The sequence below is a fragment of the Streptomyces tendae genome (genome assembly GCF_014650435.1).
GTDB lineage: Bacteria > Actinomycetota > Actinomycetes > Streptomycetales > Streptomycetaceae > Streptomyces > Streptomyces tendae.
In genome coordinates, this window is record NZ_BMUY01000015.1 from 56,137 (window position 1) to 167,982 (window position 111,846).

Genomic DNA, 111,846 nt, shown 5'->3' on the forward strand with positions numbered 1-111,846 from the left:
TGCCCCGCGCCATGGCCGGTGCCGCCGTCGACGCCGGGGCTGACCTGCGCCTCGGACGGGACGTCACCCGTCTGGAGCGCTCCGGCACCCGCGTCACCGCGGTCGTCACCGACCACGAGCGCATCCCGTGCGACGCCGTCGTCCTCACCCCCGAACTGCCCGTCGCCCACCGGCTGCTGGGCCGCCGCCCGCGCCGCCCCCTCGCCCTGCGGCACGCGCCCTCCGCCGTCGTCCTGCACGCCGGCACCACCCGTACCTGGCCGCACCTCGCCCACCACACGCTCTCCTTCGGCGCGGCGTGGCGCCGGACCTTCGACGAACTCACCAGGACCGGCACCCTCATGACCGACCCGTCCCTGCTGATCACCCGGCCCACCGCCCACGACCCCGCCCTCGCGCCCGAGGGCCGCCACCTGCACTACGTCCTCGCGCCCTGCCCCAACACCGACATCGGCCCCGGCGCCCATGCCTGGAGCGACCTCGCGCCGCGCTACCGCGACCGGCTGCTCGCCACCCTGGAACGCCGGGGGCTGACCGGCATCGCCGCCGCGGTCGAGCAGGAGTGCCTGGTGACACCGGCCGACTGGACGGCACAGGGGCACGCCGCCGGCACCCCGTTCTCGGTGGCCCACACCTTCGCCCAGACCGGGCCCTTCCGCCCCCGCAACCTGGTGCGCGGCACCGACAACGCCGTCCTCGCGGGCTGCGGCACCACCCCCGGCGTCGGCGTACCGACCGTCCTGGTCTCCGGGAAGCTGGCCGCCGCCCGCATCACCGGAACGCGGGCCCGCCCCGCGGCGGCCGGGGGCGGGCACCGATGACGAGCCGGGAACTCGACGCGGCCGGCATCACCGATCCGCGGCTGCGCGCCGCCTACACCCGCTGCCGGCTCCTCAACGCCCGCCACGGACGCACCTACTTCCTGGCCACCCGCCTCCTGCCCGCCGACCGCCGACCGGCCGTGCACGCCCTGTACGGGTTCGCGCGGTGGGTCGACGACATCGTCGACGACACCGGGGCCCAGGCAACGCCGGCCGAGCGGGCCGCCGCACTCACCCGCCTCGACCGACTGCTGCGGCGGGCGCTCACCGGCGGCGGACCGACCGAGGAGCCCGTGGTGCTCGCCCTGGCCGACACCGCCGACCGGTACGCCATCGAACCGGCGCACTTCACCGACTTCATGGCCTCGATGCGCGCCGACCTCACGGTCACCGACTACGCCACCTACGCCGACCTGCGCGCCTACATGCACGGCTCGGCCGCCGTCATCGGCCTCCAGATGCTGCCCGTCCTCGGCACGGTGACCGCCCGCGCCCTGGCCGCCCCGCACGCCGCCGCCCTGGGCGTCGCCTTCCAGCTGACCAACTTCCTGCGGGACGTCGGCGAGGACCTGGACCGCGGCCGGATCTACCTCCCGGCCGACCTGCTGGCCGCGCACGGCGTCCACCGGGACCTGCTGCTCTGGAGCAGGCACACCGGTCGCCGCGACCCGCGCATCCCGGCCGCACTGCGGGCCGCCGAGGACCTCACCCGGGCCGTCTACCGCGAGGCCGAGCCCGGCCTCGCCATGCTCGACCCCGTCGCACGGCCCTGCATCCGCACCGCGTTTGTGCTCTACCGGAACATCCTCGACGCCATCGCCGAGGGCGGGTACGCGGTCCTGCACCGGCGCGCGGTCGTGTCCCGCCGGCGCCGTGCGAGCGTCGCGGCCGACGGACTGGCACGGGTCGTGTCCGCCCGGCTCGGCGCCCGTCGTGCCCGCACACCCGCGCCGGCGCCCTGCGGTGCCCCCGACCCGAAGGAGCCCGGATGAGCACGCACCCCCGCCCGCGCCGGGGGCGCCTCCCCCTGCGGCTGCGGCGCCACGCGGTCCCCTGGCAGCACCAGCGTCCGACCTGGCGCCAGGCGCGCCCCGCCGTCATCGCGGGCGCCCTCGCACGTGCCCTGGCACGCCCCTCGGGCAACTGGTACGTCCTCGGTGCGAGCACCGACGTGGGCCCACAACGTCCGCTGTCCGGCACCGTCCGGGGCGTCGAGGTGGTCGTCTGGCGGGACGCGCGGGGACGCCTGGTGGGCGGCCCCGGCGCCTGCCCCCACCTCGGCGCCCCGCTGGCCGACAGCCGCCTGCGGTGCGGCACGCTGGTGTGCCACTGGCACGGACTCGCCCTGGACGGCGGCCCCTTCGCGGGCTGGGAACCCCTGCCGGTGCACGACGACGGCGTCCTGGTGTGGGTACGGCTGGACACCGTGGGGGACGAGCCCCCGACCGCGGCGCCCTTCGTACCCGCCCGGCCGCCCCGGGAGACGGCCCTGACGTCCGTGTGGCGCGGGGTCGGGGCCTGCGAGACCGAGGACGTCGTCGCCAACCGGCTCGACCCGTGGCACGGAGCCTGGTTCCACCCGTACTCCTTCGTGGACCTCACCGTCGTCGAGGCCCCCGGCGAGGCCCCGCACGACGAAGGGAGCGGCGACCGCTTCCTCGTGGACGTCTCCTTCCGGCTGACCGGACGTCTGGTAGTCCCCGTACGGGCCGAGTTCACCGCACCCGAACCCCGCACCGTGCTCATGCGCATCACCGACGGCGAGGGCACGGGGTCGGTCGTGGAGAGCCATGCCACGCCGCTCGGACCCGACGGGAGCGGCCGGCCGCGCACCGCGGTCGTCGAGGCGGTGCTCGCCACCTCGGACCGACCCGGCTTCCTGCTGGCCCGCCGGCTGGCACCGGTCCTGCGCCCGCTGATGCGCGCCGCCGCCGGCCGCCTGTGGCGCGACGACCTCGCCTACGCCGAACGGCGCGGAGACCTGCGCGCCCGCGGCCTCTTCCCCGGCTGAACGGAGCGGCACCGGCATGCAGACCTTCCTGCCCCATCCCGGCTTCCGGGACTCGGCCCTCGCCCTGGACCGCCGCCGCCTGGGCAAGCAGCGGGTGGAGGCGCTCCAGGTGCTGCGCGGCCTGACCGTCCCCGGCTACGGCTGGCGCCGCCATCCGGCGGTGCGGATGTGGGCGGGCTACGAGGAGGCACTGGTCCGCTACGGCCTGGACGTCTGCCGGGTCTGGCGCGAACAGGGCCACCAGGACAGTTGCGCGGCCTCACTCGTCGCCGGGCTCGCCGAGGTCCGTCCGGGCGAGCCGGTGCGCGACCAGCCCGAGCTGGCGGCCGCCGGGGAACTGCCGCCCTGGCTGGGCGACACGGCCTTCCACCGCAGCCACCGCTCGGCGTTGGTGCGCAAGGACCCCGCGGTGTACGCCGACCTGTTCCCCGGGGTCCCGGACGACCTGCCCTATGTGTGGCCGCGTTCGGACCGGGAGCGCGGGGAGGCGGGCGGTGACGACGCGTAGCCCGGTCAGGTCTGCTGTTCGCCGGCGAGTTCCTTCATGTCGACCGTCTCGTCGGCCGGCGGCTGCTGCGGGTTCACCGTCTCGCCGTAGTCGCTGAACGTGACACCCCCGGAGTTCCTGCCGCCCTCGGTGGTGGTCTTGAGGATGTACGGCTCGCCCTCAGTGGCGACGTAGAGGGTGAGCTTCTCGCCGCCGGAGGTCTCCTTGGTCAGCTTCAGGGCCTCCTCGCCGTTCACCTCCGTCGTGGAGTCTCGCTTCATGCCCTGGCGCTCGGACTCGTCCTCGTCCATGGCGGCGACGAAGCCCTGCTTGTCGCAGACCCCGGCGGTCGTGGCGTCGTTCGCCGGCATCTTCACCCACTTGTCCCGGAGCTTCGGCGCCATCTTCTCCGCCGCGCCGGGCTGCTGCTTCAGGGCGGTCCGCCAGTACTGCTCGTCGCCGCGCAGGTAGAGGGTCGCGTCGGTGTGCCGCACGTCCGCCCTGGTCTCGCCGGCGCCGATGCTGCCCTGGCAGTTCTTCTCCTGGTCGACCGAGACGTCGATGGTGACGGTGCTGCCGTCGTCCAACCGGGTGTCGCCCTTCACGTGCATGGACTTCGCCTGCCGGGTGGCCTCGACGGCCTTCGCGGCGATGTCGTCGGCGCTCTGCCCCTCGAACGGCTTGCCCTCGTCACCCGAATCACCCCCGCAGCCGGCCAGTAAGGCGACGGAGACGCTCGCGGTCGCCACGACGGTTGCCACTTTGCCGGTACGCACTGCAGTTCCCTCCACATGTCTGAACATTGCCGTCAAGTCCCTTGATCAGCCGATGTGTTGACACCGGGACCTTCCGACTACCCCCGATCGTTGTGACATGCACGTGATGGAGAAGTCGTGACGAGCCGGTGAGTGCGCCTGTCCCCGATTGGTCCCCTACAACGCACGCGCATTGGACCCCGTGGCGGGCCGCCGTGCTCTCTAGCGTCGTCGCCATGAACGCCACCACCACGCGCGGGTCCCTGCTCGCCGCGCTCGCCTGTGTCCTCGTCGGAGGGTCCTTCACCGCCAACAGCCTGCTCGGCGACTACCCGTACGCGGGCGGTCAGTTCCTGCGCTACGGCCTGGCCTTCCTGCTGCTCCTGCCGTTCGCCGCGCCCGGCGCGGCGGCCCGGTTGCGGGCGCTCGGCGCCGGGCGGTGGGTGCGCCTCGCGCTGCTCGCGGCCGTCGGCATGGTCGGCTTCAACCTGGCCGTCCTCGCCGCCGAACGCACGGCGGAGCCCGCGGTACCCGGCGTCTTCGTGGGCTGCGCTCCCGTGGTGGTCGCCGTCCTCGTCCCCCTCCTGGAGGGCCGCCGACCGCAACGGGCCGTTCTGTACGGGGCGCTGTTCGTGGCCGTGGGTGCCTTCACGGTCCAGGGCTGGGGGCGCACCGACGGAGCGGGCATCGCCTTCTCCGTGTGCGCGCTGGCCGGCGAGGTCGGCTTCGCGGTGCTGGCCGTGCCCGTACTGCGGCCCCTGGGCCCCCGGCTGCTGTCCACCGTGGTGTGCGGTATCGCGGCGGCCGAGTCGGCGGTGGTCGGCGTCCTGGCCGACGGGGCCGGGTGGCTGCGCCGGCCGGACGCGGTGGAGGCAGGCGCGCTGCTGTGGCAGGCGGTGGTGGTCACCGTCGTCGGCTTCGTGTGCTGGTACATGGGCATGCAGCGGATCGGGGCCGAGCGCGCCACCCTGTTCTCCGGGCTGATCCCGGTCGCCGCCGCCTGCACGGCACCGCTCGTCGGCACCGGCTCCTACGGCGCCGCCCAGGCCGTGGGCAGCGCCCTGGTCTTCGCCGGGGTCGCCGCGGGGTCGGGCGCGGCACTCCCGCTCGTGCGCGGACGGCGGCCCGCAGCGCGGCGTCAGCGGGCGCCCGAGCGGTCCTTGGAGAAGCTGTAGAGGTCCTTAGAGGTGGTGATCAGCTCGCGCTGCTCCTGCCGGGAGCCGACCATGGGCTGCGAGCCGCGCAGCGGCACCTGCGCGCTCTCGGGCAGGAACCGCACCGTCACCAGGCCGATGGCGCCCGCGACCATCAGGTAGTAGGCGGGCATCAACTCGTCGCCGCTGATGCTCACCAGCGCCTCCGCGACCAGTGGTGTGGTGCCGCCGAAGGCCGCCACGGCGAAGTTGAAGCCGATGGCCATGGCGGCGTAGCGCACCGCGGTCGGGAACAGCGCCGGCAGGGTCGCGGCGCTCGGCGCGGCGAAGCAGGCCAGCAGAGTGGACAGCAGCAGCACCCCGGCGACCGGCGCCCAGACGCCGTCCGACTTCAGCAGCAGGAACGCCGGGACGGCGAGGACGATCATCGCAGCGGCGCCGGTCGCGTACAGCGGGCGGCGGCCGACGTGGTCGCTGAGCCGGCCGAGGAAGGTGATCAGCAGCACGATCCACACCATGCCGATCAGTACCAGCACGTCCGCGAAGCCGCTGGAGCGGTCCAGGGTCTCCGTCTGGTACGTCGGCAGGTAGCCGGTGACCATGTAGTTGGTGACGTTGTAGAGCAGCACCAGGCCCATGCACACGAGCAGCGGCCGCCAGTGCTCGCGCACGATGGTCTTGAACTCGCTGCCCGCCGACTCCTGCGCCAGCCCCTTCTCGTGCTCGTCGAGCTGCTGCTGGAAGGCGGGCGACTCCTCCAGCTTGAGCCGCATGTACAGGCCGATGACGCCGAGCGGACCGGCGATCAGGAACGGCAGCCGCCAGCCCCAGTCGAGCATCTGGGCGTCGGTCAGCGACAGGTTGAGGACGGTGACCAGCGCCGAGCCCAGGGCGTAGCCGACGAAGGTGCCGAAGTCGAGCCAGCTGGAGAGGAAGCCCCGCCGCCGGTCGGGTGAGTACTCGGCGACGAAGGTGGTGGCACCGCCGTACTCGCCGCCCGTGGAGAAGCCCTGGACCATCCGGGCGAGCAGCAGCAGGATCGGGGCGGCGATACCGATGGTGGCGTAGCTGGGGATCAGACCGATGGAGAAGGTGCCGAGGGCCATCATGATCATGGTGGTGGCGAGCACCTTCTGGCGCCCGATCCGGTCCCCGAGCGGCCCGAAGACCAGGCCGCCGAGCGGGCGTACGACGAAGGCCGCGGCGAAGGTGGCGAAGGAGGAGATGACCTGGGCGGCCGGGGAGGCGCCCGGGAAGAAAATCTTCCCGATGGTGGCGGCCAGATAGCTGTAGACGCCGAAGTCGAACCACTCCATGCAGTTCCCGAGCGCCGAGGCCCCGACCGCGCGCCTGAGCAGCGGTGCCTCGACGACCTGGACGTCCTCTTCCCGAAAGGCCCGCCTGGTGCGGCGGAGCCGGCGGGCCAGCTCCTCGCGCACCTGCCGCGGCAGGTGCGCGACCGTACTCGGCATCTTCGCCCCGCGCGGGGGCCCGGACCCGCCGTCGGGCTTCGCGTCCACCACGCCGTCGCCTCTCCGTCGCTCCGCCACGATTCGCCTGAGCGAATTCTGTGCAGGAACCCGGGGTCGGCGCATGCCGGGGGCGGTGCTCAGGGCTGTACGGGCATGCTCCAGCAGTTGGATCCTGCGGGCTCGCCGGAGAGCCGGTCGGTGAGCCAGGAGATGGCGTTGCCCTGGTCGGTGAGCAACGGGGCGAAGTGGTTGAGCAGGCCGCTGCCCACGCCCGGCAGCAGCACGGGGACGTAGGTCACCTGCGCGCCCTTGCCGCACCAGTCGACGGCCAGTCGGCGGGCCTGCCCGTGGGGGACCAGGTCGTCGCTGGTGCCGGTGGCCACCCGGACCGGTCCCGCGGGCTTGAGCGAGCCTATGCGCTGCTCGGCGAGGAAGGTCTGCAGCATCGGCTCGGCGCGGATGACGTCGCTGATCGACTGCCCGGTCTTCGTCCAGTCCGTACTGCTGTCGCCGCCGTACCCGAAGAGCGCGTCGCCCACGCACATGGTCGACAGGTCCTTCAGCGCCTCCTGGCCCGCCTCGTTGATGTACCGGTCGGCGATGGGCCGCAGGGCCGGCTCGGTCTGCAGGAAGCCGTTGAGCGACCAGCCCAGGGCGCCCGCCAGGTCGCTGCCGTCTATCGCCTTCGTCACCTCGGTGAGGTCGGCGGGCGGGGCACCGGCATAGGTGCCGGCCAGCTGGACGTCCGGGGCGTAGGAGGGCTGCAGTTCGGCCGCGGCCGCCGTGGCACCGCCGCCCTGGCTGTACCCGAACAGACCCACCCGGGACTCGGAGGTGACGGACGCCGAGTCCAGGGCGCGCGCGGCGCGTACGGCGTCCAGTACGGCGTGTGCCCCGTCGACACGGTTGACGTAGGTGTGCAGCCGGTCGGTGGTGCCGAGGCCGACGTAGTCGGTGACGACGACGGCGACGCCGCGCAGTAGCAGCCGGTAGACCGACAGGTCCTCGTAACCGACCGAGACCGTCTGCCCGTTGAGCTGCAACGGGTGCTCCAGGGCCATCGAGGCGGCGCACTGGTCGCCCTGGCCCATGGTGCCGGGCGCGACGGCGACCAGCGGACGCGGCCCGTCGCCGCGCCACTTCGCGGCCGGTTCGATGTAGGCGCCGGTCACGGCGACCGCCTCGCCGTTCGCGTCGGTGGACTTGTACATGAGCCGGGTCGCCCGGCCGGGGAGCGGGCCGTCGATGCCCGGCAGGCTGAGCGCCAGGGGGAGCGGTTCATGGCGGATCAGGGTGCCGTCCGCGCCGGGGAGTTCGGACGGCGGGGTGTAGAAGGCGGGGATCTCGACGCCGCGGGACGTCGTGGTCGTCGAGTCGCCGGCCGGGCCGTCGGCCGCCGCGGCCGGGACGGCCTGGGCGCCGAGGGCGAGGGCGGCGACGATGGCCGCGGCGAGCGTGCGGGGACGTGGGGGCATGGCGAACCTCCTGGGGAAGGGCCGGATCCGGTCGTCCGCGGTCCCGTGGGGTCGAGGCCGTGGTCGCGCTGCTCCTGTGGGGTTACGGGACCGTAACCGGACAGGGGTTACCACGGGTAGCACCTGACTCATTACGGTTCAGTAACTTGACGTCGCGTCTAACAAGAGCCGGGCCAGGCACCCCGGTCGGCCAGCCGGAGCACCAGCGCCGCGATGTTCCAGGCGTCGTCCACGCCCCGGTGGTGCCGTCCCGCCAGGGGCAGTCCGGCGATCTCCAGGGCCTGCGCCATTCCCGGGCGCCGGCGCAGCCCGTGGGCCTCGGTGAAGACCGCCTTGGCGTTGGTGTGCGCGCGCTCGGCCGGGTGGCCGAACGGGTAGGGAACCCCGTCGGCCGCGCACTGGCGGACGAACTGCTTCCGGTCGTAGTCGCCCCAGCTCGCCCAGGGCCGGGCGCCCGCGCCGTGTTCACGCACCAGCGTGTCGCAGGCCCGGGCGAGACTCACGCCGCCGTCGGCCTCCGCCTGGGTGATGCCGGTCAGCTCCGTGCAGAAGGCGCTGACGCGGGAGCGGGCGGGCCGCACCAGGATCCGGTGCCGGCCCACCCGCTCCCGGGCGTCGAGGTCCACCACGGCGAGGCCGATCTCGATGATCTCGCTCATCTCGCCGGGCGGCGGCTGCCCGTCCCAGCAGGTGGCCTCCAGGTCGATGACGTTCAGCAGGCCCGCGTGGCCCCCGTCCGTGGCGCGCCGGTCCATGGCGGCACCGTACGGGGGCCACGGATCCCCGGGCACCCGGTTTTTCCCTGACCCGGGGAGTACCTAGCGACGGCTGCGGACCAGCAGGTACAGGAAGTACGGCGTTCCGATCACCGCCGTCATCAGCCCCGCGCCGAGCTGGGCCGGGGCGATGACCGTGCGGCCGAGCAGGTCGGCGGCGCAGACCAGCGTGGCGCCGAGGAGGATCGCGACCGGCACGACCCGCACGTGCCGTCGGCCCACCAGGGCGCGTGCGGCGTGCGGGGCCACCAGCCCGACGAACCCGATGGTGCCCGCGCAGGCCACCGCGGTCGCGCTGAGGACGACGCTCAGCACCAGGAACCCGAGACGTCCCGGGGCCACCCGCAGGCCGAGCAGCCGCGGTGTGTCCTCGTCCAGCGAGATCAGGTCCAGCTCCGTGCGCCGGGCGACCGCCACCCCGATCCCGACGACCAGCGCAAGGGCGACCGGCACGATGTCCGGCATGGTCCGCCCGTAGGTCGAACCCGACAGCCAGGTCAGCGCCTTGGTCGCGTTGAACGGGTCGGTGAGCACGATCAGCAGGCTGATCAGCGCCGCCGTACCGGAGGCCACGCCGATGCCGACGAGGACCAGCCGGTTCTGCCGGAAACCGCCCCGGGCGGCCAGCCCGAAGACGAGGACGGCGGTGACCGCGGACCCCGCGAACGCGGCGCCGGCCACGCCCCACGTCCCGGCGGCCGGGACGGTGGTCACCAGGATCACGGCGCCCAGCGCGCCGCCCCCGGTCACGCCGAGGACGTTCGGTTCGGCGAGCGGGTTGCGGGTCACGGCCTGCACGAGCGTGCCGGCCAGGGCGAGCGCCGCGCCCGCGCACAGCGCCGCGAGCACCCGGGGCACCCGGGTGTCCAGCACGAAGGAGACGGTCCGGCCGGCCCGCCCCTGGGCCCAGTTGACGACGTCGCCGAGCAGCAGCTTGCTGTCGCCCACCAGCACGGCGGCGATCACGAGTCCCACCAGCACCACGACCAGCACGGCGACCGTGGCCAGCAACACCGTGCGGCTCGGGATCCGCAGCCGGTCCGGCGCCCCGGCCCCGGCGGTGTCCCGCACCCGCAGCGCCATGGCGACCAGGAACACGGCGCCGACCAGGCTGGTGACGACGCCCGTGGGCACGGACACCGAGCGGTCGGCCGAGACCATGGCCCGCAGCAGCACGTCCGAACCGAGCACCAGGGCGGCGCCGGTCAGCGCCGCCGCGGGCATCGCCGCACGGGACCGGGTGAAGCCGCGGAACCGGCGGGTGAGCGGGCGCACCAGGGCGGGCGCGCACAGGCCGACGAAACCGATGGGCCCGGCGAGCGTGACCGCGGCGGCCGACAGCAGCGCCGCGAGCACGACGACCGTGACCCGGGTGGCCCGCACCGGAACGCCGAGACCGCGCGCGGCGTCGTCACCGAGGGCCAGCGCGTCCACCCGACGGGCCGTCAGCATCAGCCCGACCAGTCCGACCAGGGCGACCGGCAGCATCTGTACGACGCCGTCGAAGCCGTTCTGGGAGATGCTGCCCTGGTTCCACTGGTAGAGGCCCTCGGTCTGCTCCGGGAAGAGCAGCAGCAGGCCCTCGGTCATGGAGTTCAGGCCCAGCATCAGCGCGGTGCCCGCGAGCACCAGCCGGACGGTTCCGGTGCCGAGGCCGGACAGCCCGAGCACGACGGCGGCCGCCGCCAGGCCGCCCGCGAAGGCGACGCCGGAGGAGGCGAGCATCGGCAGCGAGACGCCGGTGGCGCCGGCCAGCCCGAGCGCCAGGTAGGAACCGGCGTTCACCGCCAGGGTGTCGGGCGAGGCCAGCACGTTGCGGCTGACCGCCTGGAGCACGGCGCCGGCCATGCCCAGGAGGGCGCCGACCAGGAGCCCCGCGGTCATCCGGGGCAGCCGGGAGGCGACGACGACGGACGCGTCGTCCGGATCGGCCTGCCCCGTCAGGGCCTTGAGGACCTCGGACGGTCCGACGGCGGCGGTGCCCTGGGTGATGTCGACGACGGCCAGGACGGCGACCAGCAGGACGATTCCGGCCGTCACCGCGGCCGCGCCCGACCGGGACGACGGGACCGTCGACGGACGGGCCGCGGTGGGCTCGGCGGTGGGTTCGGTTGCGGTGACGGCCATGGCCCCGCTACTTCGTCAGGGCGCCGACGACGGCGTCGACGTACGCCTCCATCGACCCGGGACCACCGAACATCCAGATGCCGTCGTCGAGGCGGTGCACGTCCCCGGCCTTCACGAACGGCAGGGACTTCCACACCGCGTTCTTGGCGAGTTCACCGGTGAACGGGGTGGCGCTCGGGTCCTCGTCGTTGCCGATGTAGGCGAAGTGGGTGTCCTTCGGCAGCTTGGTCAGACCCTCGACGTCGGTGGTGCCCAGACCGTAGGCCTCGTCGCCCTTCACCGTCCAGGCGTTCTTCAGACCGATGGCCTCGTTGACCTCACCGATGAGCGAGGTCGCCGTGTAGGGGCGGATCGAGACCTGGTTGGAGGCGACGTAGCCGTCGGCGAAGGCGAGGTCCTTGCCTGCCATCCCGGCGTCGGCCAGGGCCTTCTTGCCCTCGGCGACCTTGGCCTCGAAGCCCTCCCGCAGCGACTTCGCCTTGTCCGTGGTGCCGGTGGCCTTGGCGATGAGGTCGACGTTCTCCAGCATCTGGTCGATCTGGCCGGTGCCGTCGGCGGACGTCACCTCGATCACCGGGGCGACCTCGCGCAGCTGCTTCACGGCGGCGGGCGTGAGGTCCGTGGTGGCGACGATGAGGTCGGGAGCGAGGGAGGCGACGGTGTCCATGCTCGGCTCGCCGCGGGTGCCGATGTCCTTGGGCTCGTTCTTCAGCGGAACGGCGCTGTCCCAGGTCTTGTAGCCCTTGACGTCCGCGACGCCGACCGGGTCGACTCCGAGCGAGACGAGGCTCTCGACGACGTTCCACTCGGTGGCGACGACCTTGGTGGCCGGACCGTCGAGCTTCACCTCGGTGCCCTTGCCGTCCTTGAGCGTGATCGCCTCGGAGGCCTTCTTCTCCGTCTTGTCCGCGGCGGGTTCGGTGGTGCCGCAGGCGGCGAGGGTGAGCGCCGCGGCGGTGGTGGCGGCCGCGGTGAGCAGGAGGCGTCTCATGAGGTGGTGCCGAGCCTTTCGGGGGTTCGTATGTGGTGGCGGCCGATCGGGCGGGTGCGCAGCCGGCCGGTCAGGGGGTCGGTGTCGACGTCGATCCGGATGCCGTAGACGGCGGTCAGCCGCTGCGGCGTCAGTACGTCCTCGGGCGGGCCGTCGGCGACGATCCGGCCCGCTTCGAGGAGCGTGATCCGGTCGGCGACGGCCGCGGCCTGGTCGAGGTCGTGCAGGACGACTCCGACGGCGATGCCGTGGTCGTCCGCCAGGTCGCGGATCAGGTCGAGGAGTTCGACCTGGTAGCGCAGGTCGAGGTAGGTCGTGGGTTCGTCCAGCAGCAGCACGCCGGTCTCCTGGGCGAGGCAGCTCGCGAGCCACACCCGCTGCAACTGCCCGCCGGAGAGGTGGTCGGCGCCCCGGTCGGCGAGGTCGTCGACGCCGGTGAGCGCGAGCGCCCGGTCGACGGCGGCCGGGCCGTCCGGATCGGGCCTGCCCCAGCGGCCCCGGTAGGGGTAGCGGCCGAACTCGACGACGTCTCGTACGGTCAGTCCGCCGGGTGTGGGGCGTCCCTGTGTCAGCAGGGCGACGTACCGCGAGAACTCACGCGACGTCAGCGCCAGTCCGTCGGTGGAGCCGTCCAGGCTGAGCGTGGCACTGCGGGCCCGCTGCAGCCGGGCGACGGTCCGCAGCAGCGTCGACTTCCCACTGCCGTTGGGGCCCACGAGGACGGTCACTTCACCGGGCCTGAGCCGGACCGCGGCGTCGTGCACGACATCGACACCGTCGTACGCGACGGTCACGCCCGTCGCCGACAGCTCATGGCCGCGCAGGCTCCGGGTACCGGCCGCCTCTTCACGTGATCTCACGCTGCGAAGGTTAGCCTACCCTAATAAGTGCTGGTAGAGACGGGGCTCACACAGGCTCCGCGGCCGCCGCGCCGCCCGTCGCCTCCCGGCGCAGCGGGAACCTCAACTCGCTTGCGAGGAACGGGTGTTCCACAGCCCCGCCCGGTTCAGGGACATCGGGCAGTGGAGGTAGATCTCGTCGATCTCCAGGAGCAGGGCGAGGTCCGGGCGCCTTCCGTCCCGCGCCATCGCGTCGAAGAAGGGTGCCTCGGTGAGGACGCGGGCCCTGCCGTTGACGCGGAGCACCTCCTTGCCGCCGGGGACCAGATAGAGCAGACCGGCGTGCGGATTGTCGAGGATGTTGTGGAAGCTGTCCCCGCGCCGGTTGCCCGCCCGGTCCGGCAGGGCGAGCGTCCGCGAATCGAGGACGTGGGTGAATCCAGGGGCGTCGCCGCGCGGCGACACGTCGCAGTTGCCGTCCGCGTCGGAGGTCGCCAGGAGGCAGAAGGGGGAGCGGGACAGGATGTCCCGGTCGTCGTCCGTGAGCCGGTCGTGCACCTTGTCGATGACGACGGGCCAGGGGTCGCCCAGCAGCTCGCGCAGTTGCGCGCGCGAGCCGAGTTCGACCCAGCCCGCCTCGGAGGAGGCGGCGACGGCGGCGGTGGTGGCGGCGTCCGGCCGGTCTCCGGTCGTGTCGATCGTGTGCGGCAAGGCCGGCTCCCAAGTGTGCTCGCGGAACTGCCGGAAGCACTGCCTCCGGCGGTTGTTGCACACGCAACATTATCGGGGGCCGCTCTCAGAAGGCGTAGCGGATCCGCAGCCAGGGCGTGTGGTCGGCGACCAGCGCACGGAGCCGGGCGACCGCCCCGGCCTTGACGTCCGCCCGGTAACGCACGTTGAGCGCGCCGTTCTCCGAGCGCTTGGCCTGCTGGAGCTCCGGCCGCCACAACACCTCCTCGGCGCGCGGGTGCCAGCCCAGATTGACCTCGTGCAGGTCCCGGTTGTGCGTCAGCATGATCACCTCGGCGGCGGCCTGCCGCTTGACCCGGTCGGGCAGGACGTCGTCGAGGTGCCGCAGCAACTGGGCCCAGGCGTCCTCCCAGCCCGGCCGCACCACCACGGGGGAGAGGTTGAAGTGCACCTCGTAGCCGGCGTCCAGGAAGTCGCCGGCCGCGGCGATGCGCTCGGCGACGGGTGAGGTGCGCACGTCCAGCAGCCGGGAGTCGTCCGGCGGCATCAGGGAGAAGCGGATCCGGGTCCGGCCGCGCGGGTCCAGGGCGAGCAGGTCGGGGTTGACGAACTTCGTCGCGAAGGACGCCTTGGCCGTCGGCCACCGGCAAAAGGCGTGCACCAGGTCCGCGGTGTTGTCGCAGATCAGGGCGTCCACCGAGCAGTCGCCGTTCTCACCCACGTCGTAGACCCAGGCGTCGGCGTCGCACTGGTTCGGCTCGCGCTTGGGCCCCTGCCGGGCGATGTGCCGGCCGAGGTGGGCGATGATCCGGTCGATGTTGGTGAACACCGTGACGGGGTTGGCGTACCCCTTGCGGCGCGGCACGTAGCAGTAGGCGCAGGCCATGGCGCAGCCGTTGGAGGCGCCCGGCGCGATCCAGTCCGCGGAACGGCCGTTGGGGCGGGTGGCCAGTGTCTTCCGCTCGCCCAGGACCAGCGTCTCGCCCTTGACCCGCACCCAGCGCTCGACGTTGCCCTCGTTGCCGTGCAGTCCGGGGATGCCCCAGTGGGAGTCCACCTCGACCACACGGGCATCCGGGAACCGGGCGAGGACCTGCCGGCCGCGCGGGGAGGCGGCCGCGGCCGGCTCGGCGTGGATCTCCCGCACCGGCAGCAGCCGGCGCGCGGCGGCGGAGTCCCGGAAGAGCGGACCGGCGGCGGGCGGCGGATCCGGCGTGAGGGCGTCCAGGCCGAACAGTGTGCCGAAACCGTCGTCGTCCGGCGCGGTGGACGGGGCGTGCATGAGGGCTCCGGGACGGGTGTGGGCGAGTGACCGGGCGGCTCCACGGCGAGCCGCCTCCTCCACTGTACGAACACCGTACGAACCGCGCGGTGCCCTCCGTCGTGTCACGCGGCCCGTCGGGGGCATACGCGAGACACGGCACCGCTCCGGTGCCGCCGACCCGAAGGGATGTACACCGTGCTCGCCATCGTCGCGGCGGTCCTGTTCCTCATCGCCTGGCTGATCAACGCGGCGGAGGTGTCGACCAACGACGTCTTCACCTCCACCAACGTCATGCTCATCGGCCTCGCCCTGCTGGCCCTGCACGTCGCAGGCATCGGCAGCGGCTGGGCGACGCGGGGGCGCCGGCGCTAGCCACCCCCGCCCTCCTCGTCACCCGTCAGGGAATGCGCGCCACGCCCGCGTAGATACCGCTCTCCTCCCGCGCGGGCGGCTCCTGGCCCTCGCCGTACCACTCGGTGGCCGTGACCAGGCCGGGCGGCACCAGCTCCAGACCGTCGAAGAAGCGGGACACCTCCGCCCTGGTGCGGAAGCCGAGCCGGATGCCGCCCTTGGCGTACTGGGCGATCACCTGCTCCGCGAGCTCGGGGAAGAGGTCGATCGCGGCATGCGAGAGGACCAGATGGCTGCCCGCAGGGAGGGTCTCGACCAGTCCCCGCACGATGCCGTGGGCGTCCTGGTCGTCGGGAACGAAGTGCATCAGCGCGATCAGCGACAACGCGATCGGCCGGTCGAAGTCGAGGATCCCGCGGGCGTGCCGCACGATCTCCTCGGGCTCCCGGACGTCGGCCTGGATGTAGTCCGTGGCCCCCTCGGGGCTGCTGACCAGCAGCGCCTCCGCGTGCCGCAGCACGATCGGGTCGTTGTCGGCGTAGACGACGCGGGCCGTCGGCACCGTCCGCTGGACGATCTGGTGCAGGTTGGGCTCGGTCGGGATGCCGGTGCCGATGTCCAGGAACTGGTCGATGCCCTGTGCGGCGAGGTGCGCCACCGCGCGGTTCATGAACGCGCGGTTCTGCCGCGCCGCGTCCCGCGCCTCGGGCGGCAGGGTCTCGCCCACCGCCTCGTCGACCGGGTAGTTGTCCTTGCCGCCCAGCAGCCAGTCGTAGACCCGCGCGGGGTGGGCCCGGCCGGTGTCGATCTGGGGAGGCTGGGTGTGGTCGGTGGTCATGGCAGGCTCCGTGGTCCGGGGGTGACGCTCGCCGCAGTTTTCGATCATCGTACTGCGGTGCCGCCGTGCCATGTGCCGCACGGGCACCGGAAGTTGCCGAGCCCCAGGTTGCTCACCGCGACCCCGGCCCGGGCGCCAGGGTGCGGGGCGGACGGTAGGTCCACTCGCGGTCGGCGTCGGTGATCTCGCGCAGTACCCGGGCCGGCGTCCCGGCGACGACCGTCATCGGCGGCACATGGGCCGTCACCACACTGCCCGCCCCGACCACCGAGCCCCGGCCGACGGTCACCCCCGGCATGATCAGCGCGCCGGCCCCGATCCACACGTCGTCCTCGATGCGCACCGGCGCCGAGAACTGGGTGCCGTCCCGGCGCAGCTCGGGGTGGACGGGGTGCCCGGTGGTGCTGACGGTGACGTGCGGGGCGAACATCACCCGGTCCCCGACGAAGACCTCGACGTCGTCGACGAGGGTGAGGCCGAAGTTGGCGTACACGTCGTCGCCCAGGTGGACCCGGTTGCCGTAGGCCACGTGCAGCGGCGGCTCGATCCACACGCCCGTGCCCAGCGACGCGAGCAGCTCTTTCAGGAGCGCCCGGCGGCCCTCCTCGTCCCGCGCGCCGGTCCGGTTGTAGGCGTCGGCCAGTTCCTTGCCGCGCAGCCGCTCCTCCGCCAGGCCCTCCAGGCCCGGGGCGCCGTCCGCGTACAGCTCCCGGGCCGCCATCCTGCGGCGGACCTCGCGCTCACGGGGGTCGGTGGTCATGCGGTCTCCTCGTGTACGTACGGGGTGGGCCGGAGGTACGGCCCCCCGGAGCGGGGTGCGTCCGCTCCGAGGGGCCGCGGGACGGGGCGTTCGTGCGCTCAGTCGGTGGGCGTGCGGAGCACGGCGACGCCCCCGGGCGCGAGGGCGACGGCGCCGTCCTCGCCGGTGGACCCCACGAGGACCTCTCCGGTCAGGCCCGGGACGGTCACGGCCTCGTCGGTCCGGTTGACCAGGAACAGGAACCGTCCGCCGGGGCCCCGGCGCACCGTGGTCTCGACCCGTCCCCGCACCCCGGCGGGCAGCTCGCTCGCCACCCCGGCCGGGCCGAGCAGCCGTGGCAGCAGCGCGGCGAGCCCGTCGGCGCCGAGCCGGGTGGAGACGTAGGCGGCCGAACCGGTGCCCGTGGGACGCCGGGTGACGGCCGGGCGCCCCGCCTGGGCGCCGGTGCGGTAGTGGGCCAGGACCTCGGTCTCCGGCGCTGTCACGGTGATCCGGTCGGTCCACAGGCTCCCGCTGCCCGCGCCGTCCAGCTCCACACTCTGCCCGGCGGGCAGCGGGCCGAACTCCTCGACGCGGATGCCGAGCAGGTCCCGCAGCGCGCCCGGGTAGCCGCCCAGCCAGACGTGGTCGTTCTCGTCCACGATGCCGGAGAAGTAGGTGGTGACCAGGTGCCCGCCCTGCTCGGCGTAGCGCGTGAGGTCCTTGGCCAGCTCGGCCGGGACCAGGTGCAGCACCGGCGCGATCAGCACCCGGTGGCGGCCCAGGTCGGCGCCGGTGGTGACGACGTCGGCGCGGACGCCCAGGGCGAGCAGCGCCGAGTACCAGTCGAGCGCCTCCCGGTGGTAGTCGAGCAGTGAGGTGGGGTGCGAGTCCTGCTCGCTCGCCCACCACGACTCCCAGTCGAAGAGGATGCCCACCTCGGCGGGCTCCCGCTCGCTCCCGGCGATGGGCGCGAGCGCCTTGAGCGTGTCGCCGAGCGCGACGACCGAACGGAACAGATCGCTGTCCGCACCGGCGTGCGGGACCATCGCCGAGTGGTACTTCTCGGCGCCGGCCGCCGACTGGCGCCACTGGAAGAAGCAGACCGCGTCCGCGCCGTGCGCCACGTGCGTCAGCGAGTCCCGGGCCATCTCGCCCGGCCGCTTGGCCAGGTTGACGGGCTGCCAGTTCACGGCACTGGTGGAGTGCTCCATCAGGAACCAGGGGCGGCCGCCCGCGATGCCGCTGGTGAGGTTCGCCGAGAAGGACAGCTCGTCGCGGGCCTGCGGGTGCGGCACCACGTAGTGGTCGTTGGCGACGAAGTCCACCTCGTCCGCCCAGTCCGCGTAGTTCATGCCCTTGGTGCCGGGCATCACCATGAAGTTGGTGGTGACGGGGACGTCCGGGGTCAGCTCCCGCAGCAGGTCCCGCTCCGCGCGCAGGTGGTCCTTGAGCGCGTCCGAGGAGAAGCGCTTGAAGTCCAGCTGCTGGGTCGGATTCGGGTGGGACGCGGCCAGCCGGGGCGGCAGGACTTCCGCCCAGTCGCCGTAGCGCTGCGACCAGAACGCCGTGCCCCAGGCGTGGTTGAGGGCGTCCGTGGTGCCGTACCGGGCGCGCAGCCAGTCGCGGAAGGCACGGGCCGCGTCGTCGGAGTAGTCGTAGACGTTGTGACAGCCCAGCTCGTTGTTGACGTGCCAGGCGACCAGGGCCGGGTGGCCGGCGTAGCGGGTGGCCAGCTTCCGGACCAGGCGCAGCGCGTGCTCGCGGAAGACGGGCGAGGTCGGGCGCCAGTGCTGGCGTGCCCCCGGCGACAGCGTCTCGCCCCGCTCGGTGACCGGCAGGATCTCGGGGTGCGCCCTCGTCAGCCACGGCGGCGGGGAGGCGGTGGCGGTCGCCAGGTCGACGCCGACGCCGTGCTCGTGCAGCAGGTCCATCACCTCGTCGAGCCAGGCGAAGTCCCAGGTGTCCGGGCCGGGCTGGATGCGGGCCCAGGAGAAGATGCCGAGCGAGACGATGGTTACACCGGCCTCGCGCATCAGCCGTACGTCCTCCTGCCACACCTCCCGGGGCCACTGCTCGGGGTTGTAGTCGGCGCCGTAGCCGAGACGGGGGGCGGGCGCACCGTCCGCCCCGCGCTGCGGGCGGGAGTGGAGGGTGGAGATCATGGCGGTCCTTCCGGTGGGGGCGTGCGCTACTTCTCGACGGTGAAGCCCTGCTCCTCGCCGTACTTCACCGAGGCCTCCTGCCAGGACTCGAGGCCCTCGGCCAGCGTGGTGCCGGAGACGTAGGCCTTGCCGACGGTGTCGTTGAAGACCGAGTTCGCGTAGACCTGGTAGGGCAGGTACGACCAGTCGTCGGGGACGTCCGCGGCCGACTCGGCGAAGATCTTGTTGGCCTTCTGGCCGCCGAAGTACGGGAACGCGGTGTCCTGGAACTTCGTGGACTGCAGGTCGGCGGTGGTCGCCGGGAAGGCACCGTTCTTCAGCCGGGTCTGCACGCCGTCACCGGCGTTCGCGTACTCGACGAAGGCGTACGCCAGCGCCTCGTTCTTGCCGAGCTCCGGGAGCGCGAGCGCGCTGCCGCCGTTCTCGGCGCTGACCTTGCCGCCCGCGGTCCACTGGGGCATCGGGGCGACGCGCCAGTCGCCGGACGCCGCCTTCGCGCCGGACTCCAGGTTGGCGGGCATCCAGGCGCCGGTGGCCAGCGTCGCTATGGTGCCGTCGGCGAGGCCCTTGTACCACTCGTCGGTCCAGGCGGGGACGGTGGCGAGCAGCTTCTCGTCGATGAGCTGCTGCCAGGTGCCGGTGAAGGTCTTGGCGCCCTGGTCGGAGAAGTCGATCTTCACCTTGGTGCCGTTCACCGTGTAGGGGCGCGAACCGGCCTGCCAGAGCATGCTGGTGGCGAATCCGGCGTCGCCGTTGTCGGCGGTGATGTACGCCTTCGGGTCGGCCTTGTGCAGGTCGCGGGCGGCGTCCAGGTACTCGGCCCAGGTGGTCGGCACCTCGATGTGGTACTTGTCGAAGACCTTCTTGTTGTAGAACAGCGCCATCGGACCGGAGTCCATGGGCAGCGCGTAGACGCCGTCCGAACCGGCCTTCACCCCGTTCCACGGACCGGGGGAGAACTGGGCGGAGAGCTTGTCGGCGCCGAAGGACTTGAGGTCCGTGAGCTGCTCGGTCAGGGCGAACTGGCCCATCGCGTAGTACTCGACCTGGGCGACGTCCGGGACGCCCTTCTTCGCCGAGATCGCGTTCTGCAGCGCCGTGTACTGGTCCTTGTTGGTCCCGGCGTTGACGAGGTTCACCTTGACGCCCGGGTGTGCCTTCTCGAAGTCGGTGGCGACCTGCTTGAGCGTGGGCTCCCACGCCCAGACCGTTACGGTGCCGCCCTCCTTCAGGGCCGCCTGGACGTCCGCCTCGGAGACCGCCTTCTGGTTCGACCCCCCGTCGTCGGAGTCGCCGCAGGCACTCGCCCCCAGGGCGAGGGCGCAGAGGAGGGCCGTGCCGCGCAGGAGGCGACGCGAGTGCGTGGACAGATGTGTGGGCATGGGGTGCTTCCACTTCTTCGTGGCCGGGACCGGCACCGTTGAGGGTTGTCGGGGTTCTCGGTGAGGGACGGGAGCGGGGGAGGGAGAGGGCTGGGAAGGGTTACTCCTTGACGCTTCCGGCGGCGAGTCCGGACTGCCAGTACCTCTGGAGCAGCAGGAACGCGGCGATCAGCGGCAGGATGGTGAGGAGCGACCCGGTGACGACGAGGTTGAAGACGGGCTCGCCGCCCGCGGTCGCGGCCTGCTGGTTCCAGCTGTTGAGGCCGAGCGTCAGCGGATACCAGTCGGGGTCCTTGAGCATGACCAGCGGCAGGAAGTAGTTGTTCCAGGTCGCGACCATGGTGAACAGCAGGACCGTGACGATGCCGGGCGCCAGCAGCGGCAGGGCGACCCGGAAGAAGGTGCGCACCTCGCCCGCCCCGTCGATGCGGGCGGCCTCCATCAGCTCGGTCGGGATGGCCTCGGTGGCGAACACCCACATCAGATAGAGGCCGAACGGCGAGATCAGGGACGGGACGATCACCGCCCAGGGCGTGTTGGTGAGCCCCATCTCGCTGAACATCAGGAAGGTCGGCACCGCCAGCGCCGTCCCCGGCACCGCCACGGCGCCGATGACGACGGCGAAGACGGCACGCCGGCCGGGGAAGTCGAACTTGGCGAGGGCGTAGCCGCCGAGCACGGCGAGGAGGGTGGCGCCGCCCGCTCCGAGGCCCACGTACAGCAGGGTGTTGAGCAGCCAGCGGGTGAAGACGCCGTCGTCGTAGGTGAACGTCTCGGTGATGTTGTCCCACAGCGCGAAGTCGCCGTCGAACCAGAGGCCGGCGGAACGGGACAGCCCCTCCTGGGTCTTGGTGGCGCTGATGGCCAGCCAGACCAGCGGCACCAGGCTGTACAGCAGCACGAGTGAGGTGAGCGCGGTCAGCAGCACGCTGCGCCGGGGCTTGTCGGCGGAGTGCCGGCGCCGGGGCGTCCGCAGCCGGGGCACGGAGCCCGAGGTGCCGGACGGTGCGGGCGCGGAGCGGTCGGAAACGGTGGCGACGGGACTGGTCATCGCTGTCTCACACTCCCTTGCGCATGCCGCGCAGCTGCACGGCGTAGGCGACGACCATGGTGATCAGCCCCATGACGATGGCGACCGTCGCGGAGTAGTTGTGCTGCTGTCCGTTGAAGGACAGCGCGTAGGTGTAGTAGTTCGGCGTGTAGTCCGTGGTGATGGCGTTGCGCGCCAGGGGCTGCAGGATGCTGGGCTCGTTGAAGAGCTGGAAGCTGCCGATGATCGAGAAGATGGTGGCGATCACCAGGGCCCCGCGGATGGCCGGGAGCTTGATGGCGGTGATCACGCGGATCTGTCCGGCGCCGTCGATCTGGGCCGCCTCGTAGAGCGAGTGCGGGACCACGCGCAGCGCCGCGTAGAAGATCAGCATGTTGTAGCCGACGAACTCCCAGGTCACGATGTTGCCGATGGAGGCCAGCACCAGGTCGGGGGAGAGCGGGTCGGGCAGTGAGACGCCCAGCGCGCCGTTGATGTCACCGACCAGGCCGAAGCGGGTGCCGTACATGAAGCCCCACATCAGGGTGGCCACCACGGCGGGCACGGCGTACGGCAGGAAGATCGAGATGCGGAAGAAGTCCCGGCCGTAGAGGCGGCCGCTGTCCAGCGCCAGCGCCACGAGCAGGGCGATACCGAGCATGATCGGCACCTGTACGGCCAGGAAGAGCGAGACCCGGCCGAGCGAGGCCCAGAACCGTTCGTCCCCGAGCGCCTCGCCGTAGTTGTCGAGGCCGACGAAGGTGGTCCCGCCGATCAGCTGGTCGCGGAAGAGGCTGAGGTAGACCGAGTAGGCGATCGGCGCGAGGAAGACCAGGGCGAACACGGCCACGAAGGGACCGAGGAAGCCCCACCCCGTCCAGGAACGGCGGTCCCGCCGCACCGGGGGCGGGGCCGACCGCGGCTCGGCGGCGGCCGGCGGTTGCAGCGTCGTCATGTCGTCCTCGCTCGTCCACGTCCTCGAACTTCGCCGATGTTTGCGTAAACATCACGCTCCGCGAAGAGGCGGCGGGCTGTTATGTTTACGTAAACATCGGATGGCGGCATGTCTACACTGCCCCGATGACGACGGTCAAGGGTCCTTTCGCACCGGGACCCGACAGCGACGGAAGGGCGGCTGACGGCGAGTGAGCACGGCTGAGGAAGTCCCGACGAGCGCACCCGCGGGTGTCCGCCGCGGCCGGGACCGCACGGCCTCCATGGCGGACGTGGCCCGGCTGGCCGGAGTCTCCTCGCAGACCGTCTCCCGCGTCTCCAACGGCTACGCGGGCGTCACCGATGAGACCCGGGGGCAGGTGCTGGCGGCCATGAAGGAGCTGGGCTACCGGCCCAACAGCGCGGCCCGGGCCCTCAAACGCGGCGAGTTCCGCACCATCGGCATCATCACCTTCTCGCTGGCCACCACCGGCAATGTGCGCACCCTGGAGGCCATCGCGACCTCCGCGGCGAGCGAGGGGTACGCGGTGACGCTGCTGCCGGTCGCCGTCCCCACCCAGGACGAGGTGCGCGGCGCGTTCTCGCGTCTGGAGGAACTGGCCGTCGACGCGGTCATCGTCATCATGGAGGTCCACCTCCTGGACGCGGCATCCCTCACGCTGCCCCCGCACGTCCAGGTCGTCGTGGTCGACTCCGACGCCGGCGACACCTACACGGTCGTCGACACCGACCAGGCCGGCGGCAGCCGCGCCGCCGTGCGCCACCTGCTGGACCTCGGGCATGAGACGGTCTGGCACTTGGCCGGCCCCGAGGGGTCCTTCGCCGCCCAGCGCCGCACCGACGCATGGCGGCACACGCTCACCGAGGCCGGTCGCACCCCGCCACCCCTCGTCCGGGGCGACTGGTCGGCGGAGTCCGGCTACCGGGCGGGTCTGGAACTCGCCGCGCGCGAGGAGTGCACCGCCGTCTTCGCGGCCAACGACCAGATGGCCCTCGGCCTGCTGCGCGCCCTGCACGAACGCGGCCGGGGCGTGCCCGAGGACGTCAGCGTCATCGGCTTCGACGACATCGCCGAGGCCGGCTCCTTCCTGCCCCCGCTGACCACCGTCCACCAGGACTTCGCCGAGGTCGGACGGCAGTGCGTGCGGGCCGTGCTGCGCAAGATGCGCGCGGCCGGTCCGGAGCGGGGCACGACACTGGTGCCGACCCGGCTGGTGACCCGGGCGAGCACGGCACCGCCGCCGGCACAGCGGGCGGGGGCGAAAGCGGCAGCAGCGGACGGACGGCCGGATCGAGGAGCGTCCGGGGACGGCACGGCGGTTTAGAGGCGGCCGGGGAGGTAACCCCACAAGCCGACCGTTGTCCCCCCACGCCTGGGAGAGCTCCATGACCCAAGTCGCCGACTATGTGCTCCAGCGTCTGTCCGAGTGGGGCGTCCAGCGGGTCTACGGCTATCCGGGTGACGGCATCAACGGTCTGCTCGGCGCGTTCGACCGGGCCGACGGCGACCCGGAGTTCATCCAGGCCAGGCACGAGGAGATGGCCGCCTTCATGGCCTGCGGCCACGCCAAGTTCACCGGCGAGGTGGGCTGTTGCGTCGCCACCTCGGGCCCGGGCGCCGTGCACCTGCTCAACGGCCTGTACGACGCGAAGCTCGACCACCAGCCCGTGGTGGCGGTGGTGGGCCAGCAGAAGCGGCTGTCCCTGGGCACCCACTACCAGCAGGAGATCGCGCTCGACCAGCTCTTCGCGGACGTGTCCGAGTACTGCCAGATGGTCGTGCACCCGGGCCAGGCCCGGCACGTCATCGACCGGGCCTTCAAGACCGCGCTGACCACCCGGGGCGTCGCCACGATCATCATCCCCAACGACATCCAGGAGGAGGAGGCCCAGCCCTCCCCGCCCAGGGAGCACGGCTCCGTCTTCTCCAGCGTGGGCTGGAGCCGGCCGCGGGTGCTGCCCGACCTCGACGAACTGCGCAAGGCCGCCGACGTCCTCAACGCGGGGAACAAGGTCGCCATGCTCGTCGGCCAGGGCGCGGCGAACGCGGAGGCCGAGGTCATGGAGGTCGCCGAACTGCTCGGCGCCGGGGTCGCCAAGGCCCTGCTCGGCCGCGAGGTCCTGCCCGACGACCTGCCCTACGTCACCGGGCCCATCGGCCTGCTGGGCAGCAAGGCCAGCGACAACATGATCAAGGGCTGCGACACCCTGCTCATGGTCGGCAGCAGCTTCCCGTACTCGGAGTGGCTGCCCGAGGAGGGGCAGGCCCGGGGCGTGGAGATCGACATCGACGGCCGCATGATCGGCATCCGCTACCCCATGGACGCCCACCTCGTCGGCGACTCCAGGGAGACCCTGCGCGCCCTGATCCCGATGCTCCAGCGCAAGGAGGACCGCGGCTGGCGGGAGAAGATCGAGAAGGACGTCGGGGAGTGGCACGACCTGTGCGACCGCTGGGCGGGCGAGCACTTCGGCAAGACCATCAACCCCCAGGCCGTCGCCGCCGAACTCTCGCCGCGGCTGCCGGACGACGTCATCCTGACGGCCGACTCCGGCTCGGGTACCAACTGGTGGGCGCGCCACCTCCTGCTGCGCGACGGCATGCGGGCCTCGCTCTCCGGCACCCTGGCCACCATGGGCCCGGGGACGCCGTACGCCATCGCGGCGCGGTTCGCGTACCCCGAGCGGCCGGTGATCGCCTTCATCGGCGACGGCGCGTTCCAGATGAACGGCATGAACGAGATGATCACCGTCAAGCGCTATCTGGACCGCCTGTCCGGGTCGGCGCCGCTCATCTTCTGCGTGTTCAACAACCAGGACCTCAACCAGGTCACCTGGGAGCAGCGCGCCATGGCCGGCGACCCCAAGTACCCGGGCTCGCAGGACATCCCCGACGTCCCCTACGCCGCCTACGCCGAACTCCTCGGCCTCAAGGGCATCGTCTGCGCCGACCCCAAGAAGGTCGGCTCCGCCTGGGACGAGGCGCTCGCCGCCGACCGGCCCGTGGTCCTGGAGTTCAAGGTCGACGCGGAGATCGCGCCGATCCCGCCGCACATCATGAAGGACCAGGGCAAGAAGGCCATCAAGGCGGCGCTGCACGACCCGGAGCTGACCGGGATCGCCACCAAGGGCGTACGCCAGAAGCTCACCGAGTACGCCGAGCACCTCCCCGGCCGGGGCCGGAAGTGAGCGGCACCCGGGACCGGGGCGGGGACGGCCCCGAGGTCGTCGTCGTCACCGGCGCGACCGGCGGCGTCGGCAGGGCCACCGCCCGCGCCTTCGGCGCCCGGGGGGCCGCGGTGGCCCTGATCGCCCGGGGCGAGCACGCCCTCCAGCGTGCCGCCGAGGAGGTGGAGGCGGCCGGCGGGCGCGCGCTGCCGCTGGTCGTGGACGTCGCCGACGCGGAGGCCGTGGACGCCGCGGCCACCCGCGTCGAGGAGGAGTTCGGGCCGATCGACGTGTGGGTGAACGCCGCGTTCTCGACCGTCTTCGCGCCCGTGCCGGAGATCCGGCCCGAGGAGCTGAGGCGGGCCACCGAGGTGACCTACTTCGGCTTCGTCCACGGCACCCAGGCCGCCCTGCGGCGCATGACACCGCGCGACCGCGGCACCATCGTCCAGGTCGGATCGGCCCTGGCCGAACGCAGCGTCCCGCTCCAGGCCGTCTACTGCGGGGCCAAGCACGCCATCCAGGGGTTCACCGAGTCGCTGCGCTGCGAGCTGCTGCACGACCGCAGCGGGGTGCGGGTGACCATGGTGCAGATGCCCGGGCTCAACACGCCCCAGTTCAGTTGGGTCCTGACCCGGCTGCCCCGCCATCCGCGCCCGGTGGCCCCCGTCTACCAGCCGGAGGTGGCCGCGCGGGCCGTGCTGCACGCCGCGGACCACCCCGAGCGGCGCATGTACTGGGTCGGCGGCTCCACGGTCGCCACGCTGCTGGGCCAGAAGCTCGCCCCGGGGCTCCTCGACCGCTACCTGGCCCGCACCGGCTACGACGGGCAGCAGACGGACCGGCCGGTCGACCCGTCGCGGCCGGTCAACCTCTGGAAGCCGCCGGACGACACCGCCCCGGACGACTACGGCACACACGGGATCTTCGACGACGAGGCGCATCCGCGCAGCGTCCAGTTCTGGATCTCCCGCAACCGCCGCCCGCTGGCCCTGGCCACGGCCGCGACCGGGGCGGTGGCCGCGGCGCTGGCCGGCGGACTGCGCAGGCGCGCCGCCTGACCGTACGGCCGACGACCCCCGGATCAGTCAGTCGGGTCTGCGGTCGATGTTCCGCGCCCACCAGTGGTGCTCGCAGAACCAGTGCCCGACCATCGCGCCGCCGAAGACGACGAACCCGACCCCGATCAGCCAGGACTCCACCACCAGCACGATGCCGACCGCGCCGTAGCTGAACGCGTTGTCGAGGATGAGCGGCGTGAAGAAGAGGTACGAGAAGCCGCGCAGGCCGATCAGTCCCACCATCGTGGCGAACGCCCCCGGCAGCAGATCGCGCCAGCGGACCTGGCCGCCCAGCAGGAAGTGCTGGCCCCACCAGAAGAACAGCATGCCGCTGGCGGTCGACAGCGCGATCCGGGCCGTACCGTGCAGCGCGGTCCGTGTCTGCACCTCCTGGTAGAGGTACGCGGTCAGCAGGATCACCCAGGTCATCTGGCGCCAGATGCGGTGCCACGGGCCGGAGGGCAGTTCCCAGATGCGCTCGTAGCCGTTCTGGACGCTGGCCGCGAAGGACACGCCGAACACGCCGAGCAGGATGCCGCCCCACACGCTCGTCGTGCCGACGATTTTCGTCGGCGGGCTGATGATGTCGGTCAGCACCTTGGCCGACCGCCCGGACAGCCCCATGCCGTCGGCCAGCCACGAGGCGAAGCCCCCGCGCCCCAGCGGGTCGGCGGCGGCCACCACGATCAGCAGCGGTGCGAGCGTGACCAGGGCGAGGGTGGCGAAGCCCATGGCCCTGTGCATCAGCTCCAGGTCCCGGCCGCGCCGGACCAGGGCGGACGCGGCCAACCAGTCCCACGCACGGTGGAACGGCCGCCACAACCGGTTCACGGGGTGCTCCTCGGGCGTCCTTTCGATGGCTCGCGACGGGGAACTGAGTGACCCGGCCGGCGCCCGGACAAACGTCGGTTGACCCGGACGGCCCGCGCATGGACCGGACCGTGCGGGGAACCGGCCCCGGGTACGCGAAGGCGAGGGAGTGCGCGATGACGCCGCTGACCGGCCCGGAGACCGGGGCCCTGGACGAGTGCGTGGTCGACGCGGTCGACGTGCACGCCTTCGAGTTCCCCACCGACGGCCCCGGGGGCCGTGAGCAGGACGGCACCCTGGAGTGGGACGCCACGACCCTCGTCCTGGTGCGCGTGCACGCCGGCGGCCGTACCGGGCTCGGCTACACCTACGGGGACGTCTCGGTGGCGTCCTTCGTCCGCTCCGTGCTCGCGCCGGCCGTCGAGGGCCGCCCGGTCTCCTCGCCGCCGGCCCTGTGGGAGCGGATGGGCGCGCGGATGCGCAACGCCGGCCGCCCCGGCGTCGGGGCCATGGCCCGGTCCGCCGTGGACGTGGCGCTGTGGGACCTCAAGGCACGGCTGCTGGGGCTTGCGCTGGTCCAGCTCCTGCCGGCCCACCACGACCGGGTGCCGGTCTACGGCAGCGGCGGCTTCACCAACTACCCCCTGGACCGCCTCACCGACCAGCTCGCCGGATGGGTCGGGCAGGGCATCGGGCGCGTGAAGCTGAAGACCTCACGGGACCCGGACGCCGACCCTCGGCGCCTGACCGCCGTACGCCGGGCGGTGGGCGACGGGACGGAGCTGTTCACCGACGCCAACGGCGCGCTCGGCCGCAAGGAGGCCCTGCACTGGGCGCACCGGTTCCACGACGCGTGGGACGTGCGGTGGTTCGAGGAACCGGTCGGCTCCGCGGACCTGGAGGGACTGCGGATGCTGCGCGAGCGCGGCCCGGCACGGCTGGAGATCACCGCGGGGGAGTACGCCTTCACCGCCCAGGACTTCGCCAACCTGACCGAGCCGCCCGCGGTGGACTGCCTCCAGGCCGACGTCACCCGGTGCGGCGGCATCACCGCGGTGCTGGAGGTCGCCGGCCTGTCCGCGGTGCGGCACCTGGACCTGTCCGCGCACTGCGCGCCCGCGGTGTCCGCCCACGCCTTCTGCGCCGTGCGGCGGCTGCGGCACCTGGAGTACTTCCACGACCACGTGCGCGTCGAGCGGCTGCTGTTCGACGGTGCCCTGTCGCCCGAGGGCGGGGCGCTGCGCCCCGACACCTCCAGGCCGGGCCTCGGCCTGGAGGTGAGGTGGGCCGACGCGGAGCCCTACCGGGTGCACGGGGTCCGGCCGCCGCGCTGACCCGGGCCCCTCAGGGGTCGCTGCGCTCCTGCGCCTCCCGCATGCGCTCGTTGTGCCAGGCGACGGCCGCCCGTATCTGGGGCTCCTGGAGGCCCGTCCGGCACCCGAGCTGGTCCATGGAGAGGGCCGGCGGACCGGTGGTCAGGGCCCGGGTCAGCTTCGCCGCCCACAGCTCCTCGTCCACGAAGGGCCGGTGCGCGTACCCGTCCTTGATCACGTCGAAGTGGTCGTCGGAACACGTGGTGATGAGCCGCAGTCCGTCGAACCACTCGTTGGTCTCGTGCACCGCGGAGGAGTCCGGCACGTAGCCGCTCACCGCCTCGTCCTCGGGGAAGACCCTGGCGCACAGGTCGCACAGCTCCATGGGGACCGGCTTGGCGGTCCTGCGGTCCTTCCTGCCCTTGCGCTTCCACATGGCGACTCCCGGGGATCGGTGTCCGGAATGCCGGAGTTACCCGCGGGGCGGGAAGCAAACGCCCCGCGCCCGCCCAGGGCGGCGCGCCCCGCCCGCTCACGGCAGCGCCCTCCGTTCGCTCGGGGCGGCGCGCTCCGCCCGCTCACGGCAGCGCGCCCCGTTCGCAGACCCGTGCCGCCACGTCCCGGAGTTTGACGTTGTGGTCCTGCGAGTACCGGCGCAGCGTGGCGAAGGCCTGGTCCTCGGTGAGGCGGTGCCTGCCCATGAGGATGCCCATGGCCTCCCCGATGGTGTGCCGGGTGCCGATGGCCTCCTGCATCTGTGCGTGGGTGCGGGCGCTGGAGAAGGCGACCGCCGCGTGCGAGGCCAGCAGCCAGCCGGCCGTCTCGTCGGCCTCGGTGAAGGCGCCGGGCCGGTAGGAGTACATGTTCAGGGCGCCGAGGTCCTCGTCCTCGGTGAACAGCAGGAAGCCCATCATGCTGCCGAGGTTCAGCTTGCGCGCCTCCGGGACGTACTTGGGCCAGCGCACCGCCTCGTCGGTGAAGTCCACGATCCGGAACTGGCGCTCCCCCGTGGAGCTGCGGGCGGCGTCGAAACAGGGGCCCTCTCCGACGCGCCCCTGCAACTCGTCGCTGTCGATCACCACCTGCTCCGTGGGGGCCAGTGACTGCACCTTGCCGCCGCGCAGGATGAGGATGCCGGCGGCGTCGCAGTCCGCCACCAGCTCGGTGGCCGAAGCGGTGATCCGCCGCAGTGTGTCGTTCACCGATTCCTGGGCCAGCAGATCGCGTGCCAAGGCGGCCATCTGCTGAGCGAACCCGCGCCAGTCGTCCATGCCGCTTCCTCCCTAGCTCTCCTGACAATTGCCCCGAGGGCGGCCGGACGCAACGGGGGAGGCTGCCGCGACACATCTTGTTTCACGGTACACGTAAATGCATAATGCGCTTATGGACGCACCGGCGGAGGCTTCAGGTCCGAACGGTCCGCCCCCGGACGACCCGAATCCGGACGACCTGATCATCGCCGTGGAGCAGATGATCCGGTACGTGCGGCAGAGCGCCCGGACCGGCGGGCTGAGCACCGCCGCCTCCTCGGCGCTGGCCAGGCTGAGCCGCGAGGGCCCCGCGCGGCTGACCGAGCTGGCCAGGGCCGAGGGCGTCTCCCAGCCGAACATGACCCAGCTCGTCACCCGTCTGGAACGCGCGGACCTGGTCCGGCGCACCGCCGACGCGAGCGACGGGCGGGGCGTGCTCGTGGCGGTGACGCCCACCGGCCTCGAGGTCCTGGCCGCACGGCGCGCCGAGCGTGCCGGGGCCCTGCGGCAGCTCATGGAGGACATGACCGGACCGGAGCAGCAGGCCACCACCACCGCACTCCTGGCCCTGGCCCGGGTCATCCGCAACCGTCCGTACCCCCCGGAGGAAGACCGCGCATGAGTGCACCCCACGGAAAGGCCGCCAGCCCCTTCCGGCAGCCCAAGGCAGTCTGGGCCGTCGCCTTCGCCTGCGTCATCTCGTTCATGGGCATCGGCCTGGTCGACCCGATCCTGCCGGCCCTGGCCGAGAACCTCGACGCCACCCCCAGCCAGGTCTCCCTGCTGTTCAGCAGCTACCTGATCGTCACCGCCGTCGCCATGCTCTTCGTCGGCTGGGTCTCCAGCCGCATCGGCGCCAAGCGCACCCTGGTCACCGGCCTCGCCGTCATCGTCGTCTTCGCCGCACTGGCGGGCGCCACCGACTCCATCAACGGCATCGTCGGGTTCCGGGCCGGCTGGGGACTGGGCAACGCGCTGTTCATCGCCACGTCCCTCGCGGTCATCGTGGCCTCCGCCAGCGGCGGCTTCAGCGGCGCCATCATCCTCTACGAGACCGCCCTGGGCCTCGGCATCGCCGTCGGCCCCCTGCTCGGCGGTGAGCTGGGGGGCATCAGCTGGCGCGGCCCGTTCTTCGGCGTCGCCGCCCTGATGGCCGTCGCCCTGATCGCCACCCTCGCCTTCGTCCCCGACCTGCCGAGGCCCAAGAAGGTCACCTCACCGCTCGCCCCGCTCAAGGCGCTGCGCCATCGCGGCCTGCTCACCATGGGCATCATGGCCCTGCTGTACAACTGGGGCTTCTTCACCATGCTCGGCTACGCCCCGTACCCGATGGAGCTGGACGCCCACGAACTCGGCCTGGTCTTCACCGCCTGGGGCCTGCTGGTCGCCGCCTTCAGCGTCTTCTTCGCGCCCCGCCTGCAGGCCCGCTGGGGCACCGCGCCCGTCCTCTACGCCAACCTGCTCGGCCTCGGCATCGTCATGGCCGTCATAGCCGCCGGTGTCGCCGACCCCACCACCGTGATCGTCGCGGTCGTCGTCAGCGGCGCCTTCATCGGCATCAACAACACCCTCACCACCCAGGCCGTCATGCTCGTCTCCCCGGTCGAGCGTCCCGTGGCCTCCTCCGCGTACGGCTTTCTGCGCTTCATCGGCGGCGGACTGGCCCCGTACGTCGCCGGGAAGCTCGCCGACGCCACCGACCTGAGCGTCCCCTTCTACCTCGGAGCCGCCGCCTTCCTCCTCGCCATCCCCGTCCTGGCCAGCGGGCACCGGCTGCTCCGGCAGGCCGAGACGGACACCGGCGAGGGAGAACCCGTGCCGACGCTGACCCCCGTCGGCACCCCGGCCCCGACCGACGCGCCGCCCGTGGTCGTGGCCGTCGGCGCCCACCCCGAGGCCGCCGCCGTCGTGGACGCCGCGGCACGCCTCGCCCGCGACACCGGCAGCCCGCTCGAGGTCGTCCACGTACGGCAGACCGCCGTCGTCGAGGAACAGGCCGCCGACACCGAGACCGAGGCGGAGGCGAAGGCCGCCGTCACCGCGCACCTCGACCGGCTGGGCGGCCTCGGTGTGGCCGCCACCGGCCAGATCCTCACCGGCGTCGGCGACCACGCCGCCGCGGGCCGCGCCCTGGCCCGGCACGCCGCCGAGGCCGGCGCCCGCACGGTCGCGGTCGGCCGCTCCCCGCGCGGCCCGCTCGCCCAGTTCGCCGACGGCAGCTTCACCAGCGCCCTCACCCACGCCGCCACCTGCACGGTCGTCCTCGTCGACCCCGACGAGGAGCCGCGCCCCCTGACGACGCGCTCCCTCACGGAGCTGCGCGCCGAGGCACGGTGAGCGGTCCCGGTTCAGGATGCCCGCTCCAGGTCGGTGCTGCGGGTGAGGGCCTCGTTGGCGTCGATCTCGTGCCGCAGCCGTTCCAGGCGGGCGCGGGCGCCGGCGAGCGCGTCCGAACCGAGCAGGAGCCGCAGCGGCGGAGCCGCCGAGTCCACGGCGCTGGCGATCGCGGCGGCGGCACGGACGGGATCGCCGGGCTGGCGACCGGAGACCGCCAGGGTCGCCGCCCGGCGCCTGCCCGCGGTCTGCTCGTAGTCCTGGAGCCGTGTCGGCGACTGCCGCATCGACGTTCCGGCCCACTGCGTGCGCAGGCCCCCGGGCTCGACGATGGTGACCGCGATGCCGAGCGGCGCGACTTCCGCGGCCAGCGACTCGGACAGTCCCTCCAGGGCGAACTTGGTCGCGTGGTAGTGGCCCGTCGCAGCGAACGCCGCGAGACCGCCGAAGGACGAGATGTTCACGATCCGCCCCGAGCGGCGCTCGCGCATGCCGGGCAGCACGGCCTTCAGGACGGTGACCACGCCGTGCACGTTGGTGTCGTACAAGGTGCGCACCGCGTCGTCCTCACCTTCCTCGACGGCGGCGAGGTAGCCGTATCCGGCGTTGTTGACCAGGACGTCGATGCGTCCGAACGCCTGCTCGGCGCCCTCGACGGCGGCCGCGACCGAGGCGGGGTCGGTGACGTCCAGGCGGAGGGCGAGCGCGCGGTCCCCGTAGGCGTCCACGAGGGCGGCGACGCCCGCCGTGTCACGGGCGGTGACGGCGACCCGGTCGCCGCGCTCCAGTGCGTGCCGGGCAAGGGCGCGCCCCAGGCCGCCCGAGCATCCGGTGATCAGCCAGACCGGCGTCCCCGCGGACGTGCCGGGGGTGCGGGCCGGGTCGTCGTTCAGTGCGGTGGTTCGATTCCTCATGCCCCCATTGCAGCCGGAGGCGGGGTGACGGAGCCACACCTCCTCGAGGGTGGCCCCCGGAGGGTCAGTCGGCGGCGTCGTCGCGGGTGGTCGGGCACCCGGTAAAGTCGGGCCGATGTCCCGTGACGACCGCACCGACGGCAATCCGATCGGTTCCTTCCTGCGCAGCCGCCGCGAGCGGATCGACCCCGCCTCCGCGGGCGTCGTCGACAACACGCGGCGGCGGGTCAAGGGCCTGCGCCGCGAGGAGCTGGCGCTGCTCGCCGGGGTGAGCCCCTCCTACTACAGCCGTATCGAGCAGGGCCGGGACCGGCATCCCTCCCGCGAGATCCTCCAGGCCCTGGCCGACGTACTGCGCCTGGACGACACCGAGCGGACCTACCTCTGGTCCCTGGTCGCGCCGTCCCTCGCACCCGCGAACGGCAGGGCGACGGCTCCGGCCGACACCGTCCGGCCGGGCGTGCGGATTCTGCTGGACCGCTGGTGCGACCTGCCCGCCTTCGTCGTCGGACCGCACCGAGACGTCCTGGCCGCCACCGCTCTCGCGCACCGCGTCAACCCGGCGTGGAGCCCGGGACACAACCTCGTCGAGTTCACCTTCCTCGACCCGCGGGCCCGGCAGGTGTACCCGGACTGGGAGGAGATCGGCCTCCAGGCGGTCGCGGGCCTGCGCACCACCGCTGCCGCCAGGCCCGCGGAGCTCGCCGGCTTCGTGGCGGGCCTGCGCGAGCGCAGCGAGACGTTCCGGGCCCTGTGGGACTCCCACGACGTGTACGACCGCGTGACGGGCCGCAAGCGCCTCGCGGTCGACGGCGTCGGGATCCTCTCCCTCGACTTCGAGACGTTCACGCTCGCCGGCCCCGAAGGGCAGGTGCTGTACGTGTACTTCCCGAGGCCGGGCAGTGCGGACGACGCGGCGCTGCGGGCCCTGGCACGCGCGGAGACCGCCGGTCCGCCGATGTCGCCCGAGGTCTGATCAGGCGTCGCCGCCCCCGAGGGACCGCCTCAGCCGGGCGGCGGCCTCCGGGGGCTGGATGCGCATGCCGGGGCGCCGGCGGTGCACGGTCAGGTACGTCACCCCGTCCGGCCCGGCGAGGACGGCCCGGGTCGAGCCGTGCGGCAGCCAGGTCAGGACGCCCGCGCGCAGGGCGTGCCCGCCGTCGGCCGACTCCAGGCGGGCCGCTCCGTCGAGGACGAGGAGCAGGACGTCGAGGTCGGGCTCGGTGTGGGTGTCCACCCGGCCGCCGGCGGGGAGGCGGACGACGTTGGCGTCGAGCTGCCGTCCGGGTTCCGCCAGCCTCCACAGGGCGCCGGCCGGCGCGTCCCCGCCCGGGGACAGGAGCTGCGCCGTGTCGCACAGCACCCGGGGGAGGGGAGGGCCCGCAGTGTCCGGGGAGCCGCCGTCTTCCGCTGCCATCAGGTGCCGCCGTTCCGTGTGTCCAACCGTGCCCGTACGCCGCCCCGTTGGGCGGTCCGTGCCGGGGCGGCCGGTCCGGTGACGCACCGCACAGGCTCAGTGCCCCGGGTAAAGGCGAATCTAGCATGCGCATTTGATAGCGTCCTGGTGTGCGGCTGACGAAGTTCACCGACCTGGCGCTGCGTTCGGTCATGCGCCTGGCGGTCGTGAGAGACGGTGACGAACCACTGGCCACCCGAGAGGTGGCCGAGGTCGTGGGGGTGCCGTACACGCACGCGGCGAAGGCCATCACCCGCCTGCAGCACCTGGGCGTGGTGGAGGCGCGGCGCGGTCGCGGCGGCGGGCTGACCCTGACCGGCCTGGGGCGCAACGCCTCGGTGGGCTGGCTGGTGCGCGAGCTGGAGGGCGACGGCGAGGTGGTCGACTGCGAGGGCGACAACCCCTGCCCGTTGCGCGGGGCCTGCCGGCTGCGCCGTGCGCTCCGCGACGCCCAGGAGGCGTTCTACGCGGCGCTCGACCCGCTGACCGTGACCGACCTGGTGGCCTCACCGACCGGCCCGGTTCTTATCGGCCTGACGGACCGCCCCTCGGGGTGACGGGCGGCGGTCCCGGAAGGCCGTCGAGCCGTGACCTAAAACACGAATATCATCCACCAATTAAGGAGTCGCTGTGCTCTCCGAACAGTCCGTTCCCGTGGTCCGAGCCACGCTTCCCGCCGTCGGAGCGGCCATCGGCGACATCGCCGACCTGTTCTACCGCAAGCTCTTCGACGCCCACCCCGAGCTGCTGCGGGACCTGTTCAACCGCGGCAACCAGGCCAACGGCGAGCAGCAGCGGGCCCTGGCGGGCTCCGTCGCCGCGTTCGCCGGGATGCTGCTGGAGCACCCGGACGAGCGCGCCGACGTGATGCTCTCGCGCATAGCCCACAAGCACGTCTCGCTCGGCATCACCCCCGACCAGTACACGATCGTCCACCGGCACCTCATGGCCTCCGTGGTCGACGTGCTCGGCGACGCCGTCACCCCCGAGGTCGCCCGGGCCTGGGACGAGGTCTACTGGCTGATGGCCAACGCCCTCATCGCCCTGGAGGCGCGGCTCTACGCGCGGCAGGGCGTCGAGGAGGGGGACGTCTGGCGGTCCATGGAGGTCGTCGACCGCGTCGAGGAGAGCGCCGACGCGGTCTCCCTCGTACTGCGACCGGCCGACGACCGTCCCGCCGTTCCGTTCCGGCCGGGGCAGTACGTCAGCGTCCAGGTCGAACTGCCCGACGGCGCCCGGCAGATCCGCCAGTACAGCCTGTCCGCCGCGCCCGGCCGGTCCGACCGGCGCATCACCGTCAAGCGCGCCCGGGGCGACGGGCAGCCGGACGGCGAGGTCTCCTCCTGGCTGTACGCGAACGCCCGCAAGGGCGACGTGCTCAGCGTGTCACTGCCGGCCGGCGACCTGGCCCTGGCGGAGCACGACGGCCCGCTGCTGCTGGCCTCCGCCGGCATCGGCGTCACGCCGATCCTCTCCATGCTCGATCACCTGGCCGCCACCGGCGCCACCCGCCCGGTGACCGTCGTGCACGCCGACCGCACCCCCGACGGCCACGCACACCGGCAGGAGCAGCTCGACCTGGTGCGCGCGCTGCCCGACGCCCGGCTCCACCTGTGGTACGAGGAGCCCGGCGACCGGGCACCGGAGGCGTCCACCGGCCGCGCCGACCTCACCGGTCTCGACCTGCCCGAGCACCTCACGGCCTACCTGTGCGGCCCGGTGCCCTTCATGCGGGCGGTCCGCGGCCAGTTGCTGAGCCGCGGGGTGCCCGCCGAGGCCATCCACTACGAGGTCTTCGGCCCCGACCTCTGGCTCGGACGGCAGTAGCCGCGGCGACGGACGGCCCCCGCCGGCCGGCGCGGAACTGCGGTACGGGCGTTAGGCCGCCGCGGTGAACGCGGTGCTGATCGCGGTGTCGACGCGGGCGTGCACCACCAGGCGCGGCCCCGTGGTGTCGGCGTTGTCCTCCAGCAGCCGCCGGACCGGCGCGCTGTGGGTCACCACGGACATCAGGACGCCGAGCCGCCCGCACCACTGGTGCGCCCGGAGCACCGCGCTGACCGCGGCGTGGCCGCCCGCCGGCTCGGTCAGGACGATGACGACGGGGGTCGGCTGATGGGCGTCGACCAGGTTGGTGATGTACGTGGTCAGCGCGGCCCGCCCGTCGATTCCCGGGTCCTGATGCACCGTGATGACCAGGACCCCGCGCTCCAGGGAGTGGGACAGCATCGCGGCCTCCGATCCGTCGCCCGGCGGCGACGTTGTGTTCAGTGAAGGTGCCCGTGTCCGGGTCCGCAACGCGCCCCGCGACGGACCGGGCGGGCGGCCGCCCCGACACCGGCACTGAGTACGATCGTCCGGACCGCCCCCGGACCGCCGGGACCGCCCCCGGACCACCCCCGACCTCCGCCGATCGCCGCTGGGAGACCCCGACCCGTGCCCGCCCTCCTGCCGCCGCCCCGCACGGGGGCCGCCCGTCTGCTGGACCCGGAACACCTGACGCGGGTGGAGGACGGCGAACGGCTGCACGCGCTGCTGTGGCGCCCGGGGCCGGGCTGGCGCATGGTCAGCAGCGCGGTGCTGGGCGGCGGGATCGCCGAGCGCGCGTGGGTGCTCAACGCCCAGGTCGCCCACGGCTACCGGCGCACCGACCCCGCACGGCACCTGGCCGGCCTGGCCCGTGCCGCCGGTGCCCGCGGGCCCGGCGTGGGCCTGATGACCGCCGCCGACGTGTCCGCCCACGGCCGGGCGCGGGACGGCGGCGCGGAGGCCGTGGCGACCGCCGGCGTCTCGGTACGCGGCTGGGCGGCCGCGCCGCAGGAGTGCGCCACGGGGGCCGCGTCGCGAGAGTGCGGGGCCGCGCCGCCCGGCACCGTCAACATCGTCGTCGCGCTGCCCGTCGCGCTGAGCGACGCCGCCCTGGTCAACGCGGTGATGACGGCGACCGAGGCCAAGGTCCAGGCGCTGCTCGACGCCGGTCTCGACTGCTCCGGCACCCCCACCGACGCGGTGTGCGTGGCGGCGCGGGCCCCGCGCGACGGCGCCGCCGTGCATGCCTTCGCGGGGCCCCGGTCCGAGTGGGGTGCCCGGCTCGCCCGCGCCGTCCACCGGGCCGTGCGCGCCGCGCTTCCCGCCGTCGCGCACCCCTGAGCGGGGCGCGCCCGGGCACACGCGGGTGTGGGCGGCCCGGCCGGGCCGCCCACACGGTTGTCCGCAGCGGACGTCAGCGCTGGGAGGCCTTCTCCAGCGCCTTGTCGAGGGCGGCCTGGAAGCCGTTGGCCCACAGCTGGTTCACCCGGCTGCGCTCGGTGGAGTTCGGGTAGGGGTTGGTGCAGGACGGGCCGGGGCCGCCGCCCGACATCAGCTCGCTGCACGGCCCGGAGTAGTGGTCGGGAAGCCCGAGCACGTGTCCGGTCTCGTGGGCGGTCACCCGGGTCGAGTCGTACTGCTGGTTCTGCCGGTAGTCGAGGAAGATGTAGCCGCTGCCGTGCCCGTTGGTGGACGCGTACGAGCCGCGCGAGTCGTTGCCCTCGTAGTACGCGAAGTCCGCGCCCGAACTGGACTCCGCGAGCCGCACGTTGGACACCGAGCTGTTCCAGATCTGGGCCGAGCGGGATATCTGCGAACGGAAGCTCGGCGCGTTGGTGGCGCTGTAGTAGACGGTGACCGCCGCGGCGGCCGACGGGTTGGCGGCGCGCTTCTCGGCGACGGACTTGACGACCGCCTCGAAGAACGCGCGGTTGGCGGCCGCGTCCTCGCCCGAGGAGCCGGCCGAGGGCTGGTAGCCGAGCTGGGCCGCCCGGACCGGCTCCTGGGGTGCCGCGGCCGTCGCGGCGGGGCCGGTGCCGAGCACGGCCGCCGTCAGGCCGAGACCGACCGCGGTGGACAGCAGGGGCAGGCTGATACGCATCGATGACTCCTTGAGTGGGGGAGTGGGGAGAAGTCGTCATCGGTGAGTGTGGGGCGGCCATGAGCCCGCTGTGATGATGGCAACAGGTGATAGGGCCGGGCTATCACCCACCGTCCGGCCACCCGGGCCGGCCACTCGTTGCGGCTTTGACCAGTGTGCAGAACTCGCCCTGTTCCGCCGCGTTTTGTTCACCTGGCGCAACCAACTGTTCCGCTTTACGCTCCCTGCATGGAGCTCGAGGTGAGGCACCTACGCGCACTGTGCGCCATCGCCGACGCCGGCAGCCTGCACCGGGCGGCACGCCAACTGGGCGTCGCGCAGCCCACGTTGAGCACCCAGTTGACTCGCATCGAACAGACCCTGGGCGGCCCCCTGTTCACCCGCGAGCGCACCGGCTGCCGCCCCACCCCGCTCGGCCGGACGGTCCTCGGCCGGGCCAGGCCACTGCTGTCCGACATGAGCACCCTGGTCCGCGAGGCCCGCGCCGCGGCGGCCGGCGGCGACAGCAGGCTGCGGGTGGGCTCCACGGCCAGCCGCGCCCTGGCCGGCTGGCTGCGCCGGCTCAGACGCCCGGGTCTGGAACCGACCCTGCAGATGGACGTCTCCGCCAACGCGCTGTTGCGCCGAGTGACGGAAGGGCAGCTCGACGTCGCCTTCGTGCACGAGGTCGAGGGCAGTGCGCTGCACGTCCCCGAGGGTCTGCGGCTGCGGGTCCTGGTCGAGCGCGAACCGCAGTTCGTCATGCTGCCCGCCGACCACCCCGCGGCCGTCCGGCCCGTCGTCCGGCTCGCGGACCTGGCCGACGACCGGTGGATGGTCGACCCCACCGTCGACGGCGAATGGGACGGCGTGCACCGCATGCTGCGCGCCGTCGGCCTCAATCCCCGGGTGCTGCACGGCGATTACCACACCGCGGCCTCCCTGGTCGCCACCGGCGAGGTCGTCACGGTCTGCCAGCCCAGCTCGCAGTCCCGCCCCGACATGGCGGTACGACGCCTGTACGGCGACCCCCTCGGCGTACGCCTGCTGCTGGCGGCCCGCACCCGGGCCGAGCTGGACGCCGTCTTCCCGGCGCTGGAGGACGCGTACTGGGAGGTCGCCCGCCAGTCCACCGCCTACCGGGAGTGGCTGGAAGGAGGCGGCATCCGGACGCTGCCCCGATGCCCGGTGACCGCGGCGGGGACCGGCCGGGTGGAGTTCGTCCGGGCCCGCTGAAGCCAATAGGGTGATTTTCATACCGGGCCGGTGTGTCTGCGTGACGGAGCGGTTACGGACAGCATCATGAGCTCTGCACGACGACTTCCCACCTTGCGTTCGCTGGCCGTGACCGGTGCCCTGGGCGCCTCCGTCCTGCTGCTGACGGCCTGCACGAACGCCGACACGACCCGTTCCAGCGTCGCGGAGGCGGCCCAGACCGAGTCTCCCTCCCCGACCGGCACCGATACCCAGTCCCCGTCCCCCACCGGCTCTCCCTCGATGAACGAGGACCAGACCCAGCGCAAGGACCTCGTCTCCGCGACGAAGGTCACCTGGGACAAGGCCGCCGACACCGCCGTCAAGGAGGTCCCCGAGGGCAAGCTCGTGGACCTCGAACTCAAGCGCGTGGAGGCCGAGGCAACGGCGTCGCCGACGGGCTCGCCGACCGGCTCCCCGAGCCCCAGCATGCCGAACCCCGCGCCCAGTGAGGGTGCCCCCGAGTGGGAGGCCAAGGTCGCCCAGTCCGACGGCACCCTGCACCGCATCGACATCGACGCGGTGAGCGGCAAGGTCTTCCGCACCATGGTCGACCCGGACCAGGACCCCGACGACAAGACCCAGGTCACCGAGTGGCTGGACAAGGCCAAGCAGACCCCGCAGCAGGCGGTCAAGGCGGCCACCGCCAAGGCCAAGGGCACGGTCACCCACGTCGAACTCGGCGACAACGACAACCAGCAGGTCGTCTGGGGCGTCGACGTGGTCGACAAGGGCAACTGGAACAAGACCACCGTCGAGGTCGACGCGGCCAACGGCAAGGTGCTGAGCCAGAAGGTCGACAAGGACTGAGACACCACCCCCACCCGGACACCGACGGGAGCAGTGGGCCGCGCGGCCCACTGCTCCCGTTCCTCATGCCGTCAGGGCGTCACCCGGCCGGTGCGGCGGGCGCCGCGGGCGCCGTGGCCTCGGCCGGCTCGGCCCCGCCGCCGCGCGGCAGCGTCAGTACGGCCAGGAAGCCGAGGACCGCCACCGCGGCGAAGAAGTAGAAGCCCCACGGGTGCCCGACCCCCGACGCGACCAGCGCGCCGGTGATCGACGGGCCGACGATCGAGCCGATCCGGCCGATCCCGGACGCCGAGCCGAGCGCGGTGCCGCGCACGGACGCCGGGTAGTAGTGCGTCACGTACGCGTAGACGAGCACCATGGCCGAGAAGACGAACACGCCGGTGAAGAAGACCACGACGTTGAGCAGCAGGTCGCTCTCCATCTTGATGCTCAGACACCCCAGCATGAGCACCGAGACGGCGAACCAGACCATGGTGGTGCCCTTGATGCCCCGCCGGTCGGCGACGTACCCGCCCAGGACCAGGCCGACGACGCCGCCGATGTTGAGCACCAGGAGCTGGGTGACGGCCGTCGGCACGGGGTAGCCCGCGTCGTTCATCAGCTTGGGCAGCCAGGTGTTGAGGCCGTAGACCAGCAGCAGGCCCATGAACGAGGCGACCCAGATGCCGATGCCCGCACGCAGGTACGCCGGCTTGAGCAGCTCGGTGAACGGCACGCGGTGTGCGCCGTCCTGCTTGGCCCGCTCGAAGGCCGCCGACTCCGGCAGCTTGAACCACTGGATCGCGGCGATCACCAGGCCGACGACACCGAGCAGGTAGAAGAGGATCTCCCAGTTGTCGGTCACCTGGAGGGCCAGCAGCGAGGTGATCACCGCACCGGTGTGGTAGCCGGTCATCGTCAGGGTGCTGGCCCGCGCCCGGCGGCTGGCCGGCATGTGCTCGGCCATCATCGTGAGCGAGACCGGCATGCAGGCGCCCAGGCCCAGACCGGCGAGGAGGCGCAGCGCGGCGAACATCGCGACGGAGTTCGCCAGCGGCACGACGATGGTGAGGACCGAGAAGAGCACGACCGAGCCGATGAGCAGGCGACGGCGGCCCAGCCGGTCGGCCAGCGGGCCGACGCAGACCGCGCCGATGGCGACGCCCACCAGCGAGAGCGTCGCGATGGTGGTCGCGTCGCCCGCGGTCATGCCGAGGTGGTGGGTCTTGAGCAGGGTGGGGATGATGGCGCCGAGGACGACGAGGTCGTAGCCCTCCAGCAGGACGGTGATCCAGCACAGGATCACCGTCCAGGTGCCGCCGACGGCGCGGCCGGTCTGCGCGGGCGCGCCGGACGTGGTGGTGGAAGCCATGGTGACTCTCCCCCCGGGGGACGGGTGTGAGTGAGCGGAGCCGGACCGGCCGGGGCGGCCGGGCGGGACCGGTACGGGTGACCGGAGGGATCAGAACGGGTAGTCGGCGATGTCCGGGCGGACCGTGAGCCACTGGGTCTCGGTGAACGCCTCCACGTTGGCCGCGGCGCCGCCGAACCGGGAGCCGGTGCCCGACGCCTTGACCCCGCCGAAGGGCGCGTTGGGCTCGTCGCTGACCGTCTGCTCGTTGATGTGCACCTTGCCGGAGTCGATCCGGTCGGCGAGCTTCATCGCCGTACCGACGTCGCCGAGGATGCCGACCGACAGCCCGTACTCGCAGTCGTTGACGATCCGCGCGGCCTCCTCCGTGGTGGCGAAGGAGATGACGGGCGCGACCGGGCCGAAGATCTCCTCGCGCCAGGCCGGCATGTCCGTCGTCAGGCCGGTCAGGACGGTGGCGCGGTATCCGGCGCCGTCGATCTCGCCGCCCGCGGCGACCTTCGCGCCCGCCGCGACGCTGTCGGTGACGATGCCGTGCACCCGCTCCAGCTGCCGCCGGTCGATGATCGGGCCCAGCGCCACGTCCTGACGCGCCGGGTCGCCCACCGGCAGCGCCTCGGCCTTCGCGGCGAGCGCGGCGGTGTACTCCTCGACCAGCGACTCGTGCACGATGTGCCGGCCGGTCGTCATGCAGATCTGCCCCTGGTGCAGATACGAGCCGAACGCGCCCGCCGACGCCGCCTTCGCCACGTCCGCGCCGGGCAGCACGACCAGGGCGTTGTTGCCGCCCAGCTCCAGGTGCGCCCGCTTCAGCAGCCGCCCGGCCTGCTCGCCGATCGCCCGTCCGACCGGCGTGGAACCGGTGAACGAGATCACCCGCACCTCGGGCGCCTCCACGACCGCCCGGCCGACCGACCCGTCGCCCGGCAGCAGATGCAGGACACCGGCCGGAAGCCCCGCCTCCTCGAAGATCCGGGCGATGACGACCCCGCCGCTCACCGCGGTGCGCGGGTCCGGCTTCAGCAGCACGGCGTTGCCGAGCGCCAGCGCGGGAGCCACCGAACGCAGGCCGAGGATGAGCGGGAAGTTGAAGGGCGCGATCACGCTGACGACACCGGCGGGGCGGCGCCGGGCGAGCGACCACCGGGCGTCCTCCGACGTGAGCACCTCGCCCTGCGGATGCGTGGGCAGCCCGGCGCACTCGAAGCACTCGCCGATCGCCAGCCCCGCCTCGAAGCCCGCCTTCGACCGCACCGAGCCGGCCTCGCGCACCAGCCAGTCCTCGATCTCGGCGGCGTGCTCGGTGAACAGCTCACCCGCGCGCCGCAGCACGGCCGCCCGCCGCTGCGGCGAGGTCGCCGCCCACGCGCGCTGGGCCTCGGCGGCCCGCGCGGCGGCGCGGTTCACGTCCTCGGCCGAGGCCAGGCCCACCGTGCCGAGCCGGTCCCCGGTGGCGGGCTCGGTCACCGGCTGCTCGGCGGGGGAGTCCTGCCAGCCCTCGCTGTAGAACTTCCCGCCCCAGACGGCGCTGTCCAGGAGTGTCATCGTCTTCCCTCTCGTCGGAGTCTTCGGTGTGGTGTCGCGAGTCGGTTCAGGAGGGCGTGGTGAGCGCCGTGTCGACCTGGATCAGCCGGGGGTGCTCGGGTGTCTCGGCGAGCGCGGCGCGCAGCTCGGCCACCGAGCCGACGTGCTGGGCGCGGACGCCGTAGCCCTCCGCGATGCGGGTGAAGTCGAGGCCGGGGATGTCGAGTCCCGGCGCGTCGGGCACGCCGAGCAGCCCACCGAACCAGCGCAGCGCCCCGTACGTGCCGTTGCGCAGCAGGACGACGGTGAGCGGGACCCGGTGCTGCGCGGCCGTCCACAGCGCGGTGATGCCGTAGTTGGCCGAGCCGTCCCCGATCACGCCGACCACCGGGCGGTCGGGCTGGGCCATCGCGACGCCCACCGCGCCCGGCAGCCCGAAACCGAGGCCGCCGGCCGCCGGGAAGTAGTAGGAGCCCTGGCGGCGCAGGTCCATCTGACGCCACCACGCCGCGTTGGTCGACGTCGACTCGACGACGTACGCGGTGTCCTCGGGCATCTCCTCGCGCAGCGCGCCGAAGACCTGCTCCGGATGGAGCGCCGGGCCCTCGACGGTGAGCGGCTCGGGCACCGGCCGGTAGGGATCCGCGGGCCTGTCGGCGGCTTCGAGCGCCTCCAGGAGTACGTCGACGACGGCACCCGGGTCGGCCACCAGCGCCTCGCCCATCGGCGCCCGCGCGGCGGCGGAGGCGTCGTCGGTCACCTGGATCAGCCGGGTGCCCTCGGGCAGGTACCGGCCGGGCAGGTGCTCGTGGTAGCGGAAGACCGGCGCGCCCAGCACGAGCACCAGGTCATGGCCCTCGAACGCCTCGGAGACCGGTGCGATCCCGGCGGGCAGCACGCCCCGGAACTGCGGATGCCGGTTCGGGAACGGCAGCCGGAACTGCGAGGGCGCCGCCCACACCGGACCGCCCAGCCGCTCGGCCAGCCGCACCGCGTCGTCGAACCGGCCGGCCGAATCGATGTCGCCGCCCAGCACGAGCGCGGGGCGCCGGGCCGAGGCGACCTGCTCCACGAGCCACCGGCGCTGCTCGTCACCCGGCACCGAGCCCCGCACGACCCGCCGGTCGAGCACGGCCAGGGCGTTGTCGTCGACCTCGGCCGACCAGTCGTCGTACGGCACGGACAGGTAGGTGGGCCGGCGCTGCAGCCGTGCCTCGAAGACGGCCTGGGCCAGCGCGCGCGGCACGTCCCCGGCGCACGCCGGTTCCGCCGCCCAGCCGACCAGCGGCTTCATCAGGGCCGGGGCGTCGACGCTGGCCAGGTTGGCCTCGGGCCCGATGGCCGGGCGCACCTGCTGCCCGGCCACCACCACGAGCGGCGTACGGGAGGCGACGGCGTTCGTCAGGGCGCCCATCGCGTTGCCGGAACCGGAGGCGGCGTGCAGGTTGACCAGCACCGGGCGGCCGGTCGCCTGGGCGTACCCGTCCGCCATGCCGACGACGGCGCCCTCGTGCAGACCGAGGACGTAGCGGAAGCCGTCGGGCAGCTCGGCGAGGAAGGGCAGCTCGTTGGAGCCCGGATTGCCGAAGACGGTGGTGAGCCCCTGGCGCTCCAGGAGTTCGTGGGAGACACGACGCACGGATGGCACGGACGTTCCTTTCGAAGTGACGCGGGACACGCTAGGCACCCCGCGACATGGGCACCAATAGATGTTTCGGCACTCCGATATAGAGTTCTTCGATATGGGCACCTTCGATCTCAACCTGGCCCGCGTCTTCGTGCTGCTCTACGAGACCGGCAGCGTCACGGCCACCGCCGAGACGCTCCACGTCACGCAGCCCACCGTCAGCTACAGCCTGGGCAAGCTGCGCCGGCACTTCGACGACGAGCTGTTCCGCCGCAACGGACGCGGGCTGACCCCCACCGCCGGTGCGCGGCGGCTCTACCTGCCGCTCCAGCGTGCGCTGGCGGAGATCGACGGCACGGTCCGCCAGGGCGACCTGTTCGACGCCGGGACCATGACGGGCCGCTTCACCATCGCCCTGTCCGACCTCGGAGAGGCCACCCTGCTGCCGAGGCTCGTGGCCGCCGCGCGGGAGCGGGCCCCCGGGGTGTCGTTCACCGTCCGGCCCTTCGACGTGGAGGACGCCGAGGGGCAGCTGCGCCGCGGCGACCTCGACGCGTTCGTGGCCACCCCGGTGATCACCTCGCACCTCACCGTGCGCATCCCGCTCTTCCGCGAGCGCTACGTCCTGATGGTCGCCGCCGACCATCCGCGCGTGCGGGGCGACGCGGTCACCTCGGCGGACCTCGCCTCGGAGCACCACGCGACGGTGTTCGGGCCGAGCGGCCACGTCGCGCCCAGGGCCCTGCTGGGCGCCCACGGGCTCCTGGAGCGGGTGGCCGTGGACGCCACCCGCTTCTCGATGCTGCCCTACCTGCTGGAGCAGACCGACCTGGTGGCCATCGTCCCCGAGTACGTCGGCGAGGTCTTCACGGCCTCCCACCGAGTGCGCCTGGTACGGCTGCCGTTCGAGACCGAACCCATCGAGATCGCCCTGTACGCACGGCACGAGTCCTCGCGCAGCCCGGCCCAGCGCTGGCTCGTGCAGTTCCTGGCCGAGGTGCTGGGCGAGCAGGTGAGCGCGGCCCAGCTGCCGCCGTCGAGCCGTCGTTAGGATCACCGCATGACGGCACCGGAACCCACCATCCTCGCCACCTCGGGCGGCCACCGCGCGGGCGGCCGCACCATGGTGGCCTTCGACGCCCTGGTCCACCACGCGGTGGACCTCTCGGGCGCGCACGGCCGGCGCCCCCGCGTCCTGTACGTGGGCACCGCCATAGGGGACGCCGAGCACTTCACCGCCCGTATGACGGAGGCCGCCCGGGTCGCCGGTTTCGACCTGACACCGCTGCACCTGTTCCCCATGCCCAACGTCGAGGACGTCGAGGAGACCGTGCTCGACCAGGACGTCGTCTGGGTCATGGGCGGATCGGTGGCCAACCTGCTGGCCGTGTGGCGGGTGCACGGCCTGGACCGGATCATGCGCAGGGCCTGGGAGGCGGGCGTCGTGCTCAGCGGCGTGAGCGCGGGCTCCCTGTGCTGGTTCCGGGGCGGCGCCACCGACTCCTTCGGCCCCGAACTGCGCCCGGTCACCGACGCGTTGGACTTCCTGCCGTACGGCAACGGCGTCCACTACGACGTCGACCCCGGCCGCCGTCCCCTGATCCACCGCCTCGTCGCCGACGGCACCCTCCCGACCGCCCACTGCACGGACGACGGCGTCGGCCTCGTCTACCGCGGCACCGAACTGGTCGAGGCGGTCACGGAGATGCCCGGCAAGGGCGCGTACGTGGTCGTGCGCGACGGCGACACCGCGGTCGAGGAGAGGCTGGAGCCGCGCGAGCTGCCCGGCCCGTGGCGGTGAAGGGGCCGCGTCGGGGCACGGGACAACGCCCCGACGGACCAGCCCCGTTGAGCCTCCCGACCGGTCGTGGCGCACCGGTGCGGGACGTTCGCGTTTGCCGACGCGGTGAGGGGCAAGGCGGTGTCCATGAGCGATCCGAACAAGGACACCAACAAGAAGCCCGCCGGCACCAGGACCGTCGAGGCCAAGGCACATGACGCCGCGTCGGCGGCCAAGGCCGGTGCCCAGCGCTCCGCCGACGCCGCGAACGGCGCCGCCCACACGGCGGCCAAGGGCGTCGCGGCCGGCCGCCAGGCCGTCGTCACCACCTCGGGCCAGGTGGCGGCCACGGCGAAGACGGCGTGGACGGCCGTCGCCCACCGCAAACTCGTCGCCGCCGGCGTGGGTGCCGGCCTCACCGCGGTGACCGCCGCGTCGTACGCGATGGGCCGCCGCGCCGGACGTCACACGCACGGGCCCCTCACCCGGCTCACCGGCGGCCGGATCTGACACCGGCCGCCACGCACGGCGCCGCTCCCCGCACAGGGGCACCACTGGCCGGACAGGGGAAGATGGGACCCGCGAGCGAAGTCCCGACCTATGCGGAGGAGTGGGCGCATGCAGCACGACCGAGCCGGGAAGCCGGCCGGCCCCGAGGACCTGATCGACGTCGCCCGGCTGGTGACGGCGTACTACGCCCTGCACCCGGACCCGGCCGAGCCGGGGCAGCGCGTGGCCTTCGGGACGTCCGGGCACCGGGGTTCGTCCCTGGCGGCGGCGTTCAACGAGGACCACATCGCCGCCACCAGCCAGGCCATCTGCGAGTACCGCTCGGCACAGGGCACCGACGGCCCGCTCTTCCTGGGCGCCGACACGCACGCCCTGTCCGAGCCCGCGAGGGTCACCGCACTGGAGGTGTTCGCCGGCAACGACGTGACCGTCCTCGTCGACAGCGCGGACGGGTACACCCCCACCCCGGCGGTCTCCCACGCCATCCTCACCCACAACAGGGGCCGCGCCTCGGGCCTCGCCGACGGCGTGGTCGTCACCCCCTCGCACAATCCGCCCGCCGACGGCGGCTTCAAGTACAACCCGCCGAACGGCGGCCCCGCGGGCTCGGACGCCACCTCCTGGATCCAGGACCGGGCCAACGAGATCATCGCGGCCGGACTGAAGGACGTACGACGGCTCCCGTACGCGCGGGCCCTGGCCGCCCCCGGCACCGGCCGCCACGACTTCCTCGACGCCTACGTCCGCGACCTGCCGAGCGTCCTGGACCTCGACGCGATCCGCTCGGCGGGCGTCCGCATCGGCGCGGACCCGCTGGGCGGTGCCTCCGTGGCGTACTGGGGCCGGATCGCCGAGCAGCACCGCCTCGACCTGACGGTGGTCAACCCGCTCACCGACCCCACCTGGCGGTTCATGACGCTTGACTGGGACGGCAGGATCCGCATGGACTGCTCGTCGCCGCACGCGATGGCCTCCCTCATCGAGGGGCGCGACCGCTTCGACATCGCCACCGGCAACGACGCCGACGCCGACCGGCACGGCATCGTCACCCCGGACGCCGGCCTGATGAACCCCAACCACTACCTCGCCACTGCCATCGCCTACCTCTACGCCCATCGCACCGACTGGCCCGCCGACGCGGGCGTGGGCAAGACGCTGGTGTCCTCCGGAATGATCGACCGGGTCGCCGCCGACCTCGGCCGCCGCCTGGTCGAAGTACCCGTGGGCTTCAAGTGGTTCGTGGACGGACTGGTCGACGGCTCCCTCGGCTTCGGCGGCGAGGAGTCCGCCGGGGCGTCGTTCCTGCGCCGGGACGGCTCCGTGTGGACCACCGACAAGGACGGCATCATCCTCGCGCTGCTTGCCTCCGAGATCACCGCCATCACCGGCAGGACGCCCTCCGAGCACTACGCCGCGCTCACCGCCCGGTTCGGCGAACCCGCCTACGCCCGCATCGACGCCCCCGCCACCCGCGAGGAGAAGGCCCGCCTGGCCAAGCTGTCCCCGGCCCAGGTCACGGCCGACACCCTCGCCGGGGAGCCGGTCACCGCCGTCCTCACCGAGGCACCAGGCAACGGCGCCCCGATCGGCGGCATCAAGGTGGCCACCGAGAACGCCTGGTTCGCGGCCCGGCCCTCCGGCACCGAGGACGTCTACAAGATCTACGGCGAGTCCTTCCGCGGGGCGGACCACCTCCGGCAGGTGCAGGACGAGGCCAAGGAGGTCGTCCTCGCCGCCCTGGGCGGCTGACGCCGCGGCGCCGACGCCGTACGTCGGTCCCCGGGCCGGTCAGCCACGGCCGGCCCGGGGGAGCGCCACGGTCAGGCCGCGGATCTCGTAGCCGCCGATGGCCTCCTGGAAGGCGACGCGCGGCTCGCCGACCGTACGGACGCCGTCCAGGGCGAACAGCCGGCTGAGGAACACGTCGGTCTCCAGGAGGGCGATGTGCGCCCCGGGGCACCGGTGCGGCCCGTCCCCGAAGGAGAGCCCCGCACCGACCGCCCCGGCGCGCTCCGGGCGGACCAGCAGCGGATCGTCGCCCACGGCCTTCGGGTCCGCGTTGGCGTCGTCCAGGTGGACCTCGACGTACTCGCCGGGGCACACCGTCACCGGCCCCTCGGGGCAGTGCAGCTCGACCGGCTCCGTGGCCCGCCTGCGCAACCGCCCGATGACGGGCTCCAGCCGCAGCAGCTCCTGGAGGACGGCGAGGCGACCCGCCTCGTCCGCCGACCGGTAGTGAGCGCGCAACCCGGCGTCCGAGAACAGGTGCCAGGCGGCCAGGCACACGAACTCGCGCGTGGTGACCATGCCGGCCGCGGCGAACGTCAGGCACTCACCGAGGATCTCGACGTCCGAGCAGCCCTCCGCGATCAGGTGGGAGATCAGGTCGTCGTGCGCGCGGCGCCGGTGCGCGCGGACGGCGGGGCGCACGTCGGCCAGGTGGATGCGGAGCCAGTTGGTGTTCTGCCGCACCAGCCAGTACAGGCCCCGGACACTGGTCAGTCCGGGCTCGCCGAACTGCTCCGGGAAGAACCGCTCCAGCCTGCGGCGAAGGCCCGGCCTGCTGTACCGCAGCCCGACGACCTCGCTCACCACGCCGACGGCCAGACCGAAGGCGAGGTCGGAGAGCGGGGCCTCGCCGGCGGCGCGCAGGACGGCCAGCTGCTCCTCCGCGATCCGGACCATCAGCTCGCGGTAGTGCTCGTCAACCCGGCGGGGAGTGAAGTAGCGGGCGGTCTGCCTGCGGTGCTCCCGGTGCTCGGGGCCGTCCCGGTAGAGCACGGGGCGGCGCACGCGCGGCGGGAGCTTCTCCACCGTCTCGACGCCGAGTCCCGCCTGCACGGTGCCAGGACCGCGCAGCAGCGCCCGCGCGACGGCGAAATCGTGCACCTGCCAGGTCCCGTCCGCCGCCCGGTCGACCGGGCACACCGGCCCGGCCCGGCCCCGGTCGGCCTTCCGCGCGGAGACCCGCGCGTCCCGTCCGTCCCGTCCGTCCCGTCCGTCCTGCCCGTCCTGCCCGTCCCGTCCGTCCTGCGCCACGTGGCCACCCCCAAGTCCGGCCGCGCGGCCCCGGCGACCGCCGCGGCTCGACGACGTGGTCAACAGGATCGGCCACGCTCCGGGCACGGACCAGCCCCGGAATCCGCCGAGTCGGGCGGTCCCCGGACCTGCCCGGGCCGGACGGCCCGGAAACCGGGTGCGCCGTCCGGGCCGCTGTGCAAAGCTCCGCCGGTGGACCGTCAACAGATCTCCCGACTCGCCCATGCCGACCACCCGATCGCCGCGCCGCTGGACGACGACTCGGTACGCCGGCTCCTCGCCCGCGCGGTGCCCGGCGACGGCGCGCGCGTCCTCGACCTGGGCTGCGGCGGGGGCGAGTGGCTCCTGCGCGCCCTTACCGGTCGTCCGCGGCTGGTGGCCGAGGGCGTCGACATCTCCGAGAGCGCGCTCGACCACGCCCGCGAGGCCGCGGCCCGGCTGGGGGTGGCGGACCGGCTGACCCTGCACCGGGCGGACGCCGCGCGGTTCGCCGCCGCGCACCGCTTCGACCTGGTCCTCTGCGTCGGCTCCACGCACGCCTTCGGGGGCCTGCCCGCCACCCTCGCCGCCGCACGGGAGCACCTGGCGCCCGGCGGACGCGTCCTGGTCGGCGACGGATTCTGGGAACGCGAGCCGTCTCCCGAGGCCGTCGAGATGCTCGGTGACCTCAGCGACCTGCCGACCACCCTGGAGCGGGTCGTCGCGGACGGCTGGACGCCCGTGGACGGGCACATCAGCACCCGCGGGGAACTCGACGCCTACGAGTGGTCCTGGACGGGGGCACTGGCGGCCTGGGCCCTGGACCACCCCACCGACCCGGACCGCGCCCAGGCACTCGAGACGGCCACCGCCCACCGCGACGGCTGGCTGCGGGCCTACCGCGACTGCCTCGGCTTCCTCTGCCTGGTCCTGCGTCCGACGGCCGCCTGACACCTGCGCGCCGTGCGGTTCGCGGTGGGGCGGGTGATGTTTGCCGGATTCGGGGGTAGACGGCCTGGCGTAACGGTCAAGGCTCAGGAAGAGGGCGGATCGGATGGACGGGGCTGTCCAGACGGGGGATCGGCTGAGAGACGTGCCGGTCAGGGTTTCGGCGGAGTACCAGGGCAGGCCGGGCGACATCGCCAGGGGCCGGGAACTGGCCCGGAGGTTCTTGGCGCGCGCAGGCGCGGCCCAGGGTGCCCCGGTGTCCGACCGCACGGTGGAGGTGGTGCAACTGGTGGTCAGCGAGTTGCTCACGAACGCGTGCAAGTACGCGCCCGGGCCCTCGCTGGTCGACCTCGAACTCACCGAGGACCGGGTGGAGGTCACGGTGTGGGACAGCCGGCCGGTGCTGCCCGTCGCCGAGACCGCGGACCCCGGCCGGGTCGGACGGCACGGGCTGGAGATAGTCATGGCCGTCTGCGAGAGCTTCGAGGTGCACCGGGAACCGGTCGGCAAGCGCATGAGAGCCGCGGTGGGCCTCGCCGACCACCTGAACGGCCCGGCCGCCCTCGGCCAGTCGGCCTGACCTCCGGGTCAGCGGCCGCTCGGTCGGTGGTCCCCGGCGCGTAGTCGGTACACGACGGAGCGGCGCAGGGGGCTGCCCTCGGGGATCTCCGGGTCGTCGAAGTCCTCGGCCGGGTCGTAGGTCATGCCGAGGCGGTCCATCACCGCCCGTGAGCGCAGGTTGCCGGCCGCGGCCACGGCGAGCACCTCCGGCAGCGCCAGGCACTCGAAGGCGTGGGCCACCACAGCCCGCGCGGCCTCGGTGGCGTAACCGCGGCCCCAGGCCGGACGGGCCAGGCGCCAGCCCGCCTCCACCCCGGTGAACGGCATGCCGTCCTCCACGGGGTCGAGCCCGGCGAACCCGGCGAACTCGCCGGTGGCGACGACCTCCACCGCCCACCACCCCCAGCCCCGCCGGTCGAGGTCGGCCTGGAAACGGCTCACGGACGCCGCGCTCTGCTCCCGGGTCAGGACCTCCGGAAAGTACTCGCGGACCACCGGGTCGGCGTTCATGGCCGCCCAGGGGTCCAGGTCGGACGTCCGCCAGTCGCGGAGCACGAGACGCTCGGTTCGAAGTTCGGGCACCAGGTGAACGTACGGGTTCCGGCCGGGCGGAGCGACCGGATTACGCGCCCGGACGCTCCCCCCTTCGGCCGCGCCGAGCGGTTCAGCCCCGCCCGCCGGGGGAACCTGGCGGGATGGACGGCATCGGAAGGCTGTGAGGGTCGTGACGTCACGCTGGGCGGGCCACCGGAACGGCGAGGAACCAGGGCACGACGCGGCGGACCCGGCGGACGGCGCGCCGGAGCCTGCGGAGCCCGACTTCCCCAGTGCCGTCCTGCGCGCCCTCGGCGCCGGCGTCCTCACCCTCGGCCCCACCGCCCGGATCACCTCGGTGAACCCCTGGGCCGAGCAGCTGCTGGGACGCTCCGAACAGGAGATGCTCGGCCACGACGCGCACGACCTCCTGCACCGGCACGCCGACGGCAGCCCCGTGCCCCGCGAGCGCTGCGCGCTGCGCCGCCCCCTGCACGGGGTGCCCGCCGAGGAGGGGAGCGACGAGTACTTCCAGCGGGCCGACGGCACCACGGTCCCCATCATCTGGGCCACCACCCCCCTGGTCCGCGGCGGACGGCAGGAAGGGCTGGTGCTCGTCTTCCACGACTTCAGCCTGCACCGCAGCGCCGCCGAGGAGACCCAGGCGCGGACCACCGCCCTGGAGGCCCTCACCGCCCAGCTGAACCTGGTCGCCGAGATCTCCACCGTCCTGGTCCCCACCGAGCGCACCTCCACCACGCTCCGCCGTCTCGTACGGCTGCTGGTGCCCGAACTGGGCCAGTGGGCGGCGGTCGACCTCTACCCCGGCCAGTCGGACGTACTGGACCGGGTGGCCGTCCGCAGCAGCGACCAGCCGGACCGGGCCAGACACCTGCGCGGCCCCATGACCTCGCTGCCGGACCAGGCCCGCGCCGCGCTGACCCTGCTCATCAAGGGCGACCGGCCCGTGCCACTGAACGCCGACGAGCTGACCCGGGACCCGGAGCAACCGCTCGCCGCCACCCACCGGGTGCTGTTCGAACGGCTGGGCGGCCACGCGGCCGTCGCCATCCCGCTCCGCACCCGGCAGCGGTCCTACGGAATCCTGACCGTGGCCCGCGCCGGTCACCGCCCCGCCCACACCGAGGCCGAGATCGCCCTGCTGGCCGACATCGGCCGCCGCGTCGGCATGGTCCTCGACAACGCCCGGCTGTACCACGAGCAGCAGAACGTCGCCGAGACCATGCAGCGCCAGCTCCTCACCCCGCTTCCGCAGGTCGACCACCTCCGGATGGCCGCACGCTACTGGCCCGCCGAAAGCGCCATGGAGGTCGGGGGCGACTGGTACGACGCCTTCCTCCTCGGCGACGGCGTGATGGCCCTGGTCATCGGGGACGTGGTCGGACACGACCTGCAGGCCGCCGCCCACATGGCAGAGGTCCGCAACATGCTGCGCGCCCTCGCCTGGGACCACCAGGAACCGCCCAGCGTGATCATGCGCCGGCTGGACGAAGCGGTGACCAACACCAGCGACGCGCCCATGGCCACCCTCGTCTTCGCCCGCGTCGAAGGGGCCGAGGGCGGCCCCTGGCGGCTGCACTGGGTGAACGCCGGCCACCCGCCACCGCTGCTGATCACGCGGGACGGCGCCACGCGCTTCCTGGAGGGCGGCCACGGCCCGCTCATCGGCATGAGTGCCACCCTGCGCCTCGGCCTGAACTGGCCCGACACGCGCGAGGACCTCCCGCCGGAGAGCCTCCTCCTGCTCTACACCGACGGCCTGGTGGAGAGCCGGGACCGCCCCATCGACGTGGGCATGGACCAGCTCCGCCACCACGCCGGCGTACTGGCCGGACGCTCGGACAGGTGGAGCGTCGACGACTTCTGCGACGAACTGCTCGCGCGCATCGCGCCCCGCGGCGACGACGTCGCCCTGCTCGCCCTGCGGCTGCCCGCCGCCGGCATGGGCGCCCCCGGCGACACCGAGCCGCCCCCGCCGCCCCAGTCCGGGCAGAGCGAGGCCGCCCCCGAGCGGGCCGCCCCCGGCTCCCTGCGCCAGGAGGCCGAGGTCGAGGACCCGACCCACGCGGAACCGGGGGAGTAGCGGACCGACCGGCAGTCCCCTCCGCCGCGGGGGTGACGGGCCGTCGCGGGATGACACTCCGTCCGGACCGGCGCAACTCCCCGGCATCCCAGCCCTGTTCGCAACCCGATGTGCGACGTCCCCGGCACCCGGACGGGTGGGGTGTTCACCCGGCTGAGCGCCTTGAGTGGTGCGAGACGGGCGCCGGGCTGACGGTGATTCACGTCGGGGCCGGGTCACCTCAGCTGACGAAGCACCAGCTGCCCGGTCGTGACGGAAGGAACCTCAGATGCGTTCTGCTCGCATGCTCCTGACCACGGCGGCGGCCTCGGCCGTCTTCGTCCTCGGCGCCCCCGGCGCCTACGCGGCGGTCGGTGGCGACTGGGACCACGACGACTCTTCCTACAGCAAGGAGCACGACAACGGAAGCAAGCACGACGAGCCGCGCGGTGGCATGCACACCGGCGGCGGTGCGCTGGCCGCGGTGACCGAGGGCGACTGGGACCACGAGGACGCGTCCTCGGGCAAGGAGCACGACAACGGAAGCAAGCACGAGGACGGCGGCAAGCACGAGGAGCCGCGCGGTGGCATGCACACCGGCGGCGGTGCGCTGGCCGCGGTGAACGAGGGCGACTGGGACGGCGGCGGCCGTGAGTCCAAGGAAGGCGGCTCGCAGACCTACCGCCAGGACGAGGGCGAGAGCTCCCGGGGCGGCGGCGACCACGAGAAGCCGCGCGGTGGCATGCACACCGGCGGTGGCGGCCTGGCCACGCCGACCACGACCGCCGGCGGGCTGGCCGTCCTGGCCGTCGCCGCGACCGGCATGTACGCCGTCCGACGCAAGAAGTCGGCCAACGGAGTGGCGTAAGCCATGCCGGGCGCGATAGCAGCCGGGCCGCCACCCAGGACCCACGGGGCGGCCCGGCTCGCTCCCGCCCACCCAGTCCGCCCTGCCGCCGTGCCCCAGTGAGGTCGTCCCCGATGCAAGTCCCCCCTTCCGCCCCCGCCCCGGCCGACGACGAGACGACGACCGGGCAGGGTTCCCGCTCCGGCCTGATGGTGCTCTGCGCCGTGGCCCTGCTGATCCTCGCGGTGAGCCTGGTCGGCGGCAACGACACGTCCGCCGACTCCGCCCGCCCCCCGCTGCCCGCCCACCCCGGCACGACCGCCTCGTCCGCCCCGCCCGCGACCGGCGCGGCGGGATCCACCCTGCCCCGGTCGAAACCGGTGCGCCTGCTGATCCCCGAGATCTCGGTCGACGCCCCCTTCACCGACCTCGCCATCGGCGACAAGGGGCAGCTGCAGCCGCCGCCGGCCGCCGACACCAACCTCGTCGGCTGGTACGCCAAGGGCGTCTCCCCGGGCGAGAAGGGAACCGCGATCATCGCCGGGCACGTGGACACGAAGACGTCGCCCGCCGTCTTCGCCCGCCTCGACCAGCTCGACAAGGGCGACAAGTTCCGGGTCGAGCGCGCGGACGGGCGGACGGCGACCTTCGTGGTCGACGATCTGGAGACCTTCGCCAAGGACGAGTTCCCGAGCGACCGCGTCTACGGCGACGCCGACCGGTCCGAGGTGCGGCTGATCACCTGCGCGGGCGACTACGACCGCAAGGCCAAGGACTACACGGACAACCTGGTCGTCTTCGCGCACCTCGACTGAGGCCGCGTCCACCGGCCGTCCGCGGCACCGGTCACCCGCGCAGTGCACACCGGTCGCGCGCCCTCGGGGCCGGGCACAGGATCGAGGCAAGCCGGCGTCGCATCACCGCGGCCGACGTTCAGTTCCGCCCCCGCGAAGGAGATGTGCGCCAGATGAGCACCACGTCCACCCCTGCCTCCGAACCGATGGCTTCCGAACCGATGGCCTCCGAGCGGGTCGCCTCCGAACCGCTGACGCGACAGCTGTCGCACCAGGTCTCCCAGTCCGTGTTCGACGGCTCCCGCCTGCGGGTCGTCCTGCTGGTGGAGGTCTACGACGGAGCCCAGCAGCAGTTCCTCGAGACGTACGAGAACCTGCGCAGCCACGTCGAGTCCGTCCCCGGGCACATCGGCGAGCAGCTGTGCCAGTCCATCGAGAACCCCTCCCAGTGGCTGATCACCAGCGAGTGGGAGAGCGCGCCGCCGTTCCTGAACTGGGTGAGCAGCGAGGAGCACGTGCGGATGGTCAAGCCGCTGCACAGCTGCGTGCGGGACACCAGGTCGCTCCGCTTCCACGTGGTCCGCGAGACCGGCCGCCCGGCGACCGGTGCCGATCACACCCGGGGCGGACTGCAGGCCGAGCCCCGCGTCGGCGACGGCGTCATCCGGCACGCGCTGACCTTCACGGTGAAGCCGGGCAGCGAGGAGGCGGTCGGTAAGATCCTGGCCGACTACGCCTCGCCCGAACCGCGGGTCGACGACACCACGCGCCTGTGCCGTACGTCCCTGTTCCTGCACGGAAACCGGGTGGTGCGGGCCATCGAGGTGCGGGGCGACCTGCTGGCGGCCCTGCGGCACGTGGCCGAACAGCCCGAGGTGCGCGCCGTCGAGGAGGCCATCAACCCGTATCTCGAACAGGACCGGGACCTCGGCGACCCGGAGTCCGCCCGGGTGTTCTACACGCGGGCGGCGCTGCCGGCCGTCCACCACGTGACCGCGGGCGAGCAGCGGGGCGAGGCGCAGCGGCACGCGCTGTCGTACCCGGCCCGGCCGGGCTGCGGCATGCGGCTGGCCCAACTGCTCGCCGAGCACGACGAGGCGGCGGCCAGGGATCCGCGCAGCTCCGTCCGGTGCAGCACCATCTTCCAGCGCGACGACGTCGTGGTCCGGCTGGTCGACGTACGGGGCGACCTGCACGAGGGCGATCCCGCGGTGACCCTCGGCCTTCCGGACGCCGAGCGGGTGTCCGAGCTGACGTCCCTGCTGGACGGCTTCACGGACGCCGGTTCCCCGACCGGCGGCGGACTGGTCCGTGCGCTGGAGGGCGCCCGGATGGAGCTGGTCACCGACCGGCGCGCGCCGGACGCCTGAACGGCCCGCACCCACGCGTCGGCCGCCGCACCGCCCAGTGGCGGTCCGGCGGCCGACGCGTGTGCGTCCGCGGGTCGCTCACTCGGGCACGGTGCAGTCGAAGGCGTGCAGGTACGGGTTGACCGGGCGGATGTCGTCGATGACGAGACCCGCGTCGGTCAGCCGGCCGACCATGCTGTCGGTGGTGTGCTTGGCACCGCCGACGTTGAGGAGCAGCAGCAGGTCCATGGCGGTGCTGAACCGCATCGACGGGGTGTCGTCGACGAGGTTCTCGATGACGACGACCCGGGCGCCCGGACCGCCGGCCGCCATGACGTTGCGCAGCGCGCGGGCGGTGCTGTCGTCGTCCCACTCCAGGATGTTCTTGATGACGTACACGTCGGCCCGCACCGGGATGGCCTCGCGGCAGTCGCCCGGCACGATGCTGACCCGGTCCGCGAGCGCACCGCCCTCGCGCAGCCTGGGGTCGGCGTTCTCCACCACCCGCGGCAGGTCGAGCAGGGTGCCCCGCATGGCCGGGTACTTCTCCAGCAGGCTCGCCACGACATGGCCCTGGCCGCCGCCGATGTCGGCGACCGAGGTGCTGGCCGACAGGTCGAGGAGGGCTGCGACGTCCTGGGCGGACTGCCGGCTGGACGTCGTCATGGCGCGGTTGAAGACCTCGGCCGACTGCGGCGCGTCCTCGTTGAGGTAGGTGAAGAACTCCTTGCCGTACAGGCCCTCGACGACGTTGGAGCCGGTGCGCACCGCCTCGTCGAGCAGGGGCCAGGCGTCCCAGGTCCACGGTTCGGTGCACCACAGGGTGATGTTGCGCAGGCTGTGCGGGTCGTCCTCGCGCAGCAGCCGGGACATGTCGGTGTGCGCGAACGTCCCGTTCTTGTGCTCGGTGAAGACGCCGTAGCAGGTCAGGGCGCGCAGCAGCCGGCGCAGCGGCTTGGGCTCGGTCTTCACCGCGGCCGCGAGGTCCTCCACGGCCGTGGGGGTGTCGCCGAGCGCGTCGGCGACGCCCAGCCGTGCGGCCGCGCGGAGGGCGGCGGCACATGCCGCCCCGAACACGAGCTCCCGCAGCCGCATGGGCGGGGGTGGGGCAGTCTGTGCGGTCGTCATGTGCCGCTTTCCTTCCTTCTTCGGTCCATGGGCCTTCTTCGGTCCACGGGTGGTTACGGCCGGCTCAGCACAGGCCCGCGGGCTTGGAGGCGCCGCAGGTGTTGCCGGTGAAGGTGTTGCTCTTGCCGGTGTCGCCGGTCCCGGCGTTGACCAGGTCGGCGGGGGAGTTCCGGCTCAGCCGGTTGCCGTTGACCTCGTTCTTCGCGTTGGCGGTGCCCACCATGCTCGAGGCCAGGACGATGCCGCCCGACATCGACGACTTGCCCGAGTTGCCCTCGACCGTGTTGTCGGCGACCAGGACCTTCTCGACACCGGTCAGGACGATGCCGGAGCCCTGAAGGGCCTCCAGCCGGTCGGTCTTCGGGCAGGACTTGTTGTTGCGCACGACGTGGTTGTCGCGCACGACCAGGTCGCCGGCCTTGGGCTTGTTCTCGTCGCCGACGACGAAGACGCCCGCGCAGTTGCCGGTGATGTGGTTGTCCGCGACGGCGAGGTTGCGCAGCCGCCGGACGGTGACGCCGATGCGGTTGCCCTCGAGCCGGTTGTGCGCGACCTCCGTGCCCTCGGTGTCGGCGGCGCCTTCCTCGGCCTTGATGTTGTTGGCGAGGAAGATCCCCGCGTCGCCGTTGTCACGGGCGGTGTTGCCGCGGATGATGCCGTGGACCGACCGTTCCTGGGCGATGCCCCAGACGCCGTTCTTCACCGCGTTCACGTTCCGGACCGTCAGCCCGTCGGTGGCCATCGAGAACACGCCGGTACGGGTGAACCCGGTCACCGTCAGGTCGGAGACGGTGATCCCCTTGACGTTCTCGTCCTTGGTCCCGATCACGCAGATGCCGTTGCCGCCCTCGGCACACGTGTTGTCGGCCGCCTTCTCGGTGCTGGGCCTGATGACCGTGCTGCGGCCCATGCCCCGCAGGGTGAGCCCGGGGGTGCTCACCTTCACGCTCTCGTGATAGCTGCCGGTGGTGACGAGCACGGTGTCGCCCGGCTTGGCGGCGTCCACCGCCTTCTGGATCGATTCTCCCGGGTGGACCAGGTGGGTCCTGGGGACGGACGACGCCGGGGCCGCGCCGAGCCCCGTCCCGATCATGGCTGCGGTGCACACCAGGTACACGACATGGCATTTCTTCATATTCCGAAAGGTATGCCGGACATATTCCCCGATGGCTTGGATGAGCCATCCGACGGCGTGTCATGAACGGACGCTGAACGGGTGGTTCCTGGGCACAAGGTCCACGTGATCTTCATGTCGGCCACCCGGGAAGGAACGACCAACGTGACCGTGTCTGAACGCCGTGTCCGCGGCGGACGTGTGAGGCATCGCTTCGACCTCCGGGCGACGACCGTGACGTTCGGCCTCGCCGCCGTCGCCCTGGTCCTGACGGGATGGGTCGTGCGCATGGCGTTCGACGTGGCGCAGCGGCGGCCGGCCTGGGTCTTCGTCCTGGTACTCGGGGCGGTCGCGGCCGTCCTCCTGGCCCGGAACGCGCGGAGCCGGGGCGCCGCCGCGCGGGCGGCCGTTCGTACCACGGACGCCGTGGCCGCGGCCACGGCGACGGCGCTGGACGAACTGGGGCAGGGACGCGCGGTGGAAGAGGCGGAGCACGCGTGCCCCGAGGAGGCCACCGCGGTGGTCCGCACCGAGCACGAGGAGCTCAGCCCCGACGAGTTCGAGGAGGCGATAGCGGACCTGTGCCGGCGTGACGGCTGCACCGAGGTCGAGGTGGTGGGCGGAGCGGGCGATCTCGGCGCCGACGTGCTGGCGACGGCTCCCGACGGCCGGCGGGTCGTCATCCAGTGCAAGCGCTACGGCGACGACAACAAGGTCGGCTCCCAGGACCTCCAGCGCTTCGGCGGCACCTGCTTCACCGTGCACGGGGCCGACGTGGCGGTCCTCGTCACCAGCAGCGACTTCACCGCACCGGCCGCCGACTACGCCGAGTGGTGCGGCATAGTCTGCGTGAACGAGGAGCGGCTGCGCGACTGGTGCGAGGGTGGGGGGCCGGCGCCCTGGGAGCAGCTTCCGCCCGAGGGGGACGGGACGGAGCCGCCCGAGCGGGCCTTGTGGTGAGCCGGGCGGCCCACCGACCTGCGGTCGGCGGGTGGAGAGTGGTTTCGCCGCCGTCCGATGGCAACCTGGGCCGCATGGGCAAGACCGCGCTGATCGTCATCGACATGATCAACACCTACGACCACGAGGACGCCGAGTTCCTGATCCCCGCCGTGGAGTCCGTGCTGCCGAACGTGACCGGCCTGCTGGACCGGGCGCGGCGGCAGGGCGTCCCCGTGATCTACGTCAACGACAACTTCGGGGAGTGGCGCTCGCACCACGGCGAGATCCTCGACAAGGCCCTCTCCGGGCCGCACTCCCGGCTCGTCGAGCCGCTGAAGCCCGACGACTCCTCCCTCTTCGTGGTCAAGGCGCGCCACTCGGTGTTCTTCGAGACCCCGCTGACCTATCTGCTGCACCAGCAGGGAATCGACCGGCTCGTGCTGTGCGGGCAGGTCACCGAGCAGTGCGTGCTCTACTCGGCGCTGGACGCCCACATCCGCCATCTGCAGGTCATCGTGCCGCGAGACGCGGTCGCCCACATCCACGCCGATTTGGCGGACGCGGCGCTGCGCATGATGGAACGGAACATGGGCGCCCGGGTGTGCGACAGCGGCGAGTTGTGGACGTGAGCCGGCCCGCCGCCGCGCCGGGGCCCGGGCGCGCGCCCGGTGTCAGCCGCGCAGAGTGCGCACGGGCAGGACGACCTGGGCCGCCGTGGAGAGCGTGTCCTCGTGGTTGGCGAAGGCGGCCACCGCCGCACCGTCGCCCGGCTCGCCGCCGGACCAGGGGCGCGTGGCGAAGATGAGGCAGGCGTACCCCCGCCGGTCGACCGCCGCCCGCCACTCGGCGGTGGGCGCGAACTGGGCGTTGACCCCGGGCATGGTGAGGGCCGCCGCGCCCGGTACGACGAGCAGGCCGATCGGCAGGGCGGGCAGGACGGTGGCGTCGAGGACGGTGTCGCCGCCCACCGCGAGCCCGGAGCGGCTCAGCAGCCCCTCGACGGCGGCCGGGGTGGCCTCAGGGCCGCCCTCCCCGTCGCCGAGGGAGCACGCGAGCAGGAAGGGGACGTCGCCGTCGGGCGTCTCACGGCTCCAGGACATGATGACGAGGGTGCCGAGGTCGGCGGTTCGCAGGGGGCGCGGGTCAGTGGAGATCGAGGTCACCGCGAAACGGTAAGCGCGCGCGGCGACGCACCCGCCCGGCCGTCACCCGACTGGACGACACCCTGGCGCCTTTTCACACGAACGAGGGGCGCCCGCCGACCGGTCAGTGCTGCGACAGCCGCCCGCGGATGTCGTCGAAGTGCCGGTGGACGGCCCTCTCCGCGGCCTCCGCGTCACCGGCCCGCACGGCCTCGACGATCCGGGCGTGCATCCGGGCCAGTTCCTCGCCGTCGGCCGCCGAGCCGAGCCCTCGTGCCTGGGCGCGCACCCGGTGGAAGGCGCTCCAGAAGGCGTCGAGCAGCTCGCTGAGCAGGTCGTTGTCGAGCGAACGGTGCAGTACCCGGTGGAAGGCGCGGTCGGTGCGGGACGCGATCTCGCCCCCCTCGCGCACCTCCGTGTGCATCCGCTCCACGAGCGCGTCCAGCTCGGCCAGGTCCTCGTCGGGCAGTCGCCCGGCGAGCTGGTACATGAGTCCGGCCTCCAGGGCCTCGCGCAGTTGCAGCAGCTCCAGCAGGCTGCCCTGGCCGCGGCGGTGCCCGACCACCGTGCGGAACGCCATGGCCTCGGTCATCGGCTCCAGCGACATGGTCCCGACGTAGGTGCCGAAGCCGCGGCGGATCTCGACGATGTGCATGGCCTGGAGGGACTTGAGCGCCTCGCGCAGCGAGTTGCGGCTGACGCCGAACCGCTCCATCAGCTCGGTCTCGGTGGGCAGCGGGTCGCCGGGGCCGAGGCCCTGTTCGACGATCAGCTCCTTGACGCGCTCCTCGGCGTCGGCGGCGACCGAGCCCATGTGACGTCCCCTCTCGACCCTTGACATCCCCTGCTCTGCCATGTGTCACTCTAACAGGACGTGGGACATCCTACGTCCCCCGTAACCAGGGCCTCTGCGTGCTGCTGCCCGCCGCGGCCCCGGGACGAGCACAGCACGACCTGGAGTACCGCATGCCCATCCCCACGCCGCTGAGCGGCGTCGTCCCCCCGGTCATCACCCCCCTCACCCCGAAGGGGGAGGTCGACACCGCCTCGGTGCGCCGGCTCACCGAGCACCTGATCACGTCCGGTGTGCACGGCCTGTTCCTGCTGGGGTCCAGCGGCGAGGCCGCCTACCTCACCGACGCCCAGCGGCTGACCGCGCTGGAGAGTGCCGTGGACGCCGCCGCGGGCCGCGTCCCCGTCCTCGCCGGGATCATCGACACCACCACGGCGCGGGTCCTCGACCGTGCGGCCGACGCGGTCCGGGCCGGCGCCGACGCACTCGTGGCCACCGCGCCCTTCTACACCCGCACCCACCCCGTGGAGATCGCCGACCACTTCCGGCGGGTGCGCGAGGGCGCCGGCCTGCCGCTGTTCGCCTACGACATCCCGAACGCCGTGCACACCAAGCTGCCCCGCGACGTGGTCCTCGACCTGGCCGGCGACGGCACCCTCGCCGGACTCAAGGACTCCAGTGGGGACGAGGGCTCCCTGCGCCGTCTGCTGGTCGCACTGCGCCGCCGCACCCCGGGCTTCACCGTGCTCACCGGCTCCGAACTCACCGTCGACGGGGCGCTGCTGGCCGGCGCCGACGGCGTCGTGCCCGGCCTCGGCAACGTCGACGCCCACGGCTACGTACGCCTCTACGAGGCCGCCCGGGCCGGTGACTGGGCCGCGGCCCGGGCCGAACAGGACCGGCTCGCCGCCCTGTTCGACCTGACCGACGCGGGCGACTCCGCGCTGATGGGCGGCAGCTCCAGCGCCCTCGGCGCCTTCAAGGCCGCCGCCCACCTGCTGGGCCTCATCGACTGCCCGGCCACCGCCGCACCGCAGGTTCCGCTCGACGCGCCGGCCGTGGCCCGGGTCCGCGCCCGGCTCACCGAGGCCGGACTCCTGTGACCCCCGGGGCCGGGCCGGTGCCCACCGGACCCGGTCCCGTCCGCCCCTGGCCACGCCCCGACGCGCGTCTTTCCCCACCCGCATAGGATCGCCATGTCATCTGCGCGCACCACCCCGACCACCCCGCCCTGGTACCGCGAGATCACCCGGGAGAAGTGGAAGTCCTTCTTCGCCGCCTGGATCGGCTACCTCCTGGACGGCTTCGACTTCGTCCTCATCACCCTCGTGCTGACCGAGATCGCCGACGACTTCGGACTGTCGACCGTCGAGTCCGCCAGTCTCGTCTCCGGAGCCTTCATCACCCGCTGGCTCGGCGGCGCGGTGCTCGGCGCGCTCGGCGACCGGTTCGGCCGCAAGAGCGCCATGGTGGCCAGCATCCTGCTCTACTCGGTGGGCACCTTCGCCTGCGGCTTCGCCTGGGACTACACCAGCCTGTTCACCGCCCGCCTGCTCATCGGCATGGGCATGGCCGGCGAGTACAGCGCCAGCGCCACCTACGTACTGGAGAGCTGGCCCGCCCGGCTGCGCAACCGCGCCTCCGGCTTCCTCATCTCCGGCTTCTCGCTGGGCGGCGTCCTGGCGGCCGAGGTCTACGAGCACGTGGTGCCGGGGCACGGCTGGCGCTGGCTGTTCTACATCGGCCTGTTCCCCGTCGTCGTCGCCCTGTGGGTGCGCCGGGCGCTGCCCGAGGCCGACGACTGGGAGGCCCGGGTCGGCGCGACCGGCGAACGGCCCAACCCCTTCCGGCCGCTGTTCGCGGACCGCCGCCGGGCGACGGTCAACACGGTCCTCACGGTCGTCGCGACCGGCTCGCTCTTCGCGGTGTTCACCCCGCTCGGTGCGGGCGCCGTGCCCGTCCTGTCCGTCCTGGCGACGGCCTGCCTGGTCGCCTTCGCGGTGCAACTGGGCGGCCGCAGGCGGTGGGTGCTGTTCGTCGCGCTCTGCGTCACCGTCTTCTGCGCCTTCCTCTACAGCTGGCCGGTCCAGGCACTGCTGCCCACCTACCTCAAGACCGAGCTGGGCTTCAGCCCGGCGCAGGTCAGCGACGCGCTCTACTACGCCGGGTTCGGCACGATGGCGGGCTGCATCGTCACCGGCTTCATCGGCGACCGGTTCGGCACCCGCAGGGCGTACGCCTGCACCCTGGTGGTGGGCATCGCCTTCGTCTTCCCCGTCTTCGCCATCCGGGACAGCCAACTCCAGCTGGGCATCCTGCTGTTCCTGATGCTCGCCTGCATGCAGGGCATCTCCGGGCTGCTGCCCAAGTACATCGCCGGGCACTTCCCGACCGAGACCCGGGCCGCGTCCCTCGGCTTCACCTACAACGTCGGCGCGCTGGGCGGCGCCGTCGCCCCGGTGCTCGGTGCCCGGCTGGCGTCGACCATGTCCCTGGGCCAGTCGCTCGCCGTGCTCACCTTCTCGCTGACCCTCGTGGTGATCCTGCTGATCGGCTTCGACGTCCCGAGCCGGCTCAACCGGCTCCTCGACAAGGAGGCGGTGCCGGACTACCTCGCCGCCGAGGCGGCGGTGCCGGACGCCGCGGGGCGCATACGGTCGACGCCGTGAAACCGGCCACGGGCGGGGGCGGACGCCTGCTCCGACTGGCCCAACACGCGCCTGCCGGTGCGGCGGCGGGCGGTCACCTGGTGTAACAGTCTTTGTATGATCAGTAGACGAAATGATCGCCGGGGTGACGTGCGCGGTGCGCGTGGCCGCAGGATCCGCACCGCCGCGGTGACCCTGGTCGCCGCGACCGCACTCGGCGCGACCGGCGAGGCGGTCGCCGCGCCGTCGGTGCCGCTGCGCACCGATTGGGACGCCATCGCCGCGTGCGAGTCCAGCGGCAACTGGCAGGCCAACACCGGCAACGGCTACTACGGCGGGCTGCAGTTCGCGCGGTCCAGCTGGATCGCCGCGGGCGGCCTCAAGTACGCCCCGCGCGCGGATCTCGCCACCCGCGCCGAGCAGATCGCCGTGGCCGAACGCCTGGCCCGGCTGCAGGGGATGTCCGCCTGGGGCTGCGCCTGACCGCTGCCCCGGGCCCCTCGTCCACGCGGAGTTGACCGGGGTAACCCGTGGGCGTGCACCTGGCGTCGGTGACCGTGCGTCCGGTTTCCGCCGGGCGGCGGACGGGCAGTCCCGGGCGGGGGAGCCGAGCGGCGGCCCCGGACGTCGCGCACGCCGATACGCCCGGGGCCGCCCTCGCCCCCATGGACGCGTCAGGTTCCCGAAACGCGGCTGCCCGAGTAGGCCGACCAGCGGCCGTCGCGCCGGGCGACCGTGATGTCCCGGCCGAAGCAGGCGGTCAGCCGGGAGTCGGTCAGGACCTCGTCGACCGCGCCCCGGGACAGGACCCGGCCCTCGCGCAGCAGCAGGGCGTGGCTGACGGCCGGGAACAGCTCCTCCAGGTGGTGGGTGACCGTCACGGTGGCCAGCCGCGGCCTGCCCTCGGCCAGTTGGTGCATCGCCTCGACCAGGTCCTCGCGGGAGGGCAGGTCCAGGGCGTTGAACGGCTCGTCCAGGAGCAGCAGCGCCGGATCGGCCATCAGCGCCCGGGCGATCAGGACCCGCGCCCGCTGCCCGCCCGAGCAGACCCCGTACGGCCGGTCGGCCAGCTCCTTGACGCCGAGTTCGGTCAGGAGGTCCCGGGCGCGCAGCCGGACCTCCTCGTCGTAGGTCCGCCACAGGGGCTGCACGGTGCCGCTGTGGCCGGTGAGCACCACCGCGTGGGCGGTCAGGTCCTGGGGCACCCGCTGAGCGGAGTTGACGTGGCCGATCCGCGCCCGCAGTTCACGCACGTCCACCCGGCCGAGCCGGCTGCCGAGCACCTCGACCGTGCCCGTCGTGGGGTGCATCACCGCGCCGAGCAGCCGCAGCAGGGTGGTCTTCCCGGCACCGTTGGCCCCCAGCAGCGCCCAGTGCTCGCCCGGCCGGACCGTCCAGTCGACGCCGTCGAGGATCAGCTGGTCCGTGGTGAAGCGGCGCACCCCCACGCCCCGGAGCCGGAGCACGGCCGCCCCGTTCGCGTCGGCCTGGGAGCTGGCTGTCTGCGCGGTCATGCCGTGACTCCTTCACACGGGGGTACGTCTCGGTCACCGCGAACACTAGATGTACTCACCACGCGCCTGCCGGGGCGTCCGCTTCCTGGACGACGGGTGGCGGCACTCAGGGCGTGGATGAGCCCGCGTACTCATCCACGGGGCCGGGCCCGGCTCCTGTCGTGGTGCCGTCCAAGGGGCCACGACAGGAGGAGCCGTGGGACGTCGGCCCCTCGAACCCGCAGGGCCGGGACGCCGAGGTCGTGCGGGTCCTCACGGACCTCCGGGACGAGCACGGGGTCCTGCGCCTGCCTCCGCGGTGACGGGGCAGGCGCAGGACGGGCGCCGGAGGGCGGGAGGCGTCAGACGCCCGCCACCGACTGGATCCAGGAGCGGTACGCGGTGACGTTGGTGTAGGCCGTGGTGGTCTGCCGGTCGCTGGTCGAGGCGACGCCCACCTGGACGCCGCCGGCCATCATCGGACCGCCGGAGTCGCCGCCCGCGGTGATGCCGTCGCCGGGCCGGGCGCATATCGCCTGACCGTAGTAGGCGTCGTAGCACCCGCGCGTCACGCTCAGGTTGGCGACCTTGAGGTACTGGGACTGGCAGTTGATCTCCGAGCCGCACCGGGAGGTCGCGCCCCAGCCGTAGACCTGCACGCTCTGGCCGACCCGGACCGTGCCCGGCTGGCCGAGCTGCGCGTAGGAGGCCGATACGGAGCGGTCGAGCCGGACCAGCGCGAGGTCCGCCGAGGAACTGGTGACCGTCTGGACGCCGTTCGCCACCGTGCCGCCCGAGCCCTGGTCGAGGCTCCCGATCCGGAAGGACAGGTTGCCGCCGCTGACGCAGTGCTTGGCGGTGAGGATCCAGGTGGGGGAGATGATGGTCGAGGTGCAGGTCTGCTGTCCGTTGGAGAACAGCCTGGCCGCCCAGGGCGCGTTCTGCGCATAGCCGCCGCCGATGATCGGCTGGGGGCCGCCGTCACCGGGCCGGGGCTCCACCGCCGAGGCGGACGGCGCGAGCGCGAGGGCGGACAGCAGCGCGGCCACGAGCGCGGCCAGCAGGGCGGGGACGAGTCTCGTTGTTCGCAAGGCTCCTCGATTCCGACGACACGCGCGGGGCGCGTGCAGGTGTGTGGGGGCGCCCCACAGCATGTCGGACCCGGGCACCGCCCGGGCAATCCCGGCTTCGCATAACGCGGCGTTATGCCGGAGGGACGGGACCTGGTCGCCCACCCGCCGTGGGCGTCCGGCGCGGTGCTAGCGGAGCAGCAGTTGCACGAGGGCGACCGTGCCGACCGTCACGACCAGGGCCCGCAGCACCGCGGGGCTGAAGCGGCGGCCCACCTTGGCGCCGACGTAGCCGCCGAGGCCCGAGCCGACCGCGAGGAGCCCCACGGCGGTCCACTCGAAGTCCGCGGCGAAGAGGAAGAAGAGCGCGGCGACGGTGTTGACGACGGCGGCGAGGACGTTCTTGACCGCGTTGAGCCGCTGCAGGGGTTCGTCCATCAGCATGCCCATCAGGGACAGGTAGATGATCCCCTGGGCCGCGGTGAAGTAGCCGCCGTAGACGCTGGCCAGCGTCAGGCCGGTGAAGAGCAGCGGGCCGCCGTCGCGGCGGGGGGAGGTGCCGTTGCGGGCCCGGCGGCGCTGGACCAGCCTGCCGATCTGCGGCTGGAACGCCACGAGGAGCAGGGCGAGGCCCACCAGGACCGGCACGATCGTCTCGAAGGCGTCGGCGGGCAGCGTCAGCAGGAGCGCGGCACCCGCGAGACCGCCCAGCAGCGCTCCGGAGCCCAGCTTCAGGACGCGTCTTCCCTGCCCGCGCAGTTCCTGGCGGTAGCCGATGGCTCCGCTGATGGAGCCGGGGATGAGGCCGAGCGCGTTGGAGACGGTCGCGGTGACCGGCGGCAGCCCGGTGGCCAGCAGGACCGGAAAGGTGATCAGGGTGCCGGAGCCCACGACGCTGTTGATGGCACCGGCCCCGACGCCCGCCGCGAACACCGCGGCCATGGCCTCCGGTGTCACCCCGTGCCGCCCGGCGCCGGGCCCCGGCCCGCCGGCCGGAAGGTGTCTCGTGCATCTTTCACGGGGCCGACTGTACCCACCGCCCCGGACGGCGTGTCCGCTGGTCCCAACCGGTCACCTCTGGGCGCTTCTTGACGTGAATTCACCTGATCATGCGGTGATACGATCACCGCGTTTGCGGAGCGGGCGGATGGGTGAAAGACGGCATCCCCGACGTATGGGGCAGCCCGGGCAGCTACCCCCGGTGCGGGCACTCCACCGGGCCGCCCGCACGGACGGTAATTCAGCAAGCCGGCTGTCAGTCGCCTGAAGAGAGTCTTATGACGGAATACACAGGGAACCCATTGCTCTGGGTCGCCCTCGTCGCCCTCGTCGCCGCCGCCGTGCTCATCAGCCGCCAGCGCAGGGCGGCACGGGCGTTGCGGCAGCAGGTCCAGGGGCTCAGGGATCACTACACCGAGCTGGAGAACGATTACGGGAAGTCCGTACAGGCCGCCCAGGAGCGGGCCGAGGACGAGACCAAGACGGTGCTGAAGTCCGCGATGCGGACCCTTCAGGGCCTCGCCGCCGAACAGCAGCTGGTGCTCTCGCGGCTGCAGAACAAGTACGGCGACTCGCCCCTCCTCCAGGACCTGCTGGAGATCGACCACACCAACTCGCAGTTCGGCCGGCGGGCCCAGTCCATCGCCGTGCTGTGCGACGGCTGGCTCGGCGGCCGGCGCGACACCGCCTCGGTCTACGACGTGGTGCGCAGCGCCCAGGGCCGCATCCGGCACTTCCGCCGGGTGGACATCCTCTCCCAGGTCGACTTCGGCATCACCAGCCGGGCCGTCGAGCCCGTCGCCCTGGCCCTTGCCGAACTGCTCGACAACGCCACCAGCTACTCGAGCCCGGACACGGTCGTGGAGATCAACATCCGGACCGTGCCCAAGGGCATCTGCGTCGTCGTCGACGACGCCGGTGTCGGCATGAGCGACGAGGAACGGGCCCGCGCCGACAAGCTGCTCGCCACCGAGCGCGCCTCGGGCGTGGCCGGGCTCGGCAACCCGCCGCAGTTCGGCTTCGCCGTCATCGGCCTGCTGTGCGAACGATTCGGCTTCGAGGTGTCGGTGGACTCCTCCTCGCCCTACGGAGGTGTACGGGCGGTGGTCCTGCTGCCGCACGAACTGCTCACCGCCATGCCCGAGAAGAAGGCGCCCGCTCCGGCAGCGCGCGGCACGGCCCGGCCGGTCCCGGACGCCGGGGGACCGGAGGCCGCGGCGCTCGCGTCCTCCGAGACCGGCGACGGTCTGCCCCGGCGCCGCCGCAAGCGGCCGATGGCCATCGTGCCCGGCAGCGCGTCCGCCCCGCGCGCGGCGGGCCGCTCCGACTCCGAGCAGGCACAGGTCATGGGTGCCTTCCAGCGCGGAACGCGGTCCGGCCGGGTCACCGAAACGGCTGGTCCGGACGGTGCCGACCGGACCAGCGACACACCTGGTGCAAGCAGCGAAGGACATGAGGTCTCGTGAACGACGATCTGTCATGGATGCTCGACAGCGCCCTGGAGATTCCCGGGGCCCTGCACGCGGTCCTGATCTCCGCCGACGGCCTGCTGATGGCCCGGACGCAGGACTTCGACAAGGACGACGCCGACCGGGTCGCCGCCGCGATGAGCGGCGTGCAGTCGCTCAGTCGCACCCTGGCCTTCTTCTGTGAGGACCCCAGCCAGACCTGGCGGCAGACCCTGGTCGAGTTCGACGGCGGCTGGGTGTTCCTGATCTCCGCCGGCGAGGGCGCCTATCTCGGCGTGTCCGCCTCTCCCGAGGTCGACATGGCGGACATCACCTTCCGGATGCAGCAGCTCGTCGCCCAGCTCGGCAAGCGGCTGACGACACCGCCGCGCGAGAACCTGGGTGCCCACTCATGACCGGCCAGGAAGGCTGGCAGTCCGAGGCGCCGGAATTAGTGCGGCCGTATGTCATCACCAAGGGGCGCGGCCTGCCCGACGACGGTGACCTCTCCCTCATCACCCTGGTCACCGCCGCCGCCGGTCAGCCGCAGCGGCCGTCCCGGCTGTCCCCCGAGGAGCAGAGCCTGCTCGACCTCTGCTCCGCCGGCTACCTCTCGGTCGCCGAGATCGCCGGACACACCCAGTTCCCGCTGGGCGTCGTGCGGATCCTGCTGGCCTCCCTGATGGAGGGCGGACACCTCATGACCCGCCCGCCGGTGGCCCGCGCCCGCCTCGCGGACAAGGAGATACTGGAGGAGGTGCTCAATGGGCTCCGCGCCAAGTTTGGATGAGCGGGACTACGTACGCGGGGGAGCGACCCAGACGGCGGTGAAGATCCTCGTCGTCGGACACTTCGCGGTGGGCAAGACCACCCTCATCGGCTCCATCTCCGAGATCGAGCCGCTGTCCACCGAGGAGACGATGACGCAGGCCGCCGAGTCGGTCGACGACCTCAAGGGGGTCCAGGGCAAGACCACCACCACGGTCGCCATGGACTTCGGCCGCCTGACCATCAGCGACCGCGTCGTGCTCTACCTCTTCGGCACCCCCGGCCAGCAGCGCTTCGTGCAGATGTGGGAGGACATGGCGCGCGGCGCGCTCGGCGCGCTGGTGCTGGTCGACCCGGAGCGGCTGGCGGACTCCTTCCCCGTGATCGACCTCATCGAGCACTACGGCCTCGACTACGCCATCGCCGTCAACCACTTCGACGGCTCGCCGCTGCGCGACGAGCGGGCGCTGCGCGAGGCGCTCGACCTGCTCGACGACACCCCCGTCGTCACCTGCGACGCCCGCGACGAGAAGTCCTCGGCCGCCGCACTGACCACCCTCGTCCGCTACTTGCTGGACCGCACCCGCTAGGAGCTGGGAGCAGACATGAACGCCCACGACACCGCCCCGGTGCCCCCGCCGGGCTGCCCGGCCCACGGCTCCGGCGCCCGGGTGCCGCTGCACGGGCCGGAGTTCGCCGCCGACCCGCAGGCGTACTACGAGTACCTGCGCAACTACGGGGCCGCGGCCCCCGTCGAACTGGCCCCGGGCGTCGAGGCGACCCTGGTCACGGACTACGCGGCGGCGCTCCAGCTGCTGCAGGACTCCGGCAGCTTCCGCAAGGACGCGCGCCGCTGGCGGGCCTTCAACGAGGGCAAGATCAGCCCGGACAGCCCGGTCGCCCCGCTGCTCGCCTACCGGCCCAACTGCATGTTCGCCGACGGGGCCGACCACCTCAGGCTGCGCCAGGCGGTCACCGACAGCATGGCGCGGGTGGACACCCGGCGGCTGAGCCGCAGCACCGAGCAGATCTCCAGCTACCTCGTCTCCCAGTTCGGCGCCCGCGGCTCGGCCGACCTGCTCGGCGACTACGCCAAGCAGCTGCCGCTGTTCGTGTTCAACGAACTCTTCGGCTGCCCCGCCGACATCGGCGACCGGGTGCTCTTCGGCATCACCGGCATGTTCGACGGTGTCAACGCCGAGAAGGCCGCCGAGGTGCTCTTCCAGGCCGTGGGCGAACTCGTCGCGCTCAAGCGGCGCAAGCCCGGCGACGACGTCACCTCCTGGCTGATGCAGCACGAGGCCCGGCTCGACGACGAGGAGATGGTCCACCAGCTCGCCCTGCTGCTCAGCGCGGGATCCGAACCCCTGCGCAACCTCCTCGGCAACACCCTGCACCGGCTGCTGACCCACGAGCGGTACGCCCGCGAGGGCGGCCTGATCGACGAGGCGCTCGACGACACGCTGTGGGAGAACCCGCCCATGGCCAACTTCGCCCCGCACTACCCGGCCGCCGACACGGAACTGGCCGGCCAGCAGCTGCAGGCGGGCGACCTCGTGCTCGTCAGTTTCGCCGCCGCCAACACCGGCCCCGCCCTCAAGGCGTCCCGCCAGGCGGGCAGCAACCGCGCGCACCTCGCCTGGAGCGCGGGGCCCCACGCCTGCCCGTCCAAGGAACCGGCCCGGCACATCACGGTCACGGCCATCGAGCACCTGCTGAACGAACTGCCCGACGTCGAACTCGCCGTCCCCGAGGACAGCCTGACGTGGCGTCCGGGCCCCTTCAACCGGGCCCTGGCCACGCTTCCGGCCCGGTTCACCCCGGTACGCCCCGTACGGCGCGGCGAAGCGGGGCCCGCCGGCGCGGCGTCCGGGCAGGAGAAGCCCGCGGGTCCGGCCCGTCCGGCCGAACACAAGGGGATGTGGAGCCAGTTCCTCAACTGGCTCACACGGTGATGTGCGCAACACCCTCCCAATCCGCACCATTCGCATGAAGATCGAACGGCACGGGTAGTGAGCAACGCGGTATTCAAGTTGCTTACGAGTCAAAGGAGGTGTCGTGGACCACATATCCACGAACGCCACTTTCCCGACGCCGAACCCCCCGATACCCGCCCTCCGAGGCGGGTATCGCTCTGTGCGGCTGCGGCTGCGGCTGCGGCCGGGGGCGGACCGTTGAGGGCCGGGCCGACGGGCGCGGACCCGCAGGGCACACCCACGCTCGGCTCCTTCACCGGCGGCCAGCTGCGAAGACTCGGCTCGGTCGCCGGCCTGTCCCGCGCCGACGTCGAGACCTACGCACAGGTCCTGGCCGACGCCCTGGGCCCGGAGGCCGAGCGGCCACTGGACCTGCCGCCGCCCACGCGCACCTTCCTGTCCGACGACCACACCCCCGTGGAGTTCTCCCTCTCCTTCCAGGCGGACGCGGCGCCCGTCATGCGGGTCCTCGTGGAACCGGGCTGCGGCGCAACCGGCCTGGCGGACAACGGGCGTGCCGGGCTCGAGGCGATCCGGACCATGGCACGGCGCTGGGGCTTCGCCACCGACGCCCTCGACGAACTCCGGGACCTGTTCCTGCCGCCCGCTCCCCGGGGCCCCTTCGCCCTGTGGTGCGCCCTGGAACTCAGGCCCGGCGGCGTACCCGGGGTCAAGGTCTACCTGAACCCGGCGGCGGGCGGGGAGGAACGTTCCGCCGAGACGGTGCGCGAGGCCCTGCGCCGGCTTGGGTACGGCCGGGCCTTCGACAGCCTCCCCCCGGGCAGCGGACACCCGTTCTTCGCCCTGGACCTCGGAGGCTGGGCCGAACCCCGGGTGAAGGTGTACCTGTACCACGACGACCTCACGGCCGGTCGGGCCGGACGGCTGTCCCGGACGGACTCGGGCCCCGGGTCCGCGGCGGTCGAGGGCTTCTTCCGCACGGCCGCGGGTCTCGGCTCCGGCGCGGGTGGGCTCGGCGGGCGGCCTGTGCAGACCTGCCACTCCTTCACCGACCCCGGCACGGCGCGGCCGAGCGGATTCACGCTGTACGTCCCCATTCGAGACTGCGTCCGGCACGACGGGGAGGCCCTGGCACGGACGTCCACCGTGCTGCACCAACACGGCATGGACGCCTCCGTGCTCGACCGCGCCCTGGCCGCACTCACCGAGCGGCGGCCCGAGGACGGGGCGGGCCTGATCGCCTACCTTGCCCTCGCCCACCAGGGGGACCAGTCGCCGCGGGTGACGGCGTACCTCTCCTCGGAGGCGTACGCGGTCCGGCCGCCTGCCGCGGAGACCGTCCGCCAACCTGTGCCGGTGGCCTGACCGGGCCGTCCGCGCACGAGAGGGCTCCCGGTGCGATCCACCGGGAACCCTCGGCAAGGACGTGACCGTGTGCCGTCGCTGACCGTGCGGCGGCGGCCGGCGGAACACTCAGACGGGCAGCGACTCCCGGAACTCCGCCAGGTACGGACCCACGTCGACGTGGATCGAGGCGGCCCGAGAGCGGCCGTAGCGCTCGACGACGCCCGCCAGGTACGTGCCGATCTCCTCGCGCATCTCCTCGGCCGCGGGCAGCACGGCGGCGCCGTCGACGAGGCGCGCCACCCACTCGGCCTGTGCCTCGGCCAGCCGGGTGAAGGCGCCCGCGGGCCGCACCAGTCCCACGAAGTACAGACCGGGCCGGTCCGCCGGGACGACCCGCCGGTACAGCTCGACCGAGCCGTCGGCCGCGACCGGGCAGCCCGCGGGCAGGAAGGGGAACGTCATGTGGAAACCGGTGCAGTAGACGACCGCGTCGGCGGTCTCGGAGCTGCCGTCCGTGAACACGACCCGGTCGCCCTCGAACGAGGCGATCGCGGGCTTCGGGGTCACCGCGCCGTGCCGGATCCGGCTGAGGATCTCGTCCGAGAGGGTCGTCGCGGAGGAGAGGATCGGGTGGTCGGGCTCGGGCAGGCCGTAGTCCGACAGCCTGCCCCGGGCCACCAGCAGGGCCTGCTCCACCCACTGGCGCCGCTCGGCGAAGGGCATCGCGTTCCACCACGGGGCTTCGGCGATCTCGTCGAGGGACATCCCGAAGATCTGCTTGGGCACGATGTGCAGCCCCCGGCGCACCGACAGCAGGGTCCGCTCCGCGTGCCGGGAGAGGTCCGCGGCGATGTCCACCGCCGAGGCGCCGAGGCCCACCACGACGACGCGCCGGCCGGCGAAGTCGGCGCCGTCCCGGTAGTCGAGGGAGTGAAGAATCGTTCCGGCGTAGGACTCGGCACCGGCCGGAAGGGGATCGGGCAGGGCCGGTTCGCTGTTGTGGCCCGAGGTGACGACCACCTGCTCGAACCGGCGGGAGCGCTGCGCACCGTCCGCGCCCCGGCTGACGACCGTCCAGGCGCCGTCCCCGTCCTGACGCACGGACAGCACCTCGGTGCGCAGCTCGACGTGGTCGAGCAGGCCCGCCCACTCGGCGAAGGATCGCAGGTAGGCGGCGACCTGGCTGTGCCGGGGGTAGAGCGGGTACGAGGACGGCATCGGGAAGTCCACGTAACCGGTCAGCTGCTTGGCGGTGTTCAGGTGCAGGGACTGATAGCCCGGTCCACGCTCGCCGGCCCCCGGCTGGCGCCAGATCCCGCCGACGTCGGGTGCCTTCTCCAGGCAGACGAAGGAGATGCCGCGCTCCTTGAGGGCACGGCCCATCGCCAGCCCCGACAGGCCTGCACCGATCACACACACACGCACGGGATGTCCCCCCAGGATGTACTCAACCTCCCCCGATCATGCTCTTACTGCCCATCCGTTTCTTCCCGCACACCAGCACGACCCGCGAACGGACGTGTCCGTGCTCACGTTTCACGCGCCCCGCAGGTCCCACACCCGGCGGATCTTGCCGAGCGAGCGCTCCAGGCTCTCCGGCTCGACGACCTCCACCTCCACGGTCACGCCCACACCGTCCTTGACGCCCTGCGAGATCGCCCTCGCGGCGGCCTCGCGCTGCCCGGGACCCGCGTCGGGCCGGGCCTCGACGCGCACCGTCATGTGGTCCATGCGGCCGCGTTCGGTGAGCCGGATCTGGAAGTGCGGGGCGACGCCCGGGGTGCGCAGCACGATCTCCTCGACCTGGGTGGGGAAGACGTTCACCCCGCGCAGGATGATCATGTCGTCGCAGCGCCCGGTGACCTTCCGCATCCGCCGGAAGGCGGGACGGGCGGTGCCGGGCAGCAGCCGGGTCAGATCGCGCGTGCGGTAGCGGATCACCGGGAGTGCCTCCTTGGTGAGGGAGGTGAAGACGATCTCGCCCTCCTCGCCCTCGGGCAGCACGGCGTCCGTCAGCGGGTCCACCACCTCGGGGTAGAAGTGGTCCTCCCAGATGTGCAGTCCGTCCTTGGTCTCCACGCACTCCTGGGCCACGCCCGGGCCGATCACCTCGGACAGGCCGTAGATGTCGACGGCGTGGATGTCCATGCGCTCCTCGATCTCCCGCCGCATCTCCTCGGTCCACGGCTCCGCGCCGAAGATGCCGACCTTGAGGGAGCTGGTGCGCGGATCGACGCCCTGGCGCTCGAACTCGTCGAGCAGGGTGAGCATGTAGGACGGGGTGACCATGATGATCTCGGGCCGGAAGTCCTGGATGATCTGGACCTGACGTGCCGTCATGCCGCCGGAGGCGGGGATCACCGTGCAGCCGGCGCGCTCGGCGCCGTAGTGGGCGCCGAGACCGCCGGTGAACAGGCCGTAGCCGTAGGAGATGTGCACCTTGTGGCCGGGGCGCCCGCCGGCGGCGCGGATCGAACGGGCCACGACGTCCGCCCACCTGGACAGGTCGTTCTCCGTGTACCCGACGACGGTGGCGCGGCCCGTGGTGCCGCTGGAGGCGTGCACGCGCCGCACCTCGGACATCGGGACGGCGAACATGCCGAAGGGGTAGGTGTCGCGCAGGTCGGCCTTGGTGGTGAAGGGAAACCGCGACAGGTCGGCCAGGCTGCGGCAGTCGTCGGGCGTCACACCGGCGGCGTCGAACTTCTTGCGGTACAGCTCCACGTTGTCGTAGGCGTGCCGCAGGGTCGCGCGCAGCCGGTCCAGCTGGAGCTCGCGGAGCTGCTCGCGGGACAGGCGCTCGGCGTCGTCCAGCAGGTCGTGGGGGAGGGGCTCGCCCGGTCGGGGCGCCGGGGCCGCCCCGGTCGTCGGCTCGCTGCTCATCGCGACTCCTTCGTCGTCGTGCCCGGCGTCTCGCGCGCCGCGTCCCTGTGCGCGGCGGGGCCGCCCGAGTCGTCGCGCACGCTGCGGCTGCGCCCGCGGAACTCCGCGATCGCCTCGTCGCCGCGCCGCACGCTCACGTCGTAGATCCCGCTGCGTCCGTACCGGGCGCGCTCCTCGGCGACGGCCACCAGCACGTCGCCCTCGCGGGCCGGGGCGACGAAGACGATGTCGGCGCCGGCCGCCACGGTCACGGGACCGTGGCTGTTGCAGGCACAGGCGAAGGCGGTGTCGGCCAGCAGGAACAGGAAACCGCCGTGGGCGATCCGGTGGCCGTTCACCATCGCCGGGGTCACCGTCATGCGCACCACGGCCCGGCCGGCGCCGTGCTCCACCAGCTCGATGCCGAGCCCCCGGGAGGCATCGTCCGCGGAGAACATCGCCTCCGTGGGCGTCTGCTCAGTGGCCTGCGACACCGTACCCACCACCTTGTCTCCCGACCGACCATTCGGTTAGCGCGCGGCAAGGCCAAGTTATCCAGCCGCGCGGTGACGCTGTCAAGAGTGTGACCGGCGGGGGTCCGGCTCTTGCCCGGCGTGCGAAAACACGTCACACTGATACCGAACGAATGGTCGGTTGGGAAGCTGGTGACGATGACCACGACACACGCCGCCGAGGCGCCGCCCCCGGACGCGCCGGACGGACTGCAGGAGCACTTCGACGCGACGATCGCGCGCGACCAGCGCATCGAGCCGCGGGACTGGATGCCCGAGGGCTACCGCAGGACGCTGATCCGGCAGATCGCCCAGCACGCGCACTCGGAGATCATCGGCATGCAGCCCGAGGGCGAGTGGATCACCCGGGCCCCGTCGCTGCGCCGCAAGGCGATCCTGTTCGCCAAGGTCCAGGACGAGGCCGGACACGGGCTGTACCTGTACTCGGCGGCCGAGACCCTCGGCGCGGACCGCGACGACCTCACCGAGCGGCTGATCGAGGGCCGCCAGAAGTACTCGTCGATCTTCAACTACCCGACCCTGAGCTTCGCCGACGTCGGCGTGATCGGCTGGTTCGTGGACGGCGCCGCGATCTGCAACCAGGTGCCGCTGTGCCGCAGCTCCTACGGGCCCTACGCGCGCGCGATGGTGCGCATCTGCAAGGAGGAGTCCTTCCACCAGCGGCAGGGCTACGAGCTGCTGATGACGATGATGCGCGGCACCGACGCCCAGCGGGAGATGGTCCAGGACGCGGTGGACCGCTGGTGGTGGCCGTCGCTGATGATGTTCGGCCCGCCCGACGACGCCTCGCCCAACTCGGCGCGGTCGATGGCCTGGAAGATCAAGCGGCACAGCAACGACGAGCTGCGGCGCCGCTTCGTCGACATGACCGTCCCGCAGGCCGAGAAGCTCGGCGTCACCCTGCCCGACCCGGAGCTGCGCTGGAACGAGGAGGCCGGGCACCACGACTTCGGCACCCCCGACTGGGACGAGTTGATGCGCGTCATCAAGGGCGACGGCCCCTGCAACGACCGGCGGATGGAGCGGCGGCGGACCGCACACGAGGAGGGCGCCTGGGTGCGCGAGGCGGCCACCGCCCACGCCGCCAAGCAGGCCGCCCGCGCGCAGAAGGGAGCGGCGGCATGAGCGCCGAGCAGTCCGGTAAGCCCGGGAAGCAGGGCTGGCCGCTGTACGAGGTGTTCGTGCGCGGCAAGCGCGGCCTCAACCACGTCCACGTCGGCTCGCTGCACGCCGCCGACGACGCCATGGCCCTCACCCACGCCCGTGACCTCTACACCCGGCGCAACGAGGGCGTGAGCATCTGGGTGGTGCGCTCCGAGCACATCGCGGCCTCCACCCGCGACGAGAAGGACCCCTTCTTCGCCCCCAGCGCCGACAAGGTCTACCGCCACCCGACCTTCTACGACATCCCCGACGACGTCCCGCACATCTAGGAGCAGGGCATGAGTGACGACCACGTCTACCTCACCCTGGCCGAGGGGCACGAGGACGACACCCGCTGGGCCTACGGCACCGGCTTCGAGGACCCGCTGCACGGCGTCGACACCACCGTGCCCGAGGGCGTCGACGCGGGCGCGCTGGCCGCGGACTGCGTGGCGCTGGCCGACGACGCCCTGGTGAGCGCCCAGCGGCTGGCCGAGTGGGTCACCCGCGCGCCCGAGCTGGAGGAGGAGGTGGCGCTGGCCAACATCGGACTCGACCTGCTCGGCCAGGCCCGCCTGCTGTACTCCCGCGCCGGCCAGGTGGACGGCACCGGCCGCGACGAGGACGCCTACGCCTACTTCCGGGACACCGACGACTTCCGCAACGTCCGGCTGGCCGAACTCCCCAGCGGCGACTTCGCGTTCGCGGTCGTGCGGCTGCTGGTGCTCTCCAGCTGGCGGCTGGCCCACTTCCGGCGGCTTCAGGCCCACCCCGACCCGGTGCTCGCGGCGGTCGCCGCCAAGGGCGTCAAGGAGCTGACGTACCACCGGCAGTACGCCGCCGAGTGGTGCGTGCGCCTGGGCGACGGCACCGACGAGTCGCACCGCCGGATGCGCGCCGCACTGGACGAGGTCGCCCCCTATCTCGGCGAGCTGCACACGGCGTACGACGTGCGGGACGAGGTGGCCGACGACCTGCGCCAGGTCACTCGGGCGGCGGGACTGACCCTGCCCGTGTACCGTCCGCTGCCCGGCTCCGGTCGCGCCGGCGAGCACACCGAACACCTCGCACCGCTCCTGACCGAGCTGCAGGGCATCGCCCGCGCCCACCCGGAGGCGACATGGTGACCCCGATCCCCGCACTCCTGGACGCCCGCCGCGCCCGGCACGTCGCCGAGCAGGTGCCCGACCCCGAGCTGCCCATGCTGACCCTCGCCGACCTCGGCGTCCTGCGCGACGTCCGGGTCGGCGGGGACGGCACCGTGGTCGCCAGCCTGACGCCCACCTACTCGGGCTGCCCGGCCATGGCCGAGATGCGCGCGGACGTCGCCGCGCGGCTGCGGGAGGCGGGATATCCGCGCGTGGAGATCCGCACCGTCCTGGACCCGCCGTGGACCAGCGACTGGATCACCGAGGCGGGCCGCCACAAGCTCGCCGAGCACGGCATCGCCCCGCCCGGCGCCGCACCCCGCGGCCCCGTCTCCCTGGTCCTGTCGCCCACCCGGCCCGCGGTGCCCTGCCCCCGCTGTGGCTCGGCCGACACCGAGGAGACCTCCCGCTTCGCCGCCACGTCCTGCAAGGCGCTGTGGCGCTGCCGGTCCTGCCGCGAGCCGTTCGAGTACGTCAAGGAGATCTGATGGCCCCGACCGCCCCCGTCCCGGCGGCCCCGGTGCGCACCCGCCGCCGGCCCGCCTTCCACCGTCTGCGCGTCGCGGCCGTCGAGCGGCTCTGCGCGGACGCGGCGGCCGTGAGTTTCGAGATCCCCGACGAGCTGGCCGGGGAGTTCGCCTTCGCGCCCGGCCAGTCGCTCACCCTGCGGCGCGAGGTGGACGGCCGGGACGAGCGCCGCTCGTACTCGATCTGCGCACCGGCCGGTTCGGCGCCGCGCATCGGGGTCCGCGTGGTGCCGGGCGGACTGTTCTCGGCGTGGCTGGTCGACGAGGTGCGTCCGGGCGACACCGTGGAGGTGATGGCGCCCACCGGCCTCTTCACCCCCGATCTGACCGTCCCCGGCCACCACGTGCTGATCGCGGCCGGTTCGGGCATCACCCCGATGGTGTCCATCGCCGAGTCGGTGCTCGCCGCCGACGACCGCTCCACCGTCACCCTCTTCTACGGCAACCGCCGCACGGACACGGTGATGTTCGCCGACGAGCTGGCCGACCTGAAGGACCTCCACCCGACCCGCTTCCACCTCGCCCACGTGCTCTCCCGCGAACCCCGCGAGGCCGAGGTGCTCTCCGGCCGCCTGGACGCCGGACGGCTCGCGGCGCTCGTCGGCTCCCTGGTGGACGTGGAGCGGGCAGACCACTGGTGGCTGTGCGGACCGCAGGGCATGGTGGCCGACGCCCAGCAGGTCCTGGCCGGCCTCGGCGTCCCGGCGGAGCGCGTCCACCGGGAGCTGTTCTATGCCGACGACGAGCCCGTGCGGGAGGTGCGCCACGAGGAGAGCGGCCCCGAGGGCCCCGTCAGCGAGGTCACCATCACCCTGGACGGCCGTTCGACGACCTCCTCGCTGTCCCGGGAGCGGTCGGTGCTCGACGGGGCCCAGCAGACCCGCCCCGACCTGCCCTTCGCCTGCAAGGGCGGGGTCTGCGGGACCTGCCGGGCCCTCGTCACCGACGGCAGTGTCGACATGCGCCGCAACTACGCGCTCGAAACCGCCGAGGTCGACGCGGGCTACGTCCTGACCTGCCAGTCGTACCCGCTCTCCGAGAAGCTGACCGTGGACTACGACAGCTGACCGGGCGTCGGCCCGCCTGTGACCGGGCCTAGGCGGGGTTGTCGCCGTGGGTGAGCGTCTCCCAGGCGACGAAGAGGTTGTTCGTGCCGGAGGGACGGGTGCGCTCGGTGAGCGCCTCGGTGTTGTCCATGGCGAACCCGAGGCGGTTGTGCAGGGCGTTGTAGCCGACCTCGGTCACCGGGCCCAGGCCGAGGTCGACCTCGCCCCCGCACAGCCAGCTCGGGACGGCCGCCCCCTGCTGGTACTTGGCCTGGAAGCCGAGCGCGTGCCGCAGCCGCTCGCCGACGTCGGTGCCGTACAGGTCCTGCCCCTGGATCCGGCTGGTCTCGGCGACGTGCGAGATGGACGAGATGCCGTACCCGGTGTGGGTGAAGTCCCGGCAGGTCTCCTGGGTGAGGCCGGTGACGAAAGTGGACTGGCCCTGCCAGTACTTGACGATCTTGTCCCGGGTGTCGAGGTGCTGGCTCGGCACGGTCTTCGGGAGCTCTCCGTCGGAGTTCAGGTACACGTACGCGGCCGTGCGGGTGCGGAACCTGGCCATGGCCTTGTCGTAGGACGCCTTGTCCTCCAGGAAGACGGAGATGCCGACGGCGGCCTCCGTCATCGTCAGCTCCCAGTTGCCGTTGGAGTTGGAGCCGTTGATGATCTCGGGCAGGTAGACGTCGCGGAGCATGGTGGCGAAGCGGCCCGAGTTCGTCCAGGTGCCGCCGTACGTGTACTTGATGATCTCGGCGGCCTTGGGCCAGGACGACCCGGCCCATCCGGTCTGCAGCGGCGCGTTGCTGTTGGTGTGGTCCCGGAGCACGGCGGACCAGGCGTCCATCAGCTCGATGGACTTGCGGGCGTACCTCTCGTCCCGGGTGAAGTACCAGGCCAGCGCGTTGGTGTAGGCCGCGATCGCGTCCTCGCGCTCGTCGGTGCAGCCGTAGTTCGGGTTGGAGTAGGAACCGCACTCGACCACCGCGCGGGGCTTCGGGGTGCGGTTCAGGTCGGCGTACCGGCTCGCCATCATCTGGTCGAAGGCGCCCTTCCAGGGCTGGGCCCCGGCCTCCACCTTGGCGCGGGCGAAGTCGAGTTGCCCCTGGGAGACGGTGACTCCGGGATGCGTGAACGCGGCCGGTGCGGCGTCGGCGCGACCGGCGGTCGAGCCGGGACCGGCGAGCAGCGTGCCGACGAGCGCGGCGGTGAGCGTCGCGAGCGGGACGACGCGGGATCTGCGGTGACGGCGCGTGGGAGCAGAGGACATGTGGGGGGTCCATCCGTTCGAGTATATGAACGTTGAGTGTTGTTCTGAACGTTCGACTGGGCGGTGACGATAGGTAGAGACCAATGGGGCGTCAAGAGGCCACGCAGGAACGCGCGGAGTTCCGGGCGGGCGGACTCGGCGAGGCTCGGCGAACACTATGAACGCAACGGCCGAAGGGGTGGCTCCGGATCCGGGGGATTCCTAACATCCCCGCTCGCAGCGCAACTTCGCGCCGGCCCGCAGCACCACGTACAGGAGCCGCACCTTGACCACACCCCCCGCTCCCGCGCACGACACCCGGTCCACCCACCGCAGAAGCCGCCCTGCGGTGGTGGCCGCCGCGCTCGCCGCCGTCTTCCTCGGCACCCTCGGCAACGTCTCCGCCGCCCCCGCACGGGCGGCCGAACAGCCGGCGGCCGCGGACTGCCCGCCCGCCCTCGCCGAGAAGGCCACCTGCTACACCGGGCAGGACGCGGACGGCGCCTACTACACGATGGCCGTGCCCCACCGCTGGAACGGCTCCCTCGTCGTGCACGCGCACGGCGGCCCCGACCTCGGCGACGCCTCTGACCCGGCCCGCAGCACCGAGGACCTGGAACGCTGGGCGGTGATGGTCGACCAGGGATACGCCTGGGCCGCCTCCTCCTACCGGCGCGGCGGCTACGGGGCCCGCATGGCGGCCGCCGACACCGAGAACGTGCGCCGCCTGTTCACCGACCGGTTCGGCCGGCCCGAACACACCTACCTGCACGGCCAGTCCTGGGGCGGGAACGTCGCCGCCAAGGTCGCCGAGACCTACGGCAGGCGCCCCGGCGCCTACGACGGGGTGCTGCTGACCAACGGCGTGCTCGGCGGCGGTTCGCGCGGCTACGACTACCGCGTGGACCTGCGGGTGGTCTACCAGTACTACTGCCACAACCACCCGCGCCCCACCGAGCCGCAGTACCCGCTGTGGCAGGGCCTGCGCCCCGGCTCCACCATGACGACCGCGGGCCTGCGCGCCCGCCTCCAGGAGTGCACGGGCTACGCCTCCGAACCGGCGGACCGGACCCGGGCCCAGCAGCGCAACCTCGACGACATCCTCGCCGTCACCGGCATCCCCGAGCGCACCCTGGAATCCCATCTGCGGTTCGCCACCTTCACGTTCCGGGACATCGTGACCAACCGGCTCGGCGGGCGTAACCCCTGGAGCAACCGGGGGGTGCGCTACTCGGGTTCGCACGACGACAAGGCGCTGAACGCGGGCGTCGAGCGCTTCTCGGCCGACCCGACCGCACGGCGCGACCTGTCCTGGGACAGCGACCTCACCGGCCGGGTCTCCCTGCCCGTCCTCACCCTGCACGCCATCGACGACCCGACGGCGTTCGTGGAGCACGAGGCGGCCTACCGCGCCACGCTCCGCGGTGCCGGCCGGGACCAGAACCTCGTCCAGACCTTCACACGGGAACACGAGCACAGCTCCCTGAGCGACTCCGAGTACGCCACCTCGATCTCCGCGCTGGACTCCTGGGTGCGCACCGGCCGCAGGCCGAGCCCGCGTTCGATCGCCGACTCCTGCGCCGCCTTCGACGCCAGGTACGCGGAGGGCTGCTTCTACGACCCCGGTTTCCACCCCGCTCCGTACGCCGCCCGGGTGCGGCCCCGGCCGGGCGGTCTCGCCTGGCCCGCCATGACGGCCGCGCAGGAGCGGGCGTGGAGCAGGATCGAGGGCGTGGGCATCGCGCCGTAGGCAGGGGCCCGGCGGAGGGCGGGCGCTGTCCTAGCGGCCCTCCGCCTCCGTCAGCACCGCCCGGATCACGTGCCGGGCGTTGCCCGCCATCGCGGGGTTGGTCCTCCGGTAGTACGGCAGGGCGATCAGTGCCTGGGAGAGGGTGCGGCCCCGGCCGCGCCGCCAGGTCGCGTCGTCCACGCCGAGTGCCTCGCGGAAGACCCTCCTCGCGCCGGGCGGCAGCAGATTCCACGCCGGGAAGAGGTCGCAGGCCGGATCGCCCACCCCCATGCACCCGAAGTCGATCACCGCGGACAGCCTGCCTCCGCTCACCAGCAGATTGCCCGGCATCAGGTCCGCGTGCAGCCAACCGGGCGGCCCCTGCCAGGCCGGTGCGCGCAGCGCGTCCTGCCACACGGCGGCCAGCGCGTCGCAGTCGACGTTTTCTTCGGGGAGGGCGCGCAGTTCGTCGAGCGCGGCCCGCGTCGGCGTGTCGAGCGTGGTGAGCGGCCCACCGCGGTACGCCTTCGGCGCGTCGGGCAGGGAGATGCCGCGCATCGCCGCCACGAAGGCTGCCAGATCCTCCGCCAGCCGCACGGGATCGGTCAGCGCTCCCGCCTCGGGGATCTCCCCGGGCAGCCACCGGTAGACCGACCAGGGCCAGGGGTACCCGTCGCCCGGTACTCCTTCCGCGAGCACCTCGGGGACCGCGGTGGGCAGCAGGGGCGACAGCCGTGGCAGCCACGCCCGCTCCGTCGCCACGTCCGCCACGCCGCCCTCGATCAGCGGCAGCCGTACGACCATGTCCTCGCCCAGCCGGTACATCGCGTTGACCGTGCCGCCGGACGGGAAGCGTTCGACGGGCAGGTCCGACCAGCGCGGGAACTGCCCGTCGACCAGGCTCCGTACCAGACGGTCATCGACGCGGCACCGGTCCGGATGCGTCTGCCCTGAACTCATGGCCCTCATCCGACCCTTCGACGCGTACGGCCGTCAAACACTTTCCCGGCCGAGGGCCAACGCCCCGCCCGCCGCCGTCCCCGCCGCCAGCGTCAGCGTGCCCGGCAGGGACCACCCGGCGAGGGGTCCGGCGACGGCCACGCCCAGGGCGAACGCGGTGATCTTGAGGCTCGCCCCGGTGGTGAAGACCTGGCCCCGCAGGTGCTCCGGGGCCTCCCGGTGGCGTACCGCGAACAGCGCGGTGAGCTGGGGACCCTCGCCGATGCCGAGGAGAAGCACCGCGACCACCAGCACCACCGGCAGGCCCGTCGCCGCCAGCGCCAGCGCGACCGCCTGGACCAGGGCGCCCGCCCGGACGACCCTGTCGGGGCCGAGGGCGAGCGGACGTCGTGCGAGGACGGCGTTGGCCGCCAGGGCGGACACCGCCGCGCCGGAGAACAGCAGGACGCCGTGCCCGGCCGCGCCGAGCCACTGTGCGCCGAGGAGCGGAACGCAGGCCGCCAGCATGCCCTGGGCGGCGCAGGAGGCGACCGAGGTGAAGGTCGCCCGGGCCAGGAGCGGGCGCCGCAGGACGATCCGGAACCCGGCGGCGAGGGCGCCCGCCACCGGGGCCGGCCGGGCGTCCCGGTCCGGGGCGCCGCGTGCGGGCAACCGCCAGGCGGCGGGTACGGCCGCCGTGATCAGGGCCGCGGAGACCGCGACCGCCGAGGGGGCGCCCAGCAGCACGGCCACACCCCCGGCCAGGGCCGGACCCGCCAGGCTCGCCACACCGAAGGTCATCGCGTCCAGGGCGTTGGCCCGGGGCAGCCGCGCGTCCGGCGCCACGCGGGGGAGTTGGGCGGTCCAGCCGCCCGACAGTGCCGGGCCCAGCAGCCCCGTGAGCACCGCGAGCGGGAGGGTCCAGGCCATGGGGAGGCGGCCGAGCCCGGCGAGGATCGTCATCAGCCCCGCCGCGTACAGGGCGAGCGCGCCCGCCAGCAGGCGACCCGGTCGCCGCGCCCGGTCCAGGAGCGCCCCGAGCAGCGGCCCGCCGACCGCGGCGGAGACCGTGATGCCCGCGAGCAGGGCCGACGCGTCGGTTGTCGAACCGGTGATCGCGAGGCCCGCCAGCAGCAGCGCCGGTCCGGACATCTCGTCCCCGGCGCGCGCCACCGTCGCCGCGGTCAGATAGAAGCGTAGTGAGTAACCCTTCGGCACCGGGAAGACGTTACGGAGGTAACTCAAAACTCCGCAATATGCGTTACATTCGGCCCGTGCCCATTCCTCACGGCGCCGAGGCGGACGCCGGCGTCCACGATCCCGACTGGTCCACGAGGCACTCCGTGCTGTCCACGGCCCGGCGCACCGCCGCCCTGGTCAACGTGCTCGCGGGGGGCCCTTCCGACGCCGGCGGGGGCCCCGCTCCCGACGCGGTCGCCGAGGTGCTGCGCGCCTACGGCGAGAAGGAGCCCCTCGACCTCACCGCCCGTGACGTGGAGGGGATGCGTGAGGCCGCCGCACTGCTGCGGGACGTCTTCGCGGCGGAGTCCGCCGACGCCGCCGCGCACGTCCTGAACCGCCTCCTCGGCGCGCACACGGGGCGGCTGCGCCTGACGTCGCACCAGGGCGCCTCTCCCTGGCACCCGCACGTCGACCGTGCCGACGACGCGCCGTGGCCCGAATGGTTCCTGGCGTCGTCCTGCCTGGCGTTGACGGTCCTGGTCTGGGACCGCCAACGCCCACCCGGCAGGACGTGCGCCTCCGGCAGCTGCCGGAACGTCTTCATCGCCCAGGGCAGCGGTCCGGAACGCCGCTACTGCTCACGTCGCTGCGCGACCCGGGAGCGGGTAGCGGCGCACCGGCGCCGGGCCGACGGGTGATCAGACGCCGAACTCCGAGGGCGGGATGTTCAGCGCGGTGCACGCCTCGCGGATCGCGTACTGCTCGGACGGCTCGAAGGACCCGTCGGCCCCGGCGACCACCATGCCGGTCTGCACGACCGCACGGGCCTCCGCGGGCTTCTTGGCGGCCTTGGCGATGACCTGGAGTGCCTCGGCCTTCCCCTGCTCGAAGTTGGCGAGGAGCCGGTCCACGTGCTGGTTGAACCGCTGGCGGAGCTGGTCCGCCGGGAAGTTCTGCAGCACCTCGTTGGAGACGATCAGCTCCTCCACGCGCTGCCGCTCGGCCGGCTCCACCCGGCCGTCCGCGGCGGCGACCAGCGCGCACATGGCCATGCTGGCGTCCCGGTAGGCACCGCTCTTCAGCTCGTTCTTGGCCGAGGCGAGCTGGGACTTGAACATCCCGATCAGCTGGGCCTTGGAACCGCCCGAGGACGCGCCCGTCCTGCCGCCCCCCGCGGGCCCGTGCGAGCCCTGGCCGGATCCGCTCGCTCCCCGAGTGCCCTGGGACTGCTGGAAGGTCTTGGCCTGGTCCTTGATCTTGTCCCACATCGCCACTCGTGCCACCTCGGCTTCTGTCGCTGTTCATCGGTCTGTCCTCGGCCGCGATTTGCCGCGGTCACCACGATGAACGCGGCCGGGAACCACAGGGTTCCCGACGGGCAAAGAAAAGGCAAAGCGCCTGGTGGTGTCGTAGTACGCTGCGCCATCGGGGAGTTCGTCGACGGATCGGATCGGTGGGGCGCGCGGTGTGGTCGCGGGAGGTGGGCTGGTTCGTCGCGATCGGCGTCGCGTCGACCGCGGGCCAGGCCCTCCTCTACTGGGGGCTGCGCCCGTGGTCGCCCCCGGCGGTCGCCAACCTGGTCTCGCTCCTCGTCCTGACGGTGCTGAACACCGAGGCGAACCGGCGGCTGACGTTCCGGCACGCCGCCACGACACCGGCCCGCGCGCACCTCGGAGCGGGCGGCCTCTTCCTGCTCGGCTACCTGGTCACCTCCGGTGCCGTGCTGTGGTTCACGCACCGGCGGCCCGACGCCTCGCCCGCCGCCGAGACCGCGGTCCTCGCCGCCACGTCCGTCGCCGTCACCGTCGTACGCTTCGTCGTCCTGCGACTGGCCGTCTTTCGCGGCCCCGACCGCCGACGTGCCTGATCCGCGCCGAGCGACCCGCTGAGCTGTTCGGTCACCCCGGGGTTCCCCAGTCACCGAAAAGTGCGTTCTTCCATGTCGTCGGCCACTCTCCTACGGTTCCCGAGTAACCACGAGAGAGCATTGGCAAGGAGAGCGAAGACATGGCGATCACCCTGGTGAACCCCGGCGGGCTGCCCGAGATCGACGTCTACCGACAGGTGTCGATCGCCTCCGGATCAAAGCTGGTCTTCGTCGCCGGGCAGGTCGCCTGGGACGCCGACGGCGTCACCGTCGGCGAAGGGGACCTGGCCGCGCAGGCCGAGCAGTGCTACCTCAACGTCGCCACCGCCCTGGCGGCGGCCGGTGCCTCCTTCGCGGACGTCGCCAAGCTGAACGTCCACGTCGTCGACTGGACGCCGGACAAGATGCCCCTCCTGCTGGAGGGCATCGAGCGGGCTGCCGCCCGGCTGGGAGTGACCCCGGCCGCGCCGGCCACCCTGCTGGGCATCGCGGCACTGGACGTGCCCGAGCACCTGATCGAGGTCGAGGCCACGGCCGTCCTCGACTGACCCCTTCCCGGCCCCGGCCGGCCGTACGCGACCTCCTGGTCCCGGCCGACCGCGCGTGCACGACCCCGACCGGGCGGACTGGTCAACCAGAATTGGAGGGCTGTGCCGGTGCCGTCTGCGTCAGCGGCCCCTGACCCGCTACTGCGACGCCGGCCGGGCGCGGCCCCGGCCCGGGGCACCGTCGTGACGGCGGCAGCCCGCGTCGTGCCGCGCGCCGAGCGAGGTCCACCACCGTTCGCAGCAGTCCTCGGGCAGCGGGACGCGGGCGGCGGCGGGGCGGGCGCACTCCGGGCCGTGCACGACACCGTCGGAGTGCCGCCAGAACGCGCAGCACGGCTCGAGACCGTGCGCGAACGGATCCGCCTGCCCGGCCGGCCGGGCCAGCAGCTCGGCCCGCCGGGCCAGGACGACCCTGCGCCGGTGCTCGGCGCCCTCACGGGCGGCGCACCAGGCGAACACGGCGGCGGTGTACAGGCCGGGCAGGGCGAGCCAGGAGTGGCGGGTGGCCGCGTACGCGGCGGCGGCGACAAGGAGCGCGGCGGCGGCACGGCACGCGCGGGCGGTGCGCAGGCTCGGCGTCACAGGGGACTCCCGTGGGTCGGCGGGGGAGAGGGCCTCGGTCATCCGTATGCCCCCGGTTCGCCGTCGTACGTCACTGCAACGCCCCCGGCGGATAATCCGTTGCGGTCACCCGCCGCCGTGCCCGACTCTGCTCCTCATGTCCACCGCCGACCTGCGACCGGCCACCCTCGCCGACGCCCCCGCCATCACCGCCCTCCTCAACGAGATAGACCGGATCGAGATCGGCCGCCCCGAGACCGACCAGCACACCGTCGAAGCCGACCTGAAGCACCAGCAGACGGATCTGACCCAGGACTCGTGGCTCGCCTTCGACGGCGACATGCCGGTGGCGTACGGGCTGCTGTGGGACGAGTCAGGCGGGGAGCGGATCGACATCGACCACTACGTGCTGCCCGACCACCAGCAAACCGGGCTGCGCATGCTGGTGGCCATGGAGACCCGCGCCCTGGCCAAGGCACGGGCCAACGGCGCGGAGCGCGCCGTGGTGCACCTGCACCTCAACACCCGGCCCACGACCGACACCGCGCTCCTCGCCGAGCGAGGCTGGAGCGTCGTGCGCACCCACCACGTACTGCGCCGCACGCTGGACCCGGCGGCCGACCTCCCGCCCGAGGCCCCGGCGGGCGTACGGGTGCGGGCCTGTGCCACGGAGGCGGACCGCGTCCGGGTGCACGAGCTGTACCAGCGGACGTTCGCCCAGCACTTCGACTTCCAGCCGCGCCCGTACCGGCTGTGGCTGGACGACATCGACGCCGCGGGCCTCGACTGGTCCCTGGTGTGGATCGCCGAGACCGACGACCTGGGGGACGCCGGGTTCCTGCTCGCCCGGGACGACCGCGAGGCCATGGGCTGGATCCGGAGCATCGGCGTGCTGCGCGAGGCCCGGGGCCGAGGTGTGGGCGGGTTCCTGCTGCGCCACGCCTTCGCGGCCTTCGCCGCACGGGGCCGGGACACGGTGGGCCTCGGTGTCGACACCGCGAACGCGACGGGCGCCCCGCGGCTGTACGGCCGCAACGGCATGACCGTCCACTTCGCCGTCGACACCTGGGAGGCCGTGCTCGCTTGACGGCTGACGGCTGACGGCTGACGGCTCACGGCTCACGGCTGACGGCGTGTCACAGCACCATCGCGACCGCCACCGCGCCGAGCAGCCCGACGTACGTCCAGGCGTACAGGCGGTCCGGGATGTGCGGCGGGCCCCGGCGCAGCACCGCGATCACCGGCAGGGCGCCCAGGAGCAGCGCCCCGGCCGCGCGGAGGTCGACGAGACCCACCAGGGCGAGGTGCGGGTGGGTGCCGGCGGGGTCCCCGGAGCCGCCCAGGAAGACGACGGCGGCCGGGAGCGCGATCGCCAGGGTCAGCGGGTTGGCCAGCGCGGTCGCCACGTGCATCGTGTGCCCGGCCCGCCGCATCGCGGGGACGGTCATGACGCTGCCGCCCACCCCGAGGAAGGCGGCCACCGCGCCGACCGGTGCGCCGACCGCGGCCGGCAGCGGACGCGGCGTGCCGACGGCCGCCTCGGCCGGGGCGCGCGGGCGCAGGAAGCCGGGGCGCAGCAGCAGGTCCACGACGGTGAGGGCGACGTACGCGACGAACGCCCAGCGGATCAACCCGGCCGGGGCGTGGCGCGCGGCGAGCGCCCCGGCCGCGGCGCCGACGCCCAGCAGGACGAGCAGCGGGCCGCCGCCACGGAGAGCGGCCAGCACCCGGCGGGGCGTGACCGCGGTGGCGAAGGCCGCGTTCACCACCATCACCAGGGCCGAGGTGGCCGTCGCCACCCGTATCGCGTCCGCGCCCAGGGCGGAGTCCGCCCACACCACGACCGGGACGGCGACGAAACCGCCGCCGAAGCCGAACAGCACGGTGGTCACACCGGTCAGGAGCCCGATTCCGAGCAGAGCCGCAACATCCACGCAGGCCACTCCACCAGCTCGGCGGCGCCGCCCGCATTCGATACCCGGCACCATTCCTTCGCGACTCGGCCAGGACGGCCGTAGGGTGACCGGGTGAAGAACGTCCCCCTGGCCGACGTCGACCACGTGGACCGGGCCGTGCTGCCGATCGGCACCGACTACCCGCCCGGACACGTCCTGGACTGGCACGAGCACCGGCGCGCGCAGTTCCTGTACGGCGCGACCGGAGTCATGGTGGTCGACACCGACGACGGCACCTGGACCGTGCCGCCCGAGCGCGCCGTGCTGATCCCGGCCGCCACCCGGCACCGGGTGCGGATGCTGGGCGTGAGCACCCGCAGCCTGTACATCGACCCGGACGCCGTCCCGTGGTGGCCGGGCACCTGCACGGTCGTGGACGTGCCGCCGTTGCTGCGCGAACTGCTCCTGACGGCCGTCGAGTTCGAGGCCGACTACAGCCTGTCCGGCCGCGACGGCAGCGTCGCCGACCTCCTCCTGCACGAGATCGCGGCGCGCGCCCCGCTCCCGTTCCACGTCCGCATCCCCGCCGGTGCCGACCTGGCGGCGCTGTGCCGGGAGTATCTGGCCGCGCCGGACACCGGGGTCACCAACGCGGCGTGGGCGGCGCGGACGAACATGAGCGAGCGCGCCTTCACCCGGCGCTTCCGCGCCGAGACGGGCGACAGTCCCGCCGTCTGGCGGGGCCGTGCCCGGCTGCTGGCGGCCGTGCCGCTGCTGCGGTCCGGTTCGGTCAGCGAGGTCGGCGGCCGGCTCGGCTACGCCTCTCCCGCCGCGTTCACCGCCGCCTTCACCCGCACCTTCGGCATCCCGCCGTCCCGGTTCGCCCAAGGCCACCGGGGGCGACCCCCGGCTGAGGGCCTCTAGGAGCGCTCCTGCGCCAGGTGGCCCAGTGCCGCGCTGCGGCTCGTCGACAGATGGTGCAGGACCAGTTCCTGGACGCGGTCCACGTCGCGGGCCGCGATGGCCCGGTAGAGGGCGTCGTGTTCCAGGGCGACGGCCAGCAGGTCGTCGTGCTGGCCGAGGAGCCAGCGCAGCCGGCTGCGCAGCACCCGCTCCAGTTCGTTGAGCAGTTCGTTGGCGGCCAGGGAGACGACGGTCTCGTGGAAGTCGGCGGCCGCCCTGCGGGCCCGCACGGCGTCGTCGGCGCGCGCCGCGTCGAGTTCGGCGTCCACCGTCGCGCGCAGCCGCTCCAGCCCCTCCCGCGTGTGCCGCTGGGCGGCGAGCCGGAACCCGAGGGTCTCCAGGCCCGAGCGGACCTCGTCCAGGTCGGCGATGTCGCTCGTGGTGAACTCCCGCACCACCGCCCAGCTCCGTGGCCGCGGAGTCACCAGCCCCTCCGCCACCAGGGTCTTGAGCGCCTCGCGGACCGGGAGCCGGCTGACGCCGAGGGACTCGGCCAGCTCCCGCTCGACCAGGCGACTGCCGGGGGCCCGCACACCGTCGATGATCTCGTCGCGCAACCGCCGCGTGACCCGCTCGGACTCGGGCGTGAAGCCCCCTGACGCAGTCATCGCCGTCCTTCGTCTGTCTACCCGTTCCCGGCCCGCCGACCGCGCCGTGCGGAGCGGCGGTCGGGCGGCCCGTCAGGATACCCCGGGGCCGGCGGGCGGCCCGGTCGGGACGGCGTGACGACGGGTCAGCCCGCCTGCGGGGGCCAGTTGACGATCCGCTTGGGGCGCGGGCGGGCGTAGGTGCGCACCTTGGACGTGGACAGACCGAGCCTGACCAGGGACTCGGCGACCGTCACGGCTGCGGCGACCCCGTCGACCACGGGAACACCGGTGCGTTCCACCACCCGTTCGGCGAGGCCCGCCATGCCTCCGCAGCCCAGGCAGATCACTTCGGCCCGGTCGTCCTCGACGGCACGGGCGGCCTGCTCGGTGATGGCGTCCACGGCGGCCTGCTCGTCCCGCTCCAGCTCCAGCACGGCGAGCCCGCTGGCCCGCACGGAGGCACACCTGGCGCTCAGTCCGGCCACCGCCAGCCGCTCCTCGATCAGGGGGACCGTGCGGTCGAGGGTGGTGACGACGGAGTAGCGGCGGCCCAGGTACTGGGCGGTGCTCGCCGCCGCCTCGGTGATGTCGACGACGGGTACGTCGAGCAACTCCTGGAGTCCCTCCCGGCCGTGCTCGCCGTAACCGGCCTGGATCACCGCGTCGAACGGCTCCGGGTGGGCGCGCACCGCCTCCATCACGGCGACGGCGGCGAGGTAGCTCTCGTAGTTGCCCTCCACGGACTCCGCGCCGAAGGCCGGTGTCAGCGGCACGATCTCGGTGCCGGGGGAGGCCGCGCCGGCCGCCTGCCTGCCGATCGCGTCGGTGATGGACTGCGTGGTGTTGACGTTGACCACGAGGATGCGCATGGGTGGGCCTGGGCCTTCTGCTCGGACGGGGTGTGCCGACGGGGTGTGCCGACGGGGCGGGGTGGCGGCGGTGGTGGTGCGGCGCTATTCCGCGGCGACGGCGATGGACTCGCCGTCCACGTCGCGGAACGGGGAGGCGCGGTCCGCGATCAGCGCGTACAGCACGGCGGCGATGATCGCTCCGACGAACCAGGAGAACCCGGCCGCCGCGTGGAAGAAGGGGACGAGGGCGACGACGACGGCGATCGCGGCGCTGGGGAGGAAGGCGGCGACGGCCCGCGGGTTGTAGCCGCGCCGGTAGTGGTACTCGGCGCCCGCGTCCTCGGTGTAGAGGGCCGGTACGTTCACCCGCGACCTGCGCAGCAGCCAGTAGTCCGCCATGATCACGCCGAACAGGGGGCCGAGCAGCGCGCCGAGTCCGCCGAGGAAGTAGTTCACGACGACCGGGCTGTTGTAGAGGTTCCAGGGCGTGATCACCAGGCCGAGGACGGCGCTCACCAGGCCCGCGCGGCGGAAGTCCAGCCGGTGCGGGAAGAGGTTGACCAGGGCGTAGATCGGCGCCACGAAGTTGGCCAGCAGGTTCACCGCCACCGTGAGGGCGATGAGGCACAGCGAGGCGACGGCCAGCAGGAACATGTTGGGGATCGTCCTGACGATGTCCGTCGGACTGGTGATCACCCGCCCGTCGAGGGTGAACTGGGCTCCGCTGAGCACGGCCACGATGACGGCGAAGAAGAGCATGTTCACCGGGATGCCGATCACGTTGCCCCGGACGATGGAGCCGCGACTGCGCGCCGACCGGGTGAAGTCGCAGAAGTTGAGCACGAACGTCCCGTAGATCACCACCCACAGGGCGGCGGCCTGGAGCACCTGGAGCCACATCGCGCCGCCGGTGAGCGGGGCGTCGACGGACACGGAGACCGACCCGTCGGCGCGGACGAACATCCACACCGCGAGGGCGCACATGGTCAGCAGTGTGGTGGGCGCGGCGAAGGCCATGTACCGGCGGATCATCTGCATCCCGTAGCTGACGATGAGCACCTGGAGGGCCCACAGCACCAGGAAGGTGATCCAGCCGAGCGTCGACTGGCCGAGCAGGGAGTTGGTGTCCAGGGAGGCCAGGGAGGGGAACATGGCCACCAGCAGTGCGCTCAGCACGGCCGACGCCAGATAGGTCTGGATACCAAACCAGGCGATGGCCACGGCGCCGCGGACGGCGGCCGGAATCTTCGCTCCCGTGATGCCGAAGGCGATGCGGCTCATGACGGGGAACGGGACGCCGGTCTTGTGGCCCATGAAGCCGGAGAGCGTGAGCAGCAGGAAGAGGAGGACCGAGGCGAGCGCGAAGGCCGCGAGGATGCCCCACACGTTCAGCCCGAGGGCGAACAGTCCGATGGCGAAGGCGTAATTGCCCAGGCTGTGCACGTCGTTGGCCCAGAGCGTGAAGACGTTGTAGGCGCCCCAGCGGCGCCCTTCCCGCTTCGTCGGGGCGAGGTCGTACGTGTAGAGGCCGGAGCTGGTGGCGGTGTCGCCGGTCCGGTCGGACGAGCGGCGGTCTTCCAGGGCAGTCATACGGGACTCCTGGGATCAGGTGCGGGGAGTTGGAGAGTTTCACAAAGCGGAAGCTGCTTTCCGGTGAACAGAACGTAGTTTTCGCCAAACCGCACCGTCAAGAGGTCTGCCGTAAATGGAATACCATTTTTGGCCCTGTTGACAGTCCCCGGCGCCGTCCCTACCGTGACGCCCCGTCATTACATCGATGTAAAGGCCCCGGGAAAGGACCCCCACGTGCTTCCCAGCCCCGCACACCGTCCCCGCGCCCGCCTCGGTCCGCTCCTCGCCGCCCTCCTGGGACTGGTCGTGGGCCTGCTGCCCGCGCTCACCGGACCCACCGCCGCGGCCTCTGCGGCAGCCGAACCCCGCGCCCACACCTTGGCGGCAGGCGCCTTCCGCAACCCGCTCAACAGCGGGCCCGACCCCTTCATGACGCACTGGAAGGGCGACTACTACCTCACCACCACCCAGGGCGGCAGCATCAGGATGTGGCGCTCCCCGTCCCTGGGGACCCTGGCGGCCGCGGACCCGGTCACCGTGTGGACCGACACCGACCCGTCCCGCAACCGCAATATCTGGGCCCCGGAGTTCTACCGTTTCGGCGACCGCTGGTACCTCTACTACACGGCCGACGACGGCGTCGACGACCACCACCGGCTGTACGTCCTGGAATCGGAGCGCGACGACCCCACCGGCCCGTACCACTTCAAGGCCAAGCTCGCCCCGCCCAACCACGCCGACGACTTCGCCATCGACGCGGGCATCCTCCGGCTCGGGGGCCGGCTCTACCTCGCCTACAGCGGCATCAACCAGTACCAGCACAACGGGATCAACATCGCCCCGATGTCCAACCCGTACACCGTCTCCGGCGACGCGGTCGCGATCAATGCCGCGGGTGGCTGCCCCGAGGTGCGGGAGGGACCCGAGTTCCTCTACCGGAACGGCCGGGTCTGGATGACGTACTCCACCTGCGACACCGGCAAACCGGACTACCAGGTCTGGATGATGTCGATGCCGCTCGACGCCGACCCGCTGGTGCCGGGCAACTGGCGTCAGCACCAGGGCGCCGTCTTCTCCCGGGCCGACGACCGGGGCGTCTTCGGACCGGGGCACCACGCCTTCTTCACGCCCCCGGACGGGACCGAGGACTGGATCGTCTACCACGCCAAGACCACGTCGGTGAACACCTACACCAACCGCACCACCCGGGCGCAGAAGTTCACCTGGCGGGCCGACGGCAGCCCCGACTTCGGCCGCCCGCTCGCGATGGGCGCCACCCAGGACCTGCCCTCCGGGGATCCCGGCTCGGGCAACTACTGGATCAACGACGACGGCCGTTCCAGCGGCCCCGGCCGCGTCGCCTACACCGGCGCCTGGAACTCGGGCACCGGCTGTGCCGCGCAGTGCTTCTGGAGCGACGACCACTGGAGCGACCGGGCCGGTGCCACGGCCACCTTCTCCTTCACGGGCACCCGGATCGTGCTGCTCTCCGTCAAGGACACCGGCAACGGCTACGCGGGGATCAGCATCGACGGCGGCCCCGAGCAGCGGGTGGACTTCCACCACTCGATCCGCGTCGGTGAGGCGGTGCAGTACGTGAGCCCGCGGCTGGCGAACGGCAGCCACACCCTGCGGATCCGGGTCACGGGCGAGCACAACTCCCAGTCCGGGGCGTCCTTCGTGAGCGTCGACCGGGCCGAGGTCTACACGAACTGACCCGGAGCGCTCAGCCGGCCGACCGGAACATCAGCGCCGCGCGTGGCCCTCCGTGCTCTCCCGCAGGACGAGCCGGTGGGCCACCATGCGGTCCTGGGGCGCCTGCACACTCGACACGGCACCCTCCGGCGCCGTCGCCTCCTCGATGCGGTGCTGGAGCAGCTGCACGGCGACCTTGGCCACCGCCGCCTTGTCCGGCGCCACCGTGCTCAGCGTCGGGACGCTGAACCTGCCGCCCTCCACGTCGTCGAAGCCGATCACGGCGACGTCCGCGGGCACCGAGACCCCGCGCTCGTGCAGGGCGCGCAACGCACCCAGCGCCAGCTGGTCGTTGAGGCAGAGCAGCGCGTCGGGCCGCGCACCCTCCTCCAACGCCCGCGCCACGGCCCGCGCGCCGTCGGGCATCCGGAAGGAGCCGACCGGCAGCAGCGCGGCCGGATCGTAGGCGATGCCCGCCTCCGCCAGAGCGGCACGGTAGCCCCGGGTGCGGGCCTCGGCCGTGCCCAGACCCGAGTCGTCGCGCCCGCCGACGGCGAGGATCGTGCGGCGCCCGAGCCCGATCAGATGACGGGTCGCCTCGCGTGCGGCACCCTCGTTGTCGATGGCCACGTGGTCGGCGCCCTCCTCCAGCAGCTCCCCGAGCAGCACGGTGGGCGGGAAGCCCGTGCGGTCCCGCAGGTCGTCGGCGGTCAGCGCGAGCGGACTGAGGATGATCCCGTCCACGAACGTCGAGCCGAACCCGGCCAGCGCCGCCAGCTCGTGGGCGCGGTCCGCCCCGGACTGGTGGATGAGGACCGTCAGGGACCGCTCCTCGGCCTCGCGGATGACATGCCGGGCCAGCTCCGCGAAGTACGGTATGTCCAGCTCCGGGACGACGAGCGCGATGATGCCGGTCCGGCCCTTGCGCAGGTGACGCCCGGCCAGATTCACCCGGTAGCCGAGGTGTTCGATGGCCTCGCGGACCACCTGCCTGGTCCGGTCGGAGACATGGGCGTAGTCGTTGATGACATTGGACACCGTCTTCTCCGAAACGCCCGCATGACGTGCGACGTCCTTGATCCTGGGCCGTGCCACCGAGACCTCCCTGCCTCTTTCGCGCTGCCCGAGTCTATGTCCCCGGGCCGATCAACGGCCTCAGCTCTTTACAGCCAATGTACATCGATGTAAAAACTAGCCACCGCATGAGCTCCGGCCGTCGAAAGGTCCGCGATGAGTTCCCGTCTGCCTGCCCAGGGGGCGCCGGCCGTGTCCGCCCCGGTCCGCCGCCCCAGCCGCCGCCGGCTGCTGCGCAACGCCGTGGCCGGGGCCGGAGCCCTGCTCGCCGGGGGCCCGCTGCTGTCCGGCTGCGCCTCACCGGCCTCGGCCTCCGGGGCGTCCGACCTGAGTGTCTGGGACCTCTTCCAGGGCGGCGACGGCATGCTGATGGACGAGATGATCGAGGCCGTGTCCAACGGGGCCGGCGGAGCCGAGGGCTTCGACGTCGACCGGACGATCCTGGACTGGGGCCCCTCGTACTACACCAAGCTCGCCATGTCCGCGGCCGGCGGCCGGGCCTCCGACGTGGCCGCCATGCACCTGTCCCGGCTGGCCGGCTACGCCCCCGGCGGCCTTGTGGACGCCTTCGACCTGGACCTGCTCGCCGAGTACGGCGTGACGGACAAGGACTTCACCCCGGCCGTGTGGTCGCGCACGCAGCACGAGGGGACCGTCTACGCCATCCCGCTGGACGTCCACCCCTTCATCGTGTTCTACGACAAGAAGGCCGCCGATCGGGCCGGGCTCCTGGACACCTCCGGCGAACTGGCCCCCATGGGCTCGCCCGAGGCGCTCCTGGAGGCGGGCAGGGCACTCGCCGAGGCGACCGGGGAAGCTGGCATCCTGTTCGGCCACGTCACCGACACGGCACAGAACTGGCGTCTGTTCGCCGGTCTCTACGCGCAGACCGGCGCCTCGTTCGACCTGCCGGACGGCGGTCCCCCGAAGATCGACGTCGACGCCGCCGTACGCGTCGTGACCCTCATGACCCGGCTCTTCGACGGGAAGACCAACCCCAACAACCTGGACTACAACGGTGCGCTGGCCGCCTTCAGCAGCGGACGCGGCGGCATGGCCATGCTCGGCGAGTGGGAGCTGCCGACGCTGAAGAAGTCCGGCATGGAGCTGGGCGCCGCGCCCTTCCCGCAGGTCTTCGAGAAGCCGGCCGTCTACACCGACAGCCACAGCTTCGTCCTCCCGCACCAGGACAGCCCCGACCCGGCCCGGCGCCGCGAGGCCCACCGCTACGTCGCGCAGATACTCAAGCAGAGCCTCACCTGGGCGGGCGCCGGACACATCCCCGCCTACCAGCCCGTCCTCGCGGAGCCCGAGTACGCGGCACTCGACCCCCAGTCCTCCTACGCCGACGCCGCGAAGGTGGCGGTGCTCGACCCGCCCAACTGGTTCGCGGGCGCCGGTTCCAACTTCCAGAACCGGATGTGCCAGCCGCTCCAGTCGGCGCTGCTGGGCAACACCACCCCCGAGAAGGCGGTGCGGCAGATGGTCCGCGAGGCGGACACCCTGCTGCGGCAGCCCAACCCGGTGGCCTGACCAGCGAAAGGAGTGACCGACATGACCACCACCGCACCCCTCGGCGCCGAGGAGCAGACCGGTTCGCCCGCGGCTGAGGCGGACGTCCGCCGCCGCACCGCGCTCGGCCGCATACGCACCGGCAACGGACTCGTGTTCGTCCTGCCGTTCCTGCTCGTGTTCGGCCTCTTCATGGTCTGGCCGATCGTGCAGGGGCTCTGGATGAGCTTCACCGACAGCTCCCTCGCCCTGCGCGACACGAGCTTCGTCGGCTTCGACAACTACACCGAGGCGTTCGGCGACCCGGACGTGTGGAGCAGCCTCGGCAACACCGTCTTCTTCACCGTCGTCTCCAGCGTCCCGCTGGTGCTGGTCGCGCTCGCGATGGCCCTGCTGGTGCACAGCGGGCTCGCCGGGCAGTGGGCGTGGCGCCTGTCGTTCTTCGCGCCCTACCTGCTGCCCGTGACCGTCGTGACCATGATCTGGACCTGGCTCTACCAGCCCGAACTGGGCATGGCCAACCAGCTCCTGGACGCCCTCGGCATGGCACCGGTCGGCTGGCTGTCCGACGAGGCCGTCGCCATGTGGTCGGTGGCCGCCCTCACCGTCTGGTGGACGGTCGGCTTCAACTTCCTGCTCTACCTCGCGGCGCTCCAGTCCCTGCCCACCACCTTCGACGAGGCGGCGGCACTCGACGGGGCCGGCGCCTGGCGCCGCCTGTGGTCCATCACCCTGCCGCAACTGCGCCGGACCACCGGGCTGGTCGCCATGCTCCAGATCCTGGCCTCCCTCAAGGTCTTCGACCAGATCTACATCCTCACCAAGGGCGGACCCAACGGGTCCACCCGCCCGGTCCTGGAGTACGTCTACGACGTGGGCTTCACGGGCTACCGCCTCGGCTACGCCTCCGCCGTCTCGTACCTCTTCTTCGCCCTGATCGTCCTCGTCTCGCTCGTGCAGCTCCGCCTCTTCCGCCGGGAGGACTGACCGTGTCCGCAACCGCCACCACCCTCCGTGCCCGGCGCCGTCCACCCCGCGAAGCAGCCGGCTCACCCCTGCTCCTCGGCCATGGAAGGCTGCCCCGCGTCCTGGCCGGGACCGCGCTCGTCGTCCTCGCCGTCGTCTGGCTGGTGCCGTTCGTATGGGCGGTCGTCACCTCGCTGCAGAGCGAGGAGGACATCAACACCACCGGTCTCTCCCCCTTCAAGGGCGCCTTCACCCTGGACGCCTACCAGCAGATCCTGGAACGCGGGAACGTCACCGTCTGGGCCTTCAACAGCTTCCTGATCTCCGCCCTGGTCACGCTGATCACCGTCGCGGTCTCCACCCTCGCCGCGTACGGCTTCTCGCGCGGCACCTTCCGCGGCCGCAAGGCACTGCTCGGCGTCACCGTCGCCGCCATCATGGTCCCGCCGCAGCTGCTCGTCGTGCCGCTGTTCGACCAGATGACCCTGTTCAACCTGGTCGACACCTACGCGGCGGTCATCCTGCCCCAGGTCGTCGCGCCGATGATGGTCTTCATCCTCAAGCGGTTCTTCGACGCCATCCCCAGGGAGCTGGAGGAGGCGGCCCGGATCGACGGCGCCTCCGAGTTCCGGGTCTTCCGGTCGATCGTGCTGCCGCTCTCACGGCCGATCGTGGCCGCGGTGGCGATCTTCGTCTTCATCGGCGCCTGGAACAACTTCATGTGGCCGTTCATCGTGACCAACGACCCGGACCTGATGACCCTCCCGGTGGGCCTGGCCACCGTGAAGGACGCCTACGGCATCCAGTACGCGCAGTCCATGGCCTCCGCGCTGCTCGCGGCGCTGCCACTGATCGTGGTCTTCCTGCTCTTCCAGCGCCGCATCGTCAACTCCGTGGCCACCACCGGCCTCGGCGGCTCCTGAACCCAACCCGGCTGTACCCACGGGCCCGGCGTTCGCGCGTCCGGCCCACCGATCGACTGGAGCATGTGTGCCCACTCACTCCGTACCGCGCCCGGAGTACCCGCGACCGCAGTTCGTGCGCCGCGACTGGCTCAACCTGAACGGCGCCTGGCAGTTCGAGACCGACCGGGGGGACAGCGGCCTCGAACGCGGTCTGCTCGACCGCGAGCTGCGCGACGAGATCCTCGTCCCCTTCCCGCCCGAGTCCGAGCTGTCCGGCATCGGCGACACCGACTTCCTGGAGGCCGTCTGGTACCGGCGGGCCCTCACCCTGCCCGCCGCCTGGGCCGGACGCCGCGTACTGCTGCACTTCGGCGCCGTCGACCACGACACCACCGTGTGGGCCGACGGCAAGGAGGTCGCCCGGCACCGCGGCGGCTTCACGCCCTTCACCGCCGACCTCGGCGACATCGCCGGCGCGGGGGAGGAGGTCGTCATCACCGTCCGGGCCCGCGACCCCAAGTCCGGCCCGCAGGCCCGCGGCAAGCAGGCGATCAAGTACGCCAACCACGACTGCAACTACACCCGCGTAACTGGCATCTGGCAGACCGTCTGGCTGGAGCCCGTACCCGTCGCGCACCTGCGGCGCCCGCGGATCACCCCCGACCTGGCCGGCTCCGCCTTCCACCTCGAACTGCCCCTGTCCGGCAACCGCCCGGGCCACCGGGTGCGCGCCGTCCTCAGCGACGCCGACGGCGAGGTGAGCCGCGCCGAGGCCCGCGCCGACCTGGACCTCGCCCCGCGCCTGCACCTGCCGGTCCCGGACGAGCGGCGGCGCGAGTGGGGCCCGGACGACCCCCACCTGTACGACCTGCGTCTCGAACTGCTCGACGCAGCGGGCCAGGTGGTCGACAGCGCGGAGAGTTACGCGGGACTGCGCGCGGTGGGACTGCGCGGCAAGGCCGTCCTGCTCAACGGCCGCCCCGTCTTCCAGCGCCTCGTCCTCGACCAGGGCTGGTACCCGGACGGGCTGATGACCGCACCCACCGACGAGGCCCTGGTACGGGACATCGAGCTGGCCATGGCGGCCGGGTTCAACGGGGCCCGGCTGCACCAGAAGGTCTTCGAGGAGCGCTTCCTCCACCACGCCGACCGCCTCGGCTACCTGGTCTGGGGCGAGTTCGGCGACTGGGGCTGCGAGACGGGCGGCTCCTCCGGCGACAACCAGAAGCCCGACGCCTCCTACGTCGCCCAGTGGCTGGAGGCGCTGGAACGCGACTACTCGCACCCCTCGATCATCGGCTGGTGCCCGCTGAACGAGACCTACCAGAAGCTGCACGACCGGGTCACCCAACTCGACGACGTGACCCGGGCGATGTTCCTGGCCACCAAGGCCATGGACACCACCCGCCCCGTCGTCGACGCCTCCGGCTACGCCCACCGGGTCGCCGAGACCGACATCTACGACTCCCACAACTACGAACAGGACCCCGCCGCCTTCCGGCAGTTGATGTCCGGCCTCGCCAAGGACGCGCCCTACGTCAACGCCCATGAGAGCGGGGCCGCCTACTCCCAGCCCTACCGCGGCCAGCCGTACTTCGTCAGCGAGTTCGGCGGCATCTGGTGGGACCCTCAGGCGGCCGCCGACCGTTCCGGCGAGGACCGCACCGTCTCCTGGGGCTACGGGGAACGCGTCCGGGGCGAGGACGAGTTCCACGAACGGTTCAGCGGCCTCACCGAGGTCCTGCTCGGCGACCGCGACATGTTCGGCTACTGCTACACCCAGTTGACCGACGTCTTCCAGGAGCAGAACGGCATCTACCGCTTCGACCGGAGCGAGAAGCTCGACGTCGCCCGCGTCCGCGACGCCCAGCTGCGCCCCGCGGCCATCGAGGAGCCGGACGCCCGGTAACGAGGCCGGGGCCGGAGGCGCATCCCCGCCTCCGGCCCCGTACCCGGGGGATCAGAACGGCCGGTCGCCCTCGACGGCGACGCGCTCGGCGACCCGGCGCTCGGACCCGTAGTCACCCACCGCGTAGTGCTGTGTGGCCCGGTTGTCCCAGAAGGCGATGTCACCGGGCTGCCAGCGCCAGCGCACCTGGTACTCCGGCACGTGCGCCTGCTGGAACAGGAAGCGCAGCAGCCGGTCGCTCTCGTCGCGGTCCAGGCCGGTGATGTGCGTGGTGAAGGACGTGTTGACGAACAGCATGCGCCGCCCCGTCTCCGGATGCGTGCGCACGACCGGGTGCTCCACGGGCGGGAACAGGTCCTGGTGCGGCAGCAGCCGCTCGGTCCCGTAGAACCGCGCGAAGCCCGGGATGAAGTCGTGCACCGCCCGGGCGCCGTCGATGCGGTCCTTCACCTCCGGGGGCAGGTTGTCGTAGGCCGCCGCCATGTCCGCCCACATCGTGTCCCCGCCGAACGGCGGCACCTCGCGCAGCTGGAGCACCGCGCCGAGGGCGGGGCGCTCGCGGAAGGTGACATCGGTGTGCCACACGTTCTCGTACGTCGGTGCGGCCCCGGCGCCCTTGTCGAACCGGACGACGTCGTCGCTGGAACCGGCGGCGAGCAGCGGGTTGGTCTCCAACTCGCCCCAGTTGCGGGCGAAGTCGCGCTGCTCGGCGGACGTGAGGTGCTGGGCGCGGAAGAACAGCACCTTCCACTCCAGCAGGGCGCGGTTCAACTCCTCGCGCAGCACGGGGGTGAGCGGGCGCGAGAGGTCGACGCCCCGCAGCTCGGCGCCGATGGTGCGCGCCTGCGGGACGACCTCGAAGTGTTCGTAGGGCCGGTCCTGCCATCCCTCCGGCAGGCGGCGCAGGATGCGCCGGCCCTCGTAGATCCCGTCCCCCGGGATGCGTGCTGGGCGCAGGACGGTGCTCGGACCGACGGACGTGACGGACATGGGAGTCCTCCCCTTGTATGACGTACGCGTGAGATCCGGCCGGGGACGGCGCGGGACCACCGCCGAGCGGCCGGGGAAACGAGGTGCTGCGGGTGCTCCGGGCCGTGGACCGGAGAGAAGGCCGACGGACTACGACGCGACGGGCGTCGGACGGTCGGTACGAGGAAGGCCGTTAGAGGCCGGAACGCTCACAGCCGGTCCGCTCGGGCACGCGGGGACACTCCGCGATGGTGCCGAACCGGTGTGTGGTCATGACACCGATTGTGTGATCTTCGCCCGTCCGTGTCAACAGGGTCACGGTTGACGCGGAACGAAGGGGAGCAGGTCGTCCCCCTCCGGCTGGACGACGCCGTAGCTGTTCTCGGGCACCTTGTTCCACACGCCGGGCAGGTCGCCCAGGGGCTCCGAAACGATCAGGCGGGTGCTGTCGGACGCTTCCCTGAGGAACGGCAACGAGGGATGCAGCGCGCGCAGGCTCTCCACCCGGCTGCTGTAGTAGAGCGAGCGCGACTGGGCCTGGCTGGAGTAGCGGAAGGCCCACAGGCGGTGTCCGTCGGTCACGGCGACCGTCATCTGCAGCGGGAACTCCACGCCGTGCTCGTGGCCGATCTCCTCCACCAGCCCCGCCATCCGGGCCACGGCACCGGGAGGGTCCTCCTCCAGGCCGAGCGTGAGCGCCAGATAGAACATCATCTCCGAGTCGGTCGATCCCTCGATGTCGAGGTACAGCCGCGGATCGACGGCCAGGGCGAGGTCCCGGCGCAGCCGGTGGAACTCGGCGATCGCGCCGTTGTGCATCCACATCCACCGGCCGTGGCGGAACGGGTGGCAGTTGGTCTGCTGCACGGGGCTGCCCGTGGAGGCCCGGATGTGCGCGAAGAACAGGGGCGAGCGGACATGGCTCGCGATCTCCCGCAGGTTGCGGTTGCTCCAGGCCGGCCCGATCTCCCGGACGATCGCGGGGGTCGTCATCTCAGGCCCGAACCAGCCGACGCCGAACCCGTCCCCGTTCGTCGTCTCGACGCCCATGCGGGCGTGCAGACTCTGGTCGATGAGCGAGTGCTCGGGCTGGTAGAGCAGGGTCTCCAGGAGCACGGGTGTCCCGGAGTAGGCGAGCCATCGGCACATCGCTCCGTCGCCTCCCTAGCGGCCTCGGGCGCCCCGGACGTCAGTCGACCGGCCAGGTGTGCACCGGGGCGTTGAGGTGCATGTAGTCCATGTACTGCTGGGTCATCCTGCGCAGCGCCTCGTGGCGGCCGGGCCGGGCGCCGGCGTCGATGTGGTGGAACATCTCCTTCTGCCAGACCGCGCCGTTGCGGCCGGTGACGCACCGCTGCTCGATGATGCCGAGCAGCGGCTCCCGCCAGGCGGAGTCCATGCCCGACAGCTCCAGTCCCCGGTGCGCCAGCGGCAGCAGTCGGCGCAGGACCAGTTCGGGCACCGTCACCTCGCCCACTCCGGGCCAGTACAGGTGTGCCTCGATGCCGTGCCGGGCGGCGGTGTGCAGGTTGTCCTCGGCGACCGAGAAGGACATCCGCGACCAGACCGGCCGTTCCTCCTCCACCAGGGCCCGGGTGAGCCCGTAGTAGAAGGCGCCGTTGGCGAGGGTGTCGGCGACGGTCGGGCCCGCGGGCAGGACCCGGTTCTCCACGCGCACGTGCGGTTTGTCGTGGGCGACCGCGTAGACGGGCCGGTTCCAGCGGTAGATGGTGCCGTTGTGGAGGGTGAGTTCGCCCAGTTCCGGGATGTCGCCGCGGTCGAGGGTCGCGGCGGGGTCCTGTTCGTCGCACAGCGGCAGCAGCGCCGGGAAGTAGCGCAGGTTCTCCTCGAACAGGTCGAAGACGCTGTTGATCCAGCGCTCCCCGAACCACACCCGGGGCCTGACCCCCTGGGCCTTGATCTCCTGCGGCCGGGTGTCGGTGGCCTGTTCGAACAGGGGGATGCGGCTCTCGTGCCACAGTTCCTTGCCGAGCAGGAAGGGCGAGTTGGCCGCGAGGGCGACCTGGACACCGGCGATGGCCTGTGCGGCGTTCCAGTAGTCGGGAAACTCCTCCGGGGCGACCTGGAGGTGGAACTGGGTGCTGGTGCAGGCGGCCTCGGGTGTGATCGTGTCGGCGTAGGTCCGCAGGCGGTCGACGCCGTCCACCTCGATGTGCAGGTCCTCGCCCCGGGCGGCGAACACCTGGTCGTTGAGCAGTCGGTAGCGCGGGTTCTCCGACAGGGCCGCCTCGCCCACGTCCGACTGGCGCAGTGTGGGCAGGGTGCCGACCATGATCAGGTGGGCGCCGACCGACGCGGCGCGGTCCTCGGCATGGTTCAGGGCAGCACGGATCTCGGTCTCCCAGGCGTCGGGGCCGCCCGCCGTCAGCTGCCGGGGCGGGATGTTGATCTCCAGGTTGAACCGGCCCAGCTCGGTGGACCAGGCGGGGTCCGCGATCGCTTCGAGGGCGTCGCTGTTGCGCATCGCCGGTTCGCCCCGGTCGTCGACCAGGTTCAGCTCGATCTCCAGGCCGACCTGGGGCCGCTCGGTCTCGAACCGGGACTCGCGCAGCATCTGCGCGAAGGCCTCCAGGCACTCCTGCATCTTGATCCGGTACCGGCGGCGGTCCTCGCGGGTGAAGACCAGCGCCGGGACGTCCCGTCCCATCGGTCCTCCCGGGGTTGCCTTCCTCGGACGCTCCTCCGTCCCAGCGTCGCACCACCCGGCGCACCCCACCAGACGGGACGGAACGGGGGTCCACCGCACCGAATGCGGTGGACCCCCGTCGCTTCAGGTCCTGGCGGGGCCGATCAGGCCCTACAGCTTGCCGGACGCGCGCACCGTGATCTTCTTGGACGTCTTGCCCGAGGGCGAGGAACCGTAGCTCTCGATCTTGTCCACCACGTCCGTGCCCTCGACGACCTTGCCGAAGACGACGTGCTTGCCGTCCAGCCACGAGGTGACGACGGTGGTGATGAAGAACTGCGAGCCGTTGGTGTTCGGGCCCGCGTTCGCCATGGAGAGCAGGTACGGCTCGGTGTGCTTCAGCTGGAAGTTCTCGTCCTCGAACTTCGCGCCGTAGATGCTCTTGCCCCCGGTGCCGTTGCCCGCGGTGAAGTCACCGCCCTGGAGCATGAACTGCGGGATCACACGGTGGAACGAGGAACCCGCGTAGCCGAAGCCGTGCTCGCCGGTGGCCAGCTCCAGGAAGTTCCTGGCGGTCTTGGGGGTGACGTCGTCGAAGAGTTCGAAGACGATGCGGCCCGCGTTCTCGCCGGCGATGTCGATGTCGAAGTAAACCTTGGAATTGCTCATCGCACCATTGTTACGTGTGACCCCCGGTGATGCCGAATCGGCTGCCCGTTCAGCTGGTGGCGAGCAGTCCGAGGGTGTCGATCACGCGGTTGGAGAAGCCCCACTCGTTGTCGTACCAGGCGACCACCTTGACGTGTCGGCCGTCCACGCGGGTCAGGGCCGAGTCGAAGATCGACGAGGCCGGGTTGCCCGTGATGTCGGAGGAGACCAGCGGGTCCTCGGAGTACTCCAGCACTCCGGCGAGCGGCCCGTCGGCGGCCGTGCGGTAGGCGGCCAGCACGTCCTCGCGCGTCACGTCGCGGGCGACGGTCGTGTTCAGCTCGACGATCGAGCCCACCGGGACCGGCACGCGGATCGAGTCGCCCGACAGCTTGCCGTCCAGGCCCGGCAGCACGAGGCCGATCGCCTTGGCGGCGCCCGTCGTGGTCGGCACGATGTTCACCCCGGCGGCGCGGGCTCGGCGCGGGTCGCGGTGCGGGCCGTCCTGGAGGTTCTGCTCCTGGGTGTAGGCGTGCACGGTCGTCATGAAGCCGTGCTCGATGCCGGCGAGCTCGTCCAGGACGGCGGCGAGCGGCGCGAGGGCGTTGGTGGTGCAGGACGCGTTGGAGACGATCGTGTGCGCGGCCGGGTCGTAGGCGTCGGTGTTCACGCCGTAGGCGAGTGTCACGTCGGCGCCGCTCGACGGGGCGCTGACCAGGACCTTCCGCGCACCCGCGGTCAGGTGGGCACGGGCGGCGTCGGCCGAGGTGAAGCGGCCGGTCGCCTCCAGCACGATGTCGACGCCGAGCTCCGCCCAGGGCAGCCGGGCCGGCTCGCGCTCGGCGAGCACCTTGATGCGGTGCCCGTCGACGACCAGGGTGTCCCCGTCGACGGTCACCGGGCGGCCGAGCCGGCCGGCCGTCGAGTCGAAGGCGAGCAGGCGGGCCAGGGTGGCGGGCTCCGTGAGGTCGTTGACGGCGACGACCTCGAGCTTCGTGTCGCGTTCGAGCAGTGCGCGCAGCACATTGCGCCCGATGCGGCCGAATCCGTTGATGCCGATGCGAGTCATGAGTGGTGTGTCCCTTCCGTTTCGCCACCAGGTCCTTCGCCACCAGGCTCGCGCACGCCGGAGGGGTGTGGCAGCGGCGTGAGTGCCACGGTTCGCAAGGATCACGCCACGTGCAAGGTGCCAGGCGCCGGGCCAGGTGCGGGGGCCGGGCGCGCGGCCCGGCTATTCGCCCCTGGCGAAGGTGCGCCGGTACTCGCTCGGGGTGGTGCCGAGGATGCGCTGGAAGTGGAGCCGCAGGTTCGCGCCGGTGCCGAGGCCCACCTCGGCCGCGATCTGCTCGACGCCGCGCTCGGAGCGTTCGAGCAGCTCACGGGCCAGGTCGACACGGGCCCGCATGACCCACTGCATCGGCGTGTACCCGGTGTCCTCGACGAACCGCCGGGAGAGGGTGCGCGCCGACACCGCCGCGTGTCGGGCCAGCGCCTCCAGAGTGAGCGGCTCGCCGAGCCGGCGCAGCGCCCACTCGCGGGTGGCGGCGAACCGCTCGCCGAGCGGCTCGGGCACGCTGCGGGGCACGTACTGGGCCTGCCCGCCGCTGCGGTAGGGGGCCGCCACGAGGCGGCGGGCCGCGTGGTTCGAGGCGGCCACTCCGAGGTCGCCGCGCAGGATGTGCAGGCACAGGTCGATGCCGGAGGCGGCGCCCGCCGACGTCAGGACACTGCCCTCGTCCACGAACAGCACGTTCTCGTCCACCCGCACGCGCGGATGTTTCGCCGCGAGGGCCCGCGTGTAGTGCCAGTGGGTGGTGGCGCGTCTGCCGTCGAGCAGGCCCGTGGCGGCGAGCGCGAACGCGCCGGTGGAGATGGCGGCCAGTCGCGCGCCCCGGCCGTGGGCCTCCGTCAGCGCGTCGATGACGGCCCGCGGCGGTTCGTCGACGTCGGGCGACCGGTAACCGGGGAGGAAGACCACGTCGGCCCACGCCAGGGCGTCGAGGCCGTGGGCGACGTGGTACGACAGGCCGTCGCCCCCGGTCACCAGGCCGGGAGCCGCGCCGCACACCCGCACCTCGTACGGCATGCTTGCCCGTGTCGTGAAGACCTGCGCCGGGATGCCGACGTCGAGCGGTTTCGCGCCTTCGAGCACGAGGACGGCGACGCGGCGCAGGCGGGAGGGCGGCACGGGAAGAGCCTACGCGGGGGAGGGGGTACCGGGGTCAGCCCAGGCCGAGGACGCTCATCGTGTGCTCGGCCATGCGCCGCTCGCCGAGGGCGTTGGGGTGCACGGGGACGAGGCTGTGCCCGAACAGCAGCGGCTCGATCCAGCGGGTGCCCGGGGCCTCGCAGGCGTCGTGGCCGTCGGAGACCGTGGAGAAGTCCACGTAGGTGGCTCCGGTCTCCTCGGCGGCGCGCCGCACCGCGTCGTTGAGGTGCGCCTGGATCGCCCGCAGGTAGGGCACGTCACCGGCGGCGACGGGCAGCTTCACGAAGCAGGACGGGTCGGCGGTGGCCGGGGTGATCCACGGGTAGCCGAGGGCTGCCACCCTGGCGTGCGGCGCCTCGGCGCGGACGTCGAGGAGCGCCTGCTTGAGCGCGGGATACGTGTTGGCCTCGATCTCGTCGTCGAAGGAGGAGCCGTGCTTGTCCTTGCAGGGGCTGCCCTTGCCGCCGCTGAGGACGCCCGCCGTGCCGCAGGCCGTGATGGCGTTGATGAAGGTGCTGTTGTCGTTGCCGCCGATGGTGAGCGTGACCAGGTCCGTGCCGGTGTCGAGCGCGTCCAACTGCGGGGCCGTGCCCGGGTACTGGGCCTGCCTGAAGTGGGCGGTCTGCGCCGCGCCGCAGGTGACGTCCTTGAGACGGGCGCCCGTGGTGGCCGCCATGACGTGGGGGTAGTTGGCCGTCGAGCGCAGACAGAGCAGGTTGGTGGGGTCGACGGGCAGGACGCCCGAGCCGGCGCTGTAACTGTCGCCGAGGGCGACGTAGTCCAGCGTGTCGGGGGTGGCGTGGGCGGCGGCGTCCGTGAGACCGAGGGCCAGTGTGGCGACGGCAGCTGCTGTCGCGGTCATGACACGGCGAAGGGCGTGCTTCGGCATGTGCTCTCTCTTCTTCGGGAGGGCGGCAGCGGGGGTTACCGAGCGGTTCTACTTTTAAGTAATGTGCAGGGCGGTTGACTCGAAGTCAACGTTGTTGACAGAGCTTCTTGCAGCGTGCCCGGCACCCCCTGGCCGTGCCCGGCACCACCTGGCCGGGCACGGTCCCCCTAGCCGGGCACGCTCTCTGTGGTGCGGGAGGGCACGGTGTTGCTGCGGGCCTGCCGGGTGCGCGGCCCGAACAGGCTCAGCGCGATCGCACCGACCAGCCAGGTGCCGGCGATGAAGTAGAAGACGCTCCGGTAGCCGTGCGCGTTGTAGAGGGCCGCCACGATCAGCGGCCCCGCGGCGTTGGACAGCCGGCCGAGCCCGTACGACACGCTGGTGCCCAGGGACCGTCCGCGCGTGTCGAACAGCTCGGGCGAGTAGGCATAGCCGAGTGCCGTGTAACCGCGCTCGAAGAGGTTGACCAGGAAGCCGAACACGATGATGAGCACCGGGTTGAACGTGAGGCCGTACAGGAGCCCGCACACGGCGATCAGCGTGCCGAACGCGGCCAGGCACCACTTGCGTTCGAACCGGTCGGTCACGAGGGCGGCCAGATACGAGCCGAGCGGCGCGCCGACGGTGGTCAGCGCCACGTAGAAGACCGACTTCTCGACGCTGAAGCCCTCCTTGGCCAGCAGGGTCGGCGCCCAGCTCGAGTAGCCGAAGAAGCCGATGGTCTGGGTGACCCACAGCACCGTGAGCAGCAGCGTCGGCATCAGGTACTTGCGCTGGAGCAGCAGCCGCAGCGGGGCCTTGGTCACCGGCTCCTCCTCGACGGGCGGCGCGGGCGCCGGCAGCGGGCCGTGCTCGGCGGCCACCGACGCCTCGATGTCGCGCAGTA

The 111,846-nt window shown here is 72.6% G+C and carries 110 protein-coding genes (2 of these 110 cut by a window edge); 55 read left to right on the forward strand and 55 right to left on the reverse strand.

Going from position 1 to position 111,846, the window contains the following annotated elements; genetic code table 11:
• The 4 genes in view from crtI to IE258_RS32230 are tightly spaced (at most 16 nt apart) and all read left to right on the forward strand, a layout consistent with a single transcriptional unit that may run on beyond the window.
• A protein-coding gene (gene crtI / locus IE258_RS32215; protein WP_189749253.1) for a phytoene desaturase family protein crosses the window boundary here: on the forward strand, positions 1-821 show its 3' portion. It extends 697 nt beyond the left edge of the window; 821 of the gene's 1,518 nt are visible here — the last part of the coding sequence; its start codon lies beyond the left edge, outside the window; the stop codon is at positions 819-821.
• Positions 818-1,813, forward strand: a complete 996-nt coding sequence (locus tag IE258_RS32220) for a phytoene/squalene synthase family protein (RefSeq protein WP_189749254.1) — start codon at positions 818-820, stop codon at positions 1,811-1,813. Before crtI ends, IE258_RS32220 begins: the two co-directional genes overlap by 4 nt.
• Complete coding sequence (locus IE258_RS32225) at positions 1,810-2,832, forward strand: Rieske (2Fe-2S) protein (RefSeq protein ID WP_189749255.1); 1,023 nt, start codon at positions 1,810-1,812, stop codon at positions 2,830-2,832. The genes IE258_RS32220 and IE258_RS32225 overlap by 4 nt, the downstream gene beginning before the upstream one ends.
• Before the next feature lie 16 nt (positions 2,833-2,848).
• Entirely contained in the window at positions 2,849-3,340 is a 492-nt protein-coding gene (locus tag IE258_RS32230) for an MSMEG_6728 family protein (RefSeq protein WP_189749256.1), read from the forward strand.
• Between the two features lie 5 nt (positions 3,341-3,345).
• Here IE258_RS32230 and IE258_RS32235 read toward each other — a convergent pair whose 3' ends face one another.
• Positions 3,346-4,095: a hypothetical protein gene (locus IE258_RS32235; RefSeq protein ID WP_189749257.1), complete on the reverse strand. Its 750-nt coding sequence runs from the start codon at positions 4,093-4,095 to the stop codon at positions 3,346-3,348.
• Positions 4,096-4,310: 215 nt separating this feature from the next.
• On the opposite strand from IE258_RS32235, the gene IE258_RS32240 reads away from it, so the two are divergent.
• The gene (locus IE258_RS32240) at positions 4,311-5,249 is read left to right on the forward strand and encodes an EamA family transporter (RefSeq protein WP_189749258.1); all 939 of its coding nucleotides are present in this window, start codon (positions 4,311-4,313) and stop codon (positions 5,247-5,249) included.
• Here IE258_RS32240 and proP read toward each other — a convergent pair.
• From proP to IE258_RS32280, 8 genes are all read right to left on the reverse strand, one after another.
• Positions 5,213-6,700 carry a glycine betaine/L-proline transporter ProP gene (gene proP / locus IE258_RS32245; RefSeq protein ID WP_189749417.1) on the reverse strand — a complete coding sequence of 496 codons (1,488 nt, stop codon included), beginning with the start codon at positions 6,698-6,700 and terminating at the stop codon, positions 5,213-5,215. The genes IE258_RS32240 and proP overlap by 37 nt on opposite strands.
• Before the next feature lie 137 nt (positions 6,701-6,837).
• Entirely contained in the window at positions 6,838-8,175 is a 1,338-nt protein-coding gene (locus IE258_RS32250; RefSeq protein ID WP_189749260.1) for a lipase family protein, read from the reverse strand.
• A gap of 158 nt (positions 8,176-8,333) precedes the next feature.
• Positions 8,334-8,930, reverse strand: coding sequence for a 3'-5' exonuclease (locus tag IE258_RS32255; protein ID WP_189749261.1), 597 nt, complete (start codon positions 8,928-8,930; stop codon positions 8,334-8,336).
• A 63-nt stretch (positions 8,931-8,993) separates the two neighbouring features.
• Positions 8,994-11,078 (reverse strand): iron ABC transporter permease, encoded by a 2,085-nt coding sequence (locus IE258_RS32260; protein ID WP_189749262.1) that lies wholly within the window; start codon positions 11,076-11,078, stop codon positions 8,994-8,996.
• Positions 11,079-11,085: 7 nt separating this feature from the next.
• On the reverse strand, positions 11,086-12,069 hold the full coding sequence (cdtB, locus tag IE258_RS32265) for a siderophore ABC transporter substrate-binding protein CdtB (RefSeq protein ID WP_189749263.1): 984 nt from the start codon (positions 12,067-12,069) through the stop codon (positions 11,086-11,088).
• Entirely contained in the window at positions 12,066-12,929 is an 864-nt protein-coding gene (gene cdtA / locus IE258_RS32270; RefSeq protein WP_189749264.1) for a siderophore ABC transporter ATP-binding protein CdtA, read from the reverse strand. Before cdtA ends, cdtB begins: the two co-directional genes overlap by 4 nt.
• A gap of 102 nt (positions 12,930-13,031) precedes the next feature.
• Positions 13,032-13,619, reverse strand: coding sequence for an MSMEG_1061 family FMN-dependent PPOX-type flavoprotein (locus IE258_RS32275; RefSeq protein ID WP_189749266.1), 588 nt, complete (start codon positions 13,617-13,619; stop codon positions 13,032-13,034).
• 85 nt (positions 13,620-13,704) lie between these two features.
• Positions 13,705-14,880 carry a spore photoproduct lyase family protein gene (locus IE258_RS32280; protein ID WP_189749267.1) on the reverse strand — a complete coding sequence of 392 codons (1,176 nt, stop codon included), beginning with the start codon at positions 14,878-14,880 and terminating at the stop codon, positions 13,705-13,707.
• Between the two features lie 168 nt (positions 14,881-15,048).
• Here IE258_RS32280 and IE258_RS32285 point away from each other — a divergent pair, with 168 nt between their 5' ends.
• Positions 15,049-15,234, forward strand: coding sequence for a hypothetical protein (locus IE258_RS32285; RefSeq protein ID WP_127893556.1), 186 nt, complete (start codon positions 15,049-15,051; stop codon positions 15,232-15,234).
• A 25-nt stretch (positions 15,235-15,259) separates the two neighbouring features.
• On the opposite strand, the gene IE258_RS32290 is transcribed toward IE258_RS32285, so the two are convergent.
• The 6 genes from IE258_RS32290 to IE258_RS32315 all read right to left on the reverse strand — a co-directional run bounded on the left by IE258_RS32290 (position 15,260) and on the right by IE258_RS32315 (position 22,322).
• Positions 15,260-16,051 (reverse strand): SAM-dependent methyltransferase, encoded by a 792-nt coding sequence (locus tag IE258_RS32290; protein WP_189749268.1) that lies wholly within the window; start codon positions 16,049-16,051, stop codon positions 15,260-15,262.
• Positions 16,052-16,163: 112 nt separating this feature from the next.
• Entirely contained in the window at positions 16,164-16,811 is a 648-nt protein-coding gene (locus IE258_RS32295; RefSeq protein WP_189749270.1) for a sugar O-acetyltransferase, read from the reverse strand.
• 98 nt (positions 16,812-16,909) lie between these two features.
• Positions 16,910-18,955, reverse strand: coding sequence for a beta-galactosidase (locus IE258_RS32300; RefSeq protein ID WP_189749271.1), 2,046 nt, complete (start codon positions 18,953-18,955; stop codon positions 16,910-16,912).
• Between the two features lie 26 nt (positions 18,956-18,981).
• A complete protein-coding gene (locus IE258_RS32305; RefSeq protein ID WP_189749272.1) occupies positions 18,982-20,337 on the reverse strand; it encodes an ABC transporter substrate-binding protein in 1,356 nt (451 codons plus the stop codon).
• Positions 20,338-20,437: 100 nt separating this feature from the next.
• Positions 20,438-21,388 carry a carbohydrate ABC transporter permease gene (locus tag IE258_RS32310; protein WP_189749273.1) on the reverse strand — a complete coding sequence of 317 codons (951 nt, stop codon included), beginning with the start codon at positions 21,386-21,388 and terminating at the stop codon, positions 20,438-20,440.
• A 7-nt stretch (positions 21,389-21,395) separates the two neighbouring features.
• The gene (locus IE258_RS32315) at positions 21,396-22,322 is read right to left on the reverse strand and encodes a carbohydrate ABC transporter permease (protein WP_189749275.1); all 927 of its coding nucleotides are present in this window, start codon (positions 22,320-22,322) and stop codon (positions 21,396-21,398) included.
• Between the two features lie 190 nt (positions 22,323-22,512).
• Between IE258_RS32315 and IE258_RS32320 the strand changes: the two genes are divergently transcribed.
• The 3 genes from IE258_RS32320 to IE258_RS32330 all read left to right on the forward strand — a co-directional run bounded on the left by IE258_RS32320 (position 22,513) and on the right by IE258_RS32330 (position 26,550).
• Positions 22,513-23,646, forward strand: a complete 1,134-nt coding sequence (locus IE258_RS32320; protein ID WP_229892535.1) for a LacI family DNA-binding transcriptional regulator — start codon at positions 22,513-22,515, stop codon at positions 23,644-23,646.
• Between the two features lie 61 nt (positions 23,647-23,707).
• Positions 23,708-25,510: a thiamine pyrophosphate-requiring protein gene (locus IE258_RS32325; RefSeq protein WP_189749276.1), complete on the forward strand. Its 1,803-nt coding sequence runs from the start codon at positions 23,708-23,710 to the stop codon at positions 25,508-25,510.
• Positions 25,507-26,550, forward strand: coding sequence for an SDR family oxidoreductase (locus tag IE258_RS32330; RefSeq protein WP_189749277.1), 1,044 nt, complete (start codon positions 25,507-25,509; stop codon positions 26,548-26,550). Before IE258_RS32325 ends, IE258_RS32330 begins: the two co-directional genes overlap by 4 nt.
• Positions 26,551-26,577: 27 nt before the next feature.
• On the opposite strand, the gene IE258_RS32335 is transcribed toward IE258_RS32330, so the two are convergent.
• Entirely contained in the window at positions 26,578-27,381 is an 804-nt protein-coding gene (locus IE258_RS32335; protein ID WP_189749278.1) for a YhjD/YihY/BrkB family envelope integrity protein, read from the reverse strand.
• Between the two features lie 155 nt (positions 27,382-27,536).
• Here IE258_RS32335 and IE258_RS32340 point away from each other — a divergent pair, with 155 nt between their 5' ends.
• Positions 27,537-28,694 (forward strand): enolase C-terminal domain-like protein, encoded by a 1,158-nt coding sequence (locus IE258_RS32340; protein WP_189749280.1) that lies wholly within the window; start codon positions 27,537-27,539, stop codon positions 28,692-28,694.
• A gap of 10 nt (positions 28,695-28,704) precedes the next feature.
• Here IE258_RS32340 and IE258_RS32345 read toward each other — a convergent pair whose 3' ends face one another.
• Entirely contained in the window at positions 28,705-29,109 is a 405-nt protein-coding gene (locus IE258_RS32345) for a hypothetical protein (RefSeq protein ID WP_159328362.1), read from the reverse strand.
• Between the two features lie 142 nt (positions 29,110-29,251).
• Positions 29,252-29,944, reverse strand: coding sequence for a GAF and ANTAR domain-containing protein (locus tag IE258_RS32350; protein ID WP_189749281.1), 693 nt, complete (start codon positions 29,942-29,944; stop codon positions 29,252-29,254).
• A gap of 112 nt (positions 29,945-30,056) precedes the next feature.
• Here IE258_RS32350 and IE258_RS32355 point away from each other — a divergent pair, with 112 nt between their 5' ends.
• Positions 30,057-30,545, forward strand: coding sequence for a MarR family winged helix-turn-helix transcriptional regulator (locus tag IE258_RS32355; protein WP_189749282.1), 489 nt, complete (start codon positions 30,057-30,059; stop codon positions 30,543-30,545).
• Positions 30,542-32,260: an MFS transporter gene (locus IE258_RS32360; RefSeq protein WP_189749284.1), complete on the forward strand. Its 1,719-nt coding sequence runs from the start codon at positions 30,542-30,544 to the stop codon at positions 32,258-32,260. The genes IE258_RS32355 and IE258_RS32360 overlap by 4 nt, the downstream gene beginning before the upstream one ends.
• 11 nt (positions 32,261-32,271) lie before the next feature.
• Here IE258_RS32360 and IE258_RS32365 read toward each other — a convergent pair whose 3' ends face one another.
• Positions 32,272-33,171, reverse strand: coding sequence for an oxidoreductase (locus IE258_RS32365; protein ID WP_189749285.1), 900 nt, complete (start codon positions 33,169-33,171; stop codon positions 32,272-32,274).
• 115 nt (positions 33,172-33,286) lie between these two features.
• On the opposite strand from IE258_RS32365, the gene IE258_RS32370 reads away from it, so the two are divergent.
• The gene (locus tag IE258_RS32370; protein ID WP_189749286.1) at positions 33,287-34,147 is read left to right on the forward strand and encodes a helix-turn-helix domain-containing protein; all 861 of its coding nucleotides are present in this window, start codon (positions 33,287-33,289) and stop codon (positions 34,145-34,147) included.
• Here the strand turns inward: IE258_RS32370 and IE258_RS32375 are convergent, their stop codons facing one another.
• The gene (locus IE258_RS32375; protein WP_189749287.1) at positions 34,148-34,588 is read right to left on the reverse strand and encodes a hypothetical protein; all 441 of its coding nucleotides are present in this window, start codon (positions 34,586-34,588) and stop codon (positions 34,148-34,150) included.
• Between the two features lie 149 nt (positions 34,589-34,737).
• On the opposite strand from IE258_RS32375, the gene nsrR reads away from it, so the two are divergent.
• Together nsrR and IE258_RS32385 are read left to right on the forward strand one after the other, a co-directional pair.
• The gene (nsrR, locus tag IE258_RS32380) at positions 34,738-35,184 is read left to right on the forward strand and encodes a nitric oxide-sensing transcriptional repressor NsrR (protein ID WP_189749289.1); all 447 of its coding nucleotides are present in this window, start codon (positions 34,738-34,740) and stop codon (positions 35,182-35,184) included.
• Between the two features lie 73 nt (positions 35,185-35,257).
• Positions 35,258-36,454, forward strand: a complete 1,197-nt coding sequence (locus tag IE258_RS32385) for a globin domain-containing protein (RefSeq protein WP_189749290.1) — start codon at positions 35,258-35,260, stop codon at positions 36,452-36,454.
• A 51-nt stretch (positions 36,455-36,505) separates the two neighbouring features.
• On the opposite strand, the gene IE258_RS32390 is transcribed toward IE258_RS32385, so the two are convergent.
• Positions 36,506-36,856 (reverse strand): hypothetical protein, encoded by a 351-nt coding sequence (locus IE258_RS32390; RefSeq protein WP_127896657.1) that lies wholly within the window; start codon positions 36,854-36,856, stop codon positions 36,506-36,508.
• 207 nt (positions 36,857-37,063) lie between these two features.
• Between IE258_RS32390 and IE258_RS32395 the strand changes: the two genes are divergently transcribed.
• Positions 37,064-37,777: an adenosylcobinamide amidohydrolase gene (locus tag IE258_RS32395; protein WP_189749292.1), complete on the forward strand. Its 714-nt coding sequence runs from the start codon at positions 37,064-37,066 to the stop codon at positions 37,775-37,777.
• A 73-nt stretch (positions 37,778-37,850) separates the two neighbouring features.
• Here the strand turns inward: IE258_RS32395 and snpA are convergent, their stop codons facing one another.
• Positions 37,851-38,537 carry a snapalysin gene (gene snpA, locus IE258_RS32400; RefSeq protein WP_189749293.1) on the reverse strand — a complete coding sequence of 229 codons (687 nt, stop codon included), beginning with the start codon at positions 38,535-38,537 and terminating at the stop codon, positions 37,851-37,853.
• Positions 38,538-38,765: 228 nt separating this feature from the next.
• Here snpA and IE258_RS32405 point away from each other — a divergent pair, with 228 nt between their 5' ends.
• Positions 38,766-39,752 carry a LysR family transcriptional regulator gene (locus IE258_RS32405; RefSeq protein ID WP_189749294.1) on the forward strand — a complete coding sequence of 329 codons (987 nt, stop codon included), beginning with the start codon at positions 38,766-38,768 and terminating at the stop codon, positions 39,750-39,752.
• Between the two features lie 66 nt (positions 39,753-39,818).
• The gene (locus IE258_RS32410; protein WP_189749295.1) at positions 39,819-40,580 is read left to right on the forward strand and encodes a PepSY domain-containing protein; all 762 of its coding nucleotides are present in this window, start codon (positions 39,819-39,821) and stop codon (positions 40,578-40,580) included.
• Between the two features lie 79 nt (positions 40,581-40,659).
• On the opposite strand, the gene IE258_RS32415 is transcribed toward IE258_RS32410, so the two are convergent.
• The 3 genes from IE258_RS32415 to mdlC form a co-directional block, all read right to left on the reverse strand.
• Complete coding sequence (locus tag IE258_RS32415) at positions 40,660-41,931, reverse strand: MFS transporter (RefSeq protein ID WP_159328349.1); 1,272 nt, start codon at positions 41,929-41,931, stop codon at positions 40,660-40,662.
• A gap of 90 nt (positions 41,932-42,021) precedes the next feature.
• Positions 42,022-43,476, reverse strand: a complete 1,455-nt coding sequence (locus IE258_RS32420) for a benzaldehyde dehydrogenase (protein ID WP_189749297.1) — start codon at positions 43,474-43,476, stop codon at positions 42,022-42,024.
• 46 nt (positions 43,477-43,522) lie between these two features.
• On the reverse strand, positions 43,523-45,103 hold the full coding sequence (gene mdlC / locus IE258_RS32425) for a benzoylformate decarboxylase (RefSeq protein ID WP_229892537.1): 1,581 nt from the start codon (positions 45,101-45,103) through the stop codon (positions 43,523-43,525).
• A gap of 94 nt (positions 45,104-45,197) precedes the next feature.
• Here mdlC and IE258_RS32430 point away from each other — a divergent pair, with 94 nt between their 5' ends.
• From IE258_RS32430 to pgm, 4 genes are all read left to right on the forward strand, one after another.
• Entirely contained in the window at positions 45,198-46,133 is a 936-nt protein-coding gene (locus tag IE258_RS32430; protein ID WP_127895193.1) for a LysR family transcriptional regulator, read from the forward strand.
• A 9-nt stretch (positions 46,134-46,142) separates the two neighbouring features.
• The gene (locus IE258_RS32435; protein ID WP_189749299.1) at positions 46,143-46,883 is read left to right on the forward strand and encodes a Type 1 glutamine amidotransferase-like domain-containing protein; all 741 of its coding nucleotides are present in this window, start codon (positions 46,143-46,145) and stop codon (positions 46,881-46,883) included.
• 126 nt (positions 46,884-47,009) lie between these two features.
• On the forward strand, positions 47,010-47,372 hold the full coding sequence (locus tag IE258_RS32440) for a hypothetical protein (RefSeq protein WP_167308124.1): 363 nt from the start codon (positions 47,010-47,012) through the stop codon (positions 47,370-47,372).
• A gap of 108 nt (positions 47,373-47,480) precedes the next feature.
• Positions 47,481-49,121: a phosphoglucomutase (alpha-D-glucose-1,6-bisphosphate-dependent) gene (pgm, locus tag IE258_RS32445; RefSeq protein ID WP_189749300.1), complete on the forward strand. Its 1,641-nt coding sequence runs from the start codon at positions 47,481-47,483 to the stop codon at positions 49,119-49,121.
• 39 nt (positions 49,122-49,160) lie between these two features.
• Here the strand turns inward: pgm and IE258_RS32450 are convergent, their stop codons facing one another.
• Positions 49,161-50,411: a cytochrome P450 gene (locus IE258_RS32450; protein ID WP_229892539.1), complete on the reverse strand. Its 1,251-nt coding sequence runs from the start codon at positions 50,409-50,411 to the stop codon at positions 49,161-49,163.
• A 192-nt stretch (positions 50,412-50,603) separates the two neighbouring features.
• On the opposite strand from IE258_RS32450, the gene IE258_RS32455 reads away from it, so the two are divergent.
• Together IE258_RS32455 and IE258_RS32460 are read left to right on the forward strand one after the other, a co-directional pair.
• The gene (locus IE258_RS32455) at positions 50,604-51,341 is read left to right on the forward strand and encodes an SAM-dependent methyltransferase (protein WP_189749302.1); all 738 of its coding nucleotides are present in this window, start codon (positions 50,604-50,606) and stop codon (positions 51,339-51,341) included.
• Between the two features lie 103 nt (positions 51,342-51,444).
• On the forward strand, positions 51,445-51,918 hold the full coding sequence (locus IE258_RS32460) for an ATP-binding protein (protein WP_189749303.1): 474 nt from the start codon (positions 51,445-51,447) through the stop codon (positions 51,916-51,918).
• An 8-nt stretch (positions 51,919-51,926) separates the two neighbouring features.
• On the opposite strand, the gene IE258_RS32465 is transcribed toward IE258_RS32460, so the two are convergent.
• Positions 51,927-52,481: a GNAT family N-acetyltransferase gene (locus IE258_RS32465; protein WP_189749304.1), complete on the reverse strand. Its 555-nt coding sequence runs from the start codon at positions 52,479-52,481 to the stop codon at positions 51,927-51,929.
• Positions 52,482-52,623: 142 nt separating this feature from the next.
• Here IE258_RS32465 and IE258_RS32470 point away from each other — a divergent pair, with 142 nt between their 5' ends.
• The 4 genes from IE258_RS32470 to IE258_RS32485 all read left to right on the forward strand — a co-directional run bounded on the left by IE258_RS32470 (position 52,624) and on the right by IE258_RS32485 (position 57,527).
• Complete coding sequence (locus IE258_RS32470) at positions 52,624-54,537, forward strand: SpoIIE family protein phosphatase (protein WP_189749305.1); 1,914 nt, start codon at positions 52,624-52,626, stop codon at positions 54,535-54,537.
• Positions 54,538-54,805: 268 nt separating this feature from the next.
• Positions 54,806-55,384: a hypothetical protein gene (locus IE258_RS32475; protein ID WP_189749307.1), complete on the forward strand. Its 579-nt coding sequence runs from the start codon at positions 54,806-54,808 to the stop codon at positions 55,382-55,384.
• A gap of 113 nt (positions 55,385-55,497) precedes the next feature.
• Positions 55,498-56,178: a class F sortase gene (locus tag IE258_RS32480; RefSeq protein ID WP_189749308.1), complete on the forward strand. Its 681-nt coding sequence runs from the start codon at positions 55,498-55,500 to the stop codon at positions 56,176-56,178.
• Positions 56,179-56,330: 152 nt separating this feature from the next.
• Complete coding sequence (locus IE258_RS32485; protein WP_189749309.1) at positions 56,331-57,527, forward strand: SchA/CurD-like domain-containing protein; 1,197 nt, start codon at positions 56,331-56,333, stop codon at positions 57,525-57,527.
• A 78-nt stretch (positions 57,528-57,605) separates the two neighbouring features.
• Here IE258_RS32485 and IE258_RS32490 read toward each other — a convergent pair whose 3' ends face one another.
• Positions 57,606-58,634, reverse strand: a complete 1,029-nt coding sequence (locus IE258_RS32490) for a methyltransferase (protein ID WP_189749310.1) — start codon at positions 58,632-58,634, stop codon at positions 57,606-57,608.
• Positions 58,635-58,698: 64 nt separating this feature from the next.
• A complete protein-coding gene (locus IE258_RS32495; protein ID WP_189749312.1) occupies positions 58,699-59,769 on the reverse strand; it encodes a right-handed parallel beta-helix repeat-containing protein in 1,071 nt (356 codons plus the stop codon).
• A 144-nt stretch (positions 59,770-59,913) separates the two neighbouring features.
• Here IE258_RS32495 and IE258_RS32500 point away from each other — a divergent pair, with 144 nt between their 5' ends.
• Positions 59,914-60,708, forward strand: coding sequence for a restriction endonuclease (locus tag IE258_RS32500; RefSeq protein WP_189749313.1), 795 nt, complete (start codon positions 59,914-59,916; stop codon positions 60,706-60,708).
• A 74-nt stretch (positions 60,709-60,782) separates the two neighbouring features.
• Complete coding sequence (locus IE258_RS32505; protein WP_127893682.1) at positions 60,783-61,319, forward strand: cysteine hydrolase family protein; 537 nt, start codon at positions 60,783-60,785, stop codon at positions 61,317-61,319.
• Between the two features lie 42 nt (positions 61,320-61,361).
• Here the strand turns inward: IE258_RS32505 and IE258_RS32510 are convergent, their stop codons facing one another.
• Both IE258_RS32510 and IE258_RS32515 read right to left on the reverse strand, forming a co-directional pair.
• The gene (locus tag IE258_RS32510) at positions 61,362-61,853 is read right to left on the reverse strand and encodes a DUF5949 family protein (RefSeq protein WP_189749315.1); all 492 of its coding nucleotides are present in this window, start codon (positions 61,851-61,853) and stop codon (positions 61,362-61,364) included.
• A gap of 103 nt (positions 61,854-61,956) precedes the next feature.
• Positions 61,957-62,646 (reverse strand): FadR/GntR family transcriptional regulator, encoded by a 690-nt coding sequence (locus IE258_RS32515; RefSeq protein ID WP_229892541.1) that lies wholly within the window; start codon positions 62,644-62,646, stop codon positions 61,957-61,959.
• Positions 62,647-62,798: 152 nt separating this feature from the next.
• Here IE258_RS32515 and IE258_RS32520 point away from each other — a divergent pair, with 152 nt between their 5' ends.
• From IE258_RS32520 to rpfE, 3 genes are all read left to right on the forward strand, one after another.
• Positions 62,799-63,728, forward strand: coding sequence for a dihydrodipicolinate synthase family protein (locus IE258_RS32520; protein WP_189749318.1), 930 nt, complete (start codon positions 62,799-62,801; stop codon positions 63,726-63,728).
• 93 nt (positions 63,729-63,821) lie between these two features.
• On the forward strand, positions 63,822-65,294 hold the full coding sequence (locus IE258_RS32525) for a sialate:H+ symport family MFS transporter (protein ID WP_189749319.1): 1,473 nt from the start codon (positions 63,822-63,824) through the stop codon (positions 65,292-65,294).
• Between the two features lie 96 nt (positions 65,295-65,390).
• A complete protein-coding gene (gene rpfE, locus IE258_RS32530; RefSeq protein WP_127893686.1) occupies positions 65,391-65,756 on the forward strand; it encodes a resuscitation-promoting factor protein RpfE in 366 nt (121 codons plus the stop codon).
• Between the two features lie 191 nt (positions 65,757-65,947).
• On the opposite strand, the gene IE258_RS32535 is transcribed toward rpfE, so the two are convergent.
• From IE258_RS32535 to IE258_RS32545, 3 genes are all read right to left on the reverse strand, one after another.
• Entirely contained in the window at positions 65,948-66,787 is an 840-nt protein-coding gene (locus IE258_RS32535; protein ID WP_189749320.1) for an ABC transporter ATP-binding protein, read from the reverse strand.
• 341 nt (positions 66,788-67,128) lie between these two features.
• Positions 67,129-67,857: a S1 family peptidase gene (locus IE258_RS32540; protein WP_189749321.1), complete on the reverse strand. Its 729-nt coding sequence runs from the start codon at positions 67,855-67,857 to the stop codon at positions 67,129-67,131.
• Positions 67,858-68,025: 168 nt separating this feature from the next.
• Positions 68,026-68,778, reverse strand: a complete 753-nt coding sequence (locus IE258_RS32545; protein ID WP_189749322.1) for a sulfite exporter TauE/SafE family protein — start codon at positions 68,776-68,778, stop codon at positions 68,026-68,028.
• 335 nt (positions 68,779-69,113) lie between these two features.
• On the opposite strand from IE258_RS32545, the gene IE258_RS32550 reads away from it, so the two are divergent.
• From IE258_RS32550 to IE258_RS32575, 6 genes are all read left to right on the forward strand, one after another.
• A complete protein-coding gene (locus IE258_RS32550) occupies positions 69,114-70,301 on the forward strand; it encodes a sensor histidine kinase (protein WP_164459524.1) in 1,188 nt (395 codons plus the stop codon).
• Positions 70,298-70,699 (forward strand): roadblock/LC7 domain-containing protein, encoded by a 402-nt coding sequence (locus IE258_RS32555; RefSeq protein ID WP_087811306.1) that lies wholly within the window; start codon positions 70,298-70,300, stop codon positions 70,697-70,699. The genes IE258_RS32550 and IE258_RS32555 overlap by 4 nt, the downstream gene beginning before the upstream one ends.
• Complete coding sequence (locus IE258_RS32560; RefSeq protein WP_127893396.1) at positions 70,696-71,073, forward strand: DUF742 domain-containing protein; 378 nt, start codon at positions 70,696-70,698, stop codon at positions 71,071-71,073. The genes IE258_RS32555 and IE258_RS32560 overlap by 4 nt, the downstream gene beginning before the upstream one ends.
• On the forward strand, positions 71,048-71,641 hold the full coding sequence (locus IE258_RS32565; protein WP_189749323.1) for a GTP-binding protein: 594 nt from the start codon (positions 71,048-71,050) through the stop codon (positions 71,639-71,641). Before IE258_RS32560 ends, IE258_RS32565 begins: the two co-directional genes overlap by 26 nt.
• A 15-nt stretch (positions 71,642-71,656) precedes the next feature.
• Positions 71,657-73,006, forward strand: a complete 1,350-nt coding sequence (locus IE258_RS32570; RefSeq protein WP_159328326.1) for a cytochrome P450 — start codon at positions 71,657-71,659, stop codon at positions 73,004-73,006.
• A gap of 219 nt (positions 73,007-73,225) precedes the next feature.
• Complete coding sequence (locus IE258_RS32575) at positions 73,226-74,353, forward strand: tryptophan dimethylallyltransferase family protein (protein WP_189749324.1); 1,128 nt, start codon at positions 73,226-73,228, stop codon at positions 74,351-74,353.
• A gap of 108 nt (positions 74,354-74,461) precedes the next feature.
• On the opposite strand, the gene IE258_RS32580 is transcribed toward IE258_RS32575, so the two are convergent.
• From IE258_RS32580 to paaI, 3 genes are all read right to left on the reverse strand, one after another.
• Positions 74,462-75,760 carry a flavin-containing monooxygenase gene (locus IE258_RS32580; protein ID WP_189749325.1) on the reverse strand — a complete coding sequence of 433 codons (1,299 nt, stop codon included), beginning with the start codon at positions 75,758-75,760 and terminating at the stop codon, positions 74,462-74,464.
• Between the two features lie 111 nt (positions 75,761-75,871).
• Positions 75,872-77,218, reverse strand: a complete 1,347-nt coding sequence (gene paaK / locus IE258_RS32585; RefSeq protein ID WP_189749327.1) for a phenylacetate--CoA ligase PaaK — start codon at positions 77,216-77,218, stop codon at positions 75,872-75,874.
• The gene (gene paaI / locus IE258_RS32590; protein WP_189749419.1) at positions 77,215-77,655 is read right to left on the reverse strand and encodes a hydroxyphenylacetyl-CoA thioesterase PaaI; all 441 of its coding nucleotides are present in this window, start codon (positions 77,653-77,655) and stop codon (positions 77,215-77,217) included. The genes paaK and paaI overlap by 4 nt, the downstream gene beginning before the upstream one ends.
• Positions 77,656-77,868: 213 nt before the next feature.
• Here paaI and paaA point away from each other — a divergent pair, with 213 nt between their 5' ends.
• Genes paaA through paaE form a run of 5 tightly spaced genes read left to right on the forward strand, consistent with a single transcriptional unit; the run spans position 77,869 to position 81,615 of the window.
• Positions 77,869-78,855 carry a 1,2-phenylacetyl-CoA epoxidase subunit PaaA gene (gene paaA / locus IE258_RS32595; protein ID WP_189749328.1) on the forward strand — a complete coding sequence of 329 codons (987 nt, stop codon included), beginning with the start codon at positions 77,869-77,871 and terminating at the stop codon, positions 78,853-78,855.
• On the forward strand, positions 78,852-79,163 hold the full coding sequence (paaB, locus tag IE258_RS32600) for a 1,2-phenylacetyl-CoA epoxidase subunit PaaB (protein WP_189749330.1): 312 nt from the start codon (positions 78,852-78,854) through the stop codon (positions 79,161-79,163). Before paaA ends, paaB begins: the two co-directional genes overlap by 4 nt.
• Before the next feature lie 9 nt (positions 79,164-79,172).
• On the forward strand, positions 79,173-80,000 hold the full coding sequence (paaC, locus tag IE258_RS32605) for a 1,2-phenylacetyl-CoA epoxidase subunit PaaC (RefSeq protein ID WP_189749331.1): 828 nt from the start codon (positions 79,173-79,175) through the stop codon (positions 79,998-80,000).
• Positions 79,994-80,509 (forward strand): 1,2-phenylacetyl-CoA epoxidase subunit PaaD, encoded by a 516-nt coding sequence (gene paaD / locus IE258_RS32610; RefSeq protein ID WP_189749332.1) that lies wholly within the window; start codon positions 79,994-79,996, stop codon positions 80,507-80,509. The genes paaC and paaD overlap by 7 nt, the downstream gene beginning before the upstream one ends.
• Positions 80,509-81,615: a 1,2-phenylacetyl-CoA epoxidase subunit PaaE gene (gene paaE, locus IE258_RS32615; RefSeq protein ID WP_189749334.1), complete on the forward strand. Its 1,107-nt coding sequence runs from the start codon at positions 80,509-80,511 to the stop codon at positions 81,613-81,615. The genes paaD and paaE overlap by 1 nt, the downstream gene beginning before the upstream one ends.
• A 28-nt stretch (positions 81,616-81,643) precedes the next feature.
• Here paaE and IE258_RS32620 read toward each other — a convergent pair whose 3' ends face one another.
• The gene (locus IE258_RS32620; RefSeq protein ID WP_189749335.1) at positions 81,644-82,861 is read right to left on the reverse strand and encodes an alginate lyase family protein; all 1,218 of its coding nucleotides are present in this window, start codon (positions 82,859-82,861) and stop codon (positions 81,644-81,646) included.
• A 265-nt stretch (positions 82,862-83,126) separates the two neighbouring features.
• On the opposite strand from IE258_RS32620, the gene IE258_RS32625 reads away from it, so the two are divergent.
• On the forward strand, positions 83,127-84,590 hold the full coding sequence (locus IE258_RS32625; RefSeq protein WP_189749336.1) for a DUF6351 family protein: 1,464 nt from the start codon (positions 83,127-83,129) through the stop codon (positions 84,588-84,590).
• A gap of 30 nt (positions 84,591-84,620) precedes the next feature.
• On the opposite strand, the gene IE258_RS32630 is transcribed toward IE258_RS32625, so the two are convergent.
• Positions 84,621-85,529 (reverse strand): aminoglycoside phosphotransferase family protein, encoded by a 909-nt coding sequence (locus IE258_RS32630; RefSeq protein ID WP_189749338.1) that lies wholly within the window; start codon positions 85,527-85,529, stop codon positions 84,621-84,623.
• A gap of 33 nt (positions 85,530-85,562) precedes the next feature.
• Positions 85,563-86,726 carry an MFS transporter gene (locus tag IE258_RS32635; protein WP_189749339.1) on the reverse strand — a complete coding sequence of 388 codons (1,164 nt, stop codon included), beginning with the start codon at positions 86,724-86,726 and terminating at the stop codon, positions 85,563-85,565.
• 38 nt (positions 86,727-86,764) lie between these two features.
• Here IE258_RS32635 and IE258_RS32640 point away from each other — a divergent pair, with 38 nt between their 5' ends.
• Positions 86,765-87,388 (forward strand): CGNR zinc finger domain-containing protein, encoded by a 624-nt coding sequence (locus IE258_RS32640; protein WP_189749340.1) that lies wholly within the window; start codon positions 86,765-86,767, stop codon positions 87,386-87,388.
• Here IE258_RS32640 and IE258_RS32645 read toward each other — a convergent pair whose 3' ends face one another.
• Positions 87,389-87,964: a tellurite resistance TerB family protein gene (locus IE258_RS32645; RefSeq protein WP_189749341.1), complete on the reverse strand. Its 576-nt coding sequence runs from the start codon at positions 87,962-87,964 to the stop codon at positions 87,389-87,391.
• A gap of 179 nt (positions 87,965-88,143) precedes the next feature.
• On the opposite strand from IE258_RS32645, the gene IE258_RS32650 reads away from it, so the two are divergent.
• Entirely contained in the window at positions 88,144-88,557 is a 414-nt protein-coding gene (locus IE258_RS32650; RefSeq protein ID WP_229892549.1) for a GtrA family protein, read from the forward strand.
• Positions 88,558-88,697: 140 nt separating this feature from the next.
• Positions 88,698-89,105: a RidA family protein gene (locus IE258_RS32655; RefSeq protein ID WP_189749343.1), complete on the forward strand. Its 408-nt coding sequence runs from the start codon at positions 88,698-88,700 to the stop codon at positions 89,103-89,105.
• A gap of 138 nt (positions 89,106-89,243) precedes the next feature.
• Here the strand turns inward: IE258_RS32655 and IE258_RS32660 are convergent, their stop codons facing one another.
• Positions 89,244-89,687 (reverse strand): hypothetical protein, encoded by a 444-nt coding sequence (locus IE258_RS32660; protein ID WP_189749344.1) that lies wholly within the window; start codon positions 89,685-89,687, stop codon positions 89,244-89,246.
• A 136-nt stretch (positions 89,688-89,823) separates the two neighbouring features.
• On the opposite strand from IE258_RS32660, the gene IE258_RS32665 reads away from it, so the two are divergent.
• A complete protein-coding gene (locus IE258_RS32665; protein ID WP_189749345.1) occupies positions 89,824-90,753 on the forward strand; it encodes a GNAT family N-acetyltransferase in 930 nt (309 codons plus the stop codon).
• 49 nt (positions 90,754-90,802) lie between these two features.
• Here the strand turns inward: IE258_RS32665 and IE258_RS32670 are convergent, their stop codons facing one another.
• Positions 90,803-91,600 carry a sulfite exporter TauE/SafE family protein gene (locus tag IE258_RS32670; RefSeq protein ID WP_189749346.1) on the reverse strand — a complete coding sequence of 266 codons (798 nt, stop codon included), beginning with the start codon at positions 91,598-91,600 and terminating at the stop codon, positions 90,803-90,805.
• A gap of 93 nt (positions 91,601-91,693) precedes the next feature.
• On the opposite strand from IE258_RS32670, the gene IE258_RS32675 reads away from it, so the two are divergent.
• Positions 91,694-92,485: an AraC family transcriptional regulator gene (locus IE258_RS32675; RefSeq protein ID WP_189749348.1), complete on the forward strand. Its 792-nt coding sequence runs from the start codon at positions 91,694-91,696 to the stop codon at positions 92,483-92,485.
• Here the strand turns inward: IE258_RS32675 and IE258_RS32680 are convergent.
• The 3 genes from IE258_RS32680 to IE258_RS32690 all read right to left on the reverse strand — a co-directional run bounded on the left by IE258_RS32680 (position 92,482) and on the right by IE258_RS32690 (position 95,555).
• Complete coding sequence (locus tag IE258_RS32680; RefSeq protein ID WP_159328297.1) at positions 92,482-93,132, reverse strand: GntR family transcriptional regulator; 651 nt, start codon at positions 93,130-93,132, stop codon at positions 92,482-92,484. The two genes, IE258_RS32675 and IE258_RS32680, sit on opposite strands and share 4 nt — an antisense overlap.
• A 125-nt stretch (positions 93,133-93,257) precedes the next feature.
• Positions 93,258-93,983 (reverse strand): aspartate/glutamate racemase family protein, encoded by a 726-nt coding sequence (locus IE258_RS32685; protein WP_189749349.1) that lies wholly within the window; start codon positions 93,981-93,983, stop codon positions 93,258-93,260.
• Positions 93,984-94,067: 84 nt separating this feature from the next.
• Positions 94,068-95,555, reverse strand: a complete 1,488-nt coding sequence (locus IE258_RS32690; protein WP_189749350.1) for an NCS1 family nucleobase:cation symporter-1 — start codon at positions 95,553-95,555, stop codon at positions 94,068-94,070.
• Positions 95,556-95,771: 216 nt separating this feature from the next.
• Here IE258_RS32690 and IE258_RS32695 point away from each other — a divergent pair, with 216 nt between their 5' ends.
• The gene (locus tag IE258_RS32695) at positions 95,772-97,253 is read left to right on the forward strand and encodes a family 43 glycosylhydrolase (protein WP_189749351.1); all 1,482 of its coding nucleotides are present in this window, start codon (positions 95,772-95,774) and stop codon (positions 97,251-97,253) included.
• Between the two features lie 30 nt (positions 97,254-97,283).
• On the opposite strand, the gene IE258_RS32700 is transcribed toward IE258_RS32695, so the two are convergent.
• The gene (locus IE258_RS32700) at positions 97,284-98,327 is read right to left on the reverse strand and encodes a LacI family DNA-binding transcriptional regulator (RefSeq protein WP_189749353.1); all 1,044 of its coding nucleotides are present in this window, start codon (positions 98,325-98,327) and stop codon (positions 97,284-97,286) included.
• A 135-nt stretch (positions 98,328-98,462) separates the two neighbouring features.
• Here IE258_RS32700 and IE258_RS32705 point away from each other — a divergent pair, with 135 nt between their 5' ends.
• The 4 genes from IE258_RS32705 (at position 98,463) to IE258_RS32720 (ending at position 103,598) form a co-directional block, all read left to right on the forward strand.
• Positions 98,463-99,839: an extracellular solute-binding protein gene (locus tag IE258_RS32705; protein WP_189749354.1), complete on the forward strand. Its 1,377-nt coding sequence runs from the start codon at positions 98,463-98,465 to the stop codon at positions 99,837-99,839.
• A gap of 21 nt (positions 99,840-99,860) precedes the next feature.
• Entirely contained in the window at positions 99,861-100,805 is a 945-nt protein-coding gene (locus IE258_RS32710; RefSeq protein ID WP_189749356.1) for a carbohydrate ABC transporter permease, read from the forward strand.
• Positions 100,806-100,807: 2 nt separating this feature from the next.
• Positions 100,808-101,707 carry a carbohydrate ABC transporter permease gene (locus IE258_RS32715; RefSeq protein WP_189749357.1) on the forward strand — a complete coding sequence of 300 codons (900 nt, stop codon included), beginning with the start codon at positions 100,808-100,810 and terminating at the stop codon, positions 101,705-101,707.
• A gap of 67 nt (positions 101,708-101,774) precedes the next feature.
• Entirely contained in the window at positions 101,775-103,598 is a 1,824-nt protein-coding gene (locus tag IE258_RS32720) for a glycoside hydrolase family 2 protein (protein ID WP_189749358.1), read from the forward strand.
• 51 nt (positions 103,599-103,649) lie between these two features.
• Here the strand turns inward: IE258_RS32720 and IE258_RS32725 are convergent, their stop codons facing one another.
• The 8 genes from IE258_RS32725 to IE258_RS32760 form a co-directional block, all read right to left on the reverse strand.
• On the reverse strand, positions 103,650-104,588 hold the full coding sequence (locus tag IE258_RS32725) for a TauD/TfdA dioxygenase family protein (protein WP_189749359.1): 939 nt from the start codon (positions 104,586-104,588) through the stop codon (positions 103,650-103,652).
• 294 nt (positions 104,589-104,882) lie between these two features.
• Positions 104,883-105,716 (reverse strand): class II glutamine amidotransferase, encoded by an 834-nt coding sequence (locus IE258_RS32730; protein WP_159328288.1) that lies wholly within the window; start codon positions 105,714-105,716, stop codon positions 104,883-104,885.
• A gap of 40 nt (positions 105,717-105,756) precedes the next feature.
• Complete coding sequence (locus IE258_RS32735) at positions 105,757-107,235, reverse strand: glutamate-cysteine ligase family protein (RefSeq protein WP_189749360.1); 1,479 nt, start codon at positions 107,233-107,235, stop codon at positions 105,757-105,759.
• Positions 107,236-107,385: 150 nt separating this feature from the next.
• Positions 107,386-107,883 carry a peptidylprolyl isomerase gene (locus IE258_RS32740; protein ID WP_189749362.1) on the reverse strand — a complete coding sequence of 166 codons (498 nt, stop codon included), beginning with the start codon at positions 107,881-107,883 and terminating at the stop codon, positions 107,386-107,388.
• Between the two features lie 49 nt (positions 107,884-107,932).
• A complete protein-coding gene (gap, locus tag IE258_RS32745; RefSeq protein ID WP_189749363.1) occupies positions 107,933-108,931 on the reverse strand; it encodes a type I glyceraldehyde-3-phosphate dehydrogenase in 999 nt (332 codons plus the stop codon).
• A 162-nt stretch (positions 108,932-109,093) separates the two neighbouring features.
• On the reverse strand, positions 109,094-110,050 hold the full coding sequence (locus IE258_RS32750) for a GlxA family transcriptional regulator (RefSeq protein ID WP_189749364.1): 957 nt from the start codon (positions 110,048-110,050) through the stop codon (positions 109,094-109,096).
• 34 nt (positions 110,051-110,084) lie between these two features.
• Positions 110,085-110,960 carry an SGNH/GDSL hydrolase family protein gene (locus IE258_RS32755; RefSeq protein ID WP_189749365.1) on the reverse strand — a complete coding sequence of 292 codons (876 nt, stop codon included), beginning with the start codon at positions 110,958-110,960 and terminating at the stop codon, positions 110,085-110,087.
• A gap of 167 nt (positions 110,961-111,127) precedes the next feature.
• Positions 111,128-111,846 carry the 3' portion of an MFS transporter gene (locus tag IE258_RS32760; protein ID WP_189749366.1) on the reverse strand. Its footprint extends 643 nt past the window's final position, so 719 of the gene's 1,362 nt are visible here — the last part of the coding sequence; its start codon lies beyond the right edge, outside the window; the stop codon is at positions 111,128-111,130.

What these genes read in the sequence shown, in the direction of transcription:
- IE258_RS32220 (WP_189749254.1), top strand. Translation starts at nt 818, where the DNA reads ATGACGAGCCGGGAACTCGACGCGGCCGGCATCACCGATCCGCGGCTG.
- IE258_RS32225 (WP_189749255.1), top strand. Translation starts at nt 1,810, where the DNA reads ATGAGCACGCACCCCCGCCCGCGCCGGGGGCGCCTCCCCCTGCGGCTG.
- IE258_RS32230 (WP_189749256.1), top strand. Translation starts at nt 2,849, where the DNA reads ATGCAGACCTTCCTGCCCCATCCCGGCTTCCGGGACTCGGCCCTCGCC.
- IE258_RS32240 (WP_189749258.1), top strand. Translation starts at nt 4,311, where the DNA reads ATGAACGCCACCACCACGCGCGGGTCCCTGCTCGCCGCGCTCGCCTGT.
- proP (WP_189749417.1), bottom strand. Translation starts at nt 6,700, where the DNA reads ATGCCGAGTACGGTCGCGCACCTGCCGCGGCAGGTGCGCGAGGAGCTG.
- IE258_RS32250 (WP_189749260.1), bottom strand. Translation starts at nt 8,175, where the DNA reads ATGCCCCCACGTCCCCGCACGCTCGCCGCGGCCATCGTCGCCGCCCTC.
- IE258_RS32255 (WP_189749261.1), bottom strand. Translation starts at nt 8,930, where the DNA reads ATGGACCGGCGCGCCACGGACGGGGGCCACGCGGGCCTGCTGAACGTC.
- IE258_RS32260 (WP_189749262.1), bottom strand. Translation starts at nt 11,078, where the DNA reads ATGGCCGTCACCGCAACCGAACCCACCGCCGAGCCCACCGCGGCCCGT.
- cdtB (WP_189749263.1), bottom strand. Translation starts at nt 12,069, where the DNA reads ATGAGACGCCTCCTGCTCACCGCGGCCGCCACCACCGCCGCGGCGCTC.
- IE258_RS32280 (WP_189749267.1), bottom strand. Translation starts at nt 14,880, where the DNA reads ATGCACGCCCCGTCCACCGCGCCGGACGACGACGGTTTCGGCACACTG.
- IE258_RS32285 (WP_127893556.1), top strand. Translation starts at nt 15,049, where the DNA reads ATGTACACCGTGCTCGCCATCGTCGCGGCGGTCCTGTTCCTCATCGCC.
- IE258_RS32290 (WP_189749268.1), bottom strand. Translation starts at nt 16,051, where the DNA reads ATGACCACCGACCACACCCAGCCTCCCCAGATCGACACCGGCCGGGCC.
- IE258_RS32295 (WP_189749270.1), bottom strand. Translation starts at nt 16,811, where the DNA reads ATGACCACCGACCCCCGTGAGCGCGAGGTCCGCCGCAGGATGGCGGCC.
- IE258_RS32300 (WP_189749271.1), bottom strand. Translation starts at nt 18,955, where the DNA reads ATGATCTCCACCCTCCACTCCCGCCCGCAGCGCGGGGCGGACGGTGCG.
- IE258_RS32305 (WP_189749272.1), bottom strand. Translation starts at nt 20,337, where the DNA reads ATGCCCACACATCTGTCCACGCACTCGCGTCGCCTCCTGCGCGGCACG.
- IE258_RS32310 (WP_189749273.1), bottom strand. Translation starts at nt 21,388, where the DNA reads ATGACCAGTCCCGTCGCCACCGTTTCCGACCGCTCCGCGCCCGCACCG.
- IE258_RS32315 (WP_189749275.1), bottom strand. Translation starts at nt 22,322, where the DNA reads ATGACGACGCTGCAACCGCCGGCCGCCGCCGAGCCGCGGTCGGCCCCG.
- IE258_RS32325 (WP_189749276.1), top strand. Translation starts at nt 23,708, where the DNA reads ATGACCCAAGTCGCCGACTATGTGCTCCAGCGTCTGTCCGAGTGGGGC.
- IE258_RS32340 (WP_189749280.1), top strand. Translation starts at nt 27,537, where the DNA reads ATGACGCCGCTGACCGGCCCGGAGACCGGGGCCCTGGACGAGTGCGTG.
- IE258_RS32345 (WP_159328362.1), bottom strand. Translation starts at nt 29,109, where the DNA reads ATGTGGAAGCGCAAGGGCAGGAAGGACCGCAGGACCGCCAAGCCGGTC.
- IE258_RS32350 (WP_189749281.1), bottom strand. Translation starts at nt 29,944, where the DNA reads ATGGACGACTGGCGCGGGTTCGCTCAGCAGATGGCCGCCTTGGCACGC.
- IE258_RS32355 (WP_189749282.1), top strand. Translation starts at nt 30,057, where the DNA reads ATGGACGCACCGGCGGAGGCTTCAGGTCCGAACGGTCCGCCCCCGGAC.
- IE258_RS32360 (WP_189749284.1), top strand. Translation starts at nt 30,542, where the DNA reads ATGAGTGCACCCCACGGAAAGGCCGCCAGCCCCTTCCGGCAGCCCAAG.
- IE258_RS32365 (WP_189749285.1), bottom strand. Translation starts at nt 33,171, where the DNA reads ATGAGGAATCGAACCACCGCACTGAACGACGACCCGGCCCGCACCCCC.
- IE258_RS32370 (WP_189749286.1), top strand. Translation starts at nt 33,287, where the DNA reads ATGTCCCGTGACGACCGCACCGACGGCAATCCGATCGGTTCCTTCCTG.
- IE258_RS32375 (WP_189749287.1), bottom strand. Translation starts at nt 34,588, where the DNA reads ATGGCAGCGGAAGACGGCGGCTCCCCGGACACTGCGGGCCCTCCCCTC.
- IE258_RS32390 (WP_127896657.1), bottom strand. Translation starts at nt 36,856, where the DNA reads ATGCTGTCCCACTCCCTGGAGCGCGGGGTCCTGGTCATCACGGTGCAT.
- snpA (WP_189749293.1), bottom strand. Translation starts at nt 38,537, where the DNA reads ATGCGTATCAGCCTGCCCCTGCTGTCCACCGCGGTCGGTCTCGGCCTG.
- IE258_RS32405 (WP_189749294.1), top strand. Translation starts at nt 38,766, where the DNA reads ATGGAGCTCGAGGTGAGGCACCTACGCGCACTGTGCGCCATCGCCGAC.
- IE258_RS32410 (WP_189749295.1), top strand. Translation starts at nt 39,819, where the DNA reads ATGAGCTCTGCACGACGACTTCCCACCTTGCGTTCGCTGGCCGTGACC.
- IE258_RS32415 (WP_159328349.1), bottom strand. Translation starts at nt 41,931, where the DNA reads ATGGCTTCCACCACCACGTCCGGCGCGCCCGCGCAGACCGGCCGCGCC.
- IE258_RS32420 (WP_189749297.1), bottom strand. Translation starts at nt 43,476, where the DNA reads ATGACACTCCTGGACAGCGCCGTCTGGGGCGGGAAGTTCTACAGCGAG.
- IE258_RS32430 (WP_127895193.1), top strand. Translation starts at nt 45,198, where the DNA reads ATGGGCACCTTCGATCTCAACCTGGCCCGCGTCTTCGTGCTGCTCTAC.
- IE258_RS32435 (WP_189749299.1), top strand. Translation starts at nt 46,143, where the DNA reads ATGACGGCACCGGAACCCACCATCCTCGCCACCTCGGGCGGCCACCGC.
- IE258_RS32440 (WP_167308124.1), top strand. Translation starts at nt 47,010, where the DNA reads ATGAGCGATCCGAACAAGGACACCAACAAGAAGCCCGCCGGCACCAGG.
- pgm (WP_189749300.1), top strand. Translation starts at nt 47,481, where the DNA reads ATGCAGCACGACCGAGCCGGGAAGCCGGCCGGCCCCGAGGACCTGATC.
- IE258_RS32460 (WP_189749303.1), top strand. Translation starts at nt 51,445, where the DNA reads ATGGACGGGGCTGTCCAGACGGGGGATCGGCTGAGAGACGTGCCGGTC.
- IE258_RS32475 (WP_189749307.1), top strand. Translation starts at nt 54,806, where the DNA reads ATGCGTTCTGCTCGCATGCTCCTGACCACGGCGGCGGCCTCGGCCGTC.
- IE258_RS32480 (WP_189749308.1), top strand. Translation starts at nt 55,498, where the DNA reads ATGCAAGTCCCCCCTTCCGCCCCCGCCCCGGCCGACGACGAGACGACG.
- IE258_RS32485 (WP_189749309.1), top strand. Translation starts at nt 56,331, where the DNA reads ATGAGCACCACGTCCACCCCTGCCTCCGAACCGATGGCTTCCGAACCG.
- IE258_RS32490 (WP_189749310.1), bottom strand. Translation starts at nt 58,634, where the DNA reads ATGACGACCGCACAGACTGCCCCACCCCCGCCCATGCGGCTGCGGGAG.
- IE258_RS32495 (WP_189749312.1), bottom strand. Translation starts at nt 59,769, where the DNA reads ATGAAGAAATGCCATGTCGTGTACCTGGTGTGCACCGCAGCCATGATC.
- IE258_RS32505 (WP_127893682.1), top strand. Translation starts at nt 60,783, where the DNA reads ATGGGCAAGACCGCGCTGATCGTCATCGACATGATCAACACCTACGAC.
- IE258_RS32515 (WP_229892541.1), bottom strand. Translation starts at nt 62,646, where the DNA reads ATGGGCTCGGTCGCCGCCGACGCCGAGGAGCGCGTCAAGGAGCTGATC.
- IE258_RS32520 (WP_189749318.1), top strand. Translation starts at nt 62,799, where the DNA reads ATGCCCATCCCCACGCCGCTGAGCGGCGTCGTCCCCCCGGTCATCACC.
- IE258_RS32525 (WP_189749319.1), top strand. Translation starts at nt 63,822, where the DNA reads ATGTCATCTGCGCGCACCACCCCGACCACCCCGCCCTGGTACCGCGAG.
- rpfE (WP_127893686.1), top strand. Translation starts at nt 65,391, where the DNA reads ATGATCAGTAGACGAAATGATCGCCGGGGTGACGTGCGCGGTGCGCGT.
- IE258_RS32535 (WP_189749320.1), bottom strand. Translation starts at nt 66,787, where the DNA reads ATGACCGCGCAGACAGCCAGCTCCCAGGCCGACGCGAACGGGGCGGCC.
- IE258_RS32545 (WP_189749322.1), bottom strand. Translation starts at nt 68,778, where the DNA reads ATGGCCGCGGTGTTCGCGGCGGGCGTCGGGGCCGGTGCCATCAACAGC.
- IE258_RS32550 (WP_164459524.1), top strand. Translation starts at nt 69,114, where the DNA reads ATGACGGAATACACAGGGAACCCATTGCTCTGGGTCGCCCTCGTCGCC.
- IE258_RS32560 (WP_127893396.1), top strand. Translation starts at nt 70,696, where the DNA reads ATGACCGGCCAGGAAGGCTGGCAGTCCGAGGCGCCGGAATTAGTGCGG.
- IE258_RS32565 (WP_189749323.1), top strand. Translation starts at nt 71,048, where the DNA reads ATGGGCTCCGCGCCAAGTTTGGATGAGCGGGACTACGTACGCGGGGGA.
- IE258_RS32570 (WP_159328326.1), top strand. Translation starts at nt 71,657, where the DNA reads ATGAACGCCCACGACACCGCCCCGGTGCCCCCGCCGGGCTGCCCGGCC.
- paaK (WP_189749327.1), bottom strand. Translation starts at nt 77,218, where the DNA reads ATGAGCAGCGAGCCGACGACCGGGGCGGCCCCGGCGCCCCGACCGGGC.
- paaI (WP_189749419.1), bottom strand. Translation starts at nt 77,655, where the DNA reads ATGTTCTCCGCGGACGATGCCTCCCGGGGGCTCGGCATCGAGCTGGTG.
- paaA (WP_189749328.1), top strand. Translation starts at nt 77,869, where the DNA reads ATGACCACGACACACGCCGCCGAGGCGCCGCCCCCGGACGCGCCGGAC.
- paaB (WP_189749330.1), top strand. Translation starts at nt 78,852, where the DNA reads ATGAGCGCCGAGCAGTCCGGTAAGCCCGGGAAGCAGGGCTGGCCGCTG.
- paaC (WP_189749331.1), top strand. Translation starts at nt 79,173, where the DNA reads ATGAGTGACGACCACGTCTACCTCACCCTGGCCGAGGGGCACGAGGAC.
- paaD (WP_189749332.1), top strand. Translation starts at nt 79,994, where the DNA reads ATGGTGACCCCGATCCCCGCACTCCTGGACGCCCGCCGCGCCCGGCAC.
- paaE (WP_189749334.1), top strand. Translation starts at nt 80,509, where the DNA reads ATGGCCCCGACCGCCCCCGTCCCGGCGGCCCCGGTGCGCACCCGCCGC.
- IE258_RS32620 (WP_189749335.1), bottom strand. Translation starts at nt 82,861, where the DNA reads ATGTCCTCTGCTCCCACGCGCCGTCACCGCAGATCCCGCGTCGTCCCG.
- IE258_RS32630 (WP_189749338.1), bottom strand. Translation starts at nt 85,529, where the DNA reads ATGAGTTCAGGGCAGACGCATCCGGACCGGTGCCGCGTCGATGACCGT.
- IE258_RS32640 (WP_189749340.1), top strand. Translation starts at nt 86,765, where the DNA reads ATGCGTTACATTCGGCCCGTGCCCATTCCTCACGGCGCCGAGGCGGAC.
- IE258_RS32655 (WP_189749343.1), top strand. Translation starts at nt 88,698, where the DNA reads ATGGCGATCACCCTGGTGAACCCCGGCGGGCTGCCCGAGATCGACGTC.
- IE258_RS32665 (WP_189749345.1), top strand. Translation starts at nt 89,824, where the DNA reads ATGTCCACCGCCGACCTGCGACCGGCCACCCTCGCCGACGCCCCCGCC.
- IE258_RS32680 (WP_159328297.1), bottom strand. Translation starts at nt 93,132, where the DNA reads ATGACTGCGTCAGGGGGCTTCACGCCCGAGTCCGAGCGGGTCACGCGG.
- IE258_RS32685 (WP_189749349.1), bottom strand. Translation starts at nt 93,983, where the DNA reads ATGCGCATCCTCGTGGTCAACGTCAACACCACGCAGTCCATCACCGAC.
- IE258_RS32690 (WP_189749350.1), bottom strand. Translation starts at nt 95,555, where the DNA reads ATGACTGCCCTGGAAGACCGCCGCTCGTCCGACCGGACCGGCGACACC.
- IE258_RS32705 (WP_189749354.1), top strand. Translation starts at nt 98,463, where the DNA reads ATGAGTTCCCGTCTGCCTGCCCAGGGGGCGCCGGCCGTGTCCGCCCCG.
- IE258_RS32710 (WP_189749356.1), top strand. Translation starts at nt 99,861, where the DNA reads ATGACCACCACCGCACCCCTCGGCGCCGAGGAGCAGACCGGTTCGCCC.
- IE258_RS32725 (WP_189749359.1), bottom strand. Translation starts at nt 104,588, where the DNA reads ATGTCCGTCACGTCCGTCGGTCCGAGCACCGTCCTGCGCCCAGCACGC.
- IE258_RS32730 (WP_159328288.1), bottom strand. Translation starts at nt 105,716, where the DNA reads ATGTGCCGATGGCTCGCCTACTCCGGGACACCCGTGCTCCTGGAGACC.
- IE258_RS32735 (WP_189749360.1), bottom strand. Translation starts at nt 107,235, where the DNA reads ATGGGACGGGACGTCCCGGCGCTGGTCTTCACCCGCGAGGACCGCCGC.
- IE258_RS32740 (WP_189749362.1), bottom strand. Translation starts at nt 107,883, where the DNA reads ATGAGCAATTCCAAGGTTTACTTCGACATCGACATCGCCGGCGAGAAC.
- gap (WP_189749363.1), bottom strand. Translation starts at nt 108,931, where the DNA reads ATGACTCGCATCGGCATCAACGGATTCGGCCGCATCGGGCGCAATGTG.
- IE258_RS32755 (WP_189749365.1), bottom strand. Translation starts at nt 110,960, where the DNA reads ATGCCGAAGCACGCCCTTCGCCGTGTCATGACCGCGACAGCAGCTGCC.